The organism is Billgrantia saliphila (genome assembly GCF_002930105.1).
GTDB classification, from domain to species: Bacteria; Pseudomonadota; Gammaproteobacteria; order Pseudomonadales; family Halomonadaceae; genus Halomonas; species Halomonas saliphila.
The window spans coordinates 1-112,652 of record NZ_PJRN01000014.1 but is presented as its reverse complement, the minus strand read 5'-3'; the positions used below and the strand labels follow the sequence as shown (position 1 = coordinate 112,652).

The following is a 112,652-nucleotide window of genomic DNA, read 5'->3' as shown; positions in this document are numbered from 1 at the left end:
GGGAGGACTCCTGGTTGCCTGAACGCCGCCTGGTTCGGCAGGCCGCGCTGTTGTTGTTTGCCTTGTGTCGATAGCCGACACGTCCGGCGACTCGCCGGGTTTTTCGTGGATGGCTTATGGTATACCAAAAGCCATGAAAGAAGCGTAATTTCCTCTCGATCTTCCTGTCAAGGGATTTTCTGACTTGGGTCAAATTATTGGCCGATACCAGCCTGGCGCTGTGTGGATAGGGGAGTCGTGTCCTTTGAAGACCATGACAGTGACGCTCCTCGCAGGCTTGCGAGCACGCACGAGATGGCTCGGGAATGGCTCGGCGGGGCCTCATTTCAAGTCGGATAGCACGATAATGGCTTGTGGTATACCATGTGCTGAATCGGATATATAGACTGTTCCGGAAGATGTGACATGACCATTGAGGCAGCAAACATGGCCAAGCGTTGCCATGCCAGATCGGTGCGTGGGGAAGCGGTATGGGTAGGGCGGTGCTCGCATGGTGAGGGTATGTCATGCTGAAGCGGCTCTTCGAGGAGCGGCCCGGCGATGCGGGGCTGGACGGGAGGCAACGCCGTTTAGCCACCCTGGTAGTGGTGTTGGCCACCTTGATGGCCGTGCTTGACCTTGGCATCGTCAACATCGCTCTCCCGACATTGGCACATGGCCTGGGCGTTCCCGAATCTCAGGCGGTGTGGGTGGCAACCGCCTATCAGTTGGCATGTGCCGCCTCGCTGCTCACCTTTGCGGCTTTCAGTCGCCTGGCAGGGCAGTGGCGTGTCTTCTGGTGCGGTTTGGTGCTCTATACCCTGGGCGCGTTAGGTGCGGCACTCTCGACAAGCTTGGAATTGCTGCTGGCCTGTCGTGTCGTGCAGGGGCTGGGCGGGGCGGCGATATTCAGCTTGGGGCCATCGCTTTATCGGACCATCTTTCCACACCGACTGCTGGGGAGGGCGATCGGCCTGAATGCCATGGTCGTCGCCTTTGGCCTGGCCTCGGGGCCCACCCTGGGGGGCTTGGTGCTCTCACTGGCCAACTGGCCTTGGATCTTTGCCGTCAATGTTCCGGTAGGTCTTCTGGCCATCGGTTTGGCTTGGCGGTCACTGCCGTTCGAGCCCTGGCAGAAAGGCGGCTTCGACTGGCCGGGGGCGCTGCTCTCCGCGTCGATGATGGGAGGATTCGTGCTGACCGTGGAGCGACTCGGCCATTCGGGGCATTACGTTCTGGTCTGCGGGCTTGCCGCGCTCAGCCTGCTGTCCCTTGCTGTCTTCGTCTGGCGGCAAGGACGCACGCCCTCTCCGTTAGTGCCGCTGGGGTTGTTCGCGGAACCACGCTTTGCTACTGCCTCCCTGGTGACGGTACTGGCCTTCACTGCCCAGGGGGCGGCTTTTGTCGCGCTGCCCTTTCTCTACCAGAGCGTGATGGGCGTGTCGCCACTGCAGGCGGCCCTGCTCTTCACCCCGTGGCCTCTGGCGTTACTGATTTCTGGGCCCATGGCCGGTCGCCTGGCCGATAAGCGCGATCCAGCGCTGCTTGCGGCAGGGGGGCTGGCCTTGTTTCTGGGTGGTATGGCCGGGCTGGGCTGGATGAGTGCCGACGGCACGGCGATCTATATGTTGATACCTTCGCTGATTTGCGGGCTGGGCTACGGCTTCTTCCAGGCACCGAACAACCGCGAAATCATCGGCAGCGCCCCCTTGGTGCTGAGCGCAAGCGCTTCGGGGGTGCTGGCAACGCTGCGCACCTTCGGCCAGTGCCTAGGCTCAGCCTTGGTTGCGCTGGTCATGGCATTGCCTTTCGGTGGTGTATCTCTGGCCCTGTGGTTGGCGGCTCTGCTTGCGTTGGTAGCCTTGTTGGTCAGTCTATTTCGCCTCACTCAGCCGATGCAGGTCGTCGCCTCCTGACGTCGTTCCCTTGCGGTCGGTCGACTACCAGGCCAGCACGGCGCCGTCGGTGCGCGGCTCGGTGCCGCCGCATAGCACGCCGCTGTCGCGGTCGCGCAGGATCACCTGGCCACGGCCGAAGCTCAGCGAGTCGGCTCGCTTGACGATATGGTGGCCGCGGCGCGCCAGGGCCTGGGCGAGGTGGTCGGGAAAATGAGGCTCGACCTCGACGGTCCTGCCCCGGGTCCACTTCCAGCGCGGCATGTCGAGTGCCGCCTGGGGATTGAGGCGATCGTCGAGCATGGCGGTGATCACCTGAACGTGGCCCTGCGGCTGCATGTAGCCGCCCATCACGCCGAACGGCCCCACCGCCGTGCCGTCGCGGGTGATGAAGCCCGGAATGATGGTGTGGTAGGTGCGCTTGCCTGGCGCCAGCGCATTGGCATGCCCGGGGTCGAGCGAGAACGCCCAACCGCGGTTCTGCAGGCTGATGCCGGTACCCGGTACCACGATGCCCGAGCCGAAGCCTTTATAGTTGCTCTGGATGAACGACACCATGTTGCCGTCGCCATCGGCGGTGGCGAGGTACACGGTACCGCCCTTGATCGGATTGCCGTGCACCGGATCCAGCGCCTGCTCGTCGATCAGCGCCGCGCGGGCCTGTAGATAATCGTCGGCCAGCAGCTGTTCCACGCTCGGCCCCATGGCCTCGCGCTCGGTGATGTAGCGCAGCCCGTCGACGTAACCCAGCTTGGTGGCCTCGATGCGCCAGTGCAAGGTCTCGACCGGGTCGCGCCCTGCCTCGCCCAGGCGTTCTAGCAAGCCCAGCGCCTGCAGGGCGATCAGTCCGCTGCCGTTGGGGGGAATCTCCCAGATATCGTGGCCGCGATAGCGGGTGCGGATCGGCTCGACCCACTCGGGCTCGAAGGTGGCCAGGTCCTCGCGACGCAGCAGGCCGCCGTGCTCGCGGAAGAAGGCATCGATGCGTTCGGCAAGCTCGCCGCGGTAGAATGCTTCGCCGTTCGTTGCGGCGATGGCGCGCAGCGTGCGGCCGTGATCGGGTGCCGCCCAGCGCTCGCCGGGGCGAGGCGCCCGACCGTCGGGGGCAAAGGCATCGAACCAGGGCTTCAGTGCGGGGTCGTCGCTGCCGCGATAGGCCTCGAAGGCCTCTTCCCACATCCGGTTGACGGTCGGCGAGACGGGAAATCCCTCCTCCGCCAGGGCGATGGCCGGTGCCAGCAGGTCGGTGAAGGGCAGCTTGCCGAAGCGCTCGGACAGTGCCGCCCAGGCAGCCGGGGCGCCGGGCACGGTGACCGGTACGACGCCCTGCTCGGGCATGCGCTCGTGCCCCAGCGCTCTGACGGCCTCGATGGTCGCCGCCCGGGGTGCCGGGCCGCTGGCATTCAGCCCATGCAGCTTGCCGTCGATCCAGACGATGGCGAAGGCGTCGCTGCCCAGGCCGTTGGAGGTCGGCTCCACCACCGTCAGCGCCGCGGCGGTCGCGATCGCCGCGTCCACGGCATTGCCACCCTGTTGTAGGATCTGCATGCCCGCCTGGGCGCCCAGCGGCTGCGAGGTGGCCACCATGCCGCGGCTGCCGAACGTGGCCATGCGCCGCGAAGGGCTGGGATAGTAGTGCGCGTCATGCTGCATGGGAGGCTCCTTGAAGGTTGGGGCACGGTATCGATGCGTCGCAGAGGGCTGGTGCCTGGCCGCGGGGTTCAGCCGAGGAGGAGGCCCCCATAGACGAGCGCGGCCAGGATCACGAAGGCCGGATGGGTACGGAAACGCACCAGGGCAATCGCCGAGACCGTGGCGATCAGCAGCGTATGCAGCGGGCCGGCGCCTTCCAGTCCTGCGCTGAAGAAACTCCACGTCAGCCAGGCCATCATCACGGCGATCACCGGTCGTACCCATTGGCTCATGCGCTTGACGCGCGGCGAATCGCGGTGGCGATAGAGCAAGCCCAGTGCGCCCAGCATCAGCAGCAGGGTCGGTACCACGGTGGCGAGTACGGCCACCAGGGCGCCGCCGATGCCGGCCACGTCGTAGCCCACGTACCCGGCCATCTTGGTGGCGATGGGGCTTGGCAAGGCATTGCCGAGCGCCAGCGTCTCGGCGAACTGCTGGGCGTTCATCCAGCCGTAGCGGCCCACCACTTCCGCCTCGATCAGCGGGATGATCGCCGGGCCGCCGCCGTAGCCGACGATGTTGGGAATGAAGAAGGCCAGGAAGAGCTGCCAGTAGATCAAGGGCTCGTCTCCTTGCGCTTTGCCTGGTGCTTGGGCAGCGGGCACAGCAGGGCAATCGCCAGCAGCGCGCCGATGATCAGGCCGGGGTGCACGCCCGCCAGATAGATCAGGGCGCCGGCCCCCGCCGCCATGACCAGGCTGGCGATCCAGCCCAGGGCGAGTCGCGACTTTTGCCAGAAATCCAGCGCCAGCTGGCCCATCATGACCATCACCACCGGTACCACGGCATGGCCCATGCCGCGGATCCAGGCCACGTCGCGGTAGCGGCTCAGCGTGGTGAGCAGCGCGATCATGGTGACGATCATGGGCAGGATGACGGCGCCGACGGCGATCGCGCAGCCAAGCGTGCCGGCCAGCCGAAAGCCGATGTAGCCGGGCATCTTGGTGGCGATGGGGCCGGGCAGGGTGTTGGCGATGGCCAGGATGTCGGCGAACTCCTCGTCGCTGAGCCAGGCGTGACGCTTGACCACCTCCTGCTGCACCAACGGGATCATCGCGGGGCCGCCGCCGAAGCCGAACAGGCCGATGCGAGTAAAGGCCCAGAACAGGGCGCTGAGCGGCGCCTTGGCATGCGGCGTCATGGAGGCTCCTCATTCACGGGGACGAAGCGCAGGGTCGATGCTTCGGAAGGTTTACCCTAACGCGGCGGCGGCGCGCAAATGGGGTGTACAAATCGGAGGTGACGGCAGCGTCTAGTCGTCGACCACGGCAAGCCTGCCGCGCAGCCTGGCCTCGAGCGGCGCCAGGTCGACGACTATGTCGCTCGGCCAGTTCGCGGTGAGCAGCACGCCATCGCTGGCGTAATCGACCGCTTCGACGAGAACGTCGCGGCTCTCGAGCCAGGCGCGGGCCTCGGCCTCGCCGGCGAAGTCGACCTGAAGCTTGAGCGCGGTACGCTCGACCACTTCCCGCCGGGGCAGGTCGTCGAGCGCTCGTGTCACCGCCTGGGCGTAGGCGCGGGCCAGGCCGCCGGTGCCGAGCTTGGTGCCGCCGAAATAACGCGTCACCACGCAGCCCACCTGGCCCAGCCCGGCGCCCTCCAGCACCTGATACATGGGACGGCCGGCGGTACCGCCGGGCTCCCCGTCGTCGGAGAAGCCGATGGCGTTCTGCTCTCCCGGCGGCCCGGCGATGAAGGCGCTGCAATGATGGCTGGCACTGGGGTGAATGCGCCGGGCCTCGGCCAGTACCGCCTCGAAGGCGGCCGCGTCCGGGGCGTGGCAGAGCCAGGCGATGAAGCGGCTCTTTTCCACCTCGGTGACGCTCTCCCGCCAGCCGCCGGCGGGCAGGTCCGGGACCGGATAGCGCATCAGTGGGTCAACTCGCGCTCGCGGTCCTGCTGGCGCACCACGCCCATCACCATGCCGATGACCTGGATGTCGCTGTTCTTCAGGTAGATCGGCGGCATACTTTCGTTGGCCGGTTGCAAGCGGACGCCGTTCTTCTCGATGTAGAGCTTCTTCAGCGTGACTTCCTGCTGGTTGATGAGCACGACCGCGGTCTCGCCGTTCTCGGCGCTCTCCTGGCGCTCGATGATGATCACGTCGCCGTCGAAGATGTTGCAATCGATCATCGAGTCGCCGCGCACGCGCAGGGCATAGGTATTGCGCCGCACCATGCAGGCAGGGGCGCGAATGACGCCACCGGTCGGGCAGGCCTCGATGGGCAGGCCCGCCGAGACGTCTCCGAGCAGCGGCACCTCGATGAGATCGGTGGCCTCGACGTCGGCCCATGATTCGGCGATGGCGTGATTCGGGCGTCGGAACAGGTATTTCATGGAAGGCGTGGACACGGCATTTCCCCCCTCTGAGCGACCCTGTGGAAATTTACAGGTAACTGGCATCATATCAGCCGTCTCGTAAGTGGCAAGTTCCAACCGCATTCGGCTGACTTGACCTGAGGCAAGGGTGGCGCCGTGACGCACCTGGATCGCTAGCGGCAAAAAGCCATTCGGTGTAGCATCGGCGGCGAATTCAGCCTTCCCGGAGAGTGCCGTTGAGCCTGCGTCTGCAAGGGCAAAACCTGGCCTGCGAACGTGACGACCGCTGGCTGTTCCAGGGGCTGAGCCTGGACATTCAGGCGGGCGAGATCGTTCGTGTGGAAGGCCCCAATGGCAGCGGCAAGACCACGTTGCTCAAGATTCTCTCCGGTCAGCTGGCGGATTACGAGGGTGAGCTGTTCTGGGACGGCCGGCCGATGCGTGAAGCCCGCGAGATCTTCCTCTCGAACCTGCTTTACCTGGGCCATGCGCCGGGGGTCAAGGCGGCGCTGACGCCGCTGGAAAATCTGGCCTGGTATCAGGCCCTGGCCGGCCAGCGCGGCGGTGAGGCGGCGCGCTTCGCCGCACTGGAAGAGGTCGGCCTGGCCGGTTTCGAGGATGTGCCGGCCGGTCAGCTCTCCGCCGGGCAGCAGCGCCGCGTAGCGCTGGCGCGCCTCTCGCTCACGCCGCGCCCGCTGTGGGTGCTCGACGAACCCTTCACCGCGATCGACCGCGACGGTGTCGCAGCCCTGGAGCGGCGCCTGTTCGAGCATGCCCGTGCGGGCGGCTGCGTACTGGTCACGACCCATCATGAGCTCACGCCCTGCGCCGAGCTGCGTCGTATCCGCCTGGGCGGGGGAGGGCTCGATGTCGGCAACTGACGGGGCGCTGACGAAGGAGATCCGGGTGGCGGGCGAGGAACCTCGCGGCGGTTTGGCTGTCGCAGTGTGGGCAACGCTCAAGCGTGATCTGATGCTGCTGTTGAGGCGGCGCAGCGAGGTGCTCAACCCCCTGGTTTTCTTCGCCATCGTGATCACCCTGTTTCCGATCGGCATCTCGCCCGATCCGGCCTTGTTGGCGGCCATCGCTCCCGGTTTGCTGTGGGTGGCGGCGTTGCTGGCGGCCCTGCTGTCGCTGGACAGCCTGTTTCGAGCCGATTACGACGACGGCTCGTTGGAACAGCTATTGCTGACGCCGCAGCCACTCGCGCTGCTGGCACTGGCCAAGGTGGCGGTGCACTGGCTGCTGACCGGTTTGCCCCTGGCGCTGATGGCGCCCGTGCTGGGTCTCATGCTGGCGCTTCCAGCGGGCAGCTACGTGGTATTGGCCGTTTCACTGGCGCTGGGCAGCGCCAGTCTCAGCCTGATAGGTGCCATCGGAGCGGCGCTGACGGTGGGGCTCTCCCGCGGTGGCGTGCTGCTGTCGCTGCTGGTGCTTCCCCTTTATATCCCGGTGCTGATCTTCGGTGCCGGAGCCGTCCAGGCGGCCATCTTCGGTGATGGCGTGCTGGCGCATCTGGCGATTCTCGGCGCTCTGTTGGCGCTGGCCCTGATCTTCGCGCCATTGGCGATCGCGGCGTCGCTGCGCATCAGTATCAACGGTTGAGAGGTTGACGAGGCATGTGGGCCTTCATTAACAAATTGCGTTCCCCCAAGTGGTTCTACGGCATCAGCGCGCGTCTGCAGCCCTGGTTCTGGGCGGCGGCGCTGATCCTGATCGTCACCGGCACCATCTGGGGGCTGGCCTTCGCCCCGGCCGACTACCAGCAGGGCAACAGCTTCCGCATCATCTACGTGCACGTGCCGGCTGCCTTCCTGGCTCAGTCGATCTTCGTCTCCCTGGCAGTGACGGGGCTGGTCTTCATGGTCTGGAAGATCAAGATCGCCGATATGGCGGCCACCGTGATGGCACCGCTGGGTGCCGCCATGACCTTCGTCGCGCTGTTCTCCGGCGCGGTCTGGGGGGTACCCACCTGGGGCACCTGGTGGATGTGGGATGCGCGCCTCACCTCGATGCTGATCCTGCTGTTCCTCTACCTCGGCGTCATCGCCCTGCGTGGCGCCTTCGCCAGCCGCGACAGCGCGTCGCGCGCCGCCTCGGTGCTGGCCATGGTGGGCGTCATCAATATTCCAATCATCAAGTATTCGGTGGACTGGTGGTACACGCTGCATCAGCCCGCCACCTTTACCGTCACCGGGCGTGCCGCCATGCCGATGGAAATGTGGCTGCCGTTGCTGATCATGGTGCTGGGCTTCTACAGCTTCTTCATCGCCCTGACCCTGATGCGCACGCGCAGCGAGATCCTGCGCCGCGAATCCAACAAGCGCTGGGTGCGCGAGCTGGCCGAGGAGGCGAACTGATGGCTTTCGACAGCGTCCAGGAACTTATCGCCATGGGCGGGCATGCGCGCTACGTCTGGTCGGCCTGGGGCCTGACCGCCGTGCTGTTGCTGGGCGCCGTGTTCCATGCCCGCTTCGAGCGTCGCCAAGTCCTGCGCCAGTTGCAGCGCCGCATACGTCGCGAAGCCCATCAGGCCGGGCGCACCGGCATGACGCAACCGATTCAAACTAGCAGGGGTGAAAGCGCCAATGAGGCCTAAACGTAAACAGAAGCTCTTCATGGCCCTGGGCCTGGTGTCCCTCGCGGCGATCGCCGTGGGGCTGACGCTCTATGCGCTGCGCGCCAACATCAACCTGTTTTTCAGCCCGATCCAGATCGTCGCCGGCGACGCGCCCTACGAACGACAGCTACGCGCCGGCGGCATGGTCAAGGAGGGCAGCGTACGGCGCAACCCCGACAGCCTGGACGTGGAATTCACCGTCACCGACTACGTCGAGGACGTGCGCGTACACTACAGCGGCATCCTGCCCGACCTGTTCCGCGAAGGGCAGGGCGTGGTGGTGGTCGGCCAGCTGCAGCGCGATGGCTACATCAAGGCCGATCAGGTCTTGGCGCGCCATGACGAGAACTACATGCCTCCCGAGGTGTCCGAGGCGCTCGAAGCGGCCGGCTACTCCCCAGCCGACTACCAGGCCAAGGCCGCCGAGGTTGCCGAGCGCGTCGAGCAGCGAGATCGCGCGGGCCAGAATTGATCCGGAGACGTCATGTTCATTCGTATGATCCCTGAAATCGGTCATTTCGCCCTGGTGATCGCTCTGCTGATGGCGGCGGTACAGGGCGTGATGCCGCTGGCCGGCGCGGCGCTGCGTCGGCCGCTGTGGATGGCCTATGCCCGTCCCATGGCCGCCGGTCAGTTCCTGTTCGTGGTCATTGCCTACCTCTGCCTCACGGCGAGCTATCTTCTCGACGACTTCAGCGTGGCCAACGTGGCCAACAACTCCAACTCGATGTTGCCGTGGTACTACAAGCTGAGCGCGGTATGGGGCAACCACGAGGGCTCGGTGCTGCTGTGGAGCCTGATGCTGGCCGGCTGGGGCTACCTGGCGTCGCGCTTCTCCCGCGAGCTGCCGCGCGACATGGTGGCGCGCGTAATCGGCGTGCTGGGCCTGGTCGCCGTCGGCTTTCTGGCCTTCGTGCTGGTCACCTCCAACCCCTTCGAGCGCCTGCTGCCGAATGTGCCGAGCGACGGCGCCGATCTCAACCCGCTGCTGCAGGACATCGGTCTGATCCTGCACCCGCCGATGCTCTACATGGGCTATGTGGGCTTCTCGGTGGTCTTTGCCTTCGCCATCGCCGCCCTGCTCGGCGGCCGCCTCGATGCGGCCTGGACCCGCTGGGCGCGGCCCTGGACCAACCTGGCCTGGGCCTTTCTTACCGTGGGCATCGCGCTGGGTAGCTGGTGGGCTTACTACGAGCTGGGCTGGGGCGGCTGGTGGTTCTGGGACCCGGTGGAGAACGCCTCCCTGCTGCCGTGGCTGACCGGTACCGCGCTGATGCACTCGCTGGCGGTCACCGAAAAGCGCGGCGCGTTCAAGAGCTGGACCGTGTTGCTGGCGATCTTCACCTTTTCGCTGTCGCTGCTGGGCACCTTCCTGGTGCGCTCCGGCGTGCTGACGTCGGTACACGCCTTCGCCAACGACCCTTCGCGCGGCTTCTTCATCCTGATCTTGCTGGGCATCACCGTGGGGCTGTCGCTGCTGATCTTCGCTCTGCGCGCGCCGCGGGTCAGCCACCGCACCGGCTTCAACTGGCTGTCGCGTGACGCCCTGCTGCTGATCAACAACATCATGCTGGTGATCATGACCGTCACCGTGCTGATGGGAACCGTCTACCCGCTGCTGCTCGACGCACTCGACTTGGGCAAGATCAGCGTGGGCCCGCCGTACTTCAACGCCCTGTTCGTCCCCCTTACGGTCATCATGTGCGTATTCATGGGCCTGGGGCCGACGGCGCGCTGGAAGCAGACCGATCCGCGCCTGCTGGTCAAGCGGCTGTGGCTCGCCGGCGTCGCGGCGCTGGTCATCGCGGCGGTCATGCCGTTCGTCATCGGCGGCGAGTGGAACGCCTGGGTCGCCCTCGGCCTGGTGGCGGCGATGTGGATCGTGCTGCCGACGCTGCGCGATCTCTACGACAAGACCCGTCGCGCCGAGTCGTTCGGCGCCGGGCTCAGGAAGCTGTCGCTGGCCTACTGGGGCATGCAGCTCGGTCATCTGGGCGTGGCGGTCACCATCATCGGCGTGGCGGTGGTATCCAACTTCGAGATCGAACGCAACGTGCGCATGGCGCCCGGCGACAGCGTCGAAGTCGCCGGCTACACCTTTACCATGCAGCAGCTGACCAGCCGCCGCGGGCCCAACTACATCGCCGACGGCGCCGAGATCGAGGTGCGCCGCGGCGACAGCCGACGCAGCTTCACGATGAACCCGGAGAAGCGCGTGTACATCGCGCGCGGCATGCCCATGAGCCAGGTGGCGCTGCGCCCCGGCCTGTTCCGTGACCTCTACGTCGCCATGGGCGAGGACCTGGGCGACAACAGCTGGGCCATGCGCGTGCAGTACAAGCCGTTCGTGCGCTGGCTGTGGCTCGGCGCGCTGTTGATGGCAATAGGTGGGGTGCTGGCCGTGGTCGACCGGCGCTATCGGCGCCTGGCCACGTCGCGGGATCCCGAGGACAGCGCTCGTGAGGACACGGCACGGGAGGCTACGGCATGAGTCGTCGTCTGCTGTTGATGCTGCCGCTCATTGGCTTCCTGCTGCTGATGCTCTTCCTTTACCTGGGGCTGGGGCTCAATCCGTTCCATCGCGAGTCGAAGCTGGTCGAGGAGGCGCGGGCCTTCCCGTCCTTCGATCTGGTCACGCTGGAAGATCCCGAGCGGCGCGTCGACGAATCGCTGATCCAGGGTGAGGTCACCCTGGTCAACGTCTGGGGCGAATGGTGCCCCGAATGCAAGCGCGAAATGCCGCAGCTGCTCGACCTGGCCGATCGCGGCGTGCGTCTCGTCGGCGTCAACTGGAAGGACACCCGCGACAAGGCGCTGGGCTTCCTCGAGGAGTTCGGCGACCCGTTCGAGGTCAACATCTTCGATCCCGAGGGCGAGCTCGCCTTCGAGCTGGGGGTCTACGGAGCCCCGGAATCCTTTCTGGTCGACGGCGACGGCATCATCCGTTACCACCATACCGGCTACATCTCGCCGTCCGACCTTCGTGAACACATCCTGCCGGAGGTGCAAAAATGGCAGTGATCCGTTGGATGCTGGCCGCCACGCTGTTGCTGCTGATGACCGGCCTGGTGCAGGGCGCCGCCATCGAGGTGCGCGAATTCGACGACCTGGTGCTGGAAAAGCGCTATGACAGCCTGACCGCCTCCATGCGTTGCCCCACCTGTCAGAACCAGGCGATCAACGACTCCGATGCACCCGTCTCGGGCGACATGCGAGACCGCGTCTATCAGCTGCTGCAGGATGGGCGCTCGGACATGGAGATTCGCGATCACATGGTGCAGCGCTTCGGCGAGTACATTCTCTACAACCCGCGTCTGGAAGGTCGCACCTACCTGTTGTGGGGGCTGCCTGCGGTGCTGGTCGTGGCCGGCGGCATACTGGTGATGCTGATGGTGCGCGCACGGCGCAACGCCTCGGCACGCGCCCTCAGCGATGAGGAGCGCCAGCGCCTGGAAACGTTGATCAACCGGGGGAACGGCCAATGATCGTGCTGTGGCTATCCTTCGGCCTGCTGCTGTTGCCGGCCCTCTGGTTGCTGGTGGCGCCGCTGCGGCGTGCGCACCGGGTACACGACGCCCAGGCCAGCTTCGAAGCCAACGACCGCGCGGCCGAGCAGAACGTGGCGATCTACCGGCGTCGCCTGACGTCGCTGGAGGCGGCGCTGGAGCGCGGCGACATCGACCGTGCGCAGTTCGACGAGGACCGGTTGGAACTCGACCGCAGCCTGCTCGAGGATACCGAGAATCTGGCCCGCGGGCCGCTGCAGTCGCCGACTGCCGGCCGTTTCGCGGTGCCCGTCGTGGCGCTGGCGCTGGTGATCTCGGCCATGCTGTGGTACCAGCACGAAGGCGCCGAGGGCGACCTGCGCCTGTTCGAAGCCTTCCAGCAGAGCGACTCGCTGCCGGCCCTGCTGGAGCGTCTCGAGCAGGAAGCCCAGCGGCAGCCGAACAATGCCGATGTCTGGGCTTCGCTGTTTCCCCTTTATCGCGACTCGGGCCAGGGCGAAGCCGCCATCGGGGCGCTGGACCGCCTGATCGAGCTCGAAGGGCGCGAACCCTCACTGCTGGCGCAGAAAGCGCAGCTCCTGTTCTTCATGGCCGACCGCTCGCTCACCGACGAGGTCCAGGCGCTGGTCGACGAGGTGCGGGAGCGCGACCCACGCGAGCCCACCATTCTCGGCCTGCTCGGCGTCCATGCCTTCGACGAGGGCGATTACGAGCAGGCCATCAACCATTGGCGTCGCGCCATCGCGGGAATGTCCGACTCGAGCTCCTCCCAGGCGCTGCGCGAGGGCATCCGGATCGCTCAGCAGCGTCTCGGCATGACATCGGAGGAGCGGGAGGCCGCCGTGGCCCAGGGGCCGGGTGTACGGGTCCGCGTCAGCCTCGACGAAAGCCTCGAGGGGCTGCTCGACGCCGACACCCGCGTGTTCGTCATCGCCCGCGACATGGCGGGCGAGCTACCGCCGCTGGCGGTCGCCCGGCTGACCCTCGGCGAGTTGCCGGTCACGCTCACGCTCGATGATCGCCATGCCATGTCCGATGCAGCGAGCCTGTCCCAGGCCAGCGAGGTACGCCTGCTGGTCCGTGTGACCAAGAGCGGCGGTGCCGCACCCGAGATGGGCGACATGTACGGTGACGTGGAAGGCGTGCCGGTCGGCGACGTCGAAGATAAAGAAGCCGTGGAGGTCGTGATCGACCGTGTCATAGAATAGCCGGATGCGACTCACCTCGATCCGCCTGAGCGGTTTCAAATCCTTCGTCGATCCGGTCACGGTGCCCTTTGACGGCAACATGACCGCGATCGTCGGCCCCAACGGCTGCGGCAAGTCGAACATCATCGACGCCGTGCGCTGGGTCATGGGCGAATCCTCGGCCAAGACCCTGCGCGGTGAATCGATGACCGACGTCATCTTCAACGGGTCCACCGCGCGCAAGCCGGTGGGTCAGGCCGCCATCGAGCTGCGTTTCGACAACAGCGACGGCACCATGGGCGGTATCTACGCCCAGTATGCCGAGATCGCGGTCAAGCGTCAGGTCAGTCGCGACGGCCAGTCCAGCTATTTTTTCAATGGGCAGAAATGCCGTCGGCGTGACATCGCCGACCTCTTCCTCGGTACCGGCCTCGGGCCGCGTTCCTACGCCATCATCGGTCAGGGCATGATCTCGCGGCTCATCGAGGCGCGTCCGGAGGAACTGCGTGCGACCCTCGAAGAGGCCGCCGGCATCTCCAAATACAAGGAGCGTCGTCGCGAAACCGAGAATCGCATGCGCCGCACCCGCGAGAACCTCGAACGTCTCGAGGATATCCGCGACGAACTCGACAAGCAGCTCGAGCGGCTCAAGCGCCAGGCCGAGGCGGCGCGTCGCTACCAGACCCTCAAGCAGGAGGAGCACCGGCTCAAGGGCGAGCTGGCTCTGCTGCGCGGTCGAGCCCTGCGCGCCCGGCAGCGCGAGGAGGAGAGCCGCGTACGCGAGCTGGAAACCGCCGTCGAGCGCGAGGTTCTCGGCATGCGTCAGTGCGAGACCCGACTCGAGGAGGCCCGCGCCGACCACGATGCCCTGGCCGAGACCCTCGAGGCGAGCCAGGCGCGCTTCTTCGAGACCACCGGCGCCATCGCCCGGCTCGAGCAGAGCCTGGAACACGCGCGTAGCCGCGAGAGCCAACTCGCCCGCGACCTGGAGAGCGCCCGCCACGAGCTGACCGAACTCGACCGCCTGGGCGAAAACGACCGGGAGCGGTGGGGGCGGCTCGAGGAACGCCTCGAGACGCTGCTGCCCGAGCAGGAGGAGGTCGCCGAGCAGCTCGCCGAGCTCGAGGCGATGCTGGAGGAGGCCGAGCCCGGTGCCGAGGAGGCCGATCAGGCTTTCGAGGCGTTCAACGAAGGCTGGCGCGAGGCAAGCCGCGAAGCGGAGCGCAGCCAGGATCGCCTGCGCGAATTGGAGAATCGCCTGGCCCGGCTCGAGGCCGACGCCCAGCGCCGTCAACAGCAACAGCAGGAACTGCCCGACCTGGCCGAGCTGACGGCAAGACGGGACGAGCTGCGCGAGCGCCTGGCCGAGTTCGCCCTCGAGCAGGAGGGCGTCGAAGCCCGCCGCGAGCAGCTTCAGAACAGCCGCGACGCCGCCCGAGAGGCGGCGGCCACGTTGGAGCGCGAACGTGAATCCGAGCGCGCCAGGCGCAGCGCGCTGCAGGGCGAGTTCGCCTCGCTCGAGGCGCTGATCCAGGCCGCACTCACCGATCCCGACGAAGCGCTGGCGGAACATCTCCAGGCCCATGGCCTGGGCGAGGCGCCGCGGCTGGGCGAGGCACTCGACGTCGAACCCGGCTGGGAAGCGAGCGTCTCCTGGGTGCTGGCACCCTGGCTCAAGGCGCGACTCGCCGACCCCGAGAGCGCCCGCATGGCGAGTGCCGAGCCGCCCGCCGAGTTGGGGGCGCTCTCACCTGATGCCGCTGTCGAGTTCAAGCCCAACAGTCTAGCCGCCCGGGTGCGTGGGGCCGGTGCCGCCACGGCCTGGCTGGCGCCGATACGCTGCGTGGAGAGCGACGACCAGGCCTGGGCCGCGCGCGACGGTCTGGCCGTCGGCGAGAGCCTGATCACTCCGCAGGGCCTGTGGCTGGGGCGCGACTGGGTGCGCCACCGGGGCCAGGGGGCCGGTCCCGATGCGCTGCTGGTCAGCCGGCGTCGCTTGGAGGAGGTGGCCGCCGAGCTCGACCGGGTCGAAACCGCCCTGACGGAGCGCGACGCCATGATCGACACCGAGCGCGAGCGTGCCGAGCAGGCCGAGCGTGAACTGGAAGCGATTCGCCAGGAGGAACGCCGCCTGGCCGGTGAACAGCAGCAGCTGGCGGTGCAGGACAGCGGCCTGGCCAGTCGGCTGGAGCATCTGCAGGGCCGTGCCGGTGAACTCGCCGAGGAGCTCGAGGGCCTGCGCGAGACGGGCGAGGAGACGCGTCTGGCTATCGAGGAGGCGCGCGAGCAGTGGCAGCTGGCCATGGCGCGCCTGGAAGATGGCGCCGAGCGGCGCGAGCGGCTCGAGCGGGCCCGCAGTGAGGCGCGCGAACGACTGGCATCGCTGCGCTCCCGCCAGCGGCCGCTGAACGAGCGGGCCCAGCAGCTGGCACTGGAGCATCAGCGGCTTTCCACCGAGCGTGCCGGTCTGGCCGAGCAGCAAGGGCGCAGCGGCGATGCACGCGAGCGGCTCCTGGCCCGCTGCGAAGAGCTGACGGAGGCGCTCGAGGCGTTGCGCGAGCCCGACGAGGAGCAGCGTGAGAAGCTCGACGACCTGTTGCATCGACGCGAGAGCGACGAGCGCGCGCTGAACGAGGTGCGTGCGCGTGCCGCCGAACTGGTGGAGCGCCTGCGCGAGGACGAGCTGGCGCGGCAGAACCACGAGCGCAACCTGGAGGGCATCCGCGAGCGCTTGCAGGAGGCGCGCATGCAGGTGCAGGCGCTGGCGCTCAAGGCCGAGACCCAGGACGAACAGCTTGCCGAACTCGGCCACGAGGGCATGGCGCTGGAGGCCGAACTCGATCCCAATGCCACCGAATCGGCCTGGCAGACGCGGTTGGAGGAGACCGGCGAGCGCATTCGCCGGCTGGGCGCGATCAACCTCGCGGCGATCGAGGAGTATGACCAACAGGCCGAGCGGCGCAACTATCTCGAGGCCCAGCAGTCGGAACTCAATGAGGCGCTGGAGACCCTGGAGCGAGCGATCCGACGCATCGACCAGGAAACGCGGACCCGCTTTCGCGACACCTTCGAACGGGTCAACGAGGGACTACAGTCACTTTTTCCGCGAGTCTTTGGAGGTGGAACCGCGTGGTTGACGCTGACCGGGGAGGATTTGCTCGACACCGGTGTGGCCATCATGGCGCGTCCGCCCGGCAAGAAGAACAGTACAATTCATCTTCTCTCGGGTGGGGAAAAGGCACTAACGGCATTGTCATTGGTATTCGCCATCTTTCAGCTCAATCCGGCTCCATTTTGTATGCTCGACGAAGTCGATGCACCGCTCGATGATGCCAACGTGGGACGCTATGCCCGATTGGTGAAGGACATGTCGGAGTCCGTTCAGTTCATCTATATCACCCATAACAAGATCGCCATGGAGGCCGCGGAAAGGCTCATGGGGGTCACCATGCAAGAGCCGGGAGTATCCCGCCTGGTAGCCGTCGGGGTAGAGGAAGCCGCCGCGCTGGCCGAGGCGTAAGGGACTTGAAAGAGAGGGACGAAAGCGTTATCAGAAGGTCCGACACGCATTTCGGACACATTCAAAAAACGTAATGATAGGTAAATGCGCAGGGTCGATTGAACTCGCGAGTGAGAATGCCGGGGCTTGACAAATAAAAAAAGTGGCCTTTTTTTTGGCAATCGCGCTATGCTGTTCACGAACATCCATCCGGCATGGCGCCCTAGTGATAGGCAAGACGACCCATGGAACTTAGAGAATGGCTGATCATTCTGGGGCTGGCCCTGGTGACCCTCATCGTTGTCGATGGGGTGCGTCGCCTTAAACGCCAGCGCCGAGTGCCCCGTCTGGACCAGGCAGGGGATAACAACAACCAAGGTATTGGCCATGCAGAGGCCGATGACGATACCAGTTGGGAGCTGCCGAACGGCGGCGCTCGCGTCGTCAGTCCTGCCCGCTATACCGAGGTAAGAGAGAAGCCCAAGCTGGAGCGTCAGGCGCACCCCGGGCCTTCTCGCGTACTGGCCGGTTTCAAGGGCGGCCGCGACGCGGAATCGCATGCTCCGCCCCGCTCCTCTTCCGCGCCTGCCGCCGGTGCGGCGTCGGCCATCTCCTCGCCGGAACCCGCTCCCGAGCGCAGCAAGGTAGAACCTGCGCGGGCCGAGGCGGAACGTGAAGTCGCTCACGAGCGCGCCGAGGCGCCTCGAGCCGTGCAAGCGAGCGAAGCTACCGAGGCCAAGGCGCCGGCGGCACACGAAGCGGCAGAACCCGCAGCGCCCGTGGCGGGCAGGGCAGCATCCGTTGAGAAGACGCGTGCCGAACCCTCCGTGGCCGAGCAGGTTTCGGCGGAGCCGGACGAGACTCGTCGCGAGCCGACCTTGAGCGCGCTCGACGACGAAGTGCCGGACGACGCCAAAGGCGAACCGCTGGTCGCCGACCCCGAGGACCACGACGCCGACCTCGACGAGGACGAGCGCTACCGTCTGGTCGATCTGGAAGGCATGGGCGACTCCTTCAAGAACGGTTCACGCCGCATGGGAGAATCGGTACAGCGCTTCGGGCTCTCCATGCAGCAGCGTCTGGCCAAGCGTCGCGAACAGAAGCGCGAGGAGAAGGCGCGCCGCGAACAGGCACGTGCCGAGAAGGCCGCTCACGAGGCAGAGCGCCGTCGTCAGGAGGCCGAGGCCCAGGCAGCTCTCGAAGCCGAGCGTCGTCGTCAGGAAGCCGAGGCCATCGAGCGGGCCGACGATGACGATCCGTTGTTCGCTCCGCCGCGTTCGCGTGCCACCGAGCCGAGCGAGGCCGAGCCTGATGCCGCCCAGGCGGCCAATGCCGAAGACGACGTGGTGCGCGCGCATCCGACCCTGGCCAGGGCCCTGCGTCACAACGTCAACGCCGAACGGGCTCGGGATACTTTGAGCCAGGCCGACGAGATCATCGTCATCAGTGTTCTCTCACGCGATGAGGAGGGTTTCTCCGGCGAGGCGCTGCTCGAACTGATGCTGGCCTGTGGCCTGCGCTACAGCAGCGACATGGGCATCTTCCATCGCTTCGAGACCGAGGATCCCGAGAGCGAGCTGCAGTTCTCCATGGTCAACGTGCTCAAGCCGGGCACCTTCCCCATCGAGGCGATGGACGAGTTCCGCACGCCGGGCATCACGCTGCTGATGCCGCTTCCCGGGGCGCTGGATACCGCGGCGGCCTTCGAGGCGATGGTCGAGACCGCCATGGTTATCGTGCGCAACCTGGGCGGCGAGCTGAAGGACGAGAATCACAGCGTCATGACCGCCCAGACCGTGGAGTTCGCTCGTCAGCGCGTGCAGGAGTTCGAGCGGCGCAATCGCCTGAATCGCTATCAGGTGAATTAGCGGTAAGTGTCAGCTGGAAGCTGGAAGACAACCCCCGGTGGCGTCCCACCGGGGGTTTCGCTTTGATAAGCTAGGAGTCACGCTGGCTTCGAGCTTCGAGCTTCGAGCTTCGAGCTTCGAGCTTCGAGCTTCGAGCTTCGAGCTTCGAGCTTTGCGGCCCTCGCTATAAAACCGGGAACCAGGACTCAATGACCCAGCCCGACAAGGACATTCTCGACGAAGCCGCCGAGCTGCGCGCCGAACTCGACGACGCCAACTATCGCTACTACGTGCTCGACGAGCCGCGCCTCACCGACGCCGACTACGACCGCAAGCTGCGCCGGCTGCAGGAGCTGGAAACCAAGTATCCCGAGCTGGTGACGCCCGATTCGCCCACCCAGCGGGTCGGGGCACCGCCCGATGCGGGCTTTCCCGAGGTCCGGCACGCCGTACCCATGCTGTCGCTGGACAATGCGCTCAGCGAGGAAGAGGTCGAGTCCTTCGTCAAGCGAGTGGCGGACCGCCTGGAAACCGATGGTGAGATGATCCGCTTCTGCTGCGAGCCCAAGCTCGACGGAGCCGCCGTATCGCTGGTTTACGAGCAGGGCGTGCTGATCAGCGGTGCGACCCGTGGCGACGGGCGCACCGGGGAAGGCATCACCTCCAACCTGCGCACGCTGCGCTCGATCCCGCTCAGGCTGCGCGGCGAGGCCCCCGAACTGCTCGAGGTGCGCGGCGAGGTGATCATGAGCCATGTCGGCTTCGAGCGCCTCAACGACCGGGCGCGCGAAGAGGGCGGCAAGGTGTTCGCCAACCCGCGCAATGCCGCCGCCGGCAGCCTGCGCCAGCTCGACCCGGGCATTACCGCCACCCGGCCACTGGAATTCAGCGCCTACCAGGTGGCGCGCGTCGAGCCCGACCCGGGCGATGCCAGTCATAGCGAACTCATGGCGCATCTCAAGGGCTTCGGTTTTCGTGTCAGCCAACAGCTCGCGGTAGTCACGGGCAGCCGAGGCATCATCGACTATTGCCGGCGCCTGGGCGAACAGCGCGATGCGCTGGGCTACGACATAGACGGCGTGGTGATCAAGGTCGACGACCTGCGCCTGCAGCGTGAACTGGGCTTCGTCGCGCGCGCCCCGCGCTGGGCCATCGCCTTCAAGTTTCCGGCCCAGGAGGAAACCACCCGGCTCAACGACGTGGAGTTCCAGGTCGGTCGCACCGGGGCGATCACGCCGGTGGCGCGGCTCGAGCCGGTCTCGGTGGCCGGTGTCACCGTGTCCAATGCCAGCCTGCACAATGCCGACGAGATCGCGCGGCTCGGCGTCAAGATCGGCGACACCGTGGCGATCCGCCGTGCCGGCGACGTCATTCCCCAGGTGGTGCGCGTGCTCGAAGAGCTGCGCCCCGACGACGCCCGCGAGATCGTCTTTCCCCGCCACTGTCCGGTGTGCGAGTCCGAGATCGAGCGGCTCGAGGGCGAAGTGGTGGCGCGCTGCTCCGGTGGGCTCTACTGCGCCGCCCAGCGCAAGGAGGCGCTCAAGCACTTCGCCTCGCGGCGGGCGATGGATATCGACGGCCTGGGCGAGAAACTCATCGATCAACTGGTCGAGCTCGACTGGGTCAAGTCGCCGGCCGACCTGTTCCGCCTCGATGCCGAGCGCTTGGCGGCGCTACCGCGCATGGCCAAGAAATCTTCCGAAAAACTGGTGGCGGCACTGGAAAAGGCCAAGTCCACTACCTTGCCGCGTTTCATCTACGCGCTGGGTATCCGCGAGGTGGGTGAAGCCACGGCCGCCAATCTGGCGCGCCACTTCGGTACCCTGGATGCGCTGATGGCCGCCGAGCAGGCCGATCTCGAGGCGGTGGAGGATGTCGGTCCGGTGGTGGCGACGCATGTCCACACCTTCTTCCGCCAGGAACACAACCGCGAGACCATCGAGGAGCTGCGTGCGCTGGGTGTCACCTGGGCGGAGGAGAGCATCGGCGAGCGCCCGCAGCCACTGGCCGGGCAGACCTGGGTGCTCACCGGCACGCTGGAGAACATGACCCGAGACGAGGGTAAGGCGCGCCTGCAGGCCTTGGGAGCCAAGGTGGCCGGCAGCGTGTCGAAGAAGACCGCCGCGGTGGTCGCGGGCGAAGCCGCCGGCAGCAAGCTGGCCAAAGCCCAGGAGCTCGGGGTCGAGGTGCTCGACGAAGCCGCCTTCCTCGAGCGGCTGATGGCCTGGGAGCGCGGCGAGGGCAAGCAGGACGAGGAGGACGAGGCATGAGTGGACGTTTCGTCGAGGTGCCGCATCGAATGCTGCCGCCGGAGACGCTGGATGCGTTACTGGAGACTTTCGTCACCCGCCAAGGTTACGACACCACTGACACCGGCGAGGGCATGCGCGGTTGGGTCGTCGAACTCAGGCGTCAGCTCGAACGCGGCGAGTTGATCATCGCCCACGATCTGCAGACCGAGAGCACCGAAGTGATGACGCTCGCCCAATGGCGCAGCTTCGGTCGCGACCTGGCCGACGACGAGGAAGAGGGGTAGGGGGAGAATTAAGGTTGCGACCCGTTGCTGCTGAATCATGGCCTAGCTTATGCCTGTCTAGCCGCCGCGGACGATATCGCGAACGATCCGTCGCCCCGGGTGCAGGTGATCGACCAGCGGCCACTCCAGCGGGAGCGGCTCGTCGCAGATCCTCGAGGCGATCAGTTCGGCGCACAGCGGCGCACTGGCCAGGCCGCGCGAACCGTGGGCGGCGCTGATCCACAGCCCCGGATGGTGTCGCCCCGGCACGTCCGGCACGCGGGTGGCATCCTTGCCCAGCGCGGCATAGTCGCGGCGCCAGGCGTCGGCATCGGGTACCGGCCCGGCATAGGGCGACTTGTCGGGGCTTGCCGCGCGCACGCCGGCGCGGCCGGAGCACGCGGCTGGCTCGAACGCCACACCGGCGTCGCGCAGCGCCTGCACCAGAGCCGGCAGGCCGCGCTCCAGCTCGGCGAGGTTGGCGGCGTGATCGGCGTCGCGCAGATCCGTTTCCGCCTCGTTGGGCTGAAAGGTGGCGCCGAAAGTGAGCACGCCGTCCAGCGGCGGTGAGACATAGCCGCCGCCGCACACCACCCGCGCCAGCGCGGGGGCATGCTCAGGCAATTGCAACTGGCTGACCTGGCCGCGTACCGCTTGCAGCGGCAGGCTCGCCGTCTGGGCGAAGCGATTGGCCGCCACGGCGTTGGCAATGACGACCTGATCCACCTCGAGACTTTCCCCGTTCGCCAGCGCCAGGCGCCAGCCCGCATCGGTCGCCGACAGCGCCGTCACCTCGGCGCGGTGAAAGGTGATACCCGGCGTCGACGCCAGACATTCGCACAGCGCGGCGGGGCGCACCCAGCCGGAGATGGGGTAGCTGAGTCCGGCGTGTGCGATCGGGATTTCCGCCAAGCGGCTCGCCGTCTCGGCGTCGATCTCGGCCAGCAGCGCTTCGGGCAGCCGCTGGGTGGCGAGGAAACGTGCCTGCCGCGTCTGTTCGCGCTCGCTCATGGCCAGTTGCAGCAGCCCGCACGGCGCCCATAGCCGATGGTGGGGATCGAGTCGCTCGAGCCAGCGCAGGCTGTATTGCAGCCCGGCCAGGTAGACGCGGCTCTGGTCGTTGGGCTCGGCCGCCAGCTTGACGTAAAGCGCCCCCTGGCGGTTGCCCGAGCCGCCGGCGCCTGGCGCCTCGCGATCGAGCAGGGTCACGTCGATGCCGCGCCGCGCCAGGGCACGGGCCACGCTGGTTCCGGCGATACCGGCGCCGATCACCGCCACGTGGCGTGCGGGGCGTGGCGCTGGCGGAGCGAACCAGGGGGTCGCACCACGTCGCTCTAGCATCTCATCGTCCGGCGGACCGGCAATCTCGCCTACCAGCATCTCGCGCTTGCGCCCATAGCCCGGTGCCTTGCGCCAGGCGAAGCCGGCCGCGGCGAGCCCGCGCTTGACCACGCCGGCACAGGTAAAGGTGGCGAAGCTCGCACCCGGGTGTGAGCGGGCGGCCAGGGCACCGAACAGTTCGGGGCGCCACATGTCGGGATTCTTCGACGGCGCGAAGCCGTCGAGGAACCAGGCATCGACTCTCCCCTCGAGCAGGGCCAGGCGCTCGGCTGCGTCGCCGAAGTGCAAATCGAGCGTCACCCGCGCGTCGAGTTCCAGGCGATGCACGCCCGCCACCGGCTCGGGCCACTGGCGCAGCAGCGCCTCGGCGCGCGATGCGAAATCCGGCCAGGCGCCAAGCGCGCGAGCCAGGTCGTCGCGGGCGAGCGGGTAGCGCTCGGTGGATACCAGGTGCAGCCGGGCCGATGCGGGAGCGTGTGCATCGAAGCAGGCCCAGGCGCAGAGCATGTTGAGCCCGGTGCCGAAACCGGTTTCTCCGACGACGAAGGGACGGGCAAGTGCCCAATCGGCGAAGCGCCGCGGCAGGTTGTTGCCGGCGAGAAAGACGTGTTCGGTTTCGGCGCGACCGTCGTGGCGCGAGAAGTAGACATCGCCGAAGCGAGCCGACAGGGGGGCGGCGTCACCGGCCTCGTCGGTTGCCCAGTCGAGGCTTGCGGTCTCCAGACCGGCCAGCGGCGGCAGGGAGGCGTGGGATGGCGGCATGGGGGATCTCGCGGTGAGCTTGGGGCTTCGCCGGGCTGCTCAAGAAATGATCGATCGGCGCACGGCGGCCCGGCATGGGCAGTTGCGACAGCCATCCGCCGCGTTTCAACAGCGTTATCCACAGCTCCTGTGAAAAACGCGGCGGTGGACAACTCGGCCGCGGATAACTAGGGAAACACCTTCTTGAACGGCTTCACCGCCACCTTGGCGTAGACACCGGCGATTACGTAGGGGTCGGCGTCGGCCCAGGCCTGGGCAGTCTCGATGCTGTCGAACTCGGCCACCACCAGGCTGCCGCTGAAGCCCGCGTCGCCCGGGTTGTCGGCATCCACCGCGGGGTGGGGGCCAGCCAGCACCAGACGCCCATCGTCGCGCAGCTTCTCCAGGCGGGCCAGGTGGTCGGGGCGGGCGGCCAGGCGACGTTCCAGGCTGTTCTTCACGTCTTCACTGATGATGGCGTAGAGCATCGGGCGTTTCCTCAAGCAGGAGCGATGGCGGGACGAACACAGCGGTGCGTTGACCGGCCCTCGCCGGGCGCGCACCATGGGGCCACTATTTTGACAAAGTTGTCTGCCTGCGTCATGCCGATACCCCTCCCACCCGGTCGCTTCGCCGGGGATCCCGGCCCTCTCGGGGTCGACCTGCATATGCACTCCACCGCCTCGGATGGCGCCCTGGCGCCGGGCGAGGTCGTGGCGCTGTGCGCCAAGCGCGGTATCGCGCTGATGGCGCTGACCGATCACGATACCGTGGCCGGGGTCGCCGAGGCCGAGAATGCCGCGCGGCGCCTGGGCATTCTGCTGCTGCCGGCCGCCGAACTCTCGACTCGCTGGCAGGGCGTCGGCATCCATGTGGTGGCGCTGCTGCCGACGGGCGTCAGCGGTGCGCTGGAAACCGCGTTGGCGGCCCAGGCACGGGCCCGTGAGGCGCGCGCCGTGGAGATCGCCGCGCGCATGGAGAAGCTGGGGCTCGACGACGCCCTGGCACGGGCGCGCGAGCAGGCCGGGTCCTATCGTCCGCTGGGGCGCCCCGACTTTGCCCGGGCGCTGGTGGCGGCGGGGCTGGTACCCGACGTGGCCACGGCGTTTCGCAAGCATCTCGGCAGCGGCAAGAGCGGTGACGTCAAGGCGCACTGGCCGCCACTGGCCGAGGTGGTGGGGTGGATCGTCGAAGCTGAGGGCGTGGCGGTTCTCGCCCATCCGCTGCGCTACGGGCTGACGCGGCGCAAGCGTGGCCTGCTGCTGGATGCCTTCGTCGAAGCCGGGGGAGAGGCCGCCGAACTGGTCAGCGGCTTCCAGAATGCCGACATCACACGCGATCTGGCACGCCAGCTCGACGAGCGTGGCTTGTACGGCTCTGTCGGCAGCGACTTCCATTTCCCCGGGGGGCACCTGGCGCCGGGCAGCATGGGGCCGGTGCCGCGCACCGCCGTGCCGCCGGTGTGGATGCATCCCCGGCTGGCGAGCGTCGTCGCGGCGCGCTGCGACGCCGATTCCACCGGCGCGCTATAGTCAGGTCAGCCACGTTCTCTTCGATCCAATGTCTCTCTTCAAAAGGCAGGAAGCGTGAATATGAGTCAGTTCTTTCAGATCCACCCCGAGAATCCGCAGAAGCGTCTGATCGACCAGGCGGTACAGATCATTCGCCAAGGGGGTGTAATCGCCTACCCCACCGATTCCGGCTATGCCCTGGGCTGCCATCTGGGCGACAAGAAGGCGATCGAGAAGATCAAGTGGCTGCGCTCGCTCGATGACAAACACAATTTCACCCTGGTCTGTTCCGACCTGTCCGACATCGGCACCTACGCCAAGGTCGACAACAGCGTCTTTCGTCTGCTCAAGGCCAATACGCCTGGGGCTTACACCTTCATTCTCAATGCCACCTCGGAAGTGCCGCGCCTGTTGCTGCACCCCAAGCGGCGTTCGATCGGCGTGCGCGTGCCCGACCATCGCATCACCCATGCGCTGCTCGAGGCGCTGGGCGAGCCGCTGATGAGCGTGACGCTGATCCCGGTGGGCGAGGAGCTGCCGATGACCGATCCGGAGGAAATCCGCGAACGCTACGTCGCCCACCTCGACCTGATCATCGACGGCGGCGCCTGCCACCTGGAGCCTACCAGCGTGATCGACCTGCGCGAGTTGCCGCCGACGATCGTCCGCGAAGGCCGCGGCGATCTCGCACCGTTCCAGGAGTGAGCGTTCCGCGGAGGCATGACGTCGCGGCGGCCGGTCACTTCGACGGCCCGTAGCGGCCAAGCTCGGCCTGGCGCGGGTCCGGCGAGGTCTCGTCGAGCCAGGTACCGCACAGCAGGCAGTAGCGGGCACGTCGCTCGTGGCGATCATGGCCGCAGCCGGGGCAGGCTTCCTCAGAGTAGCGGTCGGCGCGTACCGCGCGGATCACCTCGGCCGAGAAGACCCCGGTGGGCACGGCAATAATCGAGTAGCCGATCAGCATCAGCATGACCGTGATCGCCTTGCCCAGCGAGGTCACCGGTACGATGTCGCCGTAGCCCACCGTGGTCAGGCTGACGATCGCCCAGTAGATCGACATCGGAATGCTGGTGAAGCCCGCTTCATGCGACTCGATCAGGTACATCACGGTGGCGAAGATGATCACCACCATGAAGATGCCGAAGAAGAATAGAAAGATCTGGCGCGTGCTGCGCCTGAGCGACTCGAGCAGAAGGCGGCTTTCGCCGACGAACTGCATCAGGCGCAGTACGCGGAAAATGCGCAATACTCGCAGCAGGCGCACGATCACCAGCGTCTGGGCGCCGGGCAGGATCAGCATCAGCCAGGTGGGCAGGATGGCGATCACGTCGATCACGCCGTAGAAACTGCGCAGGTAGCGCCAGGGCTTCTCCAGGCAGTAGAGGCGCAGCAGGAGCTCGACGGTGAAGAGAAGCGTGAAGCCCCACTCCAGCCAGTAGAACAGCTCGCCGTAGGCGATTGCCCAGGCCTCCACCGTGTCCAGCATCACCACCAGCACGCTGGCCAGGATCGTGATGATCAGGACGATGTCGAAGCCCTTCGCCAGCGGCGTGTCGGATTCGAAGATGATCTGGAACAGGCGGGTTCTTACCCCCTCGCCACCCGGCCGAAACGGCTCGCTCATCCTTAATTGCTCCCTGGTGCGGTTCTATTCGTGCGCGGAATGCTCGTGCCGGCTATAACGTCAGGCGCTGCGCCAGCCGGAGCGCCAGGCGGCCGAACTCGACGCCAAGCCAATCGGATTCGCCGAGCAAAGCGGCCAGTCGGCGGGCCTCGTCCTCGCCGCTCGAAGCCAGCCGGCCGAAGGCCTCCCTGGCCTCGACGCGCCAGCCATCGTCGCCGGTATCGCCGTAGGCGTCCAATGCGAGCAGGGCGCGATGCAGCCAGGCGCTCGGGCTATCTCCCTGCGGCAGCGACCAGTGCCCGGTGAGCAGTGCGGCACCGCGGGCTGCCTTGCTGGCGTCGGCCGGGCGCAGCGGCACGCTCTCGGCAAGGGCGATGGCCAGCGTCCATAGCGCCTGCGGATCGCCGTCCTTGAGCTCGAGTTCCAGCTCGCGGATCGGCACGTGCCGGCCGGCGGCGCGAATCTCGCCCTGATCGAGGGCCACCTCGACGCTTGCCTGGGCCAGCTCCAGCCGCCAGGTCCGGCGTTCGAAGTCGGTGGCGAAGCGAGGCTCAAGGCGGGCTATCGCATCGGTGGCCAGCCCGACCTGCGGGGCCAGCTCAGCGAGCCCCTCCCGGTCGAGGGTGTCACCTTGTACCGGCCACTCCCACTCGCGACGCCGGCTGTAACCTCCCGCGCCTTCGCCGCTGCTCTTCAGCGTCTGAACCCGGCGTTCGCCATAGCGGCGCAGGCGCAGCGCTACGCGTGCCGCTTCCAGCTCGCCCTCTGGCGTGTCGTAGTAGGTATTCGTCAGCCGCTCGGCATCATCCACCCCGGCGCGCAGCAGCGGGTGGCGGAGCAGGCGTTCGGGGCCCGTGTCGGCCAGCGCCAGCTTCAGTTCGATCTCGTGGCTCATCCTTTTTCCTCAGCCCCGTTTTCCCGTCAGTGCAGCATCGGCCTAGACTGCTAAACTTTTCAATGACGTGACAAGTACCGGTCGATATACTCGCACCGCCATTCTCCAAGCGCATGATACGCCATGGTCAAATCCAATCCGTTTTCCGCTATGTTCGGTCGTTCGCCGTTCCAGCCGCTGCTGGCTCATATCGGCAAGGCCAACGAATGCGCCGACCAGCTGTTGCCCTTCTTCGAGGCTTCGCTCACCGGCGACTGGGACGAGGCCGCCAGGGTCCGCGAAATCATTACGCAGCTCGAACATGAAGCCGACAGTCTCAAGACCGAGCTTCGCCTCAATCTGCCCAACACCCTGTTTCTGCCCGTCTCGCGCAGTGACCTGCTCGACCTGATCAGCGTGCAGGACAAGATTGCCAACAAGGTTCGCGACATCACCGGCATCATGCTGGGGCGCCGCATGCAGATCCCCGTTGAGCTGGCCCAGCCCATGCGCGATTACATGCAGACCTCCGTGGCCTGCGTCGCTCAGGCGCGCCAGGCGCTGGAGGAGCTGCAGGATCTGCTGGAATCGGGCTTCGGTCGTCACGTTTCCGACGTGATGCAGAACCTGATCCGCGAGCTGCACATCCTCGAACAGCAGGCCGACCAGCAGCAGATCGCCATCCGGCGTCTGCTCTTCGACCTTGAAGACCGGCTCAAGCCGGTGGATGTGATCTTTCTCTACAAGATCATCGACTGGGTCGGCGAACTCTCCGATCGCGCCGAGCGCGTCGGCAGTCGGCTCCAGATTCTCACTGCCCGGTAGAACATCGACGCCCGGCATGGCCGGGCGATGTTCTTTCAACCTGACAGCCACATAGGATTCCAGCCCCCTATGTCGATCATTGCAGAGCACGCGAATACCTTCATTATCCTGGCCTGCCTCTTCGGGTTCTTCATGGCCTGGGGCGTCGGTGCCAACGACGTCGCCAACGCCATGGGCACCTCGGTCGGCTCCAAGGCGATCACCATCAAGCAGGCGATCATCATCGCCGTGGTGTTCGAATTCCTGGGTGCCTGGCTCGCCGGCGGCGAAGTTACCCAGACCATCCGCAAGGGCATCATCGATCCCGCAGCGTTAGAGCACGATCCCCAACTGTTGGTCTACGGCATGCTGGCTTCGCTGCTGGCCGCCGGTACCTGGCTATTGGTCGCCTCGATGAAGGGCTGGCCGGTATCGACAACGCATTCCATCGTCGGCGCCATTGTCGGCTTCGCCCTGGCGGGTCTCGGGATCGATGCCGTGGGCTGGCCCAAGGTGGGGCAGATCGCCGCCAGCTGGGTCGTGTCGCCGCTGCTCGCCGGCACCATTGCCTTCACCCTGTTCAAGTCGGTACAGCACCTCATTTTCGAAGCCGACGACCCCTTCGCCGCAGCCAAGCGCTACGTGCCGTTCTACGTTCTCATGGTGGGTTTCGCCATCTGCATGGTGACCCTGACCAAGGGGCTCAAGCACATGGGCCTTAACCTGGGCTTCGGCACCAACCTGCTGCTGTCGGCCTTGTTCGGCCTCGCCGTGATGGCCCTGGGTGGCTGGATGGAGCGTCGCGTACAGGCCGGCAGTCGCCAGACCGATCATTTCGGTTTCACCGGGGTAGAGCGGGTTTTCGGCGTACTGATGATCTTCACCGCCTGCGCCATGGCCTTCGCTCACGGCTCCAACGACGTGGCCAACGCGGTGGGGCCGCTGGCGGCAGTGATCAGCGTCGTCGAGCAGGGCGGTACCATTGGGGCCTCGGCGCTGGTGCCTTGGTGGGTGCTGGTGCTGGGCGGTGGCGGCATCGTGGTGGGCCTGGTCACTTACGGACACAAGGTCATCGCCACGGTGGGCACCGGCATCACCGAACTGACGCCGAGTCGTGGCTTTGCCGCTACCCTGGCTGCGGCACTGACCGTGGTGCTCGCCTCGGGTACCGGTTTGCCGATCTCCACCACCCATACGCTGGTGGGGGCGGTGCTCGGCGTGGGCCTCGCCCGTGGCATGGCGGCACTCAACCTGCGCGTGATCGGCACCATCGCCATGTCCTGGCTGATCACCCTGCCGGCCGGCGCGGGCCTGTCGATATTGTTCTTCTTCATGTTCAAGGGAATATTTGGGTAAATCGGGCGAGGGAATGACTCCTACGCGGCGGCACCGGATGGTGCCGCCGTTTTCGTCGCTCTGATATAGTCGAATTCGATACACCTCCTCTCATCTGCTGCCGGAGAGCGGCCTTGGACACTCGTTTCCCCTTCGTCGACTGGTTCCGTAATTCCTCCCCCTATATCAATGCGCACCGGGGCCGAACCTTCGTGATTCTCATCGAGGGCGAGGCCATGGCGCGCGGACGCGGGGAGCAACTGATCCAGGACCTGGCGCTGCTGCATACCCTGGGCGTTCGCCTGGTGGTGGTGTTCGGCATCCGCCCGCAGGTGGAGCAGGCGCTGAGCGAAGCCGGTATCGTGCCGCAGCGCCACAACGGGCGCTGGGTGGCCGACGAGGCGATCATGACCTGCGTCGAGCGGGTGGCCGCCGAGCAGCGCCTGTGGCTGGAGGCGCGGCTCTCGCTGGGCCTGCCCAACACGCCGCTGCATGGCGTCGAGCTGACCGTGGTGTCCGGCAACCTGGTGATGGCCAAGCCGCTGGGCGTGCGCGACGGTATCGACTACGACCACAGCGGCGAGGTGCGCCGGGTGCGGGTCTCGGCGGTGCAGGGGCTGCTCGACCGCGGCTCGCTGGTACTGCTGCCGCCGCTGGGGTTCTCCAGCACCGGCGAGGTATTCGATCTGGACGCCGCCGAAGTGGCCCAGCACGCCGCCATGGCGCTGGCTGCCGACAAGCTCATCCTGCTGGGCGAGGCCGCCGGGCTCTACGATGAGAATGGCGCCATGCAGCGCCAGCTCACTCCCGACGAGGCCGAACCGCTGCTATCGCACGCCGCGCCGGGCAGCGAGCCGGCGCGCCATATCGCCGCCGCCTGTGCCGCCGCCCGCAACGGCGTGGCCCGCACCCATCTGCTCTCCTGGCACGACCACGATGCCCTGCTTGGCGAGCTGTTCACCCGCGACGGCGTGGGCACCATGATCACCCGGCATCGCTACGAACAGCTGCGTCCCGCGCAGTTGAACGACATCGGCGGGCTGCTGGAACTGCTGGAGCCGCTGGAACGACGCGGCATGCTGGTGCCGCGCTCGCGCGAACGCCTGGAGCACGAGATCGACGATTACCTGGTGATCGAACGCGACGGCATGGTCATCGGCTGCGCCGCGCTGCATCGTTTCGACGAAGCGGCCATGGGCGAGCTGGCCTGCGTGGCGATCCACGTTGACTATCGCGGCGGAGCGCGGGGCACGCTATTGCTCTCCGGCATCGAACGGCGCGCCCGCCGGCTGGGATTGGAGGCGCTGTTCGTTTTGACGACACATACGGCGCACTGGTTCGTCGAGCACGGTTTCCGCTCTGGCGGTATCGAAGAGCTGCCGCCCCTCAGGCGCGATACCTATAATCATGCGCGTAAGTCAAAGATTCTCATCAAACCTCTCGTTTAAGCCTGCCAAGGTCCTGCCGCTGTCGAAACCCGTTTCGGACAGCGGCAGCTGTCGCTCCAAGGCAACGCCGGTAATAGCGTTGTCTCAAAAAGGCAACAAGCTAACTCTTTGTTTCCAATGCTCCTCCTGACAAACCGACAAAAGGGTGTCTCCGATCGGTGACGAAACGTGCCCTTCGGAACCCCTGGGTGACGCCTTTTTGCGGCGACGCCCTTGCGTGCCAACTTTTCATTCTTTGCAAGTTATTGTTTTTGTTTGATAAGCGAAATTCCTGGCACGCAAATGGCACTATACAAAGCGAGCAACGAAAGAAGTGATTCAAACGGCTCGAATCACTTCGATCCACGGGAGGCTCGGGAACCACCACCCCCCATGCCCTGTGCAACTCGGGCCAAACGAGGATCAGCGTTCGCTCCGCGATGTGTAACTTAGGTTGCGATGAGACGGGTACCGCCAACAGGCAAGGAAAGGTACCAGAAGGGCACGGATGCCCCGGCAAGGATGCCTCATCCCCCTCGGGGGATCGAATCACGCGGCATCGCCGGCGAGTGGATCGCGGCGGTGACGCCAGGTAACGAAGCAGAGCGGTTCGCCGCTCACCTGTACCGGCTGGCTCCTGGTAAGCCAACAGACGGAAGCGGGGCTTCGGGGCCCTCGGGCCCACGGAAAGTGTGGACATGGCTCGGCCAGGCGATCGATGCCCATATTTTCTAACCCCTTCAGTTCCCTGCGTACTTGGGCCGGCTCCCGCCGGCCTTTTTTTTCTGAATTGTTAGCGGGAATGTAAGGACACGAGAAGCTGAACGTGGAACTCTGTTATCCTTCAGGCATGCACCATGGTGGTTTTTTCCCCTTTATTAAAAAGAACACTGGTCATGACCAAACGGGTCTCGCGCCGCTGGCGTCCACGTTCCCTGCTGCAGCTGGTGCTGCTGGCCTTCCTTGTCGTGATGTTGCCGTTGGGAATCCTCATGTATCAGGCCGGACAGGCCCTCTCCGAGCTTTCGCGCCTGGCGGATGTCAGTGCTCGCCAGGCCGTTGAGGAGAGCCGCCGTGCGCGGCTGCTGAGCAACCTGGCACTGGACATGGAGCGTAGCGCGCGGCAATACGCCGTGCTCGAGCAGGAGAGCCTGCTCGATATCTACGCCGAGCGTCACAGCGAATTCACCGAACTGCTGGCACAGCAGCGCCGCTTCCTGCCGCGCGACCCCGACGTCGTGGCGCTGGAGGAGCAGCTGCTGCTGCTCTCGCAACTGCCGGAACTGGATGCCGAGGCGCTGGAGGTGTGGCTGGCGCTGTTCGGTCCGTTCTCCGAACACGTCGAGGCCATGCGGCGGGCCACCAACCAGCAGATCGATGCGCGGATCGAGATGATTCGTTCCCGAGCCGAGGCGGTGCAATCGCGCCTCTGGCTACAAACCACCGCGCTGGTCTCCTCCAGCCTGCTGCTCATGCTGCTGTTCAGCTGGTTGATCATCCGCCCGGTGCGTCAGTTGGAGCATCGTATTCTCAGCATCGGCAGTGGGGTGGAAACCAATGATCGAGACACCATCCAGGGGCCGGCGGAACTGGTCCAGCTCGGCGACCGTCTCGACTGGCTGTCGACTCGCCTGAGCGATCTCGAAGCGCAGAAGCAGCAGTTCCTGCGGCATATGTCCCACGAACTCAAGACGCCGCTGGCCAGCGTGCGTGAAGGCTCGGCGCTGCTGGCCGATGGAGTGGCCGGCGAGCTGAGTCCGCGCCAGCGCGAAATTCTGTCGTTGATCGATGCCAGCGGAAGCGAGCTGCAGCGCCTAATTGAGCAGCTGCTTGACTATAATCTGCTGCAGCACAACCAGCGTATCACTCTCGAACGCATCGATATCGCGACCCTGGTCAAGACCACGCTGGCCAAGCATCGACTGGCACTGGAGAACAAGGGCATGCGGGTGACGGCCTTCGATGGCCCCCTGGATTGGGTGGTGGATCGCACCGCCGTGGGACGGATTCTCGACAATCTGGTTTCCAACGCCATCGCCTATGGCGAGGATGGCGGTGACCTGTTGGTTCGCGCCCATGGCGGGCGCGATCACCTATTCCTTGATGTCGCCAACAGCGGCGAACCTATCGCCGAAAACGATCGCTCGCGACTGTTCGAACCCTTCTTTCAAGGGCGATCCCGCCGCAAGGGGCCGCTCAAGGGCTCGGGCATCGGCCTCTCGGTGGCCGCCGACTGCGCCCGGATCCAGAGCGGCAGCCTGGCGCTGGTCGAGGATCGCGAATTCGAGGTGTGCTTTCGTCTCACACTGCCGCGCCGGGCAGTTCCCCTGACCCAAAGCGGAGAGAATACCGTGCCCGTCGAAGTGGGCGACAGCGCTAGGAGCGAAGCAACATGAAGCTGAGAACACTCTGTGTCGGTGTGGCCGTGGTATGGCTGGGAGGATGCCAGTACCTACCCGAGCAGGTCATGACCGGCTCGGAGGAAGAGGCGACGACAGCCGCCTCCTGCCAAGCAGTGGTACCGTCCTTTGAAGAGAATGCCTGCCTGTTGCCCAGTTGGGTGTCATTAGGCCTTTCCTCGCAGCGTGGCGACGCCGAATGGCGCCGGGATACGGTGACAGGACTGGGCACCGACCCGAACCGGAGTGAAGCCGAACGGCAACTGATCCGTGCCGTGGCGCTCTCCTGGGGCAGTGAACGCGAGTGGGCGGAGGCGGCCGAGCTCTATCAGACGTATACGCATGCGGCACCGGCCGGACTGCAGCAACTGCTGCTCTACTGGCGCAACGAACTGGAGGGGCGACGCTCCCTGGCCAGACAGAACTCGCGAACACGCGAGCAGCTGGCCGTCTTGCAGCGCGAGAAAACGGAGCTCAGCCAGAAGCTCGAGGCGTTGACGACGATCGAGCGGAACATGAACTTGCGATAGTAGTCGCCCTGAGCGACACGGGAGATACGACGTGATGGAAGCGGCTCGACTGACCGATGCCCGTAAGGCTGAGACCCGCAGGTCTCCGGCGCGAGCCTCCGGCGCCAGATCGGCGGAGGCGCACATCCTGCTGGTCGATGACGATGTCAGCCTGTTGCGTCTACTGGGAATGCGTCTGGAAAGCCGTGGTTTCCGCGTAACCACGGCGGAGAGTGGCCCCGAGGCACTGCGTTGCCTGGAGGCCGAGCGTCCCGACCTCGTACTCTCCGACCTGCGCATGGACGAAATGGATGGCATGGCGCTGTTCCAGGCCATTCAGCGCCAGGTCCCGGGGCTTCCCGTCATCATCCTGACCGCTCACGGCTCCATTCCCGACGCCGTGAATGCCACCCAGCAGGGCGTGTTCAGCTTCCTCACCAAGCCGGTTGACCGTGACGAGCTGTTCAGCGCCATCGACGAGGCGTTGACCCACACGCCCGTCGGTGCCGGCGGGAGCGACGATGCCTGGCGGGCCGAGATCATCACTCGCAGCCCCACCATGGAACGGGTGCTCGAGCAGGCGCGCATGGTGGCGTCATCGGACGTCAGCGTGCTGATCACCGGCCCCTCCGGCTCGGGCAAGGAATTGCTGGCGCGGGCCATCCACGACGCCAGCCCGCGCGCCAGCAAGCCGTTCGTGGCGATCAACTGCGGCGCCTTGCCGGAACAGCTGCTGGAAAGCGAGCTGTTCGGTCATGCCAAGGGCGCCTTCACCGGGGCCATCAGCGATCACAAAGGCCTATTCCAGGCCGCCGACGGTGGCACCCTGTTTCTCGACGAGATCGGCGACATGCCGCTGCCGCTGCAGGTCAAGCTGCTGCGGGCGCTGCAGGAGCGTCAGATCCGTCCGCTGGGCTCTACCCAGTCGTTCCCGGTGAACGTACGCATCCTCTCGGCCACCCACCGCGACCTCAGCCAGGCGATGCATCAGGGCGAGTTCCGCGAGGACTTCTTCTATCGCCTCAACGTGGTCAACCTGAAGCTGCCGGCGCTCAAGGATCGCGCCGAGGACGTGCCGCTGCTGGCGCGACACCTCGTGGCTCAGGCGGCGGCCCGGCACAAGCCGTTCGTCAAGGGGTTCTCGCCGGAGGCGCTCAACCTGCTGGCGACCAGCGCCTGGCCCGGCAACGTGCGCCAACTGGTGAACGTGGTGGAGCAGTGCGTGGCGCTGACGCGTTCGCCGATGATTCCCGAGGCGCTGGTGGCCCAGGCCCTGGCGGCGGAGGACAGCGCGCTGCCGACCTTCAACGACGCCCGCGCCAACTTCGAGCGCAGCTACCTGGTCAAGGTGCTCAAGATCACCGAGGGCAACGTCACCCAGGCGGCGCGCATCGCCGGGCGCAACCGCACCGACTTCTACAAGCTGCTGTCACGCCACGAACTCGAGCCGAGTACCTTCAAGCCCGACTGACGGCACCAGGCGCCGCCTCCACGAGAGGCGGCGCTTCACTTCTTGAGGCGTCGTTTCACTTCCACCTGCAGTCTTCCCTCGCCCAGCCGGGCGGTCAGCGCCTGCCCCGGCTGGGTGTCGGCGGCGCGTCGTACCACTCGGCCTTCGGCATCCTGCAGAATCGCGTAACCGCGCCCCAGCACCGCCAGCGGGCTCACCGCCTGAAGCTGCCTTGCCAGGCCGCTTAGGCGCTCGTGCTGCTGCGCCAGGCGGCGCTGCATCGCCTGCTCCAGCCGGCTGTGTGCACTCGATAGCCTGATGGCGGCCCGATCGATGCCGCGCCCCGGGTGGCAGGCGTTGAAGCGACGCTGCACATGCGCCAGGTGGCGTCGCTCGGCGGTAAGCCGGGCCTGCAGCGCGCGGTGCAGCCGGGCGTCCAGCGCCTGGAGCGTCTGGCGCTGGCGGGCCAACCTTTCACCGGGATGGCGCAGCCGTGCGCGCAGGTGGTCAAGGCGCTGGCCCTCGCGTTCGAGGCGCGCCTGGGTGCAACGCATGAGCTGGCGCTCCAACCCCAACAAGCGGCGTTCAAGGTCGCGGCGATCCGGTACCAGCATTTCCGCCGCGGCGGAGGGGGTGGGCGCGCGCACGTCGGCGGCCAGGTCCGACAGGGTGACGTCCACCTCGTGGCCCACCGCCGACATCACCGGCAGCCGCGAATGGAAGATGGCCCGTGCCAGGTGCTCGTCGTTGAACGCCCAGAGATCCTCCAGGCTGCCGCCGCCGCGAGTGATGAGGATCACGTCCCGCGTCGGGTCGAGCGCCTGCTGGCGATTGAGCAGCCCCAGGGCGGCGATCAAGGCCGGCGCCGCTTCACGCCCCTGCACGGGTACGCCGATCAGCGTGACCCGGGCCAGCGGCCAGCGTGCCTGAAGCACCGCCAGCACGTCGCGGATCGCCGCGCCGGTGGGCGAGGTGAGCACGAGTAGATGGCGCGGCGGGCAGGGCAGGGCGCGCGCATTGGCGAATGTACCCTCGGCGGCAAGCCGCTGCTTGAGCCGTTCCAGCGCCAGCAGCAGTTCGCCTTCGCCGGCGGCCTGTACCGCCTCGGCAATCAGTTGATAGTCGCCGCGCGGCTCGAACAGCGACACCCGACCGCGTACCTTGACCCGGTCGCCGTCGCGCATGGGAGCGGCGACGAAGCGGGCACGGTTGCGAAACAGCGCACAGCGCAGCTGCGCCGAGGCGTCCTTGAGGGTGAAATAGACATGTCCCGAGGCCGGGCGCGACACCCCGGAAAGCTCCCCCTCCACCCATACCTCGCCGAGGCCCGATTCGAGCAGCTGACGGGCGCGACGATTCACTTCGCTGACGGAGAGGGCGGTGGCGTCGGGTGGGGACATGCGCGGTCTCGCTGAACGAACGATGCCGCCACTCTAGCATGGCCGCCGCTACATTTGACGTGGGCGCGCCCGGCAGGAGGGCCAGGACAAAAAAAGCGCCGGGGCGAACCCGACGCAAGAATCACTTCATGGGGAGGGCATTGGCTCGAGAGGTCTTACTCGAAGTCTGTTTCAACGTCCTCTTCGGTTAACTCGGCGCTGTCGTCGTTTTCGTCTACGTTCTGGTTACCCATGTCGGAGCCGGCGCCGACAGTGCCCGTCTGCCAAGCGCTCGTGCCTTCGGTGCGAACTTTTTCGCGCTCGGTGTCGAACCACTCCTCGCTGTACTCCGGGTAACCTTCCAGATCCTCGGACTCGGCGTTGATGAGGATGCGGTGCGTGGTGTCGCCATCGTCACGCTCGGTCTCGAGGCTGAGCTCCTCGACGTCCGCCACGATCTCGCGACCGCCCATGCCCAGGATCTCGCCGGTGGTGATCACCACCTTGCTGACTTTCTGCTCATCGTCGAGCAGGATATTGCTCACGTCACCGACATCCTCGTCGGGATCGCTCTGCAAGTAGACGTCGGCACCAATAATGTCATCGGCCGAGTAGAGGCCCTGTGCCGCCTTGGCGTCGTCCTCTTGTGCCACGGCCTGGGTGCCAAAGGCCAGGCTACCGGTTACGGCTGCTACGGCGATGGTCAGTAGGCGCTTTTGCATGGTCATACTCCTTTCCCTTTCCTTGGATTCAGGAATTTGCCCTGGTTCAGGGTATTGCTGCTTCAATGGCGCGACACGTCAGAGGTTTCGCGCCCAGTCGTCGGCCTGGCGCTCGGCTTCCTCGCGCTCCAGGCCATAACGTTGCTGGAGCTTGCCGATCAACTGCTCTCTCTTGCCGGCAATTTGATCGAGTTCATCATCGCTGAACTCGCCCCAGCTGGAGCGGGCCTTGCCACTCAGCTCTTTCCACTTACCTTCGATCTGGTCCCAGTTCATGACGGCTCTCCTTTCCGTGTGCGGACCTATCGTGCACTTCTCAAGCTAGTTCACGCTTGTCGCGCTGTAAGTCAGTGAGCGTTTCAGACTGTTTCGAAGTGTGATTCGGCAGGGGCCGAAAGCCGACGCCGAATTGCCGGAGTGCCGGGCCGGCCGTTATAATGGTCGATTAACTTCGCTCCCTCCCCACCAGCTCACTGGGTGTTGCCGACTATGCTACGTATGGCCCAAGAAGCTCTTACGTTCGACGACGTATTACTCGTACCCGGCTACTCGGAAGTCCTGCCCAAGGACGTCAGCCTGCGGACCCGCCTGTCCCGCGACCTCTACCTCAACATCCCCCTCGTCTCCGCTGCCATGGATACCGTGACCGAAGCCCGCCTGGCCATCGCCATGGCCCAGGAAGGCGGCATCGGCATCATCCACAAGAACATGAGCATCACCGCTCAGGCCGCCGAGGTGCGCAAGGTCAAGAAGCACGAGAGCGTCATCGTCAAGGACCCGGTGACCGTCGGGCCCAGGGCCAAGCTCGAGGACCTGCTTTCCATGGCCCAGGAGTACGGCTTCTCCGGCTTCCCGGTGGTGGAGGGCGAAACGCTGGTGGGGATCGTCACCGAGCGCGACATGCGCTTCCAGCCCAACCACGGTGACCGGGTTGCCGACATCATGACCCCGCGCGAGCGCCTGGTCACCGTGTCCGAAGGCACCGGGCTCGACGTGATCAAGGCCAAGATGCAGGAGCACCGGGTCGAGAAGATGCTGGTGGTCAACGACGCCTTCCACCTGCGCGGCCTGGTCACCTTCAAGGACATCGAGAAGGCACGCACCTTCCCCAGCGCCGCCAAGGACGCCGACGGCCGCCTGCTGGTCGGCGCCGCGGTGGGCACCGGCGCCGAGACGCCGGACCGCGTGGCCGCGCTGGCCGAAGCCGGCGTCGACGTGATCATCGTCGACACCGCCCACGGTCACTCCCGTGGCGTGATCGACCGCGTGGCATGGGTCAAGGAGCATTTCCCTCAGATCCAGGTGATCGGCGGCAACATCGCCACCGCCGCCGCCGCCCGCGCGCTGGCCGAGGCCGGCGCTGACGGCGTGAAGGTGGGCATCGGCCCCGGCTCCATCTGCACCACCCGCGTAGTCGCAGGTGTCGGCGTGCCGCAGATCACCGCCGTTTCCAACGTGGCCGAAGCGCTCAAGGAGTTCGACATCCCGCTGATTGCCGACGGTGGCGTGCGCTTCTCCGGCGACCTGGCCAAGGCCATCGCCGCCGGCGCCAGCAGCGTGATGGTCGGTGGCCTGCTGGCCGGCACCGAGGAAGCCCCGGGCGAGGTCGAGCTGTTCCAGGGCCGTACCTACAAGGCCTACCGCGGCATGGGTTCCATGGGCGCCATGTCCCAGAGCCAGGGCAGCGCCGACCGCTACTTCCAGGACAAGGACAGCGGCGCCGAGAAGCTGGTGCCGGAAGGCATCGAAGGCCGCGTACCCTACAAGGGCATGATGAGCGCCATCGTCCACCAGCTGATGGGCGGCCTGCGCGCCTCCATGGGCTACACCGGCTGCCGCGACATCCACGAGATGCGCACCAAGCCCGAATTCGTGCAGATCACCGGGGCCGGCTTCGCCGAATCCCACGTGCATGACGTGCAGATAACGAAAGAAGCGCCCAACTACCGGGTGGGCTAGCGGCGCCGCTGATCTGGCGCCATGCGTTGTTGAAAACGGCCTCAGCATGCTCATTGACAACCACGTCAACTCCGCTGCTTCGGCCGTTTTCGCCTAGCCTGACGCTCAGCCAGCGCCGCCGCTCGTTCTTACCTATGTTGCCCCGCCGCCATACGTTGCCAGTAGAGACGCCCAGATGACCGACATTCACGCCCACAAGATCCTTATCCTCGACTTCGGCTCCCAGTACACCCAGCTCATCGCCCGCCGCGTGCGTGAGATCGGCGTGTACTCCGAAGTGAGCGCCTTCGACATCACCGAGGAGGAGATCCGCGAGTATCGGCCCAACGGCATCATCCTCTCCGGCGGGCCGGAATCCACCGTGGCCGAAGGCTCGCCCCGCGCGCCGAAGTGCGTGTTCGAACTGGGCCTGCCGGTACTGGGCATCTGCTACGGCATGCAGACCATGGCCGAACAGCTCGGCGGCGCCGTGGAGGGCTCCAACAAGCACGAGTTCGGCTACGCCCAGGTCAAGATCGAGAGCGGCGACGACCTGTTCCGCGACATCAAGGACCACGTGGACCACGACGGCAAGGCGCTGCTCGACGTGTGGATGAGCCACGGCGACAAGGTCGCCCGCGCCCCCGAGCCCTTCACCGTGACCGCCTCCACCCCTAGCTGCCCCATTGCCGCCATGACCTGGCCGGAGAAGCGCTTCTACGGCGTGCAATTCCACCCCGAGGTGACCCACACCCTGCAAGGCCAGCGCATCCTCGAGCACTTCGTGGTGGGCATCTGTGGCGCCGAGAAGCTGTGGACCCCGGCGCGCATCATCGAAGACCAGGTCGCCCGCGTGCGCGACCAGGTCGGCGACCGCCACGTGCTGCTCGGCCTCTCCGGCGGCGTGGACTCCTCGGTGGTAGCGGCGCTGCTGCACAAGGCCATCGGCGACCAGCTCACCTGCGTGTTCGTCGACAACGGCCTGCTGCGCAAGAACGAAGGCGACCAGGTAATGGAAACCTTCGCCCGCCACATGGGCGTGAAGGTAATCCGCGTGGACGCCGAGGAACTGTTCCTCTCCAAACTGGAAGGCGAGAACGACCCGGAAGCCAAGCGCAAGATCATCGGCAATACCTTCATCGACGTGTTCGACGAAGAGGCCAGCAAGATCGAAGGCGTCGACTTCCTTGCCCAGGGCACCATCTACCCCGACGTGATCGAATCCGCCGCCAGCAAGACCGGCAAGGCCCATGTGATCAAGTCGCACCACAACGTCGGCGGCTTGCCCGAGACCATGAAGCTGCAGTTGGTCGAACCGCTGCGCGAACTGTTCAAGGACGAAGTGCGCAAACTCGGCCTGGAACTCGGCCTGCCCTACGACATGGTCTACCGTCACCCCTTCCCGGGGCCGGGCCTGGGTGTACGCATCCTCGGCGAAGTGAAGAAGGAGTACGCCGACATCCTGCGCGAAGCCGACGCCATCTTCATCGAGGAGCTGCACAACGCCGACTGGTACCACAAGACCAGCCAGGCCTTCGCCGTGTTCCTGCCGGTCAAGTCCGTTGGTGTGGTCGGCGACGGCCGCCGCTACGAATGGGTCATCGCCCTGCGCGCCGTGGAAACCATCGACTTCATGACCGCACGTTGGGCGCACCTGCCGTATGAGCTGCTGGAGAAAGTCTCCAACCGCATCATCAACGAGATCCGCGGCGTATCGCGCGTGACATATGACGTCAGCAGCAAGCCGCCCGCGACGATCGAGTGGGAGTGAAGCGCGCCTAGGCAGAACGCCTGGCGCGGCTAAGCTGATCGGGATCAAGGGCTTACCAAATGGTAAGCCCTTTTTCTTTGCAATTCGTTACAGGGTTTTGTTTACTCAGGTTAAGGTCGCCGAGACGACCGCCGATAGAAGAGACAGGTAGTACAACGCAGACAGGGCTGTCGCAGGGAAAGGATGTTATCCCCGGGCGGTAGCGTTTCTGATGATGGAACTATAGATATAGCGAATTGAATCGAGTTAAAAGTATTGTCTGATTTTTTCACAGTGTACTCTTAATGCCAATGTTTTTTACCGCGCATGAGGAGTTTTTTCTAAAGGTCAAGCAATAATCGGTTAAGTATTATACGAGTAACCGTATGTTCTGCAATGCGAAGCGCTAACTACGTGCAATAATCGAAGGAAGGCTAGTAGTTGCCATACGAGCCGACGTCGCTTTTATAATTTCAAGAAAGTTAAATTCTGATTAGTTTTTTATTACTTGGGTGAGGTAAAAGATGGATCAGGCATTAAAGGTTCTTCCGGGCAGTCTGGAGATTGATAACAATCAAGCTGCAAAAGAAGTTATGGATTTGCTCGTTGAGAAATTTCATAACTGTGAAGGTTACTTGGCGTACAAGTTAACTACCCTTAGTCGGGAAAGTGAAGAACAGTCACCAACATTTATAATAATGGCAAAGCAATATGGAATTATTTTAGTGGATGTTGTTGATGAGGAGATTGTTTCTTTTTCTGAGGAAGAAGGAAAAGTTGTTTGGATGTGTGCAAGTGGTGAAAGGTTGTTTTCTAGAAGTTTTCTAATGGATATTTTTGTCGATGATGTTGAGGCTAGGCTTAAAAACAGCCTTGAGTTATACGATAGAAAGTCTAGGAGAGTAAAGATCCCCATATCCTCTTATATTGTGCTGCCTAGAAATAATTTACCTCGTAATGAGCTTGCTGGAATAGTTGAAAGTGAGGGGGTGTCTAATTATTTGACGCGTCCAGATTTGGATGCCCATTTAACAACAATTGCTTTTGAGGAAGCTGAAATAAGTCAAAGTGAATTAGATAAGACTATCAGTTTGATTGAAGGTACGTCTGTTTTTGAAGATACTTTCTCCGTTGATTTTACAGAAGAGAAAACTCTTGGAGGTATGGTTAGAAAGTCGCTTCAGAAAATATTCAAGCAGGATGATGCTCAGCGCCAAGTCTCTATGCAAGTTCCTGAGGGGCCACAAAGAATTCGAGGATTAGCTGGAACAGGAAAAACAATTGTGTTGTCTTTAAAGGCTGCAATTACACATAAGAGGAAAAAAAATTACAATATATTGTATGTGTTCAACACGCAGAGTCTGTACGGACAAGTCACCGGGCTTATCAAGAAATACTATGCATACGAGGCAAAGTCTTATCCTGATTTCGAGGATAAGTTAAAAATTTTACATGCGTGGGGCGGCAAGGGGAAAGAAGGTTTATATTCATTTTTGTGTAAAAAGTATTCGATCCGCAGTTTAACCTATAGTGAAGTCAGGGGGGCGACCCATCCCCTACAGTTCATTTATCGGGACTTGATAGAGAAAGGTGGGGTTAAATTAGAGCCTATTTTTGATATGGTGTTGATCGATGAGGCTCAGGATCTTCCGCCAGAGCTTTTCCAAGTTATTTATAAAATCACTAAAAAGCCTAAGAGAATTGTGTGGGCATATGATGAGTTTCAGTCCTTAGGGGACATGAAAATCAAAGAACCTTCTGAGCTGTTTGGAGTTGATGAATATGGTAAGCCATTTATTGATGACGACTTGCTAAGTGGTGAATATTTGGGTGGGATTCCAAAGGATTTCATATTGCCGAACTGCTATAGAACTCCGCGCCCTGTTCTCATGATGGCGCATGGTATCGCATTAGGTCTTTATAGCCGGAACGGTTATATGCAGTTATTTGACACAGCAAGTGAATGGGAAGCAATCGGTTATAGGGTTAAAGAGCCACAAAAAGAATTGTTTCAGGAGGGGGATGAAATTGTACTAGAAAGGCCTGAGGTAAATAGTAAAAACTCCATGGAAAGATCATTCCTAGAACAGGGTCTTGAGCCGTTTGACTTAATTTTATACGAAAGATTTGATACTTTCTCAGAGGAGGTTGCGTGGGTTGTAGAGAAGGTTAAACGCATAACAGAAGATGAGGGTGTTAAACCTGAAGAGATTGTTATTATAAATATTAATAACAGAGCTTTTTCAAAGTCTGAGGCTTTGAGGATACGCAAAGATCTTTCTGATATCGGTGTGGCAAGCGTGACGCCTGGATATGTTGAGAGTACAGATATATTTGGCGTTAAGGGTTGTGTGACAATATCAACCCCTTTTAGAGCTAAAGGGAATGAGGCTAATTTTGTTTTTGTAATGAATTCACAGATGGTTTCAAATGATAAAACATTTAGAGCAAGGAATGCTTTCTTCGCATCCCTAACCCGTACTAGGGGAATGTGCTTTATATCAGGCCATGGTGATGGTATGGGAGAGCTGTATAACGAGTTTGAAAGCGTGAAGAGAAATTTCCCCTGTTTTTCTTTTTCTAGGCCGAGCAATTCTAAAGTTAGCTTCGTTAGGAAAGTGCTTGAGAAAAGTGACTTTGAATTGGATGAAATTTCCTCAAGCTATGAGAACCTTAGAAGCGACCCGGATTTTTTAATCAAGCTAATTAAAGATGACCCGGAATTGCTAGAAAAAATAAAGAGGGGTTTTGAAGATGAGTAGTATTGGTGCGGTTGAGCAAAGTTTGAACAGTATAGGTAAGCTCTATGGGGACATCCTTGCTGATAGCCGCGTCTACAAAAAGGATAGAGAGATAAGTTGGTATTATTACTCTGCTGGAATTGCTAAAAGGGTTTGTTATCCTCGGGAGTACCAGCTCTTGATAGACGCCCAACAATTTAGCTTTTTGTTGACAGATGGTAGTTTCTTTCAGTTTTATTACAGCTTTTATGATGGGGGCGATTTGAAGAAAGCGAGATTGGCATTTTATCCGGCCCCTATGTTGATTGAAGAGAAACAGGATGAGATAGAGACTTACATAGATACTGCATCAGAGGCCCTTTCAGAAGTCTATTTTTCTATGCTTGAAGATATCGATTCTGGTTCTGGGTTCTATCCTGGAAAAAATTCACACCTACGGGTGGATTATGATCACGAAGTTGTAAGCCACTCTAAGCTGCATCTGCAGTTCGGCGCTTTGAATGAATTTCGTTTATCCGCTAAATCAATATGTTTGCCTTTCGGCTTCTTTACAATGATCTTGCGTTCTTTGTATTCTGACTGGTATGTATCGCTATCGGCGAGGTCAGGTTTTAGAGATGCTGTGAGGCATTCCTATAACAGAAAAACATGTGTTGATGAGCATGAAGATATATACTTAGATGTTGGGGATGAAGTTCGTTTGGGAAGATGAGAAAGTATATATTCTTGTTGGGCGGCGTAAATACTATACGTCACACTTCATGCCTGTACAGTGATAGTATTTACCTGACATATGCCAAGTTATTCGTTGTGCCGAATGATGGTGGCTAGTGGGCAGGGTAGTCATAGGTATCCTGAGTTGCGTCCAGCAAGTAAGACAATCTGAATAAAGCGGGCGCCTCAAGGGTGCCTGCATTCGAAGTGATTTCGGACTCAGAAGCGATCGACACGGAACGGGGCCATATCCACCGCGGGCTCTTCGCCATCCATCATCTGGGCGAGCAGTTCGCCGGTGGCCGGGCCCAGGGTAAAGCCCTGGTGGCCGTGGCCGAAGGCGAGCCACAGCCCCGCCTTGTCGGGGGCAGGGCCGATCACCGGCTTCATGTCGGGCAGGCAGGGGCGGGCGCCTTTCCAGGGCTGGCTGCGAACAGCTTGCGTGCCACCTTCTCGGCGGCGGCCAGCTGCTTGTACTGGGGCGGCGAGTCCAGGTCGGCAAGCTCGGCACCGGTGGTCAGGCGAATCCCGGCGCGCATCGGCTCGAGCAGGAACCCCTTCTCGGCGTGCTTTCTTGGCGCTGATAAGCCATTAAGGTAATAGCATCTGAATCAGTTCTTCCCGCTCCATCTCCAGTATCTCTTCCACCATTGAGTTCTTCATCGGATCGTCGCTCGCCTGCCACTCCTCTAGCAGGGGGACAGCCTCGGGCGATTCGGCCAGGCGAGCCGCCAGGACGTGGTTAGCATCCGGGAGGGCGCTGATTTCGCTGGCATAGTCACTCTCCACTTCTGCATAGCAGGCTAGGGTTTCCGTCGTGGCTCCCTCCAAACGTTCTTGCAGCATGCAGCGCATCAGCCTCCCTTCCTTGTGTAACTCTCCTTCTTTCAGAACATCCAGGTCAGCCTTGGCCGCTGCGTAGTGGCCAAGGCTGGCGTTTAGCTGTGCGCGGCTAGTGAGAAGGTCGGTGTCGTTTGGGTGCTGTTCGAGCCCCTCATCGTAGATCGTGAGCACATCCTCGAGCTGGTTAGCATCGCCACGTGCTTCGATGAGTGCTGCATTGGCGCGCTCTAGGTAGTGCGCCGGAGGCTCACCTTTGGCCGATGAACAGGCGGTGAGCAGCATAGCGATCATCGCAACAAGTAGGATTTTCTTCATCGCGGTTCGGCCTCGATCTCGAAAGTGATGCTTGTCGTGCGGGAGGCCAAGTTACCTGGGCCGCTGGAAAAGTAGTAGCCACCGGTAAGTTGAAGTGTCAGGCGGCGGGGCGGCATAGGCAGCGTGAAGGTAGCATGGCCGATGGGGGTGAAGTCGTCATCAGGCCAAGCGGAAATGCCCCCTCGCTCGAGATTCTGGTTGGCAATAGTTAGGGGGCCATGGCGAAGTGTGGCAGATACGAACCAATCGACAGAGCCGAGGTGGCTGGCAGCAGTTCTGCCCATGGCGCTAACGCTTAATGTGTTGTCACGCAGCGTGACATGGCCTCGTAGATTGTAAGTGGCATGAATGCCTACGCCCTCGGCAAACATGTAGTCGCGTTTGGTTTCGAGGAATGGAACGGAGAGCTCGCGATACTCCAGTGTGGGCACTTCGATGTTTTTTGGCTCAATATCGGTAGTCAAGGTAGTAAGAAATTCGCCGAGTAACGTATAGCTACTTGTACTTGAGGTAGAAGGTACTTCACTCATGCCGTGCGAACCCCCTTGATATAGACTTTGAGCTTCTCGGGTTTATCATGGTCGGGGACCAAATGCGTTAAGCCTTGGGCGTCGCTGACACCGCTGATCCGCTCTCCATTCTCCCGAACGATCAGGTACTCCATATCTGACACGGGGTCGCCGGCGGCATCGACAAGGCGGAACCGCTCATTGTAGCGTTTGGGTAGCTCGCTGAGCATGCTGGCCGCAGGCGTACTAGGCGAGCCGACTTCAGTGCTGCAGCCCGTCACTACCTGACCGCCACAGGAAGTGGCGCTGCCATTAATGGCTGCGGCTGAGCCCTCGATTGGATACCACGCCACGCCGGAGGTAATGCTGGCGCCACACGAACTCTTGTCACCGACTCTGGCGATGGGAATGCCATCCACCGTGGCTGTGCTTGCCCCGGAAACGATCCGATGTGGTCCACCCTTGCAGGAACAGACTACTTTATCGCCAATCTTCGCAAGATCCATTGCGTTCCTTCCTTGTGTCCCCATGCCATTGTGCCGGTATTGATTATCGCTAGCTGTGGCGCCTTGGCTACCGCTGGGTGAGAGTTTGAGAGATCGCTTACGGCAGTCGGAGAAATATCTTACAGAGCTAATGTGCCAACAATTCAACTCCGGTCATCGCTTAGGTAGCTTGCGGCAAGTACTAAGCGACCTACCAAGAACTATGTGCCCATACCGGGGTGGCTTAGTACCGAGTTCTTCGCTGCGGCGAATGGTAGTAGCCATGGTGGGCAGGGGAGTGGTGCGTATTCCTGCGCCAATTCCGGTGCGAGAGTTTACAAAAAGCGGGCGCCTCAAGGGCGCCCGCTCTCGTAGTGACTTCACATTCAGAAGCGATCGACGCGGAACGGGGCCATATCCACCGCGGGTTCTTCGCCATCCATCATCTGGGCGAGTAGCTCGCCGGTGGCCGGGCCCAGGGTAAAGCCCTGATGGCCGTGGCCGAAGGCGAGCCACAGCCCCGACTTGCCGGGGGCGGGGCCGATCACCGGCTTCATGTCGGGCAGGCAGGGGCGGGCGCCTTTCCAGGGCTGGCTGTCGCGACGCTTGCCCAGCGGGAACAGCTTGCGTGCCACCCTCTCGGCGGCGGCCAACTGGTTGTACTGGGGCGGCGACTCCAGGTCGGCAAGTTCGGCGCCGGTGGTCAGGCGAATTCCGGCGCGCATCGGTTCGAGCAGGAAGCCCTTCTCGGCATCCATTACCCAGTGGTTGAGCTGGGCTCCCTCTTCGGCGGAGTAGTGCATGTGGTAGCCGCGCTTCACGAAAAGCGGCACTTTCATGCCCAGCCTCGCCAGCAGTTCTCCGGCCCAGGGTCCTAGGGCCACCACCACTTCATCCGCCTCCAGGGCGCCCTCGCTGGTCTTGACACGCCAGCCGCCCTCACCCTGGAGCACGTCCTCGACGCTGGCCTGCATCACACGGCCGCCCTGTTCGGCGAAGCTGCGGGCGTAGGCCTGCACCAGGCCGCCCGGGTCCGAGACCATCCAGGGCTGCGTCCAGTGGATCGCCCCGATCAGCCCCTTGCCCAGATGCGGCTCCTTGGCGTAGAGCGCCTCGGCGTCAAGCACCTCATACGTAACCCCGAAGCGCTCGTGGTTCTCCCGGGCCGTTTCCTGGCGTTCCTCGAACTCCTTGCGGGTGCGGTAAAGCTCCAGCCAGCCGCCCTTGCCCACCAGCGCCTCGGCGCTGGCGGCTTCGATCATCGGCGCGTGGGCATCCTGGCAGCGCATGATCAGCGACGCCCACTCGCCTACGATGCGCTCGTAGCGCTTACCGCTCGAGTTCAGCCAGTAGTTCAACAGCGGGCCCGCTGCGTTCATCATGCCGGTGGGGCGGTAGCGGATATCCACCTTGCGGTTGGGCAGCACCCGCAGCAGGGTGCCGATATCACGGGGGAAGGCGTAGGGGCGCACCGCCTCGCGCTGGATGATGCCGGCATTGCCGAAGGAGGTCTCAAGCCCCGGCTCGCGGCGGTCCACCAGCGTGACGTCATGACCGCGACGCACCAGATGCCAGGCCACGGATACGCCGACCATGCCGGCACCAAGAACGATGATATTGCGGGCCATGAAGGTCTCCCTGCCGATATAGATACAGAAAGCGCCGCCGCGGGGCAGAGCCTGTCATGGGAGGAGTTTAGCAGTGCTTCCCAGAAAATCGGTAATTCATTGATAACTAAGATTATAAATCTGCAATGAAGTCAAAAATTAGAATTATTATTCGAAAATTGAGGGGTGGATAGAATGATTGCTGCGTCAGTCTCCTGGGGATTATCCGTGCCTGCGTAGTTGGCGCACCAGCTTGCCGAGGTCGTCGCTGTGATCAATCACGCGATATTTTCTTCAAGCGCTCATCGGCACGCTTCACCGTTTTTATCTTCTCCGGTCGCTTCATGGCTTTCCAGTGGCGTATCTCTTCCACCGTGCGGCCGCAGCCGATACACAGATCCCCTTTCAGTTGGCAAACCGAGACACACGGGCTTTCGATACTCTTCGCCATTCAATGCCTCGTTGGTTTGGTGCGTAGCCGACGTCGCCAGTCGCCGCCGTGCTCCCGCTGGCACGCTTCTTCGCTGTCGAAATCGAGATGCCGCGAGGCGTCGCCGACATCGAGGCCGGCCTCGGCCAATGCCTCGGCGGTCAGGTCAGCGATGCAGCGTCGGGCATCGCCCTTGAGCGCATTCGCCAGGTTGGGGTGGGTGTCGAACACCCAGGTAACCACCAGGCTCTCGGGAAAGCGCTGGTAATCGACACGGTGCGTCAGCCAGCAAAAGCCGGGCAGCAGGGGCTTGGCCTGCTCACAGGCATGAGTCAATGAAGCGGTCAATCGTCGCTCCATCTTGCCGCGTTCTCGCTTGGCAATCATTCACTCTCCAAAACCTTTAGCCTGCCACGGGAAGCAATCCCGCGAAGGCCTGGTCGGTTCCGACGTCAGCCATGCGCCATTAGGCTATCAGGCCATGGTCGTGACTGGCTTAAACACCCATGGCTAGGTCGTCATTAATCTTCCAGCTGCCAGCCGCGCTCACCGATTAGCGGCCAGCACAGTCGCGAGGCCTTCTTGCAGGTCCTTGACGAAAGACTCGGGAGCCTCAAGTGACGGAAAATGCCCCCCGCGTTCGGCCGTTCTCCAGCGCACGATCTGTCGGTACCTCTGCTCTGCCCAGGGGCGCGGACACTTCTCGATGTCGCGGGGATAGATAGTGATTGCTGACGGGACATCGACCCGAAGTTCGGGGTCGACCGAGTTAACTCCGCCGTGGCTTTCGTAGTAAATGCGGGCCGACGATGCGCCGGTCTGCGTCAGCCAGTACAGGGTGACGTCGTCAAGAATGCGATCTCTGGAAATCGTCTCGAACGGGCTATCTTCGGTATCTGTCCACTCGGCGAACTTGTCGAGGATCCAGGCAAGAAGCCCGACGGGTGAGTCGACAAGCGAGTAGCCGATGGTCTGCGGTCGGGTCGCCTGCTGCTTCGCGTAAGCTGCGCGGTAGAGCCAGAAATCGCGCGTGTCCTCGGCCCATTTGCGCTCGGCCGCCGTAAGCCCATCCATGGTCAACCCGGGCGGTGCCTGCGCCAACGTCGTGTGGATGCCGAGTACATGCGCCCGGAACCTGCCGCCGAGGACAGTGGTGATTACCCCTCCCCAGTCGCCCCCGTGGGCTGCGAACTTGCTGTAGCCGAGCCTTCCCATCAGCTCCACCCAGGCGGCCGCGATCTTTCCGGCTCCCCACCCGGTGGTAGTCGGCTTGTCGCTGTAGCCAAAGCCCGGCAGCGAGGGGACCACGACGTGGAACGCCGGCGCGTCCGCAGCTTTCGGATCTGCCAGTTCGTCGACGACATCGATGAACTCGGCAATGCTGCCTGGCCAGCCGTGCGTCAGGATCAGAGGCGTGGCATCGGCGCGTGCGGATCGGCGGTGCAGGAAGTGGATGCCGAGATCATCGATCGTCGTGCGGAACTGGCCGATACGGTTAAGGCGCGCCTCGAACGACCGCCAGTCGTACTCGGTGCGCCAGTAGTTCACGACATCGACGAGGTCGGCGAGAGGAACGCCTTGTTCCCAACGGCGAGGGTCGGGCGCGGCGCGATAGACCGTCTCGACCTCCGGTAGCCGTGCCGCGGCCAGTCGCGCGCGCAGGTCGTCGAGCTCAGCCTCACTTGCGTGGGCTTCAAATGCCTGCACGTCGCTGGTTGGATGGTTCATGAGATGCCCCTGCCGGAGTGAGCTGTCGCGGTGACTATGCCAGCCTCAAGGTTGACGCCGACGGCGCCGGAATCGGGGACGTGACAAGGCCTTGCGAAATCCACGCCAGACATCGGCAAACAGCTGGGCAAGGAATCCGGCGCGCAACCGGGCATTGCGCTGCTCGATATCACGCATTTTCGGATCCGGGTTATGAAAGGCCATGACGTCATCCCGCTGCTGTAGCAAGCACACTGGATATCACGGGTCACAGCGCCTGTCGAGACAGCTCCCTCTAGGCAGAGATATGCAGAGGCAGGCCCGTGAACATGCTGCCATGTCGATCGAGAAGGCCAAGCCAGCATCCGCGCCAAGGTGGAGCACACGCTGCATGTCATCAAGGACCTCTTCGGCCACCGGAAGGTTCGCTACAAGGGGCTGCCCAGACATCAGGCACTGCGGTTCGCCCTTGGTAATCCAGAGCTGGCGGGATGGTGCCAGGGTCATGCAGACGGGGAGAGGGCAGCTGAGAGATTTCACCCTCTCTTTGCTTGCCAGTTCTGATGGCATTCAGAACGTCGCGTTTCGGTGGCGCCTGGAATAGGCGACGGTATTCGCGGTTGAACTGCGAGACGCTCTCGTAGCCCACCTCGAAGGCGGCATTGGTCGCCGAGGAGCCTTCGTCGAGCATCAGCCTGCGTGCTTCGACCAGACGCAGCCGCTTCTGGTACTGCCCCGGTGTCAGTGAGGTCATGTGCTTGAAGTGCTTGTGGAACGAGCTGGGACTCATGCCGGCTTTCGCCGCCAGTCGTTCCACGGGCACGCGCGACCTATACTCGGCCCTGAGGATCGCAATGGCGGCGGCGAGACGGCCGGCGTGGCTGTCCGGGTCAGCCAGCGTCTGAAGGACGCTGCTGTGAGGTCCCGACAGTAGCCAGTAGTGCAGCTCCCGCATGATTCCCGGGCTCAGGAGCGGCGCCGCTTCGGGGCGGTCCAGCAGGCGCATCAGACGCGATGCACAATCAAGCAGCGCAGCTTCGGTGTCTATGGCGAATAATGTAGGCATTTCGGAGGAAGGCCGGGGGTGCGGGCTGCCGAGGTGAGCGGTGAGTTCGCGCAATATCGACATTTCGAGTTCGACTGCGATCGCCAGATAGGGCTCGCTCTGGCTCGCTTGCACGACCCGCCCGATAACCGGCATGTCGGCACTCACCAGGACGGACTGGCCGGCGGAGAAGAGCCGCTCCTCCTTTCCCACGATCAAGCGTTTCGCACCCTGAAGTACCAGGCATATCAGCGGCTTGTAAACCGAATGCAGTTCGCCGGACGGCGCCTCGAGGCACATCATGCGTAGCCCTGGCACCGGGGTAAGCGCCATTCCGCGGCGGTTGGCGTGGCGGCTGGTATAAGCCCGGACAGCCTGTTTGAGCGAATCCATAACTTCCCTCCCGCATTTCGGTTCGAACGTAGCATGGCGGCGATGAGATAGCACCGACTCGACAGGATCAGGCAAGTTTTACGCAGGCATTGGCAAGCCCTCGCCCGGCCGAATGGTTAACAGTGAATGCCAACGCGTATCCCGCCACGAACCAAAGGCCAAGCCGAGGAGAAGCACTCATGACTGCATTCACGCTCAACGGGCGCGAGGTGGAAGTCACCGCCGAGCCGGATACGCCGCTGCTCTGGGTGATCCGGGAGCAACTGAAGCTTACCGGCACCAAGTACGGTTGCGGCGTCGCGCAGTGCGGTGCGTGCACGCTGCATGTCGATGACGAGCCGGTGCGAGCCTGCGTTTTCCCCCTATCCGCCGCCGAAGGCCGGTCCGTCACGACCATAGAGGGGCTGTCCGAGGATGGCTCGCATCCCGTCCAGCAGGCCTGGGTGGAACTGGACGTACCGCAGTGCGGCTACTGCCAGTCGGGGCAGATCATGAGCGCAGCCGCACTGCTGGCGCGAAATCCGAGTCCCTCCGATGCGGAGATCGATACGGCGATGGCCGGCAATCTGTGCCGCTGCGGCACCTATGTGCGCATACGGGCGGCCATTCACCGCGCCGCCGAGGCCTGACGCGATCCGCTACCCAGTCGATCCCTCTCCAGCTCGCTTACCCCTCCATGCTTACTCAAGGCGCAGGTAGAACGATGAAATTGCAAGATGTCTCCCTTACCCGTCGCTCCTTTCTGGCCGGCGCTGTCGCGGCCGGTGTTGCCCTTGTCGTTCCCCTTCGGCTGCCAGCGGCATGGGCACGGCAGAGCGAGGCGGCGGGTCTCTCGCAAGCCTTTATCCGCATCGACACGAGCGGCCAGGTGACCTTCCTGCTGCCCACCAGCGAAATGGGCCAGGGGACCCACACGGGGCAGGCCCAGATTCTTGCCGATGAGCTGGGTGCCGACTGGTCGAGCATCGTGGCGGGCATGCCGAACCAGCCGACACCCGACTACCGGATTCCGTTCATCGGCCAGATGCGCTCCGTGGGCTCGTTCGGTATCCGCTTCTGGCACGACCCGTTGCGCCTCGCGGCCGCCCAGGCGCGGGAGATGCTGACACAGGCGGCGGCCGAGCGCCTCGGAGTAGCGCCCGCGGCCTTGCATGCCGAGAACGGCTTCATCGTTCATTCCGACAGCGGCCGGCGGATACCCTTCGGCGAGCTGGTGGAAGACGCCATGGCGTTGCCGGTGCCGGAGGAGCCGACCCTGCGACCCGATGGCGAGCGAACGCTGAGCGGACGACGTGTGCCGCGCCTCGATACGCCTGATAAGGTGACGGGAAAGGCCGTGTACGCAGTGGACGTCGAGCGAGAAAGCATGCTGTATGGCGCCGTCCGACTCGCCCCGGTCTTTTCCGCCGAGGTCGAGTCGATCGCCGAGGACAGTGTTACCGGGATGCCTGGCGTGGTCGCGGTGGTTCGCGTGCCGCGCGGCGCGGTGGTCGTCGCCGACTCCTGGTGGCAGGCCAAGCGGGCCGCCGATGCGCTCGACATTACCTTCACCGCCACTGATGCCGACGAACTCTCCACCGAGGCGATCGATACAATGCTGCGCGAGGCGCTGGACCGGCCCGACGTTCCCGTCTCCACCTTGCGCGGCGATGCGGAGGCGACGCTGTCGACCGATGGCCAGGTCGTCGAGGCCGAGTACTCGGTACCGCTTCTCACACACATGAGCATGGAGCCGATCAACTGCACCGCCGAATCCACCGATGAGCGGACGGAGCTGTGGATCGGTACCCAGGGCCAGGATGTCGTTCGCATGACGCTCGAGAACGCGTTGCAGCTGCCGGCCGAGCAGTGCTTCATCAACACCACCTATCTGGGGGGAGGTTTCGGCCGCAAGACCCATGGCGAGATTGCTCTCCAGGCCGTGCTCGCCAGCCGCGCCGTCGGCGGCCGGCCGGTCAAGCTACTCTGGGCCCGCGAGGACGACGTTCGGCAGGGCCAGTACCGCCAGACGATGAGGTGCCGCTTCCGGGCGGCCCTGGACGATGCCGGCAATATCACCGGCATGCGTATCCGAATCGCCGGGCCGCAGATGGGCCGCGAATACGGTATCGATCCGGAGCAGCGGGCGCAGGCGACGGGCAACCTCGCGAACTTCGATCCCTTCTCTCTCGGCGGGCTGTCGGACATGCGCTATGTCATCCCGAACTTCGTCGTGGAGCATGCCGTGGTCGATCTGCCGATCCCGCTCTGCCCCTGGCGTTCGATTGCCCACTCTTTCAACGGCTTCTTCTTCGAGAGCTTCATGGACGAATGCGCGGCGGCAGCGGGTCGCGATCCGCTGGAGTTTCGCCGAAGCCACAGCGAAGGGCAGGAGAGGATGCTCGCCGTTCTCGACCGGGTCGCAGAGATGTCGAGATGGAGCGAGCCGGCCCCCGAGGGAATCGCGCGCGGCCTGGCGGTGGTCGAAAGCTACGGCTCCTACGTCGCCCAGGTCGTCGAGGCTCGCGTCGACGACGAGGGTATCGATGTGCGGCGGGTTCATGCGGCCATCGACTGCGGGCGGGCGATCAACCCGGGCCAGGTGGAGACGCAGATTCAGGGCGCCGTCATCGATGCGCTCGGCATGGCACTGAGGCAGAAAGTGACGATACGCGACGGCCGCGCTGAACAGTCCAACTTCCACGACTATCCGCTGCTGCGCATCGGGGAGGCGCCGTCGGTGGCGGTGAGCATCGTCGAGATCGGCTCTCCGCTGGGCGGTGTCGGTGAGCCGGGCATTCCCCCGCTCGCGCCGGCGCTGGCCAACGCGCTGTTCGCCGCCACGCAGCAGCGGATCCGCCACCTGCCGTTGACCGATCACGTCCGGGTGTAGCACAGGCGAAGACAGACTATCGGGGCCCGCTATGTATCTTAAACATGTGTATCTGGAACATGCTCAGGACGTGCTTGGACAATGGCTTGCCTGGCGCCGAGCGGGGGAGGTCGCGCTCGCCGTCGTGACGGCGACGGAAGGCGGCGCGGTGCGCCTGCCGGGCGCGCTGATGGCCGTGTCCGCGGCGGGTGAAAGTTGCGGCTACCTCTCAGGCGGATGCATCGACGCGGATGTGGCGAGGCATACCCGGGAAGCGCTTCGCTCGGGTCGGATCGAGCGCCTGAGATACGGCCATGGCTCGCCTTTCATCGATATGCCGTTACCCTGCGGTGGTGCGATAGAGGTTTGTGTCCTACCCGATGCAGAGATCGACGTCCTGCGTGCGTGCCACGATCGGCTCGCCTCGCGCAAGCCGGTGACGCTCAGTCTTGCGGAATCCGGCGACCTCCGGCTGGGGCACCCGGCAGTGCCAGGTGCGTTGTCCTTCCACTACACGCCCAAGCTCCGCCTGCGCATCGCCGGGCGCGGAGCCGACAGTTTGGCGCTTGCCCGGATTGCGATGGCGAGTGGTATCCCCACCGAGCTGCAGCTCCGCGATGGCGCCGAAACCCAGGGCGCCCGGCGCCTGGGAATCGAGCGAATCACCAAGCTGACGCTCCCATCGACGCTGCCGACTCTGAACGACGATCCCTGGACGGCCTTTCTCCTCGCCTTCCACGATGCCGATTGGGAGGAAGCGCTGCTTGCCCAGGCCCTTGCAGGCCCGGCCTTTTATGTCGGCGCGATTGGCAGCAAGACGACCCATGCCCGGCGTTGCGAGAGGCTTCGTGCGGCTGGCATCGCCGAGGGCCAGATCGGGCGCATCCACGGCCCCGTCGGTTTGATCCCATCCATGCGCGAGGCGTCGGCGCTTGCCGTTTCCATCCTCGCGGAGATCATCGAAGTTTATCAGCGCAAGGTGCGCTTTCCCTTCGCTTCGACGGCGCTTGTGCTGTTGGCCGCGGGGCAGTCCCGTCGCTTCGAAGAGGGCGACAAGCTCCTGGCGCGGTTCCGGGGGCAGCGCGTCATCCAGCGTGCCGCAGCAGCACTCCAGGGGCATGACCTTGCCGCCCGTATCGCGGTCGTCGGCCCCGACCAGCCCGCGCGAGCGGTGGAGCTGCGCGCCGCAGGCTGGACCGTCGTGGTCAATGCGGAGGCGGCGCAGGGCTTGTCGACTTCACTGGTTGCTGGCATTCGTCAGGCAGGTCAGAGCCGGAGCGTCGAGGCGGCCCTGGTCCTGCTCGCCGATATGCCGAATGTCCCGGATGCGCATCTCTTCGATCTTCGCAGCGCCCTGACGCCGGAGCGCTCCGCGGTCTTGTCGTCAGCGGGAGCGGTGCATCTGCCGCCTGCCATCTTCGATAGTTCCGTCTTCGACAGGTTGAACGGCCTGGCAGGCGATGCCGGCGCAGGCCAGGTATTTCACTCCTTGGATCGCACTGCAACCGTGCCGATTCCCGCCGATTGGGCGCTCGATATCGATACACGGGAGGATCTGATGAAGGCACAGGCTGGCTTTGCCGAAACCACTTGAATGGACCGTGGCTGGAACATGCGAATGGTTTAATGCTGCGCGTTACGGGAATTTGCCTTGAGAGCATCCACCACTGCTCGAGCGCCTTATAAGGTCGTGCGGCGCGGTGGGGTGCTCAGCCTGCTGTGACGGTCATGCCTCCGTCGGCCATGACGACAGAGCCGACCATGAAGCTCGCGCGATCCGACGCCAGGAAGGCGACCACTTCGGCGATCTCTTCCGGTTGTGCCGCGCGTCCAATGGGCGCGCCCTCACCGTGTTGGGCCAGAAAGCCAGGGCCGTCTTCCATGACATCGTTCAGGATATTGGTAACGACATCGCCCACCCCGATGGCGTTTACGCGAATGCCGTGCTCGATGACTTCAAGCGCCAGCGTGCGGGTCAGCTGGGCCAGAGCGCCCTTCGATGCGGTGTATGCCGCAATGGTCGGGAAGGCAAAGTAAGAGGCATAAGAGGCAATGTTGACGATCGCGGCAGACTTGTTCGGCTTCATCGCTTTCACGGCTTCGCGGCAATGCAGAAACGCCGCAGTCGCGTTCACGGTCTGAACGCGCTCCCAGTCCCCCCGCGTCATGTCCTGCACCAGCTTGTTGATGATGATTCCCGCGCAGTTCACCAGAATGTCGAGCCGGCCGAACTTCTCAACCGCCAGGGCAACCGCATCCTCAGCGGCGCCGTCGTGGGTGATGTCGGCCACTAGAGGCACCAGCCCCGGCCGGGCCAGCTCTTCGACGGAGGGGTTGAGGTCTTCTGCAACGACCTTCGCGCCACGTGCGTTCAGCAGCAACGCGATAGCTTTACCGATGCCGCTGGCAGCGCCCGTTACCAGTGCAACCTTGCCTTCAACTTCCTGTGGGACAGTGTCTATGATGTCAGTCATGTTTTTCTCCAGAGTCGGAACCAAGCGAGGCATTCGCCGGCCGGCACCCATCGGGGTGCAGTCGTTGATGACGGTTTTACTATCGCGCAGGAGGGCGGGAGCGGCTTTGGGAGGCTTGCGCCGACTATCGTAGTTTTGCGCCGAGGAGCAACGCTGATGGGTAGAGCTTCGTGAATAAATACGAGCCTGTCGTTTCTTCTCAGGACGCTTTGCGTGTTCCAGCCGAGTCCATGTTGCAGCGCATGCCGAGCGAGCACCTTGCGTTGCCGCAACGCTCTGGGCTGCAAGACGTTGTGCTGCATCTATTCACGCATCACAGCATCACTGAACCCGTACTGATTCCGGCCGTGGCCGAACCGCTGCTTGTCATGGTGCTGTCCGGATCGGCCATCGTCGAGGAACGCTCTCAGGGCGGTGAGTGGGAATCGGTGCAGGTGCAGGAGGGAGACTTCTACCTGACCAGCACTGCGCTGCCCTATGAGATGCGCTGGCAGACCAGAGGGGGCGACACCTTCGAGGTGATGCATCTGTATCTCCCCCATACGCTGATCGATCAAGCGTCCCGCCACCTGCTGGGTAGCCAGGCCGGCCCGATCAGCTTCCTGGACATTTCCGGCGGACGAGACGACCTGGTGCGGATGCTCCTCGAGCAGATACGGCTGGAGCTGGTCAAACGGCACGAGCCCAGTTCACTGTTCGTCCATAGCCTCGCCCAGGCATTGACCGTTCATCTTGTCCGGACTTACCGCGACCCAGAGGCCAAAGGCAGGCGTAGCAACGCGCTGCAAGCTTACAAACTGCGTCGGGTCATCGACTTTATGAATCAGCGCCTGGCCGAACCCTTTTCCCTGGCGGACTTGGCTGAAGCTGCGCATTTGAGCGAATACCACTTCAGCCGGCTGTTCAAGCGGGCAACGGGGCTGTCACCGTCGCAATACTTCATTCGTCTGCGCATGGACCGAGCCCGTCAGCTGTTGCTGGACACCGACCGCAGCATCATCGACATCGGAATGGAGGTTGGCTATTCGGGCCCTAGTCACTTCTCACAGGTATTCCGTCGCCAAGTTGGCATCGCCCCAAGCGCCTATCGCAACCCGGAGCACGGCTAGAGGCTTTCGCTGGTGTCCAAGGCCGCCGCTTACCGCCTGGGAACTAACCTACATCCCGTCCATCCGTATGAGCGCTTAACCAAGCCATGTCGGATGCCAACATATCTGCTTCGCGCCGGTTTGATACGGGTGATAGCAGGCGCCAGGAGCCCATGCCGCATGCCGAAACGTACCAAGCCATACCTACTTCACGCATCTATTCGCCCTGATACGAAGGTCGACTACGGGTCTTTTCCCTTTAGCATCCCCGCTGTACGGGAGGTAGAAAGCATAGAGTTCCATCCCAATGTGACTTTCTTCGTCGGTGAGAACGGCTCGGGTAAGTCAACCGTCCTGGAAGGCATTGCCGTCGCGCTTGGCTTCAGCGCAGAGGGCGGAACCAAAAATGTTCGCTTCCAGTCAGCAGGCTCAATATCGCCTCTTCATGAATATCTGCGCCTCGCAAGGGGAGTGCCGAAGCCTCGCGACGCGTATTTTCTCAGAGCCGAAAGCTTCTTCAACGTAGCAAGCTACATGGATGAGACAGGCTACCTTAAGGGCTATGGAGGCCAGTCACTGCATACGCAGTCGCATGGCGAGTCTTTTATGGCCGTCCTGCTGAACAAGCTCCAGGGTAACGGAATCTACCTGCTAGATGAGCCTGAGGCGGCATTGTCACCCATTCGCCAGCTCGCGGCGCTCACCGCCATTCACCAGCTTGTCGAAGATCACTCTCAGTTTGTCATCGCTACACACTCACCTATCCTTCTCTCCTACCCAAACGCGAAGATCATTCATTTCGATAAATTAGGTGTGAATGAGGTTGCGTTCGAAGACACCGAGCATTTTGCTGTCACCAAGGATTTCCTGAACAACTACCCGAGGCGCCTTGAACAGCTTTTTCAGGATGACACCGACGCCTGACGTAGCATTGAGTGCCACGCCGAAGGATTCGGTGTCAGCGATGTCCGCCATTCCAATGACTTGCATGGCCTTGTAGCAACTAGGCGACCTGTTCGAATAGCTCACCGTCCGGTGGTGTAGGCCGCCGACGAGGCGGTGACGTGTCAGCCGTGCCATTCACCCCTTGACACCTCGGAGGATGGCGCCCACCTTGGTAGACAGACTTGTCTGTTCAGGAACGCTTAATGAAGACGATGGGTTCATCGCCGGTCTCCCGGCCTCGCGAACGTATCATTGAGACCGCCAGCCGTTTGTTTTTCCGCCAAGGCTATTGTTCGACGGGCATTAACCAGATCATTAATGAATCAGGGGTCGCCAAGGCCAGTTTTTATGCCCATTTCCCGAGCAAGGAGGACCTCGCCATTGCTTGGCTAAGGCAGCGCGAAGAAAGCTGGATGCAGCAGTTCAAGGAACGGATTGACCAGCATCAATCGGCCGCTAAGCGTATCGCCGCCATGTATACCATGTGGTACGACCAGATCCGCGAAGAAGGCTACCGTGGTTGCGGATTTGTCAATATGGCAGGGGAGTTCAGCAATGAAGAAAGTCCGATCAGGGCTTTCGTGCGTGACCACAAGGATCGTGTAAGGAAAATCATTGCCAATCGTGTGCTGAATGAATATCGGGCTGAGATGAAGCCTGATGACTTCAATGAGTTGGCTGATGCTATCTACTCACTTTTCGATGGCTCCATAATTCAAGCCCAGAATTTTATGCAGGATTGGCCTGTTGAGGCTGCATTGAAGGCTTCCATAAAACTACTTGCTCATTCTCGTGGCGAGATTGAATAGGCATATGAATATTTGCCTATTCACCTTGCTGAGGCGAAACTCACCCTTCAATGTTGTCGGGGCCGGCCTCTTGATAGTGGCTTCAACTTACGGTCTTTCGCGCTATACCTATGGCCTGTTTGTGCCTGCCATCAGGCATGATTTTACTTTAGACCAAGCGACAGTGGGCGCCATTGGTAGTGCTTCCTATTTGGGGTATCTACTAGCAACGCTTGTCAGTCCACTACTGGTACGCCGTTTCAGTCCCCGCCTGCCGATCATATTGGGGGGAATCACAGCGACGCTGGGTATGTCGTTGGTCGCCCTGGCAGGTAACCCGATTTGGTTGGCATTGGGTGTTACGCTTGCGGGTTGTAGCCCAGGGCTGGCTTATCCACCGCTTTCCGATGCTATCAAGCAACTGTGCCGCGCTGAAAAACAGAGTCGCTACTATGCCATCATTAATTCGGGAACCAGCTTTGGCGTTATGGTATCTGGCCCCTTGGCACTCATCGCGGGCCCTCGTTGGCAACTGGCTTGGCTGTGCTTTGCGTTTATCGCGCTGGTTGCCACGCTATGGAATCTGTTGGTCATGCCGGGCGATACGCGTGAAGCTGACGGTCATCAATACTCCAATAAAGAGTCGTATGCACGCCAGGAGCCCATGCTGAAGCTGATGAGGCGCAAATTGAAGGACGAAGCGGTGCGTCGTTTGCTACTGGGCGCGTTGTTGTTCGGGCTGGTAACGTCCGTTTACTGGACTTTTTCTGTTGAACTGATCGCGGGAAAAAATCGCCTTTCCGAGGTTGGCAGCGTGATTTTCTGGATGGTGGTCGGTATTGCCGGAGTGGCGGGCGGGTTGGCCGGAGAGATGGTAACTCGCTTTGGGCTAGCCAAGGTATTGAAATGGGCAACACTGTCCATTGCTGCCTCAATAGTATCGCTCACCATGGCGAGTGAGGGCATGCTGGTGCCAACCATGTCGGCAGTGGTGTTTGGTGCCACGTTCATACTCATCACCGCGTTATACGGTATCTGGAGTGTCAGTTGTTTTCCTGAAGCACCCTCTGCAGGCTTTGGTTTAACCTTCTTTCTTATTTCCGCCGGTCAACTGATCTCGCCCACCCTCGCTGGGGTTGGGGCAGACTTTTGGAAAATGGCAGGTGTGTTCCAAGTGACCGCCGTATCCTGTCTCGGGATCTTGCTGTTACTGCCCGCCCAGGACATACGGAGTATGTGAGTAATCCCGGGCGGCCACTCTTGATAGTTCGGCAATCCTAATTCGCTGCAGGAGGCGCAGGCGTATGAGTCGATCGTCCAAAGCGCCTGGTGGCCCATTGCATTCCCCACTTCACTGCGTCGTCCAGGTAGCTGTATACCACCGGAATGACGAGCAGGCTCAGCAGCGTCGACGTCATCAGCCCACCGATCACGACGAAGGCCATGGGCGCCCGGAAGCTGGGGTCGCCGGCCCATCCCATGGCGACCGGTAGCATACCCGCCCCCATGGCGAGGGTGGTCATCACGATCGGCCGAACACGCTTGCGACATGCGTCGAGAATGGCTTCCTGACGATCGAGGCCATGCTCCTGGCGCTGCGTTTTTCAGAGTCTTACCGGGGATCGGAACGATCGAAAAGTATTTGCGTAAGTTCTCAGTAAGTGTGCGGCTGCGACAGTGAACACTCTTTGCACCCAACGTTGACTGAAGGGCCTCTGGTCTTTCGAGAATCCGCGCATGATCTATCGACTCCTGCACCGGTGGCGCTGGCTTGGCGCCTGGACCCTGGCCAACCTGCTGCTTACCTGGATGATCTCGCTGCGCTATGTCGGCTATATCCAGCCCGAGGGGGCCGAGCAGTGGAGCTACCTGTTGATAGTTTTCCTCGGCCATCTCTCGCTGCTGGTATGGATGGGAGCTTTGCCGATGTTCCTGCTGGCCACGCTTTTGCGTGGCATCGGGCTATGGCTGATGACCACCCTGTGGGCGAGTGGCCTGCAGCTACTGCTGCTGCTTGATACCTTCGTCTACGCTCAGTATCGCTTCCACTTGAGCGGCTTCATCCTCAACCTGCTGCTCAACGCCGGGGGCGACGTGTTCAGCTTCTCATGGGTCGCCTGGGCACTGGCCGTCGGTGGCGTGCTGGGCATGTTGGCGGTGCAGGGTGGTCTCGGGCTGCTGTTCAAGCGACATCCACCTTCACGACCTGTGGGTGCAATGCTGGTAGTGAGCTTGTTGGCCCTGCTGGGGGTGCACGGTTGGCATGCCTGGGCGGATGCCCACTACGACCGCGACATCACCGGCATGACGCGTCATGTGCCGGTCTTCTATCCGGCCACTGCCAAGCGCTTCTTCGTCAAGCAGGGGTGGGTCGACCCCCAGGCGGTGCGCGATCGGGTGGATCTCAAGGCGACGGAGGGCGAGGCGCAGGACCTGGTATACCCCTCCGCGCCGCTGACCTGCTCGCCGTCAGTGTCTTCCGACAACCTGCTGCTGGTGGTGCTGGATACCCTGCGTCACGACATGCTCACTCCTGAAGTGATGCCGAATCTTTACCGGTACGCCAATCAACCCGGTTGGTTCAGGGCGCGTGAGCATATCAGTGGTGGCAACTCCACCAAGGCCGGCGTCTTCAGCCTCTTCTATGGCCTGCCAGTCACCTACTGGGATGCATTTACTGCCAGCCAGACGCCCCCCGTGCTGATGGAGCGATTCGAGGCCGCCGATTACCGCTTTCAGGTTCTCTCTTCGGCGACGCTGGTGAGCCCTGCCTTTGACCGTAACGTTTTTGCCGGCCTCAAGGATGTCTCGCTGGAGCCAGCACAGGGCGAGCCCTGGGAGCGCGACCAACAGATCACCGATGACTGGCTAGCCTGGATGGACAATGAAGATGCAAGGTCAGATGAGCGGCCGTTCTTTGGTTTTCTATTCTATGACGCAGTGCACGGCTACAGCCATCCGCCAGACTTTCCGCGGTTCACGCCCTATTGGGAGCGTATCAACCACATGAGTCTGGGGCCTGACTTTGATCCCGAACCTTATTGGAACCGCTATCGCACGGCGGCGCGCTATGTGGACCAGCAATTGGGACGCGTACTCGATGACCTGGCGCGCCGTGGGCGGCTTGAGGATACTGCGGTAGTGATTACTTCCGACCACGGTGAGTCCTTCAACGAACATGGCAAGAACTACTGGGGACATGGCAGCAACTACACGCCGGAGCAGGTCCAGGTCCCGCTGGTGATGCATTTGCCGGGACGGTCCGGTGGTGCGCTGGAGCGGCGAACGCACCACGCCGATATCGCACCAACGCTGCTCGAGGAACTGCTCGACTGTGAATCGGCTCCTCAACATTACACCCTGGGGCAAAGCCTGTTGGACGTCGAACCCCATCGCGACTGGATGCTTTCAGGCAGCTACATGGGTTATGGCATCCTGATGCCCCACTATCAGGTAGCCGTGCACCCCACAGGGGCCTTTGAAGTCTATGACTACCGCATGAACGAACTCGACGATATCGAGCTCCAGGCCCGGGTGTCGAACGAGGTACTCAGGGCGCTGTCGAGGTTCTATCGCTAAGACACCTCAATGCCTATAACCATCTGTTGAACAGGCCAATGGGGAACCCGACAAGGTGCAGATCTTCGACCCCGAACCACGGTGCGGCGTTGAAGGCTCGGCGGTTTCAATGACAGGTACAACAAGTGACAGATCAGGTACGGTGTTGCCATGACTCACTTGTATCGACGCCTCCCGTTTGGCAAGGCTCGCTGTGATATGATCTTGCCCAGCAGCAGTGGACACCTCGTTAAGACAGTACGTTGCCCCCCTCTGCCAGCTCGCGGCGCTCCTATCCTTCTATCCTACCCAAACGCGAAGATCATTCTTTTCGATAAATCAGGTGTGAATGAGGTTGCATTCGAGGACACCGAGCACTTTGCCGTCACCAGGGACTTCCTCAACAATTACCCAAGGCGCCTTGAGCAGCTTTTTCAGGATGACACCGACGCCCACTCTTGATTGCAAGGCTGTCCTAATCCGTTGCTGGAGGCGCAGGCGTATGAGTCAATCGCCCTAAGCGTCTGGTGATCCACTGCACGGCGTCGTCCACGTAGCTGTACACCACCGGGATAACGAGCAGGCTCAGCAGCGTCGAGGTGATCAGCCCGCCGATCACGACGAAGGCCATGGGCGCCCGGAAGCTGGGGTCTCCGGCCCAACCCAAGGCGACCGGCATCATGCCTGCCACCATGGCGATCGTCGTCATCACGATGGGACGGACACGCTTGCGGCAGGCATCGATGATCGCGTCCCAGCGATTCAGGTTGTGATCTCGGCGCGCGATGATGATGTAGTCCACCAGCAGGATCGAGTTCTTCGTGGCAATGCCCATCAGCATGATCAATCCGATCATCGCCGGAAGCGACAGGGAGGAGCCGGTGACGAACAGCGCCAGGAAAGCGCCCGGGACGGAGAGCACCAGTGCCACGAGAATCGTGACCGGCTGCATGAAACTCTTGAACAGCATGAACAGCACCAGGTAGATGCACAGGACGCCGGTGAGCATCGCGATACCGAAGCCCGTGGCGACCTCGGCCATTTCCTCCGCGTCGCCTGTCGCTGCCTGGTGAATGCCTGGCGGCAGCTGGCGCAAGCTGGGCAGCGCCTGCACGATCTGCTCGATCTCTCCCAAGGGCTGCCCCTGCAGGGCGACCTCGAAATTCACGTTGCGCAGCCTATCGTGTCGGGTGATTTCCGCAGGACCGTTGCCCCATTCGAAAGACGCCACGTTTTCGAGTGGCACCATCCCCCTCGCACCGGGAACGGGTAGCCGTCTGAGGGTCGCGATGTCTTCTCGCGCGGCATCCGCCAGGCGCACCATCACTGGCACCTGGCGCTCACCGAGGTTCAGCTTTGGCAGGTCCTCGTCGTTGTCGCCCACCGTGGCGATGCGCAGCGTGTCGGCAATGGCCAGCGACGAGACGCCAAGGTCGGCGGCGCGGCCGAAATCAGGGCGTACGATGAGTTCGGGTCTGACCAGGCTGACCGTTGAACTCACGGCCCCGATGCCGGGAATGGCGCGAAGATCCCGCTCTATTTGCCGGGCATGCTGCTCGAGAAGCCGACTATCCTCTCCGGCCAGCACCAGCTCGTAGATGTCGTCGTCGCCCACGCTGGTTCGCACGCCGGGAAGGGTGGCGAGCGCATCGCGCAGCTGCTGCTCGATCGTCTGTCTCGTGATGCCGGCACGGTTCGTGCGATCCACCAGACCTACGGTCAGCATCACGCTGGTCACATCGGCATCGTTACCAGCCGATGCGTCCCCGATGGCGGAAAAGACGCGGGTGACCATTTCATGCTCCTCCAACCTTGCGCGTGCCTGCTCGGCAAGCTCTGTCGCTTCCGACAAGGTGCTCCCGGGCGGCAAGGTCAGCGTCGCCTGGGTCTGGGAATTGTCGTCGGGGGGGAGGAATGCGCCCGGCAGGATCGATGCCAGCCATAGGCCACCGGTAAAGCATGCTACCGCAGCGATAAGCGTTGCCTTGCGGTGGCGCAGGCACCAGCTGGCGCCGACCAGGTAGTGCGACACCCACGTCGGTTCGCGATGGTCCTGGCGGGGTTTGCGCAGCAGATAAGCGGCCATCGTTGGGGTGAGAAGACGGGCAACCACGAGCGAGAACAGCACCGCCACGGAGGCGGTCCAACCGAACTGGACGAAGAATCTCCCCACCGTGCCGCTCATGAATGCCGTGGGCAGGAAAACGGCAATCAAGGTGAAGGTGGTGGCGACCACGGCCAGGCCGATCTCCGCCGCCGCATCCATCGCTGCCCGGCGTGATGGCTTGCCCATCAGAAGATGGCGCTCGATATTCTCGATCTCGACGATGGCGTCGTCGACCAGTACCCCGATCACCAGCGAGAGCGCCAGCAAGGTCACGGTGTTGAGCGAAAAGCCCATCAGGTTCATGAGGGCAAAGGTGGGAACGATCGACAGCGGTAGCGTCACCGCGGCAATCAGCGTCGCACGCCAGTCGCGCAGGAAGAGGAACACGACCAGCACGGCGAGCAGCATTCCCTCGAACAGCAGACGCATGGAGCCTGCGTAGTTTTCCCGCACGGGCTCGACGAAGTCGAAGGCTTGCTGGATCTCGACATGAGGATGTTGCGCCTGCAAGGCGGCGAGGGCGGACTTCACGCCCTCGGCCACGTCGACTTCACCGTAGCCTCGTGCCCGGGTCATTTCGAAACCGACGACGGGCTCCCCATCGAGAAACGCCGCCGAACGCCGCTCGGCCACGCTATCGGTGACGGTGGCGACCCGATCGAGACGAATGCGGCGGCCGTCGCTGAGCGCCAGCTCCATCGCCGCCAGTTCGGACGCCGATTCGGCGTTGGCAAGGATGCGCACGGCCTGTTCGGCACCCCCGGCATTTGCGCGCCCACCGGGCGCTTCCAGCTGCGTCTGGCGCAGCTGACGCGAGATATCGAACGCCGTGGTGTTCAATGCCAGCAGGCGATCCGGATGCAGCTCCACGCGGACTGCGCGATCGACACCGCCGATCCGCCGTACCTCTCCCACACCCGGCACGGCCAGTACGGCCTTGGTGATTTTGTCGTCCACGAACCAGGAGAGTGCCTCCTCGTCCAGTTGGGATGAGGCCACGGTGTGGATCAAAAGCGGATCGTCGGAGAACCCCCGACTCTGGATCACCGGGTCACTCAGCTCGGCAGGCAGGTCTGAGCGTATGCGGGAGACGGCATCGCGTACGTCATCGACCGCCTCCTGAATGGTTTTTTCCAGCCGGAACTCAACACCGATTTCGGCGTTTCCGTCGGTCAGTGTCGTGGTGATGTGCTTGACGCCGGGCACCGTGGCGATGGTGTTCTCGATCTTGCGGGCGACTTCGTTCTCCATCAGGGTGGGGGCGGCCCCCGGCAACGAGGTGGTGACGACCACGAAGGGTATGTCCACATCCGGCAGGTCCTGGATGGACATTCCCCTGAAGGACACCAACCCCCACAGGGTCAACAGGAGGAATAGCAGTCCGATAGGAGCGGGGTTTCGAATCGCCCAGGAGGAGGTATTGAACATCATGGCTGCCTCCCTGACAGCGATAGCGCCTGTTCGACACGTACCCGATCGCCGTCGCCCAGGAAGGCGCCACCCGAAGCGACCACGCGGGCCTCAGGATCGAGCCCGGAAATTATTTCGATCCGATCGCCCTCGGTTTGACCGAGGGCTACCTTCGCCTCCGTTATCACGCCGTCCTCGCTGACACGGTGCACGTAGCCGAAGCCATCGCGGAGCTGCACCGCGGAGCGCGGCAGGGTCAGGGCCCGGTGCGTTCCCAACTCGAATTCCCCACGCGCAAACATTCCCGCCCGTGCGCCGTCGCTTGCCGGGAGATCGACATAGACCAGGCCATTGCGGGTGGAGACGTCCACCAGCGGAGCGATCATGCGCACACGACCTTCCAGCTCGCCTCCTCCCGGCAGGGTGACCCTGGCGACCTGGTCGGGCTGCAGCTTCTCCAGATCGGAAGCGGCGACCTCGGCCCGCCATTCCAGCCGACCGCGCCGAATCAGGCGGAACAGTTCCTGGCCCGCGGGAAGCACCGCGCCGATGGTGACACTGCGCGCTGAGATCACCCCATCGTCGGGGGCGAGCACCTGGGCCTGGGCCAGGCGGAGTTGCTGAGTGTTTTCGGTGGCTCGCGCCGCTTCCAGCCGGGCCCGCGCGGTACGTTCCGCCGTGATGTACTGAAATATCTGCTGTGTGGCCATCGCGCCTGTCGTTTGCAGCTCGCGGGCGCGCTGGGCGTTGTCTTCGGCTTCGGCGAGTGCCGCCTCGGCCTCGGCGACGGCGGCGCGGCTTTGTGCGAGTTCGGCGCTCACCGTATCGGACGCGAACGTGGCGAGGACCTGGCCGCGCTGGACCACGTCGCCAACGTTGACCTCGACGCTGGCCAGGCGCAGTCCGTTTGCCTCGGTGCCGACGCTAGCTTCCTGCCAAGCCATGATGTTCCCGTTCGCGGCTATTCTGATGGGCAGTATGGCGGATCGAGGCGTGGTAATGGCTACGGTCAGTGCGGGTTGAGCAGCCGCTGTGGTGCCACTTTCCGAGGCGCCGCTGGAGGCTTGCATGACCCATGTGATCGCTGCAGCAAAGCCCAGCGCCATGACCGCTACGGCAGCGAACGAACGAGGCTTATTCATCTTCGTGTTCCTTGTGTTCGGTAGCGGGCCAGCCGCCGCCTAGCGGGCAGTACAGCCGGAGCCAGGCGGAGATTCGCTCACGCTGCGGTTCGATCACGACGCTGTGCGCGGCCACCATGCTGCGGTGCGCATCCGCGATCTCGACTCATGGACGAGACTTTCCAACAATGCGTCTTTCAGAAGACTTACCGGTGGATCGGGGCGAACAAAAGATTTTCGGTAAGTTTCAGTAAAAAGGCTGGTGCTGGGCGCACGGCCCAGGGGGCATTATCTTCGATGTATGCAGATACACCTTCGGAGCGTCATCGGAGCCATCGACAAAGCGGATCGCGTCTCGATTATTTCCGGCGGGGCACACTGGACACTGAAGGCGTATTGCGCTCGGGCGGCTCGATAGCCATAAGATAGTAACGACGGTTTTCCATGACCCTTCGGGCCGACGGAAACATTCCGGTCAACCTTTCCATTGGCCAGTCGTCTGGAACTGCCAGGAATAGACGTTGGAACCGCTGACTCTGGTGTAGGTCGGCCAGTTGCTCCGGTGTCACTTCCCGGACCGTTCCACGGGAATAGAATCTGGCTGAAAATTGTAGGTCATCCAGATAGAGCAGCAAGCTGTCACCATCTTCCCGCAGGTTCTGATAATAGTTGACTAGTTCCTTCTCGGTTTTGAGTGGTTTCAGACCCAGTGCAGCTGCTCCCACAAATGCAGTTAGCAGTATTGGAACCAGGCCAGTCATAACTGCCCGAGCCCTCGCTGACCAGCCAGCCTCAAGTTCTGCTGCCCAGCGCCCGATCAGAATCGCCGTAAATGGCAATGATGGCAATATATAGGTCCAAATCGTGTTACTGGCGAGGGAGAAAAACAGCATCGGTGACAGCGCGCAGGCTAACAGGAAAACCAGGGCCGGGTCTGTTCCCGCGCGACGAAGAGGACTAGTGTCCCGTTTCTTGATACACGTAGCAACCAGGGTTGCCACTGCAGCTATTCCCCAGGGGAATGAGGCCCAGGTCCAGAATACCCATATCATGCCTTTAGGTTCGTTATGGGCACTGCCATAAAGATCCCCCGCCCAACCCGGGTCCAGAAAGCGGCGCAGGTGCTCACCTACGATGAAATAATCCAGAAAGCCGGGAGTCTTGATTTCCGCCAGAAGGTACCAGGGGCCAGCCAGCAGTGTCATTAACAGAGCCCCGCGCACCCAGGGAAAGCGTGTCAGCTTGATGGCTTCTTGTCGGTTAAACAACAACCACAACGTAATCGGAATTACAGTCAGCACAAGAGCCACAGGCCCCTTGGCCAGTAGTCCAATGGCTGCGCCAATAAAGAATAGCCACCGCCAAGCACCAGACTGTCCAGAGATCACCTGCAGGAAGCTGACCAGTGACAGGGTGGTACCTAATGTCAGGAAGGCGTCGGTAATTACAGCGCCAGCGCTGATGTAGGTAAGGGCCATGGTAGCGAATACCAGGCTGGACCACTGGGCGACCCTGGATCCCATAAGTGGCTTGGCGGAACGCCAGACAAGCCAGACCATCGCTAGTGTTGCCAGCCACGACGGGAAGCGTAGAGCGAATTCCGACAGGCCAAACACTTTTATGGACAGAGCTTGTGTCCAGAAGGACAAGGGTGGTTTGCCCCAGAAGGGCACGCCAGGCTCGAACCACGGTGTAATCCAGTCTCCGGTTTCCGCCATTAGGCGAGCAATCTCGGCATACCGCGGCTCGGTGGTATCCACGAGTGGGTACAACGCCATGCCAATCAAACGACTGGCAAGTACCGCCGCCAGGACCAGCAGAAATACGTTGAACTGCTTCAACATGACGTTCCCCCGCTTTGCGAGCTCGTGTTCTGGCGACGCAGGCGCTGCGGGCTTTCCACCACCTCCTCGGTCACATAGAGCGGTCGTTGCTTCGATTCCATATAGGCCTTGCCGACATACTCACCAACGATGCCAATACTCAACAGCTGTATGCCACCCAGGAAACTTATAATTGCTACCAGAGATGGGTAACCGCTGGTGGCAACCCCCAGCGTCATAGCCTTGATGACGATCCACAGACCGAACAGTGCACCGACGCTCGCCGCTACCAGGCCAATGATCGTTGCCCATCGCAAAGGTGATATCGAAAAGGAGGTCAGACCTTCAATAGCCAATCCAACCAGTGCTGGATAATCCCATTTGGTGTCACCCGCAGCCCGAGGATCGCGATCATACTGGATCACTTGGGTCGGTAGTCCAATCCAGGCAAATAGTCCCTTCATGTAACGATTGCGTTCCTCTAATTGCAGCAATACGTTGACGGCCTTGCGGCTCATAAGCCGGAAATCGCCGGTATCCACAGGGATATCTGTTCGGCTTGTCCTGCTGAGCAGGCGATAGAACAGATGCGCACTCCAGCGCTTTAAAAACGTTTCTCCGGACCTGGACCGACGCTGCATCAGGACCACATCGACGCCGGTACGCCAACACTCGACCATGGCGGGTATATGTTCGGGGGGATCCTGTAGGTCCACATCCATCACGATCACGGCATCGCCCCTGGCGTTCTCCAGACCCGCCGTCAGCGCAGCCTCTTTGCCGAAGTTACGGCTGAGCTTGACGAGCCGGATGCCAGGGGTACGGGCTATGAGCTCCTTGATGTAATCAGCACTTCCATCCTCGCTGCCATCATCAACCATCACCAGTTCCCAATGGATGTTCATTGCCTCCAGAGTGGGAATCACTCGGTCAATGAATAGCGGAAGCATTACCCGTTCATTGAACACGGGAACAACGATTGACAGCAAAGACTTCTCGGTAGCATTGGTCGGCAACTCAAACTGTTGGCTCATGGAACACCAGCCTCTTATAAATTAAGTAGTTCAGTGCAGCGACCACGCCTGTAGTGACAACCTGTGAAAACAGTACGGGAGAGGCCAGGATGGTGTGGAGCAGGTAAAACAAGGCGAGGTTGCACAACCAGGCAAAAAGGCAGGAAGCGGTGTAGCGCCATATCGTGAACCCGTGAGGGCCAGCCCTCCTGAATGCCAGCCTGCGCTGGAGCCTATAGTTCATCAGGGCGCCAGCCAGACTGCCCGTTGCAGTAGAGAGCGTTGGCCCCAGCCCTATGCTCACCAGACCTGCCAACACCAGCCAGTGAAACAGTGTGGCAAGGCCTCCGGCGGCAATAAATCCCTGAACTTGCGCGGGAACTTTTCGACTGCTAAAGAAAATGGACACGTTGATATCCAGTGATATCTGCCTAATTACTGAGGCTTGCATACCCATGTGATCGCTGCGGCAAAGCCCAGCGCCATGACCGCTGCGGCAGTGAACGAACGAGGCTTATTCATCTTCGTGTTCCTTGTGTCCGGTAGTGGGCCAGTCGCCGCCTAGCGCGCGGTACAGCCGGATCCAGGCGGCGATTCGCTCACGCTGCAGTTCGATCACCGCACTCTGGGCGGCAACCATGCTGCGGCGTGCATCCTCGAGCTCGAACAGGCTGGCGGTACCGGCGTGGTAGCTGGCTTCGATGGCTTGGTAGGAGCGTTCAAATCCCTCGGCGGCGATGGCCGCGTCCTCGCTGCGTTTCGCCGTGCTGTCCAGTGTGACGAGGGCTTCCTCGACATCGCGGATCGCTTCACGCAGGCGGGCGGCATAAACGGTGGTGGCGGCCTCGTAGCGGGCGCGGGCCGCTTCCGCATTGGCACGTCGCGTCCCGCCGTCGAACAGCGGTAGCGTTACCGTCACTGGCCCGATGCTCCACACGCTGCCATTGGTGCTGATGCCCCCGCTGGCGATGCGTGTCGTGCCGATGCTTCCGGCCAGCGTAATTCGGGGCCAGCGCTGCGCACGCGCCTGATCCGAATCGGCGCTCGCGGCCAGCACGTCATTCGCCGCCGCGATGATATCGGGGCGCTGCGCCAGCACCTCGGCCGGCATTGCCGTGACGGTGAGTTTGGCCGGCTGTGGCAGCCGGCCGGTTGTGGTGGCGAGTTCGCGCCGCAGCGGTGCCTCGTCCTGCGACGCAAGGGCAGTCAGGGCCTTGATGAGAAGTTCGCATTGCGTTCGCTGCTGAATCAGCGTTACGTTGCCTTGGGCTGCGCTGGCATTCGCCAGTTCCGCCTCTGCCGGGGGGCGGAAGCCCTTGTCCGCAGCCAGGCGAGTGACCTGCGCCGTCTGCACTCGCGATTGGGTATCGATTTCGGCCTGTCGGACCAAGGCCTCACAGGCACGCAGCTCGACGTATGTCGTAGCAATTTCGGCAGCGACCGAAACTCGGGCGTCATGCCAACCGGCCTGGCTGGATTCGAGCCGGGCACGTGCGGCGTCAGCGGCGGCACGGCCTGCGCCGAACAGGTCCAGCTCCCAGCCGAGCTGCAAGCTTGCCGAGGTTTCGGTGCCGACCGGCGTGTCCAGGTCCGGTCGTCCCCGGCTCGCGCTCACGCTGGCGTCCAGCGAGGGCAGCAGGGCGGCGCTCTGCGCCACGCGTGCGGCCTGGGCATCGGCGATGCGGGCGGCTGCCTGCGCCACTGTCGGGCTGACCTGCTGACCGGCCTCGATGAGGCGCAGCATCAAGGGATCGTCGAATTGCGCCCACCAGCGGCTCAGGTCCCCCAACTGACCGCCGTGAGGCAACGGAGCGTGCCATTGCGCGGCAACGGGCGCTGCGGCGCTGCCGGGCATGGTTGCGGGTTGAGTCGATGCACAGCCGGCGAGCAGCGCGGCGGTGGCAATGACGAGCCAGATCGCAAGCAAACGCGGCTTGCGGCCGGGAAGCGTCCTGATGTCTGCCACACCTCGTTGGCGGGACATGGAGGCAACGGGAATGACATCGGTGGCTGGGAACATGCGGTGTCCTCGTCTCATGGGACGAGACTTTCCCGTAATGCGTCTTTCAGAAGACTTACTGGCGGCTTTGGATCGATTGGGTGTTTCGGTAAGTTTTCCGTAAGTAGGCGGCTGCGAAAGTGGGCTTCTTTTAACAACTCACGAGAAAACGCTCATGTCTCTAATATCCCCACTTGACTCGATCTCCTCCGCCTCTGTCTCACGTATGGCGGCCGTCTCCGTGCTCGCCGTTGGTCTCTGCACCTCGGCGACGGCCCTGGCCCAAGAGCCGAACGACGCCGAGTCGTCCACCACGACCTGGGGGCTGGGGCTCGGCGTAATGAGCGAGCAGGAGCCCTACGCCGGTATCGGTCGGGACAACCAGCCCCTGCCGCTGCTTGAGGTTGAGAATCGGTACATTCATCTCTTTGGCCCGGAGATCGAATTCAAGCTGCCGAGCCTCGATATCAGCGATTCTCAAGAGCTCGACTTTGGTATCGTCGTCCAGTATGACGGCAGCGGCTATGAAGAAGGCGACGCTGATATCCTCGATGGCATGAGCGAGCGCAAAGGTGGCTTCTGGGCGGGTGCCAAGATGGAGTGGAGCAGCGATTTCGTTGATTTCGGCGCCGAATGGCTTGCTGACGTGTCGGGCAACAGCAAGGGCCAACTCATCAATGTCGGCCTGGAGAGAACCTGGGACTTCGGAGAGCATTTCCTGCTTACGCCGCACGTGGGCGCGAGCTGGCAGGACGCTAAGACAATCGATTACTATTTCGGCGTTCGCGACGATGAGGTTCGCTTCGATCGGCCTGCCTATGCCGGGGAGTCCGCAACTAACATCGAGGCAGGAGTACGTGGCGTCTACATGTTCGATAAGCACCACTCGGTGCTCATGGGCGTCGAAGTGACGCGCCTGGCGGATGAGATCAAGGACAGTCCGCTGGTGGATCGCTCGACCACTAATAGCGTGTACCTTGGCTATCTCTACCGCTTCTGATGAGTCGAATACTCTTGGTCGAGGACCATGATCGGCTGGCCCGGCTAATGTGCAAGGGGCTGGAAACCGCTGGCATCGCCGTCGATGTGGCCGAGCGCATCGATGCCGCATGGGCCGCCGTCCAGCAGATGCCCTACCAGGCATTGGTTCTCGACCGGGGGTTGCCGGACGGGGATGGCCTCATCCTGCTGCAGAAGATGCGCCGCGTCGGCCTCGGCGTGCCTTGCCTGGTGTTAACGGCGCGCGATGCGCTGCATGATCGGGTACAGGGTCTCGAAGCCGGGGCCGATGACTACCTGCCCAAGCCGTTTGCCATGGACGAGATGGTGGCACGCGTCCGCGCGCTGCTGCGCCGCCCAGTGGAGTTTCACCCGATCGATCCCAGCCACGGCGACCTGACGCTGCGCCCCGAAGCCGGTGTTCTATGCAGGGGAGACGAAAGCATCACCCTCGCCCCCGCGGAGCTGCATATCATGCAGCTGCTCTTACACAAGCACGAGGAGGTGGTGCGTCGCAGCGCGCTGGAGGCGGCGGCCTGGGGGCTGAGCGACGCGGTCACGCCGAACGCCCTGGATGTGGCCCTGCACCGTCTACGTCGCAAGCTGCTCGCCATCGGTTCACGGCAGCGCATCGTCAACATCAGGGGGCTGGGGTATGCGCTGCGTGAAAATGCTCCCGCTGAATAGCATTAGCCTGAAGGTGCTGCTGGCCTACGTGGCGGGGATGGTGCTCAGCATCGTGCTGCTGGTGATCGCTGCAGTAGTGGTGATCCAGAGCAACATGCTGGCCCGGATGGATCTGGCCGACGCCGCGGAGGGGATGGCGGACAATATCGAATTCGACAGCAGTGGCAGACCCGTCGGGTTCGACTCGAGCATGGACGACCGCGCTTGGCTATACGAGGGCCCTCAGCGCGAGACGGCCTATCGGATCCTGGATGAAGCTGGAAACACGGTCGTCTTCTCAAGTGCCGGAGAGGAATTCTGGCCTTCCGATGGCGATCTGCTTCGCTTGGCGCGCGGAAACTTCACCTTCGAGCATGGGGGAAACACTTTCTACGGCGCCACCGAGCCCCTCGTTTACGATGGGCGAAGGTGGTATTTGCAATTCGCCGTCAGTGCGAGGTTCATGGATGTCGTCTATACCGTTGCCTGGCCGCAGGTGGTCGCCGGCGTCACGGTATTCGGCGCTGTCCTGTTCGTCGCCTTCGGCTTGTGTGCCTATATCACCTTGCGCTATACCCTCAAGCCGCTGCGAGACTTATCGGAATCCGCCGCGACCATCTCGCCGCGTTCCATTGATGCCCGGCTGAAGACGGAAGCGGTGCCCACGGAGATCGCCCCTCTCGTGGACAGCTTCAATCGGGCCTTGGAGCGCCTCGAACGAGGCTACCGTGTGCAGCAGGAGTTTCTCGGCAACGCAGCACACGAGTTGAAGACACCGCTGGCGTTGATCCGCGCGCAGATCGAGTTGAAAGAGGAGGGCAAGAACGACCGCGACTCGCTATTGAGCGACGTCGAGTACATGACCCGCCAGGTGCAGCAGCTACTGCTCCTGGCGGAAGCCAGCGAGGCGCACAACTACCACTTCACCACCGTCGGGATGCAGGAGGTCGCCCACGATGCCGCTTCCTACTTGCAACGCATGGCGGAAACCGCTGACGTGCACTTGGCGGTGCGTGCTGTCGGCGACGTGAAATGGAAAGCGGACCGCGCGGCCTGTTTCACCTTGCTGAAGAATCTGCTGGAGAACGCCATCCAGCATGCCCCCGCGCAGACCTCCGTCAGCGTAGAGATCCAGGGCGATACGGTAACCGTGCGGGACAGAGGCCCCGGCGTCGATGCAGAACAACTGCCCCTGCTATTCGAACGCTTCTGGCGCGCCGCGCATCGGCGGGACCACGGAGCGGGACTTGGCCTGGCCATCTGCCAGGAGATCGCCCTGGCGCATGGCTGGCGCCTCACAGCCGAGCAGGCCGAACCGGGGCTTCGCTTCCGTCTGTCGAATGGGGAAGGGGACGAGGCCTCCCGCTAGAGTCACTAAAGTTCACAAGCGTTCTGCTCGGACTGCAACCCCACGGGCCGTTCGCATCGGCTAGGAGGGGGCATGCCGCCCTTCGTCGCCAGCAGCAATCGATTCGACGCCGTTGAGGATCAGTGTAATTCCGAACTCGAAGCTCGCGTCGAAATCCCACGTCTCCGGCCACGCCAGATGCTCGATAGCCTCGTAGCCGCGGCCAGCGATGCGCTCGGCGCGGATCTGTGCGGAAGGTTCCAGATCGGGAACCCGCCGAGCCTGGTACGCCGCCTGGGTGAGGGTGAAACTGACCAGTAGGAAATAGGTTCGCGCGCTGTCGATATCGCCCAGGCCCGCCTCACGGAGCGCTCGCAACGTGACCTCCATGGGCGCGAACACCGATGCAGGCGCAGCGCCTTCGAATTCCAGGAGGCGCGGCAGGCCAGGGTGCTGGAGGCAGAGACTGCGAAGAACGCTGAAGCAATGGTGAACTTGATCGCGCCAGTTGGCGTGCTGCCCGTCGAAATCAGCAGCGGATATGACATTTTCCGCCACGGCCGAGAGGAGCGCACGCTTACTGCTGAAATGGTTATAGAGCGCCATTGGCGTCACACCAACCGCCTCGGCTAGACCGCGCATGGTAATCGCATCGGCGCCGGCTTCATCGATCAGTGCCAAGCCAGCGGCGATTACCTTGTCGCGCGTGAGATTGCGTGACTTCCCCTTGGAAGCGCCCCGCGCCGTCTTTCTTGCTCTACTTGAGGGAGACACCGCGCTTACTCCTAGCGAATCAGGGCCAGTGCCATCGAAAGGAAGCCGAGCATGTGGAGCGTTGCCCGTGCGACATGGGAATACTCCCAAAGGTTTCGCATGTGCCGCCAATCGGCATCCGGTGCGGAAAGGAAGCCGAAGAACGTCTCGCTGACGCCGGTGAGGCTCGTCTCCTTCAGCCACGCCGCGTTCACCGGATGGGTGACGACCCAGTAAACCGCATGGCCAACGAGCAGGAAGCCGAGCGCCGCGGCGATCCACCAGAATCGCTCGGCATTCGTGGGCGTCAGTATGAGCAGAGCAATAAGCGCCAGCATCCCTCCGATTTCGCCGATGAGCCCTCCGATCGTGAAGCCTGGGTAGTAGATTGCCTGCACCGCCCGGTAGGTCGGCTCATCGAGCCGTAGCTTTCCGGGAAATTCCAGGGCGTGCGCGAGCGAGAGACCCATCGTCACCGCCACGAGGAGCAGCGCTGTCAGTGATAGCGTTGTGATCATTCCGGAACCCGCCATTGAGCGTCTCATATATACACCGTAGACATACAGTGTATATCTTACAAGGCGATGAGGGGCGAGCGCTTCAAGGCGCTCACGCTCAATGTCGAGAGGATATCGCCAATCTGAAGGTAGCCTTCATCGAGCCGCAGCGCGGGGCTAACCAACCTGAGTGCTGCAACCCGTGATGACCTGGCCGCCGCAGGACGTGGCACTGCCATGAACGGCAGCAGGCGAGCCCTCGATGGGATACCAGGCGACGCCGACGGTAATGCTGGCGCCGCAGGAACTCTTGTCGCCGACCCTGGCGATGGGAATGCCGTCTACCTTGGCCGTGGAGGCACCGGAAACGATGCGATGCGGTCCGCCCTTGCAGGAGCAGGCCACCTTGTCGCCAATCTTCGCTAGATCCATGAATTTCTCCTTATGCCTTGACCGTGCCCCATGGTGTGGTTGTCGATTATCGCGCGCTTCGCACCGCTGGCTACCGGCCAGGGCCAGGTTGAGACATGACTTACAGGATGGTCAGTTATGGCCTACAGGGTTCCGTGTCACGTAAGGGTAAAGAGGGAATCGATAGATAAGGACTGCTGGCCGATGAGAACGGCTCCAGCATTTCGTTCGAGGACTACGCCATCGCCCTGGTCGACGAGCTCGAGCGCCCTGCCCATGTGCGCCAGCGCTTCACCGTGGCTACTGAGTCCGACGCCATGCGAGGCGGCTCGTAAGCGCCGCTCAGGGCGAGCGACTTTGGCCGAGTAGGGCCAAACGCAACAAGGCCCGCCTAGGCGGGCCTTGATATCGAACCGGGGAGGTTCGAAAACTCGTGACCGTTAGGTCAGGCGAGTGTGATGTTCGAAGCCTGAAGGCCTTTCTTGCCCTGGGTCACGTCGAAGGAGACGCTTTGACCTTCCTGCAGGGACTTGAAGCCTTCTGCCTGAATTTCGGAGAAATGGGCAAAGACATCGTCACCGCCATCGGCGGGAGTAATGAAGCCGAAACCTTTGGAATCGTTGAACCACTTGACTGTTCCAGTCGTCATAATAAATCCTTTCGCGCATTTAGCGCCTTGCAATATTCCTGGTTTTACCCAGATGTGCCGCGGGTAAAACAAGGTTCAATTACAGGCTGCCGAATGAATCCGAACGCTACTGAAACCGTACTGCTTGCTACCAGCTGAACCCACGGTGTCATGCTTGGGTGCCATGGGTCAAAAGTTTTCTTTTTTATTTTTTGCGTCGGTTTTAACCGCCTGGTTTTGCTGAAATTAATTCCGCCACGCCAGCCCCTGAACGCAACAAGGCCCGCCTAGGCGGGCCTTGATATCGAACCGGGAAGGTTCGAAAACTCGTGACCGTTCGGTCAGGCGAGTTTGATGTTCGAAGCCTGGAGGCCTTTCTTGCCCTGGGTCACGTCGAAGGAGACGGTTTGACCTTCCTGCAGGGACTTGAAGCCTTCCGATTGAATTTCGGAGAAGTGGGCAAAGAGATCATCGCCACCATCGGTAGGAGTAATGAAACCGAAACCTTTGGAGTCGTTGAACCACTTCACTGTACCAGTTGCCATGTCTTGAATCCTTTCGCGCAATCGCGCCTTGCAATGTTCCTGGTGTTACCCAGATGTGTAGCGGGTGAACAGGGATAACTTACAGGCTGCCGAAAGAATTCGAACGCTACTGAAACTATGCCACTTGCTTACCAGCTGACCCAAGGTGTCACGCTTGGGCACCGTGGGTCAAAAGGTTTTTCGTTTATTTTTGATGACGGCGGACGACCCTCAGCTTACCGCTGCTTCCGCCTCCGCAGTAGAACCGATCGCCATCGGCTTCGAGCCCCGACACTCCCATCCCCGGCGGCATCTCGAGACTCTCCAGTACCTCGCCCGTGTCGGGATCGATGCGCCGCAGATCGCTTGCGTCGTCTTCCCACGTACCGTGCCACAACTCGTCATCCACCCAGGTGACGCCGGTAACGAAGCGGTTGGTCTCGATGGTGCGCAGAATCGCTCCGGTATCGGGGTCGAGCTGCCGGATCTTCCGCTCACGATACTGCCCCACCCAGAGTGCTCCTTCGGCCCAGGCGAGCCCGGAGTGACCACCGCCCGGAGGAGCCGGGATCGTGGCGAGCACGCGTCCGCTGTCGGGGTCGATTCGCTGGATACGCTCATCGGCGATCTGGAACAGGTGCCGGCCGTCGAAGGCCGTGCCCGCCTGTGCGGAGACTTCAAGGTGTCGCGATGTCTGTCCGCTTGCAGGATCGAGCGCGCTCAACGTGTCGCCGGTAGCGAACCAGACGTGCTGGCCATCGAACGTGACGCCGTGCACGTTCTCGACGCCGGGGAACGGGCCATATTCACGGAGAATTTCAGCGGTGGAGCGGTTCATTGCGTAGTCCTCGTTACTCGGTAGGTGTTGTCAGCCTAATCACCCGGCAGGAAACCGGGGAGTAACAAGGTTGTCGTGAATCCCGGCAGCGGCGGGGTCAGCCAGCGGCGCGACCGCCCGCGCCCGTACGCCTGCACCTTGCCTTCTTCCGCCAGCGAATCGAGCGCGCGCTGCACGGTGCGCTGGCTGGTGTCGAGCGCAAGCGCCAGGGCCGAGCTCGACCACGGCTCGCCGTCCGCCAGCAGGGCGAGCACTGCGGCGTGCTTCTCTTCGAACGGCCGTGCCAGTACCGCGACTTCAGGAGCGTGGCGCGGTATCAGCGCATAGCCACGTTTCGTCGCGCGCACGTCGGCGAGCGAAGCAAGCGCCGAGCGAAGGCGCCCGATTTCGACACGCAGCCGCGCACGATGCGACTCGTCGGCGTACGCCGTGCGGAATGCCCGGGCGATGAGCGTCTCCCTCGGCACGTCGCTCGGCCAGGCTTCGCCCAGCAGACGGGCGAGGGCGAACAGCACGGGGCGGCCGGTGAGTGAGACCGTCGTGTCAGCGCTACGCACGCCGTGGCGACAGGCGTCCACGACGAGCGCCTTCGACGCCAGCAGGGCTTCGACCTCGTCGAGCAGCAGGAGCCGTTCTTCGCCATGCGCCACCAGGCGTGCGGCGGGAGTGTCCAGCACGTGGCGGGCGCTTTCGACTTCCGCCGTCAGCGCGGGAATGCCGGCACGCTGGGCGTCGCGCTCGGCCCGGGCGAGGGCGTCACGCGCAGCCTGGGTGCGCAGGCGGCGCGTCGCGATGCCCAGCACCACGAGTTCGTGGGCGATTCTCAAGGCGGGCGGGAAGGGGGAAAGATCGAGATCGGCGATCATGCGTTCCGCCTCGTCGAAGCGCCCTATGAGCAGCAAGCGGCGGGCTTCGAGATGCCGCGCATGCGCGGCGTTGACCCGGTCGCCGTACGCGTCGAGCGTCGCCCGTGCCGTGTCGAGGGCCCTGGCGGACCCGCCCAGGTCGCGCGAGACGAGGGCGATCTCGGCTTCGGCGACGATGCACCGCGCGCGGGCCACGGCGTCCTTCGGGCTGAAGGCGCGCGCTGCACGACGCAGGAGCCGCTTGGCGCTGGCGAAATCGCCGAGCTGCGCCATCGAGATCCCGCGTAGCGCGAGCGCAGGCGCGTCGTCACGCAGGGCGACCAGGTTCAGGGCGCCGAGGGGGTCACCCACGGTGAGCGCACGTGCCGCGGCCATGATCAGTGAGTCCATCGGAATCCCGCCAAACTTGTTACTCCCACCGTTCGGTTATCTGGCACTAAAGGTATCTCATGACCGCGAAGGAGCGCGTCTTATTGGGATGGAACGAACAGTGGCACTGGCGAAGGGAGAGAAAAACGATGACGACACACATGATCGGAACACGTGAAGAGTGGCTGGCAGCACGGCTCGAACTGCTACAGGCTGAGAAGGAGTTGACGCAACGCAGCGACGAACTGGCGCGGCGACGGCAAGCGCTGCCATGGGTCCGTATCGACAAGGCGTACCGATTCGAGACCGACGAAGGAAGCGCCGCGTTGGTGGATCTTTTTCGCGGGCGTTCGCAGCTCCTCGTTTACCACTTCATGTTCGGGCCCGACTACACGGTGGGCTGTCCATCCTGCTCGGCGATCGCGGATGGCTTCAATGGCATCACCGACCACTTGGCCAACCATGACGTGATGCTGTGGGCGGTGTCGCGGGCGCCGCTCGCGAAGCTGCAGGCGTACCAACGGCGGATGGGTTGGACCTTTCCCTGGGCGTCCTCATTTGGCAGCGACTTCAACTTCGACTTCAATGTCTCGATCACCGAGGAGCAGCAGCGCGAGGATAGTATCGAATACAACTACCGGCGCGAGCCGGCGAGTCAGTTACGCGATAGCGACCAGCCTGTCACCGAGATACCCTCGCGATCGATACCCGATGGGGACAGTGTTGGCGCTGCCATGAGCGGAACGGACAAGGCCGCGTACACGCGCGAAAGACCGGGCATGAGCGCATTCGTGCTCGCAGATGACATCATCTACCACACCTATTCCACCTATGCGCGCGGGCTGGATGGCCTGTGGGGTATGTATCAGTGGCTCGATCGCGCTCCCAGGGGGCGCAACGAGACGGGTATATGGTGGCGCCGCCACGACGAGTACGACAAGCGCTGAGTCAGGTCGCGACGGTTGCCAAGCTTGAGTGCCGGGGTAGGGCCATTGATTGTTGTTCGCTTGAATTTTTGGGAAGGTTTAGTGCAATGTTATTACATTGCATAAAAACACAAAACCTGTCGCGTACCGCTCCAGGTTGCGGTCAGGACTTCACTTCCTTCGTAAGGATCGATGGTGAACACGATAAAACTTTCCCTTTGTCCTGGTGCCGTTGCCGCGCGCTTCGGCCCCGTGTGCCTGCGTGCCTCGTTCGTGCTGTTGGTCGGCCTGCCCGTGGCAGGCGCTGGTGCCCAGGAGCTGACGAGCGGCTCCGACTACGAGCTGGAGGCGATCACTGTGCTGGGCACGCGCGAGCGCGCCTACCGCGACGTGGTGGCGCCTACGGCCAACAAGAGCGATACCCTGGTCAAGGAAACGCCTTTCTCCATCCAGACGGTGACCCGTGAGCTGATCGAGGATCGGGGCGTCACCACCTTCGGCGAGGCCGTGCGCACCGTGCCCGGTGTCACGCCACAGGTCGGCTGGGGTGGCAGCAACGACCGCTTCCGCCTGCGCGGTTTCGCCACCTCGGCGAACCTGAAGAACGGCTTTCGCCGCAGTGTGTTCGCGCCGGTCGACGAACTGGTGAACATCGAGCAGATCGAGGTGCTCAAGGGGCCGGCCTCCGCGCTCTACGGCCGCTTCGAGCCGGGCGGGGTGGTCAACCTGGTTACCAGGAAGCCGCTGGACGAAGCGCAAACGCGTCTCGACCTGACCGGCGGGCGCTACGATTTCTACCGCGGCACCTTCGATACCACGGGGCCACTGAGCGATACCGTCAGCTACCGGGTCACCGGGGCGTGGCAGGATAGCGGCAGCTTCCGTGACTTCATGGAGGCCGAAAGCCAGTTCATCTCACCGGTGGTGCAGTGGCAGCCCACGCCGCAGACCACGCTCACCGCCGAACTGGAGCTGGGGCGGCGCGACTCGTCATTCGACCGCGGCTTCGGCAACAGTCCGCTGTTCCTCGAGGTGCCGATTCACAACAACTATGCCGAGCCGGACGCACGCCTGGAGAACGAAAGCGCGCTGGCTTCCGTCGTGCTGGACCATGCCTTCGACAGCGGCTGGGAGCTGCACAGCGGGATGCAGGCGTCGTGGGCGCGCACCGATGCGCTGTGGTACCCCTACGGCTTCGAGCCGATCAGCGGGGCCGACACGGACGACCCCCAGGTCAACCGCCGCCGCCAGCGCAGCATCGACGAGCAGACCGACGCCTCGGTGATGGCGGAGGTGTCGCGCCGCTTCGATACGGGGGCGGTGGGGCACCGCGTGCTGCTGGGCGCCGACTACCACTACGACGAGTGGGACTTCGAGGCCCAGGCCTTCCTCGGCCCCGGGGGCTTCCCGGTCAACCTGCCGATCGACCTGTACGACCCGGTGCATGGCCTGGCCCCCAGCGGCCCGCTGGAGCCTTACGACGCTTCGCACTACGACAGTCACAACGTCGGGCTGTACTTGCAGGACGAGCTGAAGCTCGGCAGCCAGTTGCGGCTGTTGCTGGGGGGGCGCTACGATCGTTCGCGCAGCGGCGCCAGGGCCGAGTACCTGCCGGTGGAAGGGCGCCTGACACGTACCGACGAGGCGTTCTCGCCCCGCGTCGGTCTCACCTGGACGCCCAGCGAGGAGGTATCGCTGTATGCCAGCTGGGCGCAGTCCTTCCTCACCGAGCCCTCCAACGGCATGCTGCGCGAGGGCAACCTGCCGTCTCCTTCGCGGGGGCGGCAAACCGAGGTGGGCACCAAGCTGAGCCTGCTCGATGGCCGCTTGGAGCCCACGCTGGCGCTGTTCGACATTCGCCGTCGCAACGGTGTGGTGTCGGACCCGGACGACTTCAATTACGTGATTCAGGTCGGCGAGCAGCGCAGCCGCGGCTGGGAGCTGGATGTGCCCTACGCCGTCACGCCGCAGTGGCGCCTTCTGGCCAGCTATACGGAACTCAAGACGGAGATCACCGAGGACAGCGACCCCGCGCTGGTCGGTAACCTGGTGGCCAATGCGCCGCGTCGTTCCGCCAGCTTCTGGTCCACCTACGATTTCGCCGGCCGTGCCTCGGGGCTCAGCGTGGGGCTCGGCGCCATCTACGTGGGCACGCGCGAGGCCAACACCGCCAACAGCTTCGAGCTGCCTTCCTACACGCGCTGGGATGCCAATGCGATCTACCGATTCGGGGAAGGGCAGCGCTACCGGGTGCAGATGATGGTGCAGAACCTTGGGGACAAGCGTTACTACGATTCCGGTGGCTCGTTCGTGCCCACCTTCCCCGGTGCGCCGCGCAGCGTGTTAGCCACGGTTGGCATGACGTTCTGACGAGGGAGGGAGAGCGGGGAAGGGGAGAGTGAAAGAGAAAGAGGGCGGGCCGGCGCTTGCCGACTCGCCCCGGGCGGTCTTCAATGGCTGTGGTCATGATCCGTGCCGGTACCGCCTACGGCCACGATGCTGAAGGGCGTGCCTTCGACTTCTACCTCGCCGACTTTCTCGAAGCTCGTGGCTTCCACCTGGTGCAGCTTGCTCTCGAGCGGGTCGGTCACGAAGACATGCTCGCCGGCCACTGCCACACGCGGGCGCGGGTCTCCCCAGTGGCCGTCCATCGAGTACGGGGCGGTGAGCCGCAGCGATTGGCGGATCTCGCCGGCGAGTACGTCGAGCTGGTGGAGCTGGCCGTCTTCGGTGAACACATAGGCGTAGCGGGCCCGGATCGGGTCGACGGCGAAGTGCACGCGGCGAGTGGGCAGCTCGACCAGGCGGAAGGCTTCCTCTTCGCTCGGATCGATCAGCACCACGGCGTTCTGGTCCGGGCTGTCGAGAAAGTTGCCCAGGAAGTATTGCAGCCCGTGGCCGCCGACCAGGGTGGTCGTCTTGCCCTCCGGGAGGGTTTCGGCATAGGGCAGATGTTCGATGGATGGCTCGCCACCCTCCGAGCGAACGATCAGCAGGCCCGTTTCGCAGGCGAAGGCCATCAGGTTGCCCGTCATCGCCTCGCCATGCAGCTCGGGGCATTCGGCCAGTTCGCCCAGCGGAGTGCCGTTTCGATCCTGTGCCCGGATGCCGATGGGCAGGTTCGAGGGGTCCTCGGGGTGCGGCTCGGAGATTAGATCGTAGTCGCCATAGGGCACGACCACGCCGTGGTGGGGAGAGCCCACATCCACTTCACGCAGTTCGACACTTCCCGCCAGTGCATCGCGCTCGCGGAAGATCCTGGCAACGCCTTCCTTGTCGAAGAATGCGGCCCAATGACCTTGGTGCTCCACGAAGTGCACCGGGTACTCACCTTCGATCTCGATTCCCAGTAGCCGCGGCGCCTCGACCTCGATATCGGCGTGGTCACCGTGGTTATGAAAGGCGATGCCCGTGGAAATGGCGGTGACGACATCGGCCGAGCCCTGCACCGCATACACGGCTTCGCCGTTGTGGCTGCGATAGAGCGACGCCGGGCCACGAATGTCGAACGACGCCAGTTGCTCGCCTTCCACCGCGTCGATGACATGGACTACCGGCTCGCTGTGGTCGGCGATGAACAACCGCCAGGCTGTGGCCTCCTCGGCCTGGGCGCTGCCGGCTGCCAGCCCGGCGGCCAGCAAGGGGAGGGTTAGGCTCAAGGTAGATCTTCTCATTCTTCAACTCCTTGGCTTGGGAGGCTGCGCAATTTTCGGGTGGCACCTGGAATGAGCGCTGGAAGGGGAGGCAATCGTGCCGGGCGTCTTGCCGAGCGATGGCTTCGTGGGGCATCAGCCCCGGTGGGCTCGGGTCGTCCGGCGCGTTTGAATTATTTGTTATGTTATAACGTTCTCTGTATTAGAGCAATGCGGTACCCTGCGCTCATGAGAACGAAGTGCGGCCGAAACCGCTGTCACTTAGGCCATGGGCCATGCATGGCGATTCAACCGCTCGGGCCGTGCGGTCCGTCAACGGTCGAATTCGTTGCCGGTACCAGGCTGGACGAGGCGCTAGGCATTAAGCTGTACTTCGATCAGTCCGATATTCGGGTAGCCTGATGTCAAGCTCAGGTCCGTTGGGCCTGAAACAGCGCTGCCAGGGAAATGGCAGTCGGTACGTTTTAATCGGGAAGTAAGGGTATGAAAGCAAACGGCTCGTGGCTCCTGTGGCTAGTGTTGGCAGTGTCACTCTCGTTTTCCGGCCTGGGCATGGCGCAGGAACAGGAGCAACAACAGCAACAGCAACAGGATAGCGAGAGCGAGGAGACGCAGTGGTTCACTGTCGAGACCTTGAACGCTGGACTTGACGAGCCACCTGAGGAGGTCAAGCGACAGACGCCACGCGAAGCGATCCGGAATTTTCTGGAACTCACCGAAGAGGAAAATTTCACTGCGGCGGCGCACCTTCTCAACCTCTCCGAGCTGGACCGTAATGAGCAACAGGAGCGCGGCGCGCAGTTGGCCAGACAGCTGGCGACGGTCTTCCGGCGTGGCGAGTGGATCGATGCCTCCAACCTTTCGGGGCGACCGGACGCTGCCATTGAAGACCCCTCGGGCCAGCACCCCATGACCGGTAAGCCACGCCGAAACCTCGAGCTGGCGTCGCTCCAGGCGAATGGGCAGACCTACGACATTCGCCTGGGGCGGTATCGGGCGGACGACGAGGAGCCGGTCTGGCTGATCACGCCGGATAGCATCTCGTCGATCCCGCTGCTGTATGAGGAGTACGGCCCCTCGCTGATGGAGTCGTATATTCCGGAGCGTTTCAAGGCCTCCTTCGGAGTGCTCGAGATCTGGGAGTGGATCGCCATCCCGGTGTTCCTGCTGGTAATCGGCCTGGTGGGATGGGGCATCTTCGGCCTGGTCGGATTGCTGGCTCGGTGGTTCCCCAACGGCGCGCCAAGCATTTTCGCCGGCAGGATTCGGGGCCCTACGGCGCTGCTCGTCATGTCGCTCGTGGCCCAGATGCTCCTCGACTACGTGGTCTCGTTCACGGCCATGGCCACCACCTTCATTCGCGTGCTGCTGATCCTTATCGTGGCCTGGGGGGTCGGGACGATCGCGCTTCGCCTGGTGGATACCATTCTGCTCAAGGTGACGCGGCGGATGGTGGGCGAAATCGACGACACCAAGCCCAAGGACGATCGCAAGTTGCTAACGACGCTGTACGCGTTGCGTCGGGTCATCATCCTGATCACGGTGACCGCCGTTTCGGTCTACGTGCTGAGTCAGATCCAGCTCTTCGAGACGCTGGGAATGTCGCTTCTGGCGTCGGCCAGTGTTCTGGCGGTGCTGGTGGGCATTGCGGGCCAGGCGGTGCTGGGCAACATCCTGTCCTCATTTCAGGTGTCGCTGGCCAAGCCCATCCGCATCGGCGATCTGGTGATGTTCGAAGGGCAGTGGTGCTACGTGGAGGGCATCTTCTACACCTTCATCCGGCTGAGGAGCTGGGACGAGCGTCGGCTGATCGTGCCGGTGACCTACTTCGTCTCCAAGCCCTTCGAGAATCTGTCCGTCAAGAGCGCCAAGATGTACCGGACTCTTGAGATGACGCTCCATTTGAGCGCCGACATCCAGGTCATCCGGGAGAAGTTCCTGGAATATGCCGAGGAAGAGGACAATGTCGTCGAGCCCCACAAGTTGTGCTGCTACGTCACCGGGCAGACCGAGAGGGCCCAGACGATTGCCTGTTACCTTATGGCGTCCGACCCCTTCGCCGGCTGGATAGCGGAGATGAATATCAGGGAGAGGCTGATGGCTTTCATCCGGGACAATCACCCCGACTGGTGGCCGCGGGAGGTGGTGGTCATCAGTCATCACGATATCGCCAAGGGCGAAAAGCCACGTGTGCGTCCGACAGCGGAACCGGATAGCCACGATGACGAGGCTTCCGCGTGAATGCAAGGCATGGCATTGCCACTGACTGCCAGGGGCGTAACGAGGCGGAGGGTGTCTGGTGGCGTCGCCACGACGAATACGACAAGCTCTGGATCAGGTGGCGGCTGCTCCGGACATCCCCGCATAAACCTCGCTGACCCAGTCGACGAATAACCGGTAGCGCATGATGTCGTCGGTTAGGGTAGAACGCCCTTCGCGTAGGGCATTCTCGTCGTGGTAGCGCGGCACTTGGGTCAGGCCGCACCGATGCGCCCACGCCATTGCTCTCGTGTGACGCCGTGATTCGGGTGGGACGTACCCACGAAATCGGACGGCGGTTGGCCCAATGCCTTGCGAAACATGGTGGAGAAGGCGCTTGGGCTGTCATAGCCCAGCTCCAGGGCGACGGCGGTGATCGATGCGCCGGCCGACAGCTTGGGCAGTGCCGCCAGCAGGCAGGCCTGCTGGCGCCATGCACCGAACGACAGGCCGGTTTGCTGCCTGAAGAAGCGGGTGAAGGTGCGCTGACTCTTGTTCAAACGCCGCGCCCATTCGACCGGTGATGTCTGGATGCAGGGCCGCCGCAGGAAGTCCGCGCATAGTCGTGCGAGTTGAGGGTCGCGGGGCAGGGGGGCGAAGAGCGGCAGGGTCGCCGCCTGATGCAGCTCATGCAGGACGAGCTGTAGCAAGGCGCCGTCGCGACCGCTTTCGTCATAGCTCGCGGGCACCTCGGCGGAAGCGAGCAGCAACTGGTGAAGCAGTGGGCTGACGATCAGAACCTCGCAGTGCCGGGTGTGACGCGGCGAGGCCTCCGGTTCGATATACAGGCTGCGCGTGCTGACCCCAAGCATGCGTACACGGTGCGGCTTTCCAGCAGGAATCCACACCCCGCTATAAGGTGGCACCACCCAGGCCCCATCGTCGGTACCGACCTCCATCAGTCCCGTCATGCCGTAGAGAAACTGGGCTCGCCGGTGGGTATGGGTTTCCAGTAGGGCGCCGTGCAGGTAGTCGGTGCCGATGGCAAGCACCTCTCGTGGCGTCGCATCGACGCTATCCAGTGCTACGTTGCGCATGGCAAATCCATGATGGCTGAAATGAAAGTATTATTGGCGCACTCTCGAAAGATGGCCAGTAATGTCAAGATATATCCTGCGCGCTCGTTCGTTCTGACGGAGCGCCATCATGTATCTCTTGCTGTTCTTGTTCGGGGGCTTGGCGGGCGTGACCACCGCTCTGTTCGGGTTTGGTGGCGGCTTCGTCGTCGTTCCCTTGCTGTACACCCTGCTCACCGTCAACGGAGTAGAGGGCCCGATCGGACTTGTCGCCATGCAGGTCGCCGTGGCGACCTCGACCGGCGTGATGATCGTCGCCGCCTCGCTGGCCACGCTGCGTCACCATCGGGCTCGGACGCTCGAGTGGCGACCGCTATGGCCCTTGGTCGGCTATATCGCCTTGGGCGCCATTTTAGGTGCCACGGCGGCCATGTCGCTCCATGGTGAGTGGGTCCGCTGGGCCTTCATTCTCTATCTGGCAGCCACCATCCTCGACTGTGCCTTTCGGCCCGGCTTCTTGGCCCGGCCGAGTCGGCCGGCTCGGACCATGTCGAAAGGCGCGACGGCCGGTGCGGGCGTAGCAATTGGAAGTGTTGCGGCCTTCCTGGGTGTCGGAGGCAGCGTGATGACGGTGCCGCTGATGCGCCGCCGGGGCGCGGGAATGGCCCAAGCGACCGCCATGGCCAATCCTTTGTCGCTGCCTATGGCACTGGTCGGGACGGCGACCTATGTGCTGCTGGCCGGGGACAGAAGCGCAACGCTGGGGGCCTGGTACGCCGGCTACGTTGACCTGCGGGCCTTCCTGGTCCTGGTGGTCGGCTCATGGCTCGGCATCAAGCTGGTTTCTCCCCTCATTGGCCGCATCCCGGATCGCCTGCATGCCAACCTGTACCTGGTGCTCTTGGTGATCGTATTGGTCGTGATGCTGGTTGTGTAGGCGTGGCCGGCTGGACTTAAACCAGGACTGCGAGAGATTTACCACGATGCGCTAGCCTAAGCGTTTCGCTATGACACGGGATTGTCCACTCAGTTGGATAGTCATGGCGAGTTCCGTGTCTTCTGCCCGCGAATATGACGCTCTAGCATTGGCTCATCAACGTGCTGAGGAGTTCGAACCGATGAGCAAACCCGAGTTTTTCGTCACCCCCGGCTACGGGGATAAGGCGCTGGAGCTGTTGTATTATTCCCAGGCAGTGAAGGTCGATAACCGCGTGGAGATTTCCGGGCAGGGCGGTTGGAACGACGATTTAGAAATTCCGGAAGCGCTGGTGGAGGAGATCGAGCAGGCGTTCCGCAACGTCGAGCGCACGCTCGAGACGGCGGGCGCCGGCTGGGAGCACGTCATACACGTCAATTCCTACCACGTCGGCGGTCTGCCACCGGAAGTGAACGAGACCATGACTCGGCTGTATCGTCATTACATGCCCGGTCACGCGCCGATCTGGACGCAAGTCGGTGTCGAGGCGCTGGGCCTGCCGGCCATGCGCATCGAGATTCGCGTGACGGCGATCGTCGCCTGACTTGCGAGCGGCTTGCCTTCGCGTCAGGCTCGCCTCGCGACCGGGCTGTGGCCAAAGGTCGTGAGTAACCATTCGATGAATACCTTCAAGCGGGCGGTCTGGTGTCGGTTGGGCGGATAGAGAATGTGGAACGGCATGCCTGGGCGGTTCCATTCGGTCAGTACCGGTACCAGTTCACCCGAATCGATATGCGACTGTACGCAGCGCTGAAAGTGCTGCCCGACGCCAAGCCCGGCAAGCAGCATCGCCATCAGACCGTTGCCATCATTGGCTGCAAAGTCCCCATCACGCATTTCGAATCGCTCGGCGTCGCGTTCGAAAATCAGCGGCAGCGGTTTGCCCGTGGCGGCGATGAAGTATCCCAGCCGCGTGTGCGCTTTCTCCAACTCGTCGGGATGGGCGGGCCTTCCCCGGCGCTCCAGGTAGCTTGGCGCGGCGCAAGTGACGTAATCGAGTTCGACAAGATGGCGACCGACCATCGCCATGTCGTCGAGCCGGCCGGCGCGAATGACGCAGTCAACGCCTTCACCCACGATGTTTACCGCTCGGTCGCTGATGCCCAAGGCAACGGTAATGTCGGGATACTCGCGCTGAAACTTTGCCAGGGCGGGGATCAACAGGCTGGTCGCGAAGGTCGAGGGGGCATCGATGCGTAGCTGCCCCCTGGGTTTGAGCCTGTTGCCCTGCATGGCGTTGTCCACGGAATCGACTTCCGCCACCCAGCGCTTGGCATGTTGGCAGTACTCCAGGCCTTCCACCGTAGGTACCACCGCACGGGTGGTGCGTTGCAATAACTTGACGCCGAGATGGCTTTCCAGATCGAACACCAACTTGCTCACCGTCGATCGCGGTATCGCCAATTGGCTGGCGGCTTGGCTGAAGGAGCTTGTTTCCACGACACGGACGAAAATCCGCATGGCTAAGAGTTGGTTCACGGTCGTCTGCTCGCTTCGTGATGAACATGCCGAGTGATTATCCATGAACTTGCCGAAATGCGAGATACGCCCAGGCGACTTAGAACGGCAGCGGCCGGCGCTGTTTCTGCCTTTTCGCCGCTTCCGCCCACCAGCCGAGGTCGTCGACGAAGCGGGCGAAGGAGCGTTCCAGCGACTGCCCGGCATCGCCGATAGGGGTGCCGTTCTCGTCCAGTGTCTTGGCGATGGGGCCGACGGTCACCGAGCTGGAGATGACCACCATGCCCATCTCGGCCAGGGTGCCGTGCCAGATCAGGGCGGAGCGCGCGCCGCCCAGGCGGCCCGCTGAGTAGCTCACGATGCCCGCCGGCCGCCAGTACCATTCTTCCAGGAAGTGATCGGTCAGGTTCTTGAGGCCGGGCTGCATGCCCCAGTTATACTCCCCGGTCACGAACACGAATCCATCCGCCTCGCGAATCTTGCTTGCCAGGGTTTCCATCGCCTCCGGCGCCTCGCCGGACGGGTACTCCTTATACATGCGATCCAGCATCGGCAGATCGACTTGCTTGGCGTCGATCAACTCCGCTTCGAAGCCGTGTGCGTTCAGGGTTCGCACGGCGTAGTTGGCCAGGCGAATGCCGGCGCGGTCGGAACGGTAGGAACCATAGAGCACGAGGATGCGGTCGGCCATTTCACGGTCCTTGCTTGAGAGCGGATGAAACGCGACGGAAGGTTGGCGTCGCTATCGAAGACAGGTCATCGCTACCTGCAGTGAAGATAGCTCAGCCTGCGTATCTCACCCACTCGGGACGGGGAGCGTGCGGGCTGGCGCTGTGCGGCGAGGCCCGTGGCGTGCGAGTTCTGACGTGGCGTCAAGCGAAGCGCTTGCCGTAAGATCGGGCCATGAAAGGGAGAAAGCGTCGCTCCCTCGCAACATGCGAGCGGTATTCTGACGATTCGGCACACGCAGGGAAACGATATGGCGACGATTCGCCGTGAGCTGGTGGCATTGATCGAGCGGGGCGCGATACCCCGCGAACAGGTGGCGCGGGCGGTTGCGCTGTCTGGACTTTATCCCTCGGGCCTGGCCTGGCGGCGGTTCGTGGATCGACTGCTGCTGTGGCTGGGCAGCCTGGCCCTGGCCTTCGGGGTACTGTTCCTGGTCGCCTACAACTGGAGCGAGATGGGGCGCTGGCTGCGCTTCGGCCTGGTGCAGGCGGCACTGGTGGCGGCCGTCGGCGTCTACTGGTGGGCCGAAGGGAACGTAGTGGCCCGAGTGGCGTTGACCGCGGCGTCGCTGTTGCTGGGGGTGCTGCTGGCGCTGTTCGGCCAGGTCTACCAGACCGGCGCCGATCCCTGGCAGCTGTTCTTCACCTGGGCACTGCTGCTGCTGCCCTGGACGCTGGTCGCTCGTTTCGATGTGCTTTGGGTGCTGTGGCTGGGGCTATTGAACCTAGCCGTTGCGCTCTACTTCCGCACTTGGGGCGGGGCGTTCGATGTCCTGTTCGTGGGCGATGAGATCGCCCTGTGGGGCGTGTTCCTGCTCAATACCGTGGCGCTGGCGGCGTGGGAGCTGGGCGCGCGGCGCCGGCGCTGGCTGTCGGCCGGGTGGGCCACGCGGCTGCTGGCGGCGGGTAGCGGTGTGCCGATCACGCTGCTGGCGATGGTGCCGTTCCTTGACGAGCAGGTCTCGTTCACGCCGGCCCTGCTGGCGTATGCGGCATGGCTGGTTGCGCTCTATGCCGCCTATCGCCACTGGCGGCCGGATCTGTTCATGTTGGCGGGGGGCTGCCTGTCACTCATCCTGGTTATCACGCTGTTTCTCGCCCGGCACCTGCTGTGGCACACCGAGGCGGGCGGCTTCCTGCTGCTCGCCGTGGTGGTCCTGGGGTTAGGGGCGGCGGCTGTCTACTGGCTCAAGCGGCTTCATGGGGAGATGTCGGCATGAAGCGCGCTTCGGTTTCACTGAAGGAAAGGCTGGAGCGGGATGGCGTCGACGTAAGCGAAGCTGGCTCGTCGGTGCAGGAAACGCCCTGGTTCGTGCGCGCATTGCAGGCAATCTCTGGCTGGCTTGCCGCCGTATTCCTGCTGGGTTTCATTGCCCTCGGCGCAATGTTCGTACTGGAGAGCACTTCCACCGCCGCCGCGCTCGGGCTGCTGATGATCGGTGCCGCCTACGCCGTATTGCAGATGCCACCCGGTGATTTCAAGGAGCACCTGGCATTGGCTGCAAGTCTCGCAGGTCAAATGCTGGTGGCCTGGGCGCTGGTGGATGCCTTGGGGGAGGCGAGCGCTAACTTTTGGTGGGTGCTGCTGGGGCTGCAGGTCGCGCTGGCACTGGTCATGCCCAGCCTGACCCACCGCGCCTTCTCAGCCTTCGCGGCGAGCCTGGCGCTCTACCTGGCCCTGGCCGAGAGCGTTGCCGCCCCTGACGTCGCCAGCGGCATGCTGCTACTGGCGCTGACCGCGATCTGGCTGAACGAGTTTCGCTGGCCGCTGCATCTAAGGGCGATGCAGGCGTGGGGGTACGGGTTGCTGCTGGGGTTGCTCGCTATACAGACGATGGAGCATTTCGGTCAGTCGTTGCTGCTGGGGCGTTATTACCCCAATGACATGCTGGCCTGGCTGGGGCCGTGGCTGGGGGATGCCCTGGGCACGCTGGCATTGCTGCTGCTGCTAGGGCATGTGTTTCGTCGCGGCGAGCGCCGGGTCGCGAGGTCCGTGCAGGCGATCACTTACGTCAGCGCTGTCGTGCTGATGCTGGTCTCGCTGCAAGCCCACGGCTTGAGCCACGGTGTCGTGGTGGTGACGCTGGGCTTCGCCATCGGCAATCGCCTGGTCATGGGGCTCGGGGCGTTACTGTTGCTGCTCTCCATCGGCAGCTACTACTACTGGCTCGACGCCACCCTGCTGACCAAGGCCCTGATACTGTTCATTCTCGGTGGGTTGCTGCTATCGCTGCGTTGGGCGCTGCGGCGCTGGTGGCGGGGTATAGCCCCAGCCGACGAGAGCCATGGCGAAGGGGAGGGCACGCAGCCATGACGTCGTCAGCCAAGTGGAACAAGATCGTGGTGGTGGCCGCCACGCTGCTGATCCTGGCGCTGGTCAACTGGGCCATCTGGGCCAAGGAACGCCACCTGACCGAGGGCGAGGTGGTCTACCTGACGCTGGCGCCGGTGGATCCGCGCTCGCTGATGCAAGGCGACTACATGGCGCTGAACTTTGAAATCGCCAACCGAATTCAGGACGCGCTGTACGCGCGACGCCTGGACGATGGCGAAATTCGCGCCGCCGACGGCCATGTCGTCGTGCATCTGGACGAGCGGCGCGTGGCCCGCTTCCAGCGACTTGGCGCCGAGTCAGATAGCTTGGATGATGATGAGATGCGTCTTCGCTATCGCGTGCGCAACGGCCGGGTGCGGTTCGCCACCGATGCCTTCTTCTTCCAGGAAGGCCATGCCGAGCGCTATGAGCCCGCCCGTTACGGCCGGTTCCGTGTCAACGAACGCGGCGAGCCGCTGCTGGTTTCCCTGCATGACGATGAACTCGAAAAGCTGGGTGAGGTGGAGCGTTGACGGCGATGCTGACTTCGGCACTGGAGCGACATTGGCCTGTTCAAAGGACATAGGGGTGCGGGAAGCATGAACAAGGAGCTATGCCACCGCATTCTGATTGGGGTAGAGATGCTCTTGCTGGCGCTGCCGGCGAGTGCGGTCTGCCTGCTCTTTGGCCTGGCCCTGCTGAGCACGGTGGGTTTTTCCTGGGGCCTGGAAGAACTGGCGATCATGCTCTTCGTGCCCAGTGGCACACTGGGTATCGTGGGGCTGTGGTGTGAGTTGGTCACTTACCTGAGACGACGGCCGCGGCTCATTTGGTGGTGGTGGGCTGCCTGCATGGGCGCCGGGTTGGTGGCTGTCTCCCTGGTGCTAGTCGGCTTGATCAACTTCGGTTGGGAACCGCCGGAGTGGGTGATCATCTTCGCATATGGGGTCTTTGCCAGCCCGCTGCTGGTGCCCTTTCTCCATCTCGCTTACCTGTTGCGGACGTCTCGGTAGCCATGTGTCCCAGGCGCAGCATCAGCGATTCTTTTCAGAGCAAGGATGACAAAGCTGAAAGAGTAATACCGTGCCCCTTGGAAGCACCGAGTTAACGACAGGAGTCTTTCATGCAGCTAAGAATCGTCCGCCGTCTCTTGCCCGAGTGGGGCACGACCTATGGCCCGCCGGGGGAGGGACCGTTCCCGGCCGTGATGATCCTGCATGGCTCGGAGGGGGCCTGGTCGGGCTGGAGTCATCGCAACGCAGCCATCATGGCCGCCCATGGTTTTCTAGCCTTTCCGCTCGGCTACTCCAGCGGTGGCAACGCCTGGAACGCGGGGCATATCAACGACTACCCGCTCGACCGCAGCGTCGAAGCGCTGGCCGCACTGCGTGCATTTCCCTGCGTCGGGCCTCGCGTTGGCCTCTATGGCGTCTCGCGTGGCGCCGAGCATGCCTTATTGTTGGCTTCGCTGATGGCCAAGGAGGGGCTGGAAGGGCTTCCTGAGGCCATCGCAGCGCATAGCCCGCCGGATGTCGTCTGCGGTGCCTTCGATTCACGTAGCTATCGCGATGCGGGTGACCCCGGCTGGCAGGCCTGGGATGCCAATAATCGAGCATGGAAATGGCGAGACTCCCATGAGGGCTTGCTTCCCACAACGCCAATCGAGGTGGAGCGGTACTTGGGACCGCTTTTTCTCTCTCATGGCACCGAGGATCGCATGTGGTCGGTGGAAATGACACGGCGCCTGGAGCAGCGGCTGCAAGCGCACGGGCGCCAACCCGAAGTGCATTACTACGAAAGAGAGGACCACCTTCCCGGCAGCGCCGGCGAAAACCGGCATCATCAACTTCTGCTCGACTTCTTCGCTCGGCATCTATAACGCAGTTGTCACTTAGCTGGAGCGCTAAATTCATATGCTGCCAAGAACGGCGGTTCCTGGCAGCGATACCAGGTCGGCTTGAGCAACGTGGCCGACCGTGTCCATCAATCCCTGCTATCCTAGATATAGTGCCCAGTGCAACGAGGGCTAGGGCTAATAGAGTTCAGGGACGGACGATAAATTGAATATTTCACAACGATTTCGTTATGTAAAAAATCTTCGCGATAGCATTGCTTATACAACAAGTAAGATAATTTTCATTTATGTCGTTCTGGGCATATTGGTAGTTTCACTTGAAGTGCAGAATTTACCAGATTTTTTGAATGCAATAAAATTCAGTGACACTGATGCGGCGCGGACCTTACTCGCAACCCTTATGGCGGGAATGATTTCGCTAGTCGTGTTTAGCTTTTCAATGGTTATGTCCGTCCTTACTCAGGCGGGAAGCAATTTCTCTAATAAGCTAGTTTTTAGCCTGATGAAGGAGAAAAGACACCAGCATGTGCTTGGGCATTATCTAGGGACTATTTTATATATTTTATTTCTCCTATTGGTTCCTATGGAAGGAAGCTCGCCTGATACCTGGCGTTCCTTGGCGGTCTACTTAAGTGCGGCAATGGTGATAAACAGCCTTATGTTATTTGTTTTTTTTATTCATACCGCTTCACAGTCTGTACAAATCAATGCAATCACACAAGAATTGCTTCGATCGACGCAGGCTTCCTTGGAAAAAATGAAGAAAAGGGAAAGAAACGAGCGCTTCATAAGTGGATGCTGTGGTTCTCGCAATCAGATTGACTACGCAATATATTCCCAGGATAGCGGTTATATTCAGAGTGCGGACCTCGATGCCCTGGCAAAAATATCTCTAAATAAAGGCATGGTGATACATTTGAATTTCAGTTTTGGTGACTTTGTCGTCTCCAACTTCCCAATATTCGGAGTTGCGACTAAAAATAAACCTGACGATGAAGTTAACAATAAAATTATTTCTTGCCTTGATTATGCTGAAGGCGAGTCTACGAAAGATCATTATATCAACGGGTTTACGCAATTGATGGAGGTGGCTGTTAAGTCTCTCTCGCCTGGAATCAACGATCCTGGCACTGCAAGGCTGTGTATTCATCAAATAACGGAATTGCTCACGCAGCGTCTTAAGATAACGCCTTGCAACATGATCGTCGATTCAGATAATAAGTGCCTCGTGTCTTGGCATGAAGAAAGTTTTGATAGCTTATTGTTCCGATTGTTTAACCCTATTCTTCATTACGGGAAGGGTGATTTGAGCATATGTCTATCGCTTCTTAAGGCCTTCAAGACTTTGTCCAATTTTGCAAATGACGAAGATAAGCTAGTGATCCAGCAGCACGCTGAGCGTATAATTGACATTATTTCAAATAACTATGCGGATCCTTTGGAAGTGAAATTTGTGGAGGAGAGATTAAGCGAAGGAGTACACAAGTTAGATTTGCCAAAGAATCTTCCCCAAAGGGCGGTGGGTTGACGAATGGCTCATCTTCTTCTCTTTTCGTAGCTTCCTTCCTGTGGGTTGGTCGGGCCAGAAGGTCGGATTCTTTCGCTCGACTCATAGCCAGCGGTGTTCTGGTGTCATTGTTCTTTATGGCGCTGCTGGCCAGTGGGGCATTGTCCTTAGGTGCCGCCGGTAGCTGAGAGAAAAGCCGTCATTCCAGTGAATGACGGCTTTTGCGAGAGACTGCGTTAGACGCCACTTACGCAGCGCACCCAGGGCTTCATTCGAACCGCTTTACCCACTCTGTCACCTCGTCGCCGCTGCCCATGCCGGGCTCAACCAATCCGTCGACCATGAAGGTCGGCGTACTGTGAATGCCGTTCTGGCGGGCATACTTGGTGTGGCGCTTGATCTCGCTTTCGAGGACGGGGATCTCGAAGGCCTGGGTGAGTGCCACGCCACTGGCTTCCTCCAGGCGCTTGAGCACGTCGCTGGGTGTGGCGTCCCGGTTCGGCCCGGTGCTGTGGTTCTCGAAAACGAACTCTTCGCGGCGATCGGCCACGGCGGCCATGACCCGCTTGGCGGTCTCCCTGCCGCCTTCCAGTGTCGAGGCAGCCACGATCGCGCGGGTCACGATCGGCGAAAGCAGGTGCCAGGGCTGGGAGTTGAGCCAGATTCGTACGCTAACCTTCGATTCCCCGGCCTGTGCCAGGAAATCGTCCAGCTTGTGGAAGGTTTTCACCGAAAACGGGCAGGTCGGTTCCAGAAAGACCTCGAGCAGACGCGAGCCGTGACCCCAGACGAGCGGATCGGCGTGCCAATCGTTGGCCATAAGTCCTCCTTGATGAGTCACCGGATTGCAGGCAAAGGCGCCGTAAAGGTGCTGGCGCATGGGCGAATACCGTAAACGTAGCAGAAGGCGGGGATGATCTTCGTTTGTCGCCAGGGACACCACACGACTGGCTCGCGGCGGTTTCATTAACCGGCTATCTTTGTCGGTCTAACGCTCGTGACGCCAACCCAGGCGAAGGAGCGAGTCGTGCCATTTGTCGCCAAGGAGGTTCCATGAGCCAAGAGAGCGAATACGTTCCGCCGAAGGTCTGGAAATGGGAGAAGGAGAGCGGCGGCCAGTTTGCGAGTATCAATCGGCCCATCGCCGGGCCGACCCACGACAAGGCCCTGCCGGTCGGCAAGCATCCGTTTCAGCTCTACTCGTTGGCTACACCCAACGGGGTGAAGGCCACGGTGATGTTCGAGGAGCTGTTGGCGCTGGGCCACAAGGACGCCGAGTACGATGCCTGGCCGATCAGGATCGGCGATGGCGAGCAGTTCGGTAGCGGCTTCGTCGAAGTCAATCCCAACTCCAAGATCCCGGCGCTGATGGACCACAGCACCACGCCACCGACCCGGGTGTTCGAATCCGGCTCGATCCTGCTCTACCTGGCCGAGAAGTTCGGCGAGTTCCTGCCGAGTGATCCCGCCGGGCGCACCGAGACGCTCAACTGGTTGTTCTGGCAGATGGGCAGCGCGCCCTATCTCGGTGGCGGTTTCGGCCACTTCTACGCCTACGCGCCGATCAAGATCGAATATGCCATCGACCGTTTCACCATGGAGGCCAAGCGACAGCTCGACGTGCTGGACCGGCGCCTGGCGCAGACGCGCTATGTGGCGGGCGATGACTACACCATCGCCGATATCGCCATCTGGCCCTGGTATGGCCAATTGGTGCTGGATAGCGTCTACGAGGCGGCTGAGTTCCTGCAGGCGCAGGAGTACGAGCACGTGCAGCGCTGGGCCAGGGAGATCGATACTCGCCTAGCGGTGCAGCGTGGACGTATGGTCAACCGCACCTTCGGTGAGCCCGAGGAGCAGTTGCATGAACGCCACGACGCCAGCGACTTCGAGACGCGAACGCAGGACAAGCTCGAAGCGAGCAAGTAGGCGGTGGGCTCCGTTTGCCTGCTTGGTGTCGGTAGCGGATGATGAGCTTTCGTTCCGAGGACGCGGCCGTAGGCAGGCGTCCGTAGCGGCGAGACTACAGGGAAGGGCGACGTGTGGATGGTTGGACCTGGTTGACCTATATCGGCGTGATAACGGCCCTGATCGTCTTTCCCGGACCCGTTGCGCTGTTGTGCACGTCGCATGGATTGCGGTTCGGGCCGCAACGCACCATCGCCACCGTGCTTGGAGGCGGAGTGGCTTCGCTGGTGCTGATGTCCCTATCCGCACTCGGGCTCGGTGCCGTGCTGGCGACGTCGGAAACGGCCTTCATGTTGCTGAAGCTGGTCGGCGGCGCCTACCTGATCTACCTGGGGCTGCAGGCGTGGCTTGCCGTACCCCGGTCACCGCTGGAGGCGGCGCCTCACCCCATGCCTGGCCCGGCAGGGAAACACTCCGTGCCCGGCCTGTTCCGCCAAGGGTTCCTGGTGGGCATCGGTAACCCCAAGGACCTGCTGTTCTTTGCCGCATTGTTCCCCAATTTCATTACCGTCGGCGAGCCGCAGCTGCTGCAGTTCGTCATCCTGGCGCTGACCTGGCTGGTCATCGATACGACACTGATGACGCTATACGCCACCTTGGGGTCGGGACTCGGCCGTTGGTTCGACAGCCCGAAAAGGATGCGTGCCTTTCACCGAACGACCGGCGGGCTCTTCATGGGAGCCGGCGGTACCCTAATCGCTTCGGGACGCTAGTCTCCGTCGCGTCGATGACACCCTTTGGCAATCCTGCGAGCGACACATGCAGCTACGTCGACTGGAGCGGCACGATCTCGAAGACTGCGCGCGTCTCTATGCGCAGGTGTTCGTCGCCGAGCCGTGGAAGGAACCCTGGAATGCCGAGCGCGCCTTGGCCCGCCTCGCGCATTTTCACGATTCCCATGGTTTCGTGGGCATGCTTGCGGAAACCGATGAGCAAGGCGATATCGTGGGCTTTGCGCTGGGCACTCTTGAGCCTTTCTGCACCAACAGCCTATTTTATCTGCGCGAGATGTGCGTGAGCGCCTCTCAGCAGTCGAAGGGCGTGGGGACACAGCTGTACAGCGCCCTGGAACGGGAGCTGACGATGCGTGGCGCGGGGGCGATCTATCTCGCCACCGACCGTACCATCCCTGCCGCCGGGTTCTACCAGGGACTCGGTTTTCATTGCAGCGACAATATGGCGTTCTTCGCCAAGCGCCTTTAGGAGGCACCTCCATGTCGTGTCGGTACGCCATCATGCTGGTCGGGAGCCTGCTCGCGCTGGGAGGTTGTCAAGCCGAGGAGGCTTCGCGCACTGCCTCGAGGATCGTCCCTGAAGCGGTCGAGGTGAAGTTCGTGGAGTCCGGCTGTCCCCCCGATCGCTGCGCTGAGGTGGTGGTGAACGCGCTGCGCTTTCCCGATTCACCCGCCCTGAGCGAACGGCTGCGGCAAACGCTGCTTTCCATGAGCACGGGGTTCACCGATGGGAGCGATGAGCCGTCGACCGATTCCTGGGAAGCGTTTGCGCAGGCGTTCTTTGCCCAGGCCAAGGACGCCCGTCAGTTCGGGCCCCTGCACTCCGCCAGCCAGGCGACGCTCGAGGCGCAGATCTACGCCCAGCACGACGACCTGCTGGTCGTCGAACTCGACAGCTTCGTCTACCACGCCGGGCAAGCCCACGGTATGCCTCTGACCGAGTTCATGGTCATCGACGAGCGCCTGGGGCGCGTCGTGACGCTCGAGGAGATGCTCATCGAAGGCCGAGAGGAGGCGTTTCGCGAGGTACTGGCGCGTGCCCACCGGCGCTGGCTGGAGCAGATCGATGCCGACGAGGATTTCCGAGCCAACTGGCCGTTTAGCGAGAGTCGCAATGTCGCGCCGCTCGAGATGGGGTGGACGGTACGGTACGACGTCTACGAGATTGCCCCCTACGCCCTTGGCCAGCCGGAACTGCATATTGCCAATGACGAACTGATGGGAATCGTCAAGCCCCGCTATCTCGGCCTGACCACGGACTGATGCCGACCTAGCATATCGAGGTGATGCCACTTCTCCATTGGCAACTAAAAGATTGCATCGGAACGCACAGGAGGAAAGAGTGCAAAGAGTTCTGATAAGCGCTTGCCTGCTGGGCAGCCACGTGCGCTACGACGCGGGCGCACTGTCTCTTCCTTCCGCCATCCTCGAACGCTGGCTAGCCGAGGGGCGTGTGGTGTCGGTATGTCCCGAAGTGAGTGCCGGCATGAGCATTCCGCGCCCGCCCGCCGAGATCCGCCTGGGTGATGGGGCCTCCGTGCTCAAGGGGCAGGCAAGGGTGATCGAAAAGGCCGGGCGGGACGTGACGAGCGCATTTCGAGCCGGGGCGGAAATGGCGTTGAACCTCTGTCGACGTCACGGCATTCGAGTAGCGGTACTGGCTGAGTACAGCCCTTCCTGTGGCAGCGCTCACATCTACGATGGGCAGTTTGCGGGCACGAAAGTGCCCGGCATCGGAGTGACGACCGCCTTACTGAGAGAGAATGGAATTGCTGTGTTTGGCCAGCATGACATCGAGGCCGCGCAGCAAGCGCTTCTTACTGCCGAGGCGACATGCGATCGCTGCGACAGGTCCGATGAGGGAGAAGGAAAAGGAGAGTACACATGCTGAGTTCCGACGACCTGCGTCACCTTCGCCGCTGCGTGGCGTTGGCCACCGAGGCGCTCGAGAAGGGCGACGAACCGTTCGGCTCCGTGCTCGTCGATGGTGAGGGGCGTGTGCTGGCCGAAGATCACAACCGCGTGGCCACGGGCGACCGAACCCGGCACCCCGAATTCGAGCTGGCACGCTGGGCGGCCGCTCACATGAGCCCGGAAGAGCGTCTCGCCGCCACCGTCTACACCTCGGGGGAGCACTGCCCCATGTGCGCGGCGGCGCATGGTTGGGTCGGGCTGGGGCGTATCGTCTACGCCAGCTCTTCCGCGCAGTTGTCTACCTGGCTTGGCGAACTGGGCGTGCCGTCTGCCCCCGTGCGCCCCTTACCGATTCAGGAGGTCGCGCCGGATATCGTCGTGGAGGGGCCGGCGCCGGGCCTGGCGGAGCAGATACGCGAGCTGCACTGTCGCTTTTATGGCACTGAGCCACACTGAAGGCACCATCTCGGGCGGAGCGACAGTAGAGGAGGCATACGGCCAGAACTCGCAGCAAGCGCCAGGGAGGCTGCGCGACGATATGTCGACGCCACTGGCCGCGTGGCGTCGACTCGTAAGGTCAATTGAGTAAGAGCGAGATTAGCGAATCACGAAACCGCGGCCTACCGGATCGCGTTCATCGATCAGCCACTTGGCGTAGCCGATCAGCTCGGCGGTGCCCTGCACGCTGGGGCGGATGGCCCGGTAGCCGCCAATCTCCGTTTCGCCAAGGATCTCCCCGGTGAAGCGGCCGCTGCCGAGCAGGCCCTCGGAATGGATGGGGCGACCCACTTCCAACTCGTTGCGAGCGTGGAACATGGCCATCATGGCGCTGGTGCCGGTGCCGCCGGGGGAACGGTCTAGCTTCCCATCGGAGAATACGTGGACGTTGCGGTAGAGCGAATCCGACTGTGAGCCCTCGTGCCAGAAAGTGACGAAGTTCAGGCCGTTGATGTGCGGGTGGGTTGGATGACTAATCTTCATACGGGCGTTGAGCTCGGCCTTCACGGCCTGGCCAGCATGGGAGAAGAAACTGCCATTGTCGGGGCCGATCGGCTGCTTGTCGGCGGGCACCCGGATGATGGCGAAGAAGTTGCCCCCAAATACCAGGTCGGCGCTGAGAATGCCTAGACCGGGGACGTTCACGGGAATGTCCTGTTCCATGACGAAGGCAGGCACATTTTCGAAGCGGGTCCAGTGTACTTTGTCGGCGTCGGCTTTCACCTCGGAAACCACGGTGCCGGCGGTAGTTTCGAAGCGGATGCGAGTGAGGCCGTCTTCCTGGGCCGGCGGCGCCAGGCGGTGGGCCACCATGGCCATGGAGAGCGCAATGGTGCCGTGGCCGCACATGTCGACGAATTGCTCTCCATCGATCCACAGCATGCCGGCGTCGTGGTCGGCATCGGAGGGTGGAGTGAGAAACACGCCGAACATGTGCTGGTGGCCGCGCGGCTCGCGCATCAGACTGGTCCGTACATGGTCGTGGTGCTGCTGAAGATAACGACGCTTGTCGAGGATGTCGCCGCCAAAAGGATAGGGAATGCCACCATGCACGATGCAGGTCGGCTCGCCTTCGGTATGGGTGTAGATCACGTCGAGAAACTGCTGGTTGTTCATTGGATTTCCTGTGGCTATGGCGTTGAGGGTTTGGGTACGCGGCGCGCGGCTAGAGACCGAGCCAGCGGGGTACGCTCATGACGATGCCTTCGGGCCAAACGATCACGGCGAGAAGCACGAGCAGCATCACGGCGATGAACGGCAGGTTGGCGTGGGTAATGCGTATGACGTCGACTCTGGAAATCACGCTGGTGATGAACAGCGCGGCGCCGACGGGCGGTGTCTGCTGGCCGATGCCCCAGCACAGGATCACCACCATGGCAAATTGCAGTGGATCGATGCCGAGCAGCTGCACGCTGGGCAGGAACAGCGGCACCACGATGAACATCATGGCGATGCCGTCGAGGAAGGTGCCGGCGACGATCAACACCAGGCTCAAGATCAGCAAGAAGCCTATCGGACCCATGTCGAGGGCTGCGATGGGACCGAGTATCAGCTGGCCCAGGCTCTGGTAGGTGAAGGTGTAGCCCAGGGTATGCGCCGCGGCGGTCACGAACATCACCGCACCGGTGAGCACGGCGCTCTCCACCAACGCGAGATAGAGAGCGCGAAGTGAAAGCGAGCGGTAAAGCAGCATGCCGGCCAGCACGCCATAGGCGACCGCAACCGCGGAGGCTTCGGTGGGCGTGAAAATGCCACCCAGGATGCCACCCAATATGATGATCGGCATCATCAGGGCCGGCAAGGCGCCGATGAAGGTGCGGCCCAGCTCGCTCAGGGAGAAGGCGGATTCGATGGGATACTGTCGTTTCACCGATATCCACCAAGCCATCAGAATCAGGCCGAGGGCGGTGAGCACGCCTGCAATCAGGCCAGCGGCAAACAGCGCGCCGGTCGAAAGACCCATATAGGCGCTGAGCAGGACCATGGGCACGCTGGGTGGAATAATGATGCCGATGGTAGAGGATGACGCCGTCACTGCGGCAGTGAAGGGTGCCGAGTAACCGCGTTTGATCATCTGCGGGATCATAACGCCGCCCACGGCCGCGGTATCGGACATCGAGGTGCCGCTCATGCCGGCGAAGAACATCGAGGTCAGGATGTTCACCGCGGCCAGGCCGCCGCGAATGGCACCGACCAGGGCACGGGCCAGATCGATCAGGCGCGCCGAGATGCCGCTGTGATTCATGATCTGTCCGGCCAGGATGAACAGCGGTACCGCTAGTAGCGGAAATGACTCGGTGCCACGGTAGAGGCGCTGCACCAGAACCAGCATGTCGACACCGGAAAAGGCCAGGACGGCAATCGAGACCAGTGTTAGCGCAAAGGCAATGGGCATGGCCAGGCCGATCAGGGTCAGCAGGGCGAAAAGAATGACAAGCAGAATCATGAGGCACTCTCCTCCAGTGCGGCTTGCCGAGCGGCTTCATAGGGAGGAACCTCGGCCTTGGCGGCGGCAATGCACTGGCGAATCAGTTCCATCAGCATGCCCACGCCGGAGATGGGCACGGCGGCGTAGAACAGCCACTGGGGGGCGCCCAGCATCAGGGTGGTGCGGTGGGAGAAGGTCAGGGTCTGTTCCAGCCCCCACACCACCATGACCATGCAGACCACGCCGATGAGTGCCTGGTTGAGGAAGAACAGTATCCATTGGCCGCGGGCGGGCAGGCAGGCGGCCACCACATCGATGCGCAGGTGCGCACCCTTGCGCAGCGCCAAGTAGCCGCAAAAGAAGGTCACGTAGACCAGAAGGCCCACCAGCACTTCGGCGCTCCAGGATAGCGAGGCATTGAGTATGTAGCGTGCAATCACGGCAGCCAGGGCGAGCAGGGTGATGGCAGACAACAGCAGTGCCGCGACCGCTTCGAAAAAACGATCAAGCATGGGAGGCTCCTGCAGGGAAGTGGCGGGCCGGGGCGGCCCGCCGGACTGACACGGTGAGGCTCAGGGATGCTCAGCGATGCGCTGTACCAGCTCGCGCGCTTCGTCCGACATGTCCTCGGTAAAACGTTCCCACAGCGGTTGGGACGCTTCGATGAAGGCTTCGAGATCGACTTCGTTGACTTGCATGCCGTTCTGCTCGACCAGGTCGATAACGCTCTGGTCGGCACGCTCGCCGAAGTCGGCGGTGGCGTCGAAAGCCTTCTGTCCGCCTTCCAGCAGCGCCTGCTGCACCTCATCGGGAAGATCCTGGAAACGCGCTTCGTTCATCAGCAGGAAGCCCACGGTATAGACATGCCCCGAAAGCGAGAGGTAATCCTGCACTTCGTAGAAGCGACTGGCCTCGACCTCGACCAGCGGGTTCTCCTGGCCGTCGAAGACGCCGGTCTGCAACGCTGAGTAGAGTTCGGGATAAGGAAGCGGCGAGGCGTTGGCGCCGTAGGCGTTGAACATCTCCACCCGCTGGCGGCTACCCGGGGTGCGGATGCGCAGGCCGCTGAGGTCGTCCGGCGTTTCGATGGCGCGACGGTTGTTTGTGATGTGCCGGAAGCCGCCCTCGTAGAAGCCGATGACCCGATAACCCTGTTCCTGCAGTCGTTGCTTCAGGGCATCGCCGATTTCGCCACCGAGCACGCTGGCGACATGCTCGCGATCTCGGAACAAGTAGGGCAGCGAGAGAATGCCCATGTCCTCGTCGATGGTAGTGATTGGTGTCTCGATGGTGGCGATGTCGAGCGTGCGGGTATCCAGGGATTCGATATTGCTGACCTGGTCGCCCAAGGCGCCAGAATGGAACAGTCGGACTTCGACGCCTTCTGCGGTGGCTTCGGCCACGTGGCTAGCGAGCGTATTGAGGCCGGCCATTTGGATGCCCTGCTGGCTGCCGATCGTGGCGGCGCGCAGTTCCAGTTCGGCGGCCGTCGAGGAACCGGCAATGCCGAGGCCCACTGCCACGGCGGTCAGGAGACGCGGGAGTTTGTGCTTCATGGTGACGCTCCAGAGGTTGTTGTTGATGGGAGTCGTGTCACTGGGTGAACGAACACTTGCCTCTAGGGTAGGGCTGCGCGATGGCCGCTTATAGAAGAAAACGGACAAGAAAGGGGATGTATTGGACATGTGCCGTTCAGGCGTAAGGACTCAGGAAGCTTGGGCACCCGCCTGGTTGCGCAGCCCCTTGCGACGCGACTGCCTGGGGCTGCAGGAATAATGGGCCTGAAAGTGACGTGCCAAGTGGGACGCATCGGAGAAACCGCACTCGGCCGCGATTTCGGCGATCGAGCTGTCGGTATGTTGCAGCAACCATTCGGCATAGCGCAGGCGCATGGTCTTGAAGTAGCGCATGGGCGTAGTGCCCATCTCCTGCTGGAACAGCCTGTCGAGCTGGCGCGGGCCGAGGTTGATGCGCTCGGCCAAGGCCTGAGTGTCGAGACGTGTGTTGAGCGACTGTTCCATGGTCAATACGGCAACCCTGACACGTTCGTCGCGTATTTCCTGGATGGCTTCAAAGAAGTGGGTTTGTGGCGAGTTGGAAGTGCGCATGCCGTTGAGGATCATGTGGCGAATAGCCTGCTGCGCCTTGTCCGGCCCGCACTCACGACGGATAAGGTGCAACGCCATATCAGTGGCTCCTGATGAGCCGGCACACGTGATGACACGCACCGATTCGAGGAATAGTCGATCAGGTGTGGCGTCGATGAGGGGGAACTGCTGACGGAAATCGTTAATGACATTCCAGTGTACGCATACTCGTTGGCTCTTGAGCAACCCGGCCCGGGCAATGGCAAAAGTGCCGGTACATACACCCACCAGCTTTACACCCTGGCGATAAGCATCCTTCAGGTAGTGGCTGAGCGCCCTGTCCTCATGAGGATCGAGATAATTATTGCCACCGCACACTGCTATATGGGTGAAAAGTTTCGGATCCCGGTAGGGTGACTGCGGATGTACCTCAAGACCGCAGCTTGAGGTGACCGGCCCCGGCCCCATAATGTGCCAGCTGCAATGAATTTGTCGGCTCCTGCCACCTCTATCAGCGGCCAGCCGCAAGGAGTCGATGAAGCCGGCAAAAGCATTCAGGGTGAACAGGGGTAGCAGGATGAAGCCGACTCTCAATGGAGGTGTTTTGGCTTGCGGCATGAAAACTCATCTCGCAGGAACGTTTCGCCAGTATGCACTCAAGGAGTCCAGGCTTCGAGCGGACGTGCCTCACGCTGCATTAAGCCAACGCTGTTGCGGCTTGTTCTGTCAGTGCAGGACTCTGCCACACTTAAGGCACTTCTCAGACTGAGCGACAGTGGAGGCGTCATGGCGAGTTCGCAGCGCAAGCGGCAAGGAACGCAGAAAAAGAGGGGAGAGCTGCGTGTCGGCACGTCCGGCTACCAGTACCGGCACTGGAAGGAGCGTTTCTACCCAGGCGAGCTGACGCAGAAGGAGTGGTTCGGCTACTACGCCGAGCGCTTCGATACGGTGGAGATCAACAACACCTTCTACAACCTGCCGGAGGCCGGCACCTTCGATCAGTGGAAGGAGGCCGCGCCCGCCGGCTTCGAGTACGCGCTGAAGTTCAGCCGCTACGGCAGCCACATGAAGCGCCTCAAGGACCCGGCGCAGAGCCTGGACAAGTTCATCGAGGTCGCCCAGCGCCTCGATGGCTGTCTCGGTCCGGTGCTGGTGCAGCTGCCGCCGAGATGGAAGCCTCGACCGGAACGACTGGATGCCTTCCTGGCCGAGGCTCCGAGTCGGCATCGCTGGGCCATCGAGCTGCGCGACCCCGATTGGCTGAACGACGAGATCTACGACGTGCTGCGCCGGCACCGGGCGGCGCTGTGCATTCACGATATGCTCGAGAACCACCCGCGGGAGTACACCGCCGACTGGACCTACCTGCGCTACCACGGCAACCACTACAGCGGCAGTTATTCCCGGCAGTTCCTCACCGCCGAAGCAGAGCGCATTGCCACGCTGCTGGCAGAGGGCTGCGACGTCTACGCCTATTTCAACAACGATCAGGAGGCCGATGCGCCACGCAACGCGCTGGACCTGCGCCGCTACGTGAACGACAAGCTGTAGCGGCCGGAGCGGCGACTAGACGCGCTCTTTTCCCTCTCGCCAGCGGGCGGCCGGGTCCGCTTCCAGCGGCAGCGCTTGAGCGACACGACTGCCGTTCTCCCGGTGCTGCAAGGCAACCGCCCCCGCCGAAGCCAGCGTGATGCAGGCGATGGCCAGCCACTGCACCGGACCGAGACGTTCACCGAGAACCAAGAGGCCGGCCAGCCCGGCAACCACGGGTTCCAGGCTCTCGAGCAGTCCCACCAGGCGGGCGGGCAGCCGACGAAGGGCGGCCAGATCGAGGCTGTAGGGAATGACGGCAGAGACGATGGCGAGCCCCAGCCCCGCCAGGAGCAGGGAGGGATCGAGTAACGCCTCGCCCGATTCGCCGATGCCGAACGGCAGGGTGAGCAGCGCGGCAAAGGCGACCGCCCACGCCAGCAGGGAGCCGTCCTGGCTATTGGCCCCGGCGCTGCGATTGACCAGGAGATAGGTGCCCATGGCGGCGCCGGAGGCCAGGGCGAAGAGCAGGCCGGGCAGGGAGAAGGCAACCTGGCCGGGAAGATAGAACAGGCCGACGCCGAGGATCGCCAACCCGCACCAGGCGAGCTGGCCGCGGTGCCGGGCGGCGAACAGGGCGACCGCCAGCGGGCCGAGCAACTGAAGCGACGTGGCCATACCCAGCGGCAGGTAGGCCAGGGCCGGATAGATCAGGTTCATGCCGGCGATCGAGGCGCCGAAGGCGGTGATCAGGCCCCAGGTACGCCATGAGCGCGGGAAAGCCGGGCGCCACAGCAACAGAAGCACTGCTGCCGCCAGAGTCAGACGCAGTGACGCCACGCCCATCGGGCCGAGATAGGCGAACAGGTGCTTACCGAAGGCCTGGCCGATCTGAATGCTGACGACGCTTCCCAGCACCAGCAGCGACGCGGGTGGCCGAGACGGTGGGCGCCACGCAAGCCGAGACCGTCTCATGCCCGCTCGCCATCCGCACGCAGCAGCAACGCCCCGGCTCCCACCATGGCGCCGCCGGCCACTTGGTGGCGCCATTGCCATAGCCGGGGGCGGTTCAGCCTGGGCAGGGCGCGGCGGACGAGAAGCACCACCAGCCCCCAGTAGAGCACACCCGCCACGATGTCGATGAAACCGAGCAGCAGTATCTGCGGCCCGGCGGGCAGCCGGGTGTCGATGAACTGTGGCAGCACGCTGAGAAAGAACAGGGCCGCCTTGGGGTTGAGCGCATTGGTGATGAACGCCGCCCGAAACGGACGGAGCAAGCGTTGCGTATCGGGTACGGGGTCTGCACGTGGCGTGGCATTGGCGGCACGAAGGGGCGTTCTGCCGCCGGACAGGGCTGTTCGAAAGCCCAGCGCGATGAGATAGATCGCGCCCAGCGTCTTGATGGCGGTGAACGCCGTGGCCGAGTTCGCGGCGAGGGTAGAGAGGCCGGCGCAGGCCAGCAGCATGTGCAGGCAGAGCCCCGTCTGGGCCCCGAGCGCCGCCGCATTGCCCGAACGCCGGCTGCGGGCGGCGAAGCGCGAAATGACGACCAGGTCGGGTCCGGGAATCAGGTAGGCGATCCCGACCACGGCCAGAAACCCCAGCAGGTCAACGTTCATCTCTTCCTCCCGTGCGCCGGTGATGATGACGAGCGGCGCGTACCCGGTCGCCGCATGCCGGACAGCACCAGCTCTGGTTGGGGCGTTGTCGATGGAAGAACTGGCCGCAGCTGGGAGCGTCGCAGAAGGCCAGGCGGTAGAGCTGCTCGTCGCCAAGCAGGTCGACGACGGCATCGGCCAGCGTGGCCAGAACGTCGCGATGGGCGTCGCCCGAGCGCGCCGGCAGCCGATGGCGCTGCCGCGGTCGTTCGCCCAGCACCCGCGGCAGGGGTGTGCTCGTCACGATGGCATTGACGCGCGCGACGGCGGGCTCGGGCAACGCCTCGCCCGCCACCGCGGCGCGCAGCAGGCTGAGGGTGTCGTCGCGTAGTGCGAGGAAGGCCGAGAGCAGCCCCTCGTCGATCGTGCCGGGTTCGGGCAGCCGCTCGCGCTCGTGCCGGAACCACTCCTCCAGCGCCGCCGTGTCGCTCAGCAGCTCGGCCATCCGTTCGCCGCGTCTCCGTACCGTATTGGCCAGGTCGACGGCGAGATGATCGCCAAGCCAGTTCCATTTCTCTTCCGTCATATAGGAACGGTAGAAGGAATCATGGTTTTAAGCAATAAAACCGTGAGAAAAAGACTGGCACAGTTCGAACTGTCGAAATCGCGTCCGGCCATCCGATGACGTAACGCCAATTCCGGTAACAGTCGCTTCAAGGAGACCGATCATGCCCAGCACCATTCGTCTTCATCGTGTTCTGCGGGCCCCATGCGAGCGGGTCTATCGCGCATTCATCGATCCGGATGCTCTGGTCAAGTGGATGCCGCCCAACGGTTTCACCGCCCAGATCGAGAAGATGGAGCCGCGCGAGGGCGGCGGCTATCGCATGTCGTTCACCAATTTCTCCACGGGCCAGCGTCACTCCTTCGGCGGGGAGTACCTCGAGGTGGTGGAGGCCGAACGGCTTCGCTATGTCGATCGCTTCGATTCACCGGAACTGACCGGTGAAATGGAGGTAACCATTACCTTCGAGAAAGTCAGCGTCGGGACCGAGCTGCGGATCGTGCAGGAGAGAGTACCCGATCTTATTCCGCCCGAGGCTTGCTATCTCGGCTGGCAGGAGTCGCTCGAGCTGCTGAAGCGGCTGGTCGAGGCGGACATCCCCGACGAGTGACGCGCACGCACCGGCGGCGTTTGCCTCACCGCGTAACACCCGGCGCCTAGAGCGGCTCCCGTTAATGAAGGCTATGAAAAAGGCCCGGCATTGCCGGGCCCTTCGAAATGCTCAGATTCCTTTTCTTCAGGTTTCGTTCTCTTCTTCTCCTTGGGCGTTGTCGGTATCGTTCGGCTCGGGTTCCTCGCCTCCCTGAGTACCTTGTCCTCCCTCAACGCCTGGGGCGCCCGCTTCAATGGGGTCGTTGCTCACCTCGCCGGAGCCGCCATCGGTGCTTCCCGACTCCATCTCGCCCTCTTTTTCCTTTTCCTCTTCCCATTCGGTCCCTTGGTCGGCATTCGTTCCAGCCGACCCGGCTCCAGCCGATCCGGAAGAGCCTGCGGTACCGGAAGCGCCTTCCGTCATGGTGGAGGTGCCGCCTTGCTCGCCGGTGGCATCCGCTTCCTTGTCGTTACCAGCCGACCAGGCGAAGGGACTGGCAACCAGACCCATTGTGACTCCCAGCACGCCGATTCGCTTGAGTGCGTCGCGCGACAACATGGCATTACTCCTTGGACTTCATGTCCTGAATGCGGGCGGCTCATACCCGTGGTGGCCGCTCCGCTCCTTGGATGGCCGTGGCCTCGATGGTCGAACGCCACGGTCGCCGCCGTCCCCGGAGGTGACGGTCTCTGAAGCATAGACCGTCGACAGATATTGCGATGATGGCATTTTGTCGACTATCGCTCAGCGTCGCTGTGCACCGAGTTGTTCCCGCCGGTACCCGCCTTGCCGTTCCAGCATCCAGCCAGGGTATTCGGGGGGGAGCTGGCTGACGCGATCGAGTTCGGCGAGTTCGTCGTCGCTCAGGGTGACGCGGGTGGCGGCGATGTTGTCGTCGAGCTGGTCGACACGCTTGGCGCCGACGATCACGCTGCTCACCGCAGGCCGGTGCAGCAGCCAGGCCAGTGCGATCTGCGCGACGCTCACCTCCTTGGCTGCAGCGAAGACGCGCATCACGTCGATGCAATCGTAAGCGCGCTCCGTCGCCACCGGGGGGAAGTCGAAGTTCGCACGGCGACTGCCGGCTTCGACCTGGCCTTCGCGGCTGTACTTTCCACTGAGCAGCCCGCCGGCGAGGGGGCTCCATACCATCAGCCCCAAGCCTTCGCTCTCCAGCATGGGGACGATCTCGCGCTCCAGGTCGCGACCGGCGATGGTGTAGTACGCTTGCAGCGACTGGAAACGGTTCAGTCCCTTGCGCTCGGCGATACCCAGTGCCTTGACGATCTGCCAAGCCGCCCAGTTGGAAACCCCGATG

Annotated in this window: 105 protein-coding genes and 4 pseudogenes; 57 read left to right on the top strand and 52 right to left on the bottom strand. The window is 62.6% G+C overall.

Annotated features, from left to right (window positions below; genetic code table 11):
• Positions 1-506: 506 nt before the first annotated feature.
• Positions 507-1,895, top strand: a complete 1,389-nt coding sequence (locus CYJ07_RS15605; protein WP_104204636.1) for an MFS transporter — start codon at positions 507-509, stop codon at positions 1,893-1,895.
• 24 nt (positions 1,896-1,919) lie between these two features.
• Here CYJ07_RS15605 and CYJ07_RS15600 read toward each other — a convergent pair whose 3' ends face one another.
• The 5 genes from CYJ07_RS15600 to CYJ07_RS15580 form a co-directional block, all read right to left on the bottom strand.
• The gene (locus CYJ07_RS15600) at positions 1,920-3,527 is read right to left on the bottom strand and encodes a gamma-glutamyltransferase family protein (RefSeq protein ID WP_104204635.1); all 1,608 of its coding nucleotides are present in this window, start codon (positions 3,525-3,527) and stop codon (positions 1,920-1,922) included.
• Positions 3,528-3,595: 68 nt separating this feature from the next.
• A complete protein-coding gene (locus CYJ07_RS15595) occupies positions 3,596-4,126 on the bottom strand; it encodes a chromate transporter (protein WP_104204634.1) in 531 nt (176 codons plus the stop codon).
• Positions 4,123-4,707 (bottom strand): chromate transporter, encoded by a 585-nt coding sequence (locus CYJ07_RS15590; RefSeq protein ID WP_104204633.1) that lies wholly within the window; start codon positions 4,705-4,707, stop codon positions 4,123-4,125. Before CYJ07_RS15590 ends, CYJ07_RS15595 begins: the two co-directional genes overlap by 4 nt.
• A gap of 111 nt (positions 4,708-4,818) precedes the next feature.
• Entirely contained in the window at positions 4,819-5,436 is a 618-nt protein-coding gene (locus CYJ07_RS15585; RefSeq protein ID WP_104204632.1) for an IMPACT family protein, read from the bottom strand.
• A complete protein-coding gene (locus CYJ07_RS15580) occupies positions 5,436-5,903 on the bottom strand; it encodes a LexA family protein (RefSeq protein ID WP_104204631.1) in 468 nt (155 codons plus the stop codon). Before CYJ07_RS15580 ends, CYJ07_RS15585 begins: the two co-directional genes overlap by 1 nt.
• A gap of 212 nt (positions 5,904-6,115) precedes the next feature.
• Between CYJ07_RS15580 and ccmA the strand changes: the two genes are divergently transcribed.
• The 13 genes from ccmA to CYJ07_RS15510 all read left to right on the top strand — a co-directional run bounded on the left by ccmA (position 6,116) and on the right by CYJ07_RS15510 (position 21,080).
• A complete protein-coding gene (gene ccmA / locus CYJ07_RS15575) occupies positions 6,116-6,766 on the top strand; it encodes a cytochrome c biogenesis heme-transporting ATPase CcmA (RefSeq protein ID WP_422666969.1) in 651 nt (216 codons plus the stop codon).
• The gene (ccmB, locus tag CYJ07_RS15570) at positions 6,753-7,490 is read left to right on the top strand and encodes a heme exporter protein CcmB (RefSeq protein ID WP_104204629.1); all 738 of its coding nucleotides are present in this window, start codon (positions 6,753-6,755) and stop codon (positions 7,488-7,490) included. The genes ccmA and ccmB overlap by 14 nt, the downstream gene beginning before the upstream one ends.
• Positions 7,491-7,504: 14 nt before the next feature.
• On the top strand, positions 7,505-8,245 hold the full coding sequence (locus CYJ07_RS15565; RefSeq protein ID WP_104204628.1) for a heme ABC transporter permease: 741 nt from the start codon (positions 7,505-7,507) through the stop codon (positions 8,243-8,245).
• Positions 8,245-8,484 (top strand): heme exporter protein CcmD, encoded by a 240-nt coding sequence (gene ccmD, locus CYJ07_RS15560; protein ID WP_104204627.1) that lies wholly within the window; start codon positions 8,245-8,247, stop codon positions 8,482-8,484. Before CYJ07_RS15565 ends, ccmD begins: the two co-directional genes overlap by 1 nt.
• Positions 8,474-8,977, top strand: coding sequence for a cytochrome c maturation protein CcmE (ccmE, locus tag CYJ07_RS15555; protein ID WP_104204626.1), 504 nt, complete (start codon positions 8,474-8,476; stop codon positions 8,975-8,977). Before ccmD ends, ccmE begins: the two co-directional genes overlap by 11 nt.
• 12 nt (positions 8,978-8,989) lie before the next feature.
• Positions 8,990-10,996 (top strand): heme lyase CcmF/NrfE family subunit, encoded by a 2,007-nt coding sequence (locus tag CYJ07_RS15550; protein ID WP_104204625.1) that lies wholly within the window; start codon positions 8,990-8,992, stop codon positions 10,994-10,996.
• The gene (locus CYJ07_RS15545) at positions 10,993-11,526 is read left to right on the top strand and encodes a DsbE family thiol:disulfide interchange protein (protein ID WP_104204624.1); all 534 of its coding nucleotides are present in this window, start codon (positions 10,993-10,995) and stop codon (positions 11,524-11,526) included. The genes CYJ07_RS15550 and CYJ07_RS15545 overlap by 4 nt, the downstream gene beginning before the upstream one ends.
• Positions 11,517-11,990 (top strand): cytochrome c-type biogenesis protein, encoded by a 474-nt coding sequence (locus tag CYJ07_RS15540; RefSeq protein WP_104204623.1) that lies wholly within the window; start codon positions 11,517-11,519, stop codon positions 11,988-11,990. Before CYJ07_RS15545 ends, CYJ07_RS15540 begins: the two co-directional genes overlap by 10 nt.
• Positions 11,987-13,219: a c-type cytochrome biogenesis protein CcmI gene (gene ccmI, locus CYJ07_RS15535; protein WP_104204622.1), complete on the top strand. Its 1,233-nt coding sequence runs from the start codon at positions 11,987-11,989 to the stop codon at positions 13,217-13,219. The genes CYJ07_RS15540 and ccmI overlap by 4 nt, the downstream gene beginning before the upstream one ends.
• Before the next feature lie 4 nt (positions 13,220-13,223).
• The gene (smc, locus tag CYJ07_RS15530; RefSeq protein ID WP_104204621.1) at positions 13,224-16,718 is read left to right on the top strand and encodes a chromosome segregation protein SMC; all 3,495 of its coding nucleotides are present in this window, start codon (positions 13,224-13,226) and stop codon (positions 16,716-16,718) included.
• A 224-nt stretch (positions 16,719-16,942) separates the two neighbouring features.
• Positions 16,943-18,565, top strand: coding sequence for a cell division protein ZipA (zipA, locus tag CYJ07_RS15525; RefSeq protein ID WP_104204620.1), 1,623 nt, complete (start codon positions 16,943-16,945; stop codon positions 18,563-18,565).
• Between the two features lie 188 nt (positions 18,566-18,753).
• Positions 18,754-20,814 carry an NAD-dependent DNA ligase LigA gene (gene ligA / locus CYJ07_RS15515; RefSeq protein ID WP_104204618.1) on the top strand — a complete coding sequence of 687 codons (2,061 nt, stop codon included), beginning with the start codon at positions 18,754-18,756 and terminating at the stop codon, positions 20,812-20,814.
• A complete protein-coding gene (locus tag CYJ07_RS15510) occupies positions 20,811-21,080 on the top strand; it encodes a YheU family protein (protein ID WP_104204617.1) in 270 nt (89 codons plus the stop codon). The genes ligA and CYJ07_RS15510 overlap by 4 nt, the downstream gene beginning before the upstream one ends.
• Before the next feature lie 57 nt (positions 21,081-21,137).
• Here the strand turns inward: CYJ07_RS15510 and mnmC are convergent, their stop codons facing one another.
• Positions 21,138-23,162 carry a bifunctional tRNA (5-methylaminomethyl-2-thiouridine)(34)-methyltransferase MnmC2/FAD-dependent 5-carboxymethylaminomethyl-2-thiouridine(34) oxidoreductase MnmC1 gene (gene mnmC / locus CYJ07_RS15505; RefSeq protein WP_104204616.1) on the bottom strand — a complete coding sequence of 675 codons (2,025 nt, stop codon included), beginning with the start codon at positions 23,160-23,162 and terminating at the stop codon, positions 21,138-21,140.
• Positions 23,163-23,329: 167 nt separating this feature from the next.
• Positions 23,330-23,629 (bottom strand): YciI family protein, encoded by a 300-nt coding sequence (locus CYJ07_RS15500; RefSeq protein WP_104204615.1) that lies wholly within the window; start codon positions 23,627-23,629, stop codon positions 23,330-23,332.
• A 114-nt stretch (positions 23,630-23,743) separates the two neighbouring features.
• Between CYJ07_RS15500 and CYJ07_RS15495 the strand changes: the two genes are divergently transcribed.
• Complete coding sequence (locus CYJ07_RS15495) at positions 23,744-24,673, top strand: PHP domain-containing protein (RefSeq protein WP_104204614.1); 930 nt, start codon at positions 23,744-23,746, stop codon at positions 24,671-24,673.
• 60 nt (positions 24,674-24,733) lie between these two features.
• Entirely contained in the window at positions 24,734-25,357 is a 624-nt protein-coding gene (locus CYJ07_RS15490) for an L-threonylcarbamoyladenylate synthase (RefSeq protein WP_104204613.1), read from the top strand.
• A gap of 34 nt (positions 25,358-25,391) precedes the next feature.
• Here CYJ07_RS15490 and CYJ07_RS15485 read toward each other — a convergent pair whose 3' ends face one another.
• Together CYJ07_RS15485 and CYJ07_RS15480 are read right to left on the bottom strand one after the other, a co-directional pair.
• On the bottom strand, positions 25,392-26,276 hold the full coding sequence (locus CYJ07_RS15485) for an ion transporter (RefSeq protein ID WP_104204612.1): 885 nt from the start codon (positions 26,274-26,276) through the stop codon (positions 25,392-25,394).
• A gap of 52 nt (positions 26,277-26,328) precedes the next feature.
• Entirely contained in the window at positions 26,329-27,171 is an 843-nt protein-coding gene (locus tag CYJ07_RS15480; RefSeq protein WP_104204611.1) for a CYTH domain-containing protein, read from the bottom strand.
• Positions 27,172-27,294: 123 nt separating this feature from the next.
• Here CYJ07_RS15480 and CYJ07_RS15475 point away from each other — a divergent pair, with 123 nt between their 5' ends.
• From CYJ07_RS15475 to glrR, 6 genes are all read left to right on the top strand, one after another.
• The gene (locus CYJ07_RS15475) at positions 27,295-27,975 is read left to right on the top strand and encodes a TIGR00153 family protein (RefSeq protein WP_104204610.1); all 681 of its coding nucleotides are present in this window, start codon (positions 27,295-27,297) and stop codon (positions 27,973-27,975) included.
• 69 nt (positions 27,976-28,044) lie between these two features.
• On the top strand, positions 28,045-29,310 hold the full coding sequence (locus tag CYJ07_RS15470) for an inorganic phosphate transporter (RefSeq protein WP_104204609.1): 1,266 nt from the start codon (positions 28,045-28,047) through the stop codon (positions 29,308-29,310).
• A 113-nt stretch (positions 29,311-29,423) separates the two neighbouring features.
• On the top strand, positions 29,424-30,737 hold the full coding sequence (gene argA, locus CYJ07_RS15465) for an amino-acid N-acetyltransferase (RefSeq protein ID WP_104204608.1): 1,314 nt from the start codon (positions 29,424-29,426) through the stop codon (positions 30,735-30,737).
• Between the two features lie 875 nt (positions 30,738-31,612).
• Positions 31,613-33,112: a sensor histidine kinase gene (locus CYJ07_RS15460; RefSeq protein WP_104204607.1), complete on the top strand. Its 1,500-nt coding sequence runs from the start codon at positions 31,613-31,615 to the stop codon at positions 33,110-33,112.
• Positions 33,109-33,645 (top strand): hypothetical protein, encoded by a 537-nt coding sequence (locus CYJ07_RS15455; RefSeq protein WP_104204606.1) that lies wholly within the window; start codon positions 33,109-33,111, stop codon positions 33,643-33,645. Before CYJ07_RS15460 ends, CYJ07_RS15455 begins: the two co-directional genes overlap by 4 nt.
• Before the next feature lie 34 nt (positions 33,646-33,679).
• Positions 33,680-35,095 carry a two-component system response regulator GlrR gene (gene glrR, locus CYJ07_RS15450; RefSeq protein ID WP_269320555.1) on the top strand — a complete coding sequence of 472 codons (1,416 nt, stop codon included), beginning with the start codon at positions 33,680-33,682 and terminating at the stop codon, positions 35,093-35,095.
• A 35-nt stretch (positions 35,096-35,130) separates the two neighbouring features.
• On the opposite strand, the gene xseA is transcribed toward glrR, so the two are convergent.
• The 3 genes from xseA to CYJ07_RS15435 form a co-directional block, all read right to left on the bottom strand.
• On the bottom strand, positions 35,131-36,474 hold the full coding sequence (gene xseA / locus CYJ07_RS15445) for an exodeoxyribonuclease VII large subunit (protein WP_104204605.1): 1,344 nt from the start codon (positions 36,472-36,474) through the stop codon (positions 35,131-35,133).
• A gap of 155 nt (positions 36,475-36,629) precedes the next feature.
• Positions 36,630-37,175: a PRC-barrel domain-containing protein gene (locus CYJ07_RS15440; RefSeq protein ID WP_197038390.1), complete on the bottom strand. Its 546-nt coding sequence runs from the start codon at positions 37,173-37,175 to the stop codon at positions 36,630-36,632.
• A 78-nt stretch (positions 37,176-37,253) separates the two neighbouring features.
• Positions 37,254-37,451 (bottom strand): CsbD family protein, encoded by a 198-nt coding sequence (locus tag CYJ07_RS15435; RefSeq protein ID WP_104204603.1) that lies wholly within the window; start codon positions 37,449-37,451, stop codon positions 37,254-37,256.
• Between the two features lie 213 nt (positions 37,452-37,664).
• On the opposite strand from CYJ07_RS15435, the gene guaB reads away from it, so the two are divergent.
• The 4 genes from guaB (at position 37,665) to CYJ07_RS15420 (ending at position 44,316) form a co-directional block, all read left to right on the top strand.
• The gene (guaB, locus tag CYJ07_RS15430) at positions 37,665-39,134 is read left to right on the top strand and encodes an IMP dehydrogenase (RefSeq protein WP_104204602.1); all 1,470 of its coding nucleotides are present in this window, start codon (positions 37,665-37,667) and stop codon (positions 39,132-39,134) included.
• A 175-nt stretch (positions 39,135-39,309) separates the two neighbouring features.
• Positions 39,310-40,884 (top strand): glutamine-hydrolyzing GMP synthase, encoded by a 1,575-nt coding sequence (gene guaA, locus CYJ07_RS15425; protein ID WP_104204601.1) that lies wholly within the window; start codon positions 39,310-39,312, stop codon positions 40,882-40,884.
• 503 nt (positions 40,885-41,387) lie between these two features.
• Positions 41,388-43,625: a DEAD/DEAH box helicase gene (locus CYJ07_RS20360; protein ID WP_156085516.1), complete on the top strand. Its 2,238-nt coding sequence runs from the start codon at positions 41,388-41,390 to the stop codon at positions 43,623-43,625.
• Positions 43,618-44,316 carry a DUF2290 domain-containing protein gene (locus tag CYJ07_RS15420; protein WP_104204600.1) on the top strand — a complete coding sequence of 233 codons (699 nt, stop codon included), beginning with the start codon at positions 43,618-43,620 and terminating at the stop codon, positions 44,314-44,316. Before CYJ07_RS20360 ends, CYJ07_RS15420 begins: the two co-directional genes overlap by 8 nt.
• Before the next feature lie 221 nt (positions 44,317-44,537).
• On the opposite strand, the pseudogene CYJ07_RS15415 reads toward CYJ07_RS15420, so the two are convergent.
• The 8 genes and pseudogenes from CYJ07_RS15415 to CYJ07_RS15385 all read right to left on the bottom strand — a co-directional run.
• A pseudogene (locus CYJ07_RS15415) lies at positions 44,538-44,884 on the bottom strand (NAD(P)/FAD-dependent oxidoreductase); the annotation flags it as partial.
• A 25-nt stretch (positions 44,885-44,909) separates the two neighbouring features.
• Positions 44,910-45,476: a putative periplasmic lipoprotein gene (locus CYJ07_RS15410; RefSeq protein ID WP_104204599.1), complete on the bottom strand. Its 567-nt coding sequence runs from the start codon at positions 45,474-45,476 to the stop codon at positions 44,910-44,912.
• Positions 45,473-46,006 (bottom strand): hypothetical protein, encoded by a 534-nt coding sequence (locus CYJ07_RS20355; protein ID WP_156085515.1) that lies wholly within the window; start codon positions 46,004-46,006, stop codon positions 45,473-45,475. The genes CYJ07_RS15410 and CYJ07_RS20355 overlap by 4 nt, the downstream gene beginning before the upstream one ends.
• The gene (locus CYJ07_RS15405) at positions 46,003-46,491 is read right to left on the bottom strand and encodes a PAAR domain-containing protein (RefSeq protein WP_197038389.1); all 489 of its coding nucleotides are present in this window, start codon (positions 46,489-46,491) and stop codon (positions 46,003-46,005) included. The genes CYJ07_RS20355 and CYJ07_RS15405 overlap by 4 nt, the downstream gene beginning before the upstream one ends.
• Positions 46,492-46,856: 365 nt before the next feature.
• Positions 46,857-48,098 carry an NAD(P)/FAD-dependent oxidoreductase gene (locus CYJ07_RS15400; protein WP_104204597.1) on the bottom strand — a complete coding sequence of 414 codons (1,242 nt, stop codon included), beginning with the start codon at positions 48,096-48,098 and terminating at the stop codon, positions 46,857-46,859.
• A gap of 253 nt (positions 48,099-48,351) precedes the next feature.
• Complete coding sequence (locus CYJ07_RS15395; protein WP_104204596.1) at positions 48,352-48,528, bottom strand: DUF1289 domain-containing protein; 177 nt, start codon at positions 48,526-48,528, stop codon at positions 48,352-48,354.
• Positions 48,529-48,894, bottom strand: a complete 366-nt coding sequence (locus tag CYJ07_RS15390) for a hypothetical protein (RefSeq protein WP_104204595.1) — start codon at positions 48,892-48,894, stop codon at positions 48,529-48,531.
• A 159-nt stretch (positions 48,895-49,053) separates the two neighbouring features.
• Entirely contained in the window at positions 49,054-50,235 is a 1,182-nt protein-coding gene (locus CYJ07_RS15385) for an epoxide hydrolase family protein (RefSeq protein ID WP_104204594.1), read from the bottom strand.
• A 333-nt stretch (positions 50,236-50,568) separates the two neighbouring features.
• Between CYJ07_RS15385 and CYJ07_RS20645 the strand changes: the two are divergent.
• Positions 50,569-50,778: pseudogene (locus CYJ07_RS20645) on the top strand (hypothetical protein); the annotation flags it as partial.
• A gap of 31 nt (positions 50,779-50,809) precedes the next feature.
• On the opposite strand, the pseudogene CYJ07_RS15380 reads toward CYJ07_RS20645, so the two are convergent.
• Positions 50,810-51,592, bottom strand: a pseudogene (locus CYJ07_RS15380) (AraC family transcriptional regulator); the annotation flags it as partial.
• 239 nt (positions 51,593-51,831) lie between these two features.
• On the opposite strand from CYJ07_RS15380, the gene CYJ07_RS15375 reads away from it, so the two are divergent.
• The 3 genes from CYJ07_RS15375 (at position 51,832) to CYJ07_RS15365 (ending at position 56,097) form a co-directional block, all read left to right on the top strand.
• Positions 51,832-52,281: a (2Fe-2S)-binding protein gene (locus tag CYJ07_RS15375; RefSeq protein ID WP_104204593.1), complete on the top strand. Its 450-nt coding sequence runs from the start codon at positions 51,832-51,834 to the stop codon at positions 52,279-52,281.
• 74 nt (positions 52,282-52,355) lie between these two features.
• Positions 52,356-54,524 carry a xanthine dehydrogenase family protein molybdopterin-binding subunit gene (locus CYJ07_RS15370; protein WP_197038388.1) on the top strand — a complete coding sequence of 723 codons (2,169 nt, stop codon included), beginning with the start codon at positions 52,356-52,358 and terminating at the stop codon, positions 54,522-54,524.
• 31 nt (positions 54,525-54,555) lie between these two features.
• Positions 54,556-56,097 carry an NTP transferase domain-containing protein gene (locus CYJ07_RS15365; protein WP_104204591.1) on the top strand — a complete coding sequence of 514 codons (1,542 nt, stop codon included), beginning with the start codon at positions 54,556-54,558 and terminating at the stop codon, positions 56,095-56,097.
• Between the two features lie 115 nt (positions 56,098-56,212).
• Here the strand turns inward: CYJ07_RS15365 and CYJ07_RS15360 are convergent, their stop codons facing one another.
• The gene (locus tag CYJ07_RS15360; protein WP_104204590.1) at positions 56,213-56,977 is read right to left on the bottom strand and encodes an SDR family NAD(P)-dependent oxidoreductase; all 765 of its coding nucleotides are present in this window, start codon (positions 56,975-56,977) and stop codon (positions 56,213-56,215) included.
• Between the two features lie 170 nt (positions 56,978-57,147).
• Between CYJ07_RS15360 and CYJ07_RS15355 the strand changes: the two genes are divergently transcribed.
• The 4 genes from CYJ07_RS15355 to CYJ07_RS15340 all read left to right on the top strand — a co-directional run bounded on the left by CYJ07_RS15355 (position 57,148) and on the right by CYJ07_RS15340 (position 61,038).
• Positions 57,148-58,086, top strand: coding sequence for a helix-turn-helix domain-containing protein (locus CYJ07_RS15355; RefSeq protein ID WP_231489657.1), 939 nt, complete (start codon positions 57,148-57,150; stop codon positions 58,084-58,086).
• 159 nt (positions 58,087-58,245) lie between these two features.
• On the top strand, positions 58,246-58,989 hold the full coding sequence (locus CYJ07_RS15350) for an AAA family ATPase (protein ID WP_104204588.1): 744 nt from the start codon (positions 58,246-58,248) through the stop codon (positions 58,987-58,989).
• Positions 58,990-59,213: 224 nt separating this feature from the next.
• Entirely contained in the window at positions 59,214-59,819 is a 606-nt protein-coding gene (locus tag CYJ07_RS15345) for a TetR/AcrR family transcriptional regulator (protein ID WP_104204587.1), read from the top strand.
• A gap of 4 nt (positions 59,820-59,823) precedes the next feature.
• Positions 59,824-61,038 carry an MFS transporter gene (locus CYJ07_RS15340; RefSeq protein ID WP_104204586.1) on the top strand — a complete coding sequence of 405 codons (1,215 nt, stop codon included), beginning with the start codon at positions 59,824-59,826 and terminating at the stop codon, positions 61,036-61,038.
• 37 nt (positions 61,039-61,075) lie between these two features.
• On the opposite strand, the pseudogene CYJ07_RS20910 reads toward CYJ07_RS15340, so the two are convergent.
• Positions 61,076-61,384, bottom strand: a pseudogene (locus tag CYJ07_RS20910) (efflux RND transporter permease subunit); the annotation flags it as partial.
• 151 nt (positions 61,385-61,535) lie between these two features.
• Here CYJ07_RS20910 and CYJ07_RS15330 point away from each other — a divergent pair.
• On the top strand, positions 61,536-63,377 hold the full coding sequence (locus CYJ07_RS15330; protein ID WP_104204584.1) for a DUF3413 domain-containing protein: 1,842 nt from the start codon (positions 61,536-61,538) through the stop codon (positions 63,375-63,377).
• Positions 63,378-63,831: 454 nt separating this feature from the next.
• On the opposite strand, the gene CYJ07_RS15320 is transcribed toward CYJ07_RS15330, so the two are convergent.
• From CYJ07_RS15320 to CYJ07_RS15295, 6 genes are all read right to left on the bottom strand, one after another.
• Positions 63,832-66,894, bottom strand: a complete 3,063-nt coding sequence (locus CYJ07_RS15320) for an efflux RND transporter permease subunit (RefSeq protein ID WP_104204583.1) — start codon at positions 66,892-66,894, stop codon at positions 63,832-63,834.
• Positions 66,891-68,015, bottom strand: a complete 1,125-nt coding sequence (locus CYJ07_RS15315; protein ID WP_269320554.1) for an efflux RND transporter periplasmic adaptor subunit — start codon at positions 68,013-68,015, stop codon at positions 66,891-66,893. The genes CYJ07_RS15320 and CYJ07_RS15315 overlap by 4 nt, the downstream gene beginning before the upstream one ends.
• Before the next feature lie 338 nt (positions 68,016-68,353).
• Positions 68,354-69,838 carry an ArnT family glycosyltransferase gene (locus CYJ07_RS15310; RefSeq protein ID WP_104204582.1) on the bottom strand — a complete coding sequence of 495 codons (1,485 nt, stop codon included), beginning with the start codon at positions 69,836-69,838 and terminating at the stop codon, positions 68,354-68,356.
• Positions 69,832-70,851 (bottom strand): glycosyltransferase family 2 protein, encoded by a 1,020-nt coding sequence (locus CYJ07_RS15305; RefSeq protein WP_104204581.1) that lies wholly within the window; start codon positions 70,849-70,851, stop codon positions 69,832-69,834. Before CYJ07_RS15305 ends, CYJ07_RS15310 begins: the two co-directional genes overlap by 7 nt.
• Positions 70,835-71,239: a GtrA family protein gene (locus tag CYJ07_RS15300; RefSeq protein ID WP_231489655.1), complete on the bottom strand. Its 405-nt coding sequence runs from the start codon at positions 71,237-71,239 to the stop codon at positions 70,835-70,837. The genes CYJ07_RS15305 and CYJ07_RS15300 overlap by 17 nt, the downstream gene beginning before the upstream one ends.
• Positions 71,240-71,344: 105 nt before the next feature.
• Positions 71,345-72,850 carry an efflux transporter outer membrane subunit gene (locus CYJ07_RS15295; RefSeq protein ID WP_197038387.1) on the bottom strand — a complete coding sequence of 502 codons (1,506 nt, stop codon included), beginning with the start codon at positions 72,848-72,850 and terminating at the stop codon, positions 71,345-71,347.
• 154 nt (positions 72,851-73,004) lie between these two features.
• On the opposite strand from CYJ07_RS15295, the gene CYJ07_RS15290 reads away from it, so the two are divergent.
• Genes CYJ07_RS15290 through CYJ07_RS15280 form a run of 3 tightly spaced genes read left to right on the top strand, consistent with a single transcriptional unit; the run spans position 73,005 to position 75,863 of the window.
• Positions 73,005-73,829, top strand: coding sequence for a MipA/OmpV family protein (locus CYJ07_RS15290; RefSeq protein ID WP_104204579.1), 825 nt, complete (start codon positions 73,005-73,007; stop codon positions 73,827-73,829).
• On the top strand, positions 73,829-74,515 hold the full coding sequence (locus CYJ07_RS15285; protein ID WP_104204578.1) for a response regulator transcription factor: 687 nt from the start codon (positions 73,829-73,831) through the stop codon (positions 74,513-74,515). The genes CYJ07_RS15290 and CYJ07_RS15285 overlap by 1 nt, the downstream gene beginning before the upstream one ends.
• 52 nt (positions 74,516-74,567) lie before the next feature.
• Positions 74,568-75,863: a sensor histidine kinase gene (locus CYJ07_RS15280; RefSeq protein WP_231489654.1), complete on the top strand. Its 1,296-nt coding sequence runs from the start codon at positions 74,568-74,570 to the stop codon at positions 75,861-75,863.
• A 60-nt stretch (positions 75,864-75,923) separates the two neighbouring features.
• On the opposite strand, the gene CYJ07_RS15275 is transcribed toward CYJ07_RS15280, so the two are convergent.
• The 7 genes from CYJ07_RS15275 to CYJ07_RS15245 form a co-directional block, all read right to left on the bottom strand.
• Positions 75,924-76,523: a TetR/AcrR family transcriptional regulator gene (locus CYJ07_RS15275; RefSeq protein ID WP_197038386.1), complete on the bottom strand. Its 600-nt coding sequence runs from the start codon at positions 76,521-76,523 to the stop codon at positions 75,924-75,926.
• 104 nt (positions 76,524-76,627) lie between these two features.
• Positions 76,628-77,113 carry a DUF1772 domain-containing protein gene (locus tag CYJ07_RS15270; RefSeq protein ID WP_104204657.1) on the bottom strand — a complete coding sequence of 162 codons (486 nt, stop codon included), beginning with the start codon at positions 77,111-77,113 and terminating at the stop codon, positions 76,628-76,630.
• A gap of 156 nt (positions 77,114-77,269) precedes the next feature.
• Positions 77,270-77,524: a PAAR domain-containing protein gene (locus CYJ07_RS15265; protein ID WP_104204575.1), complete on the bottom strand. Its 255-nt coding sequence runs from the start codon at positions 77,522-77,524 to the stop codon at positions 77,270-77,272.
• A gap of 424 nt (positions 77,525-77,948) precedes the next feature.
• The gene (locus tag CYJ07_RS15260; protein WP_104204574.1) at positions 77,949-78,152 is read right to left on the bottom strand and encodes a cold-shock protein; all 204 of its coding nucleotides are present in this window, start codon (positions 78,150-78,152) and stop codon (positions 77,949-77,951) included.
• A gap of 320 nt (positions 78,153-78,472) precedes the next feature.
• On the bottom strand, positions 78,473-78,676 hold the full coding sequence (locus CYJ07_RS15255) for a cold-shock protein (RefSeq protein ID WP_016416117.1): 204 nt from the start codon (positions 78,674-78,676) through the stop codon (positions 78,473-78,475).
• A 184-nt stretch (positions 78,677-78,860) separates the two neighbouring features.
• The gene (locus tag CYJ07_RS15250) at positions 78,861-79,493 is read right to left on the bottom strand and encodes a Vgb family protein (protein WP_104204573.1); all 633 of its coding nucleotides are present in this window, start codon (positions 79,491-79,493) and stop codon (positions 78,861-78,863) included.
• A gap of 35 nt (positions 79,494-79,528) precedes the next feature.
• Entirely contained in the window at positions 79,529-80,749 is a 1,221-nt protein-coding gene (locus CYJ07_RS15245; RefSeq protein WP_104204572.1) for an ATP-binding protein, read from the bottom strand.
• 128 nt (positions 80,750-80,877) lie between these two features.
• On the opposite strand from CYJ07_RS15245, the gene CYJ07_RS15240 reads away from it, so the two are divergent.
• Complete coding sequence (locus CYJ07_RS15240) at positions 80,878-81,675, top strand: DUF899 domain-containing protein (protein ID WP_104204571.1); 798 nt, start codon at positions 80,878-80,880, stop codon at positions 81,673-81,675.
• A gap of 174 nt (positions 81,676-81,849) precedes the next feature.
• Positions 81,850-84,024, top strand: coding sequence for a TonB-dependent siderophore receptor (locus CYJ07_RS15235; protein ID WP_231489653.1), 2,175 nt, complete (start codon positions 81,850-81,852; stop codon positions 84,022-84,024).
• Positions 84,025-84,104: 80 nt separating this feature from the next.
• Here the strand turns inward: CYJ07_RS15235 and aztD are convergent, their stop codons facing one another.
• Positions 84,105-85,328: a zinc metallochaperone AztD gene (gene aztD, locus CYJ07_RS15230; RefSeq protein ID WP_104204570.1), complete on the bottom strand. Its 1,224-nt coding sequence runs from the start codon at positions 85,326-85,328 to the stop codon at positions 84,105-84,107.
• Positions 85,329-85,790: 462 nt separating this feature from the next.
• On the opposite strand from aztD, the gene CYJ07_RS15225 reads away from it, so the two are divergent.
• Positions 85,791-87,548 carry a mechanosensitive ion channel family protein gene (locus CYJ07_RS15225; protein ID WP_104204569.1) on the top strand — a complete coding sequence of 586 codons (1,758 nt, stop codon included), beginning with the start codon at positions 85,791-85,793 and terminating at the stop codon, positions 87,546-87,548.
• Positions 87,549-87,641: 93 nt separating this feature from the next.
• Here CYJ07_RS15225 and CYJ07_RS20350 read toward each other — a convergent pair whose 3' ends face one another.
• Positions 87,642-87,809, bottom strand: a complete 168-nt coding sequence (locus CYJ07_RS20350; RefSeq protein ID WP_156085513.1) for a hypothetical protein — start codon at positions 87,807-87,809, stop codon at positions 87,642-87,644.
• Positions 87,782-88,603, bottom strand: a complete 822-nt coding sequence (locus tag CYJ07_RS15220) for an AraC family transcriptional regulator (RefSeq protein ID WP_104204568.1) — start codon at positions 88,601-88,603, stop codon at positions 87,782-87,784. The genes CYJ07_RS20350 and CYJ07_RS15220 overlap by 28 nt, the downstream gene beginning before the upstream one ends.
• Positions 88,604-88,712: 109 nt before the next feature.
• On the opposite strand from CYJ07_RS15220, the gene CYJ07_RS15215 reads away from it, so the two are divergent.
• Both CYJ07_RS15215 and CYJ07_RS15210 read left to right on the top strand, forming a co-directional pair.
• Positions 88,713-89,519: a sulfite exporter TauE/SafE family protein gene (locus CYJ07_RS15215; RefSeq protein ID WP_104204567.1), complete on the top strand. Its 807-nt coding sequence runs from the start codon at positions 88,713-88,715 to the stop codon at positions 89,517-89,519.
• A 181-nt stretch (positions 89,520-89,700) separates the two neighbouring features.
• Complete coding sequence (locus CYJ07_RS15210) at positions 89,701-90,102, top strand: RidA family protein (protein ID WP_104204566.1); 402 nt, start codon at positions 89,701-89,703, stop codon at positions 90,100-90,102.
• A gap of 23 nt (positions 90,103-90,125) precedes the next feature.
• Here CYJ07_RS15210 and CYJ07_RS15205 read toward each other — a convergent pair whose 3' ends face one another.
• Positions 90,126-91,019, bottom strand: coding sequence for a LysR family transcriptional regulator (locus tag CYJ07_RS15205; protein ID WP_104204565.1), 894 nt, complete (start codon positions 91,017-91,019; stop codon positions 90,126-90,128).
• Positions 91,020-91,116: 97 nt separating this feature from the next.
• On the bottom strand, positions 91,117-91,707 hold the full coding sequence (locus tag CYJ07_RS15200; RefSeq protein ID WP_104204564.1) for an NADPH-dependent FMN reductase: 591 nt from the start codon (positions 91,705-91,707) through the stop codon (positions 91,117-91,119).
• Between the two features lie 288 nt (positions 91,708-91,995).
• Between CYJ07_RS15200 and CYJ07_RS15195 the strand changes: the two genes are divergently transcribed.
• From CYJ07_RS15195 to CYJ07_RS15170, 6 genes are all read left to right on the top strand, one after another.
• On the top strand, positions 91,996-92,964 hold the full coding sequence (locus CYJ07_RS15195; protein WP_104204563.1) for a DUF2157 domain-containing protein: 969 nt from the start codon (positions 91,996-91,998) through the stop codon (positions 92,962-92,964).
• A complete protein-coding gene (locus CYJ07_RS15190; protein WP_104204562.1) occupies positions 92,961-94,058 on the top strand; it encodes a DUF4401 domain-containing protein in 1,098 nt (365 codons plus the stop codon). The genes CYJ07_RS15195 and CYJ07_RS15190 overlap by 4 nt, the downstream gene beginning before the upstream one ends.
• Complete coding sequence (locus tag CYJ07_RS15185) at positions 94,055-94,591, top strand: GDYXXLXY domain-containing protein (protein WP_104204561.1); 537 nt, start codon at positions 94,055-94,057, stop codon at positions 94,589-94,591. Before CYJ07_RS15190 ends, CYJ07_RS15185 begins: the two co-directional genes overlap by 4 nt.
• 66 nt (positions 94,592-94,657) lie before the next feature.
• Positions 94,658-95,071, top strand: coding sequence for a hypothetical protein (locus tag CYJ07_RS15180; protein ID WP_104204560.1), 414 nt, complete (start codon positions 94,658-94,660; stop codon positions 95,069-95,071).
• A gap of 110 nt (positions 95,072-95,181) precedes the next feature.
• Positions 95,182-95,937 (top strand): alpha/beta hydrolase family protein, encoded by a 756-nt coding sequence (locus CYJ07_RS15175; RefSeq protein ID WP_104204559.1) that lies wholly within the window; start codon positions 95,182-95,184, stop codon positions 95,935-95,937.
• A 181-nt stretch (positions 95,938-96,118) separates the two neighbouring features.
• Complete coding sequence (locus tag CYJ07_RS15170; protein WP_104204558.1) at positions 96,119-97,441, top strand: DUF2254 domain-containing protein; 1,323 nt, start codon at positions 96,119-96,121, stop codon at positions 97,439-97,441.
• A 247-nt stretch (positions 97,442-97,688) separates the two neighbouring features.
• Here the strand turns inward: CYJ07_RS15170 and CYJ07_RS15165 are convergent, their stop codons facing one another.
• Positions 97,689-98,240, bottom strand: a complete 552-nt coding sequence (locus CYJ07_RS15165; RefSeq protein WP_104204557.1) for a DsbA family protein — start codon at positions 98,238-98,240, stop codon at positions 97,689-97,691.
• A 233-nt stretch (positions 98,241-98,473) separates the two neighbouring features.
• On the opposite strand from CYJ07_RS15165, the gene yghU reads away from it, so the two are divergent.
• The 6 genes from yghU to CYJ07_RS15135 all read left to right on the top strand — a co-directional run bounded on the left by yghU (position 98,474) and on the right by CYJ07_RS15135 (position 102,492).
• Positions 98,474-99,349 carry a glutathione-dependent disulfide-bond oxidoreductase gene (gene yghU, locus CYJ07_RS15160; protein ID WP_104204556.1) on the top strand — a complete coding sequence of 292 codons (876 nt, stop codon included), beginning with the start codon at positions 98,474-98,476 and terminating at the stop codon, positions 99,347-99,349.
• A gap of 113 nt (positions 99,350-99,462) precedes the next feature.
• A complete protein-coding gene (locus CYJ07_RS15155; RefSeq protein ID WP_104204555.1) occupies positions 99,463-100,101 on the top strand; it encodes a LysE family translocator in 639 nt (212 codons plus the stop codon).
• A 46-nt stretch (positions 100,102-100,147) separates the two neighbouring features.
• The gene (locus tag CYJ07_RS15150) at positions 100,148-100,591 is read left to right on the top strand and encodes a GNAT family N-acetyltransferase (RefSeq protein WP_104204554.1); all 444 of its coding nucleotides are present in this window, start codon (positions 100,148-100,150) and stop codon (positions 100,589-100,591) included.
• Positions 100,592-100,602: 11 nt separating this feature from the next.
• Positions 100,603-101,385 (top strand): RsiV family protein, encoded by a 783-nt coding sequence (locus tag CYJ07_RS15145; protein WP_104204553.1) that lies wholly within the window; start codon positions 100,603-100,605, stop codon positions 101,383-101,385.
• 79 nt (positions 101,386-101,464) lie between these two features.
• On the top strand, positions 101,465-102,013 hold the full coding sequence (locus tag CYJ07_RS15140; RefSeq protein WP_104204552.1) for a 2-thiouracil desulfurase family protein: 549 nt from the start codon (positions 101,465-101,467) through the stop codon (positions 102,011-102,013).
• Complete coding sequence (locus tag CYJ07_RS15135; RefSeq protein ID WP_104204551.1) at positions 102,007-102,492, top strand: nucleoside deaminase; 486 nt, start codon at positions 102,007-102,009, stop codon at positions 102,490-102,492. The genes CYJ07_RS15140 and CYJ07_RS15135 overlap by 7 nt, the downstream gene beginning before the upstream one ends.
• Before the next feature lie 141 nt (positions 102,493-102,633).
• On the opposite strand, the gene CYJ07_RS15130 is transcribed toward CYJ07_RS15135, so the two are convergent.
• The 5 genes from CYJ07_RS15130 to CYJ07_RS15110 form a co-directional block, all read right to left on the bottom strand.
• On the bottom strand, positions 102,634-103,650 hold the full coding sequence (locus CYJ07_RS15130; protein WP_104204550.1) for a proline racemase family protein: 1,017 nt from the start codon (positions 103,648-103,650) through the stop codon (positions 102,634-102,636).
• A 49-nt stretch (positions 103,651-103,699) separates the two neighbouring features.
• Entirely contained in the window at positions 103,700-104,980 is a 1,281-nt protein-coding gene (locus CYJ07_RS15125) for a TRAP transporter large permease (RefSeq protein ID WP_104204549.1), read from the bottom strand.
• On the bottom strand, positions 104,977-105,474 hold the full coding sequence (locus CYJ07_RS15120) for a TRAP transporter small permease (RefSeq protein ID WP_104204548.1): 498 nt from the start codon (positions 105,472-105,474) through the stop codon (positions 104,977-104,979). Before CYJ07_RS15120 ends, CYJ07_RS15125 begins: the two co-directional genes overlap by 4 nt.
• Before the next feature lie 60 nt (positions 105,475-105,534).
• Positions 105,535-106,518, bottom strand: a complete 984-nt coding sequence (locus CYJ07_RS15115; RefSeq protein ID WP_104204547.1) for a TRAP transporter substrate-binding protein — start codon at positions 106,516-106,518, stop codon at positions 105,535-105,537.
• Between the two features lie 150 nt (positions 106,519-106,668).
• Positions 106,669-107,667 (bottom strand): GlxA family transcriptional regulator, encoded by a 999-nt coding sequence (locus CYJ07_RS15110; protein ID WP_231489652.1) that lies wholly within the window; start codon positions 107,665-107,667, stop codon positions 106,669-106,671.
• Between the two features lie 168 nt (positions 107,668-107,835).
• Between CYJ07_RS15110 and CYJ07_RS15105 the strand changes: the two genes are divergently transcribed.
• Complete coding sequence (locus CYJ07_RS15105; RefSeq protein WP_104204545.1) at positions 107,836-108,600, top strand: DUF72 domain-containing protein; 765 nt, start codon at positions 107,836-107,838, stop codon at positions 108,598-108,600.
• 15 nt (positions 108,601-108,615) lie between these two features.
• On the opposite strand, the gene CYJ07_RS15100 is transcribed toward CYJ07_RS15105, so the two are convergent.
• From CYJ07_RS15100 to CYJ07_RS15090, 3 genes are read right to left on the bottom strand one after another with little or no spacing between them, the layout of a single operon-like run.
• Entirely contained in the window at positions 108,616-109,554 is a 939-nt protein-coding gene (locus CYJ07_RS15100; RefSeq protein ID WP_104204544.1) for an EamA family transporter, read from the bottom strand.
• Positions 109,551-110,198: a LysE family translocator gene (locus CYJ07_RS15095; RefSeq protein ID WP_156085512.1), complete on the bottom strand. Its 648-nt coding sequence runs from the start codon at positions 110,196-110,198 to the stop codon at positions 109,551-109,553. Before CYJ07_RS15095 ends, CYJ07_RS15100 begins: the two co-directional genes overlap by 4 nt.
• Positions 110,188-110,763, bottom strand: coding sequence for a CGNR zinc finger domain-containing protein (locus CYJ07_RS15090; RefSeq protein ID WP_104204543.1), 576 nt, complete (start codon positions 110,761-110,763; stop codon positions 110,188-110,190). The genes CYJ07_RS15095 and CYJ07_RS15090 overlap by 11 nt, the downstream gene beginning before the upstream one ends.
• Positions 110,764-110,905: 142 nt before the next feature.
• On the opposite strand from CYJ07_RS15090, the gene CYJ07_RS15085 reads away from it, so the two are divergent.
• Positions 110,906-111,352 carry an SRPBCC family protein gene (locus tag CYJ07_RS15085; RefSeq protein ID WP_104204542.1) on the top strand — a complete coding sequence of 149 codons (447 nt, stop codon included), beginning with the start codon at positions 110,906-110,908 and terminating at the stop codon, positions 111,350-111,352.
• A 126-nt stretch (positions 111,353-111,478) separates the two neighbouring features.
• Here CYJ07_RS15085 and CYJ07_RS15080 read toward each other — a convergent pair whose 3' ends face one another.
• Together CYJ07_RS15080 and CYJ07_RS15075 are read right to left on the bottom strand one after the other, a co-directional pair.
• Positions 111,479-111,892, bottom strand: a complete 414-nt coding sequence (locus CYJ07_RS15080) for a hypothetical protein (RefSeq protein ID WP_104204541.1) — start codon at positions 111,890-111,892, stop codon at positions 111,479-111,481.
• 186 nt (positions 111,893-112,078) lie between these two features.
• On the bottom strand, positions 112,079-112,652 hold a 574-nt coding region (locus tag CYJ07_RS15075; RefSeq protein WP_197038384.1), incomplete at its 5' end, for an aldo/keto reductase.

Bases quoted from the DNA above. Each gene is read 5' to 3' on its own strand.
- CYJ07_RS15605 (WP_104204636.1), top strand. From the start codon at position 507: ATGCTGAAGCGGCTCTTCGAGGAGCGGCCCGGCGATGCGGGGCTGGAC.
- CYJ07_RS15600 (WP_104204635.1), bottom strand. From the start codon at position 3,527: ATGCAGCATGACGCGCACTACTATCCCAGCCCTTCGCGGCGCATGGCC.
- CYJ07_RS15590 (WP_104204633.1), bottom strand. From the start codon at position 4,707: ATGACGCCGCATGCCAAGGCGCCGCTCAGCGCCCTGTTCTGGGCCTTT.
- CYJ07_RS15585 (WP_104204632.1), bottom strand. From the start codon at position 5,436: ATGCGCTATCCGGTCCCGGACCTGCCCGCCGGCGGCTGGCGGGAGAGC.
- CYJ07_RS15580 (WP_104204631.1), bottom strand. From the start codon at position 5,903: ATGAAATACCTGTTCCGACGCCCGAATCACGCCATCGCCGAATCATGG.
- ccmB (WP_104204629.1), top strand. From the start codon at position 6,753: ATGTCGGCAACTGACGGGGCGCTGACGAAGGAGATCCGGGTGGCGGGC.
- CYJ07_RS15565 (WP_104204628.1), top strand. From the start codon at position 7,505: ATGTGGGCCTTCATTAACAAATTGCGTTCCCCCAAGTGGTTCTACGGC.
- ccmD (WP_104204627.1), top strand. From the start codon at position 8,245: ATGGCTTTCGACAGCGTCCAGGAACTTATCGCCATGGGCGGGCATGCG.
- ccmE (WP_104204626.1), top strand. From the start codon at position 8,474: ATGAGGCCTAAACGTAAACAGAAGCTCTTCATGGCCCTGGGCCTGGTG.
- CYJ07_RS15550 (WP_104204625.1), top strand. From the start codon at position 8,990: ATGTTCATTCGTATGATCCCTGAAATCGGTCATTTCGCCCTGGTGATC.
- CYJ07_RS15545 (WP_104204624.1), top strand. From the start codon at position 10,993: ATGAGTCGTCGTCTGCTGTTGATGCTGCCGCTCATTGGCTTCCTGCTG.
- CYJ07_RS15540 (WP_104204623.1), top strand. From the start codon at position 11,517: ATGGCAGTGATCCGTTGGATGCTGGCCGCCACGCTGTTGCTGCTGATG.
- ccmI (WP_104204622.1), top strand. From the start codon at position 11,987: ATGATCGTGCTGTGGCTATCCTTCGGCCTGCTGCTGTTGCCGGCCCTC.
- smc (WP_104204621.1), top strand. From the start codon at position 13,224: ATGCGACTCACCTCGATCCGCCTGAGCGGTTTCAAATCCTTCGTCGAT.
- zipA (WP_104204620.1), top strand. From the start codon at position 16,943: ATGGAACTTAGAGAATGGCTGATCATTCTGGGGCTGGCCCTGGTGACC.
- ligA (WP_104204618.1), top strand. From the start codon at position 18,754: ATGACCCAGCCCGACAAGGACATTCTCGACGAAGCCGCCGAGCTGCGC.
- CYJ07_RS15510 (WP_104204617.1), top strand. From the start codon at position 20,811: ATGAGTGGACGTTTCGTCGAGGTGCCGCATCGAATGCTGCCGCCGGAG.
- mnmC (WP_104204616.1), bottom strand. From the start codon at position 23,162: ATGCCGCCATCCCACGCCTCCCTGCCGCCGCTGGCCGGTCTGGAGACC.
- CYJ07_RS15500 (WP_104204615.1), bottom strand. From the start codon at position 23,629: ATGCTCTACGCCATCATCAGTGAAGACGTGAAGAACAGCCTGGAACGT.
- CYJ07_RS15495 (WP_104204614.1), top strand. From the start codon at position 23,744: ATGCCGATACCCCTCCCACCCGGTCGCTTCGCCGGGGATCCCGGCCCT.
- CYJ07_RS15490 (WP_104204613.1), top strand. From the start codon at position 24,734: ATGAGTCAGTTCTTTCAGATCCACCCCGAGAATCCGCAGAAGCGTCTG.
- CYJ07_RS15485 (WP_104204612.1), bottom strand. From the start codon at position 26,276: ATGAGCGAGCCGTTTCGGCCGGGTGGCGAGGGGGTAAGAACCCGCCTG.
- CYJ07_RS15480 (WP_104204611.1), bottom strand. From the start codon at position 27,171: ATGAGCCACGAGATCGAACTGAAGCTGGCGCTGGCCGACACGGGCCCC.
- CYJ07_RS15475 (WP_104204610.1), top strand. From the start codon at position 27,295: ATGGTCAAATCCAATCCGTTTTCCGCTATGTTCGGTCGTTCGCCGTTC.
- CYJ07_RS15470 (WP_104204609.1), top strand. From the start codon at position 28,045: ATGTCGATCATTGCAGAGCACGCGAATACCTTCATTATCCTGGCCTGC.
- CYJ07_RS15460 (WP_104204607.1), top strand. From the start codon at position 31,613: ATGACCAAACGGGTCTCGCGCCGCTGGCGTCCACGTTCCCTGCTGCAG.
- CYJ07_RS15455 (WP_104204606.1), top strand. From the start codon at position 33,109: ATGAAGCTGAGAACACTCTGTGTCGGTGTGGCCGTGGTATGGCTGGGA.
- glrR (WP_269320555.1), top strand. From the start codon at position 33,680: ATGGAAGCGGCTCGACTGACCGATGCCCGTAAGGCTGAGACCCGCAGG.
- xseA (WP_104204605.1), bottom strand. From the start codon at position 36,474: ATGTCCCCACCCGACGCCACCGCCCTCTCCGTCAGCGAAGTGAATCGT.
- CYJ07_RS15440 (WP_197038390.1), bottom strand. From the start codon at position 37,175: ATGCAAAAGCGCCTACTGACCATCGCCGTAGCAGCCGTAACCGGTAGC.
- CYJ07_RS15435 (WP_104204603.1), bottom strand. From the start codon at position 37,451: ATGAACTGGGACCAGATCGAAGGTAAGTGGAAAGAGCTGAGTGGCAAG.
- guaB (WP_104204602.1), top strand. From the start codon at position 37,665: ATGCTACGTATGGCCCAAGAAGCTCTTACGTTCGACGACGTATTACTC.
- guaA (WP_104204601.1), top strand. From the start codon at position 39,310: ATGACCGACATTCACGCCCACAAGATCCTTATCCTCGACTTCGGCTCC.
- CYJ07_RS20360 (WP_156085516.1), top strand. From the start codon at position 41,388: ATGGATCAGGCATTAAAGGTTCTTCCGGGCAGTCTGGAGATTGATAAC.
- CYJ07_RS15420 (WP_104204600.1), top strand. From the start codon at position 43,618: ATGAGTAGTATTGGTGCGGTTGAGCAAAGTTTGAACAGTATAGGTAAG.
- CYJ07_RS15410 (WP_104204599.1), bottom strand. From the start codon at position 45,476: ATGAAGAAAATCCTACTTGTTGCGATGATCGCTATGCTGCTCACCGCC.
- CYJ07_RS20355 (WP_156085515.1), bottom strand. From the start codon at position 46,006: ATGAGTGAAGTACCTTCTACCTCAAGTACAAGTAGCTATACGTTACTC.
- CYJ07_RS15405 (WP_197038389.1), bottom strand. From the start codon at position 46,491: ATGGATCTTGCGAAGATTGGCGATAAAGTAGTCTGTTCCTGCAAGGGT.
- CYJ07_RS15400 (WP_104204597.1), bottom strand. From the start codon at position 48,098: ATGGCCCGCAATATCATCGTTCTTGGTGCCGGCATGGTCGGCGTATCC.
- CYJ07_RS15395 (WP_104204596.1), bottom strand. From the start codon at position 48,528: ATGGCGAAGAGTATCGAAAGCCCGTGTGTCTCGGTTTGCCAACTGAAA.
- CYJ07_RS15390 (WP_104204595.1), bottom strand. From the start codon at position 48,894: ATGATTGCCAAGCGAGAACGCGGCAAGATGGAGCGACGATTGACCGCT.
- CYJ07_RS15385 (WP_104204594.1), bottom strand. From the start codon at position 50,235: ATGAACCATCCAACCAGCGACGTGCAGGCATTTGAAGCCCACGCAAGT.
- CYJ07_RS15375 (WP_104204593.1), top strand. From the start codon at position 51,832: ATGACTGCATTCACGCTCAACGGGCGCGAGGTGGAAGTCACCGCCGAG.
- CYJ07_RS15370 (WP_197038388.1), top strand. From the start codon at position 52,356: ATGAAATTGCAAGATGTCTCCCTTACCCGTCGCTCCTTTCTGGCCGGC.
- CYJ07_RS15365 (WP_104204591.1), top strand. From the start codon at position 54,556: ATGTATCTTAAACATGTGTATCTGGAACATGCTCAGGACGTGCTTGGA.
- CYJ07_RS15360 (WP_104204590.1), bottom strand. From the start codon at position 56,977: ATGACTGACATCATAGACACTGTCCCACAGGAAGTTGAAGGCAAGGTT.
- CYJ07_RS15350 (WP_104204588.1), top strand. From the start codon at position 58,246: ATGCCGAAACGTACCAAGCCATACCTACTTCACGCATCTATTCGCCCT.
- CYJ07_RS15345 (WP_104204587.1), top strand. From the start codon at position 59,214: ATGAAGACGATGGGTTCATCGCCGGTCTCCCGGCCTCGCGAACGTATC.
- CYJ07_RS15340 (WP_104204586.1), top strand. From the start codon at position 59,824: ATGAATATTTGCCTATTCACCTTGCTGAGGCGAAACTCACCCTTCAAT.
- CYJ07_RS15330 (WP_104204584.1), top strand. From the start codon at position 61,536: ATGATCTATCGACTCCTGCACCGGTGGCGCTGGCTTGGCGCCTGGACC.
- CYJ07_RS15320 (WP_104204583.1), bottom strand. From the start codon at position 66,894: ATGATGTTCAATACCTCCTCCTGGGCGATTCGAAACCCCGCTCCTATC.
- CYJ07_RS15315 (WP_269320554.1), bottom strand. From the start codon at position 68,015: ATGAATAAGCCTCGTTCGTTCGCTGCCGTAGCGGTCATGGCGCTGGGC.
- CYJ07_RS15310 (WP_104204582.1), bottom strand. From the start codon at position 69,838: ATGTTGAAGCAGTTCAACGTATTTCTGCTGGTCCTGGCGGCGGTACTT.
- CYJ07_RS15305 (WP_104204581.1), bottom strand. From the start codon at position 70,851: ATGAGCCAACAGTTTGAGTTGCCGACCAATGCTACCGAGAAGTCTTTG.
- CYJ07_RS15295 (WP_197038387.1), bottom strand. From the start codon at position 72,850: ATGTTCCCAGCCACCGATGTCATTCCCGTTGCCTCCATGTCCCGCCAA.
- CYJ07_RS15290 (WP_104204579.1), top strand. From the start codon at position 73,005: ATGTCTCTAATATCCCCACTTGACTCGATCTCCTCCGCCTCTGTCTCA.
- CYJ07_RS15285 (WP_104204578.1), top strand. From the start codon at position 73,829: ATGAGTCGAATACTCTTGGTCGAGGACCATGATCGGCTGGCCCGGCTA.
- CYJ07_RS15270 (WP_104204657.1), bottom strand. From the start codon at position 77,113: ATGATCACAACGCTATCACTGACAGCGCTGCTCCTCGTGGCGGTGACG.
- CYJ07_RS15265 (WP_104204575.1), bottom strand. From the start codon at position 77,524: ATGGATCTAGCGAAGATTGGCGACAAGGTGGCCTGCTCCTGCAAGGGC.
- CYJ07_RS15260 (WP_104204574.1), bottom strand. From the start codon at position 78,152: ATGACGACTGGAACAGTCAAGTGGTTCAACGATTCCAAAGGTTTCGGC.
- CYJ07_RS15255 (WP_016416117.1), bottom strand. From the start codon at position 78,676: ATGGCAACTGGTACAGTGAAGTGGTTCAACGACTCCAAAGGTTTCGGT.
- CYJ07_RS15250 (WP_104204573.1), bottom strand. From the start codon at position 79,493: ATGAACCGCTCCACCGCTGAAATTCTCCGTGAATATGGCCCGTTCCCC.
- CYJ07_RS15245 (WP_104204572.1), bottom strand. From the start codon at position 80,749: ATGGACTCACTGATCATGGCCGCGGCACGTGCGCTCACCGTGGGTGAC.
- CYJ07_RS15240 (WP_104204571.1), top strand. From the start codon at position 80,878: ATGACGACACACATGATCGGAACACGTGAAGAGTGGCTGGCAGCACGG.
- aztD (WP_104204570.1), bottom strand. From the start codon at position 85,328: ATGAGAAGATCTACCTTGAGCCTAACCCTCCCCTTGCTGGCCGCCGGG.
- CYJ07_RS15225 (WP_104204569.1), top strand. From the start codon at position 85,791: ATGAAAGCAAACGGCTCGTGGCTCCTGTGGCTAGTGTTGGCAGTGTCA.
- CYJ07_RS20350 (WP_156085513.1), bottom strand. From the start codon at position 87,809: ATGGCGTGGGCGCATCGGTGCGGCCTGACCCAAGTGCCGCGCTACCAC.
- CYJ07_RS15220 (WP_104204568.1), bottom strand. From the start codon at position 88,603: ATGCGCAACGTAGCACTGGATAGCGTCGATGCGACGCCACGAGAGGTG.
- CYJ07_RS15215 (WP_104204567.1), top strand. From the start codon at position 88,713: ATGTATCTCTTGCTGTTCTTGTTCGGGGGCTTGGCGGGCGTGACCACC.
- CYJ07_RS15210 (WP_104204566.1), top strand. From the start codon at position 89,701: ATGAGCAAACCCGAGTTTTTCGTCACCCCCGGCTACGGGGATAAGGCG.
- CYJ07_RS15205 (WP_104204565.1), bottom strand. From the start codon at position 91,019: ATGCGGATTTTCGTCCGTGTCGTGGAAACAAGCTCCTTCAGCCAAGCC.
- CYJ07_RS15200 (WP_104204564.1), bottom strand. From the start codon at position 91,707: ATGGCCGACCGCATCCTCGTGCTCTATGGTTCCTACCGTTCCGACCGC.
- CYJ07_RS15195 (WP_104204563.1), top strand. From the start codon at position 91,996: ATGGCGACGATTCGCCGTGAGCTGGTGGCATTGATCGAGCGGGGCGCG.
- CYJ07_RS15190 (WP_104204562.1), top strand. From the start codon at position 92,961: ATGAAGCGCGCTTCGGTTTCACTGAAGGAAAGGCTGGAGCGGGATGGC.
- CYJ07_RS15185 (WP_104204561.1), top strand. From the start codon at position 94,055: ATGACGTCGTCAGCCAAGTGGAACAAGATCGTGGTGGTGGCCGCCACG.
- CYJ07_RS15180 (WP_104204560.1), top strand. From the start codon at position 94,658: ATGAACAAGGAGCTATGCCACCGCATTCTGATTGGGGTAGAGATGCTC.
- CYJ07_RS15175 (WP_104204559.1), top strand. From the start codon at position 95,182: ATGCAGCTAAGAATCGTCCGCCGTCTCTTGCCCGAGTGGGGCACGACC.
- CYJ07_RS15165 (WP_104204557.1), bottom strand. From the start codon at position 98,240: ATGGCCAACGATTGGCACGCCGATCCGCTCGTCTGGGGTCACGGCTCG.
- yghU (WP_104204556.1), top strand. From the start codon at position 98,474: ATGAGCCAAGAGAGCGAATACGTTCCGCCGAAGGTCTGGAAATGGGAG.
- CYJ07_RS15150 (WP_104204554.1), top strand. From the start codon at position 100,148: ATGCAGCTACGTCGACTGGAGCGGCACGATCTCGAAGACTGCGCGCGT.
- CYJ07_RS15145 (WP_104204553.1), top strand. From the start codon at position 100,603: ATGTCGTGTCGGTACGCCATCATGCTGGTCGGGAGCCTGCTCGCGCTG.
- CYJ07_RS15135 (WP_104204551.1), top strand. From the start codon at position 102,007: ATGCTGAGTTCCGACGACCTGCGTCACCTTCGCCGCTGCGTGGCGTTG.
- CYJ07_RS15130 (WP_104204550.1), bottom strand. From the start codon at position 103,650: ATGAACAACCAGCAGTTTCTCGACGTGATCTACACCCATACCGAAGGC.
- CYJ07_RS15125 (WP_104204549.1), bottom strand. From the start codon at position 104,980: ATGATTCTGCTTGTCATTCTTTTCGCCCTGCTGACCCTGATCGGCCTG.
- CYJ07_RS15120 (WP_104204548.1), bottom strand. From the start codon at position 105,474: ATGCTTGATCGTTTTTTCGAAGCGGTCGCGGCACTGCTGTTGTCTGCC.
- CYJ07_RS15115 (WP_104204547.1), bottom strand. From the start codon at position 106,518: ATGAAGCACAAACTCCCGCGTCTCCTGACCGCCGTGGCAGTGGGCCTC.
- CYJ07_RS15110 (WP_231489652.1), bottom strand. From the start codon at position 107,667: ATGCCGCAAGCCAAAACACCTCCATTGAGAGTCGGCTTCATCCTGCTA.
- CYJ07_RS15105 (WP_104204545.1), top strand. From the start codon at position 107,836: ATGGCGAGTTCGCAGCGCAAGCGGCAAGGAACGCAGAAAAAGAGGGGA.
- CYJ07_RS15100 (WP_104204544.1), bottom strand. From the start codon at position 109,554: ATGAGACGGTCTCGGCTTGCGTGGCGCCCACCGTCTCGGCCACCCGCG.
- CYJ07_RS15095 (WP_156085512.1), bottom strand. From the start codon at position 110,198: ATGAACGTTGACCTGCTGGGGTTTCTGGCCGTGGTCGGGATCGCCTAC.
- CYJ07_RS15090 (WP_104204543.1), bottom strand. From the start codon at position 110,763: ATGACGGAAGAGAAATGGAACTGGCTTGGCGATCATCTCGCCGTCGAC.
- CYJ07_RS15085 (WP_104204542.1), top strand. From the start codon at position 110,906: ATGCCCAGCACCATTCGTCTTCATCGTGTTCTGCGGGCCCCATGCGAG.
- CYJ07_RS15080 (WP_104204541.1), bottom strand. From the start codon at position 111,892: ATGTTGTCGCGCGACGCACTCAAGCGAATCGGCGTGCTGGGAGTCACA.